The sequence below is a fragment of the Jiangella sp. DSM 45060 genome, from assembly GCF_900105175.1.
GTDB lineage: Bacteria > Actinomycetota > Actinomycetes > Jiangellales > Jiangellaceae > Jiangella.
On sequence record NZ_LT629771.1, the window covers coordinates 3,298,849 to 3,411,767 of the forward strand.

At 72.8% G+C, this 112,919-nt stretch carries 103 protein-coding genes (1 of these 103 running past the window's edge); 36 read left to right on the forward strand and 67 right to left on the reverse strand.

From position 1 onward, the window contains the following. Positions 1-169: 169 nt before the first annotated feature. Genes BLU82_RS14845 through BLU82_RS14860 form a run of 4 tightly spaced genes read left to right on the forward strand, consistent with a single transcriptional unit; the run spans position 170 to position 3,196 of the window. A complete protein-coding gene (locus BLU82_RS14845; RefSeq protein ID WP_157740977.1) occupies positions 170-802 on the forward strand; it encodes a sigma-70 family RNA polymerase sigma factor in 633 nt (210 codons plus the stop codon). Next, complete coding sequence (locus BLU82_RS14850) at positions 793-1,461, forward strand: hypothetical protein (protein WP_092621744.1); 669 nt, start codon at positions 793-795, stop codon at positions 1,459-1,461. Before BLU82_RS14845 ends, BLU82_RS14850 begins: the two co-directional genes overlap by 10 nt. A 32-nt stretch (positions 1,462-1,493) precedes the next feature. Then, positions 1,494-2,219 (forward strand): alpha/beta fold hydrolase, encoded by a 726-nt coding sequence (locus tag BLU82_RS14855; protein ID WP_092621747.1) that lies wholly within the window; start codon positions 1,494-1,496, stop codon positions 2,217-2,219. Continuing rightward, the gene (locus BLU82_RS14860) at positions 2,216-3,196 is read left to right on the forward strand and encodes an SDR family oxidoreductase (RefSeq protein WP_197682960.1); all 981 of its coding nucleotides are present in this window, start codon (positions 2,216-2,218) and stop codon (positions 3,194-3,196) included. The genes BLU82_RS14855 and BLU82_RS14860 overlap by 4 nt, the downstream gene beginning before the upstream one ends. Here BLU82_RS14860 and BLU82_RS14865 read toward each other — a convergent pair. From BLU82_RS14865 to BLU82_RS14885, 5 genes are read right to left on the reverse strand one after another with little or no spacing between them, the layout of a single operon-like run. Continuing rightward, positions 3,193-3,918: an aspartate/glutamate racemase family protein gene (locus BLU82_RS14865; protein ID WP_092621750.1), complete on the reverse strand. Its 726-nt coding sequence runs from the start codon at positions 3,916-3,918 to the stop codon at positions 3,193-3,195. The genes BLU82_RS14860 and BLU82_RS14865 overlap by 4 nt on opposite strands. Positions 3,919-3,947: 29 nt before the next feature. Then, positions 3,948-4,865: a carbohydrate ABC transporter permease gene (locus BLU82_RS14870; protein ID WP_092621753.1), complete on the reverse strand. Its 918-nt coding sequence runs from the start codon at positions 4,863-4,865 to the stop codon at positions 3,948-3,950. Beyond that, complete coding sequence (locus tag BLU82_RS14875; protein ID WP_197682961.1) at positions 4,865-5,749, reverse strand: carbohydrate ABC transporter permease; 885 nt, start codon at positions 5,747-5,749, stop codon at positions 4,865-4,867. Before BLU82_RS14875 ends, BLU82_RS14870 begins: the two co-directional genes overlap by 1 nt. Continuing rightward, complete coding sequence (locus tag BLU82_RS14880; RefSeq protein WP_092621756.1) at positions 5,749-7,215, reverse strand: ABC transporter substrate-binding protein; 1,467 nt, start codon at positions 7,213-7,215, stop codon at positions 5,749-5,751. The genes BLU82_RS14875 and BLU82_RS14880 overlap by 1 nt, the downstream gene beginning before the upstream one ends. Positions 7,216-7,230: 15 nt before the next feature. After that, positions 7,231-8,262 (reverse strand): NAD/NADP octopine/nopaline dehydrogenase family protein, encoded by a 1,032-nt coding sequence (locus tag BLU82_RS14885; protein ID WP_157740979.1) that lies wholly within the window; start codon positions 8,260-8,262, stop codon positions 7,231-7,233. Positions 8,263-8,391: 129 nt separating this feature from the next. Here BLU82_RS14885 and BLU82_RS14890 point away from each other — a divergent pair, with 129 nt between their 5' ends. Beyond that, complete coding sequence (locus tag BLU82_RS14890; protein ID WP_172885618.1) at positions 8,392-9,045, forward strand: GntR family transcriptional regulator; 654 nt, start codon at positions 8,392-8,394, stop codon at positions 9,043-9,045. 119 nt (positions 9,046-9,164) lie between these two features. Here the strand turns inward: BLU82_RS14890 and BLU82_RS14895 are convergent, their stop codons facing one another. The 5 genes from BLU82_RS14895 to BLU82_RS34180 are packed head-to-tail and all read right to left on the reverse strand — an operon-like array spanning position 9,165 to position 17,508. Next, positions 9,165-10,856 carry a beta-L-arabinofuranosidase domain-containing protein gene (locus tag BLU82_RS14895; RefSeq protein WP_092621765.1) on the reverse strand — a complete coding sequence of 564 codons (1,692 nt, stop codon included), beginning with the start codon at positions 10,854-10,856 and terminating at the stop codon, positions 9,165-9,167. Then, on the reverse strand, positions 10,853-11,626 hold the full coding sequence (locus BLU82_RS14900; RefSeq protein WP_092621768.1) for a carbohydrate ABC transporter permease: 774 nt from the start codon (positions 11,624-11,626) through the stop codon (positions 10,853-10,855). The genes BLU82_RS14895 and BLU82_RS14900 overlap by 4 nt, the downstream gene beginning before the upstream one ends. Continuing rightward, a complete protein-coding gene (locus tag BLU82_RS14905; protein WP_092621771.1) occupies positions 11,623-12,522 on the reverse strand; it encodes a carbohydrate ABC transporter permease in 900 nt (299 codons plus the stop codon). The genes BLU82_RS14900 and BLU82_RS14905 overlap by 4 nt, the downstream gene beginning before the upstream one ends. Next, a complete protein-coding gene (locus BLU82_RS34175) occupies positions 12,503-13,789 on the reverse strand; it encodes an ABC transporter substrate-binding protein (protein WP_157740983.1) in 1,287 nt (428 codons plus the stop codon). Before BLU82_RS34175 ends, BLU82_RS14905 begins: the two co-directional genes overlap by 20 nt. Before the next feature lie 26 nt (positions 13,790-13,815). Beyond that, positions 13,816-17,508 (reverse strand): hypothetical protein, encoded by a 3,693-nt coding sequence (locus BLU82_RS34180; protein ID WP_157740984.1) that lies wholly within the window; start codon positions 17,506-17,508, stop codon positions 13,816-13,818. Between the two features lie 229 nt (positions 17,509-17,737). On the opposite strand from BLU82_RS34180, the gene BLU82_RS14915 reads away from it, so the two are divergent. Next, a complete protein-coding gene (locus BLU82_RS14915; RefSeq protein ID WP_092621774.1) occupies positions 17,738-18,766 on the forward strand; it encodes a LacI family DNA-binding transcriptional regulator in 1,029 nt (342 codons plus the stop codon). 74 nt (positions 18,767-18,840) lie between these two features. On the opposite strand, the gene BLU82_RS14920 is transcribed toward BLU82_RS14915, so the two are convergent. Next, positions 18,841-19,134 carry a GYD domain-containing protein gene (locus BLU82_RS14920; RefSeq protein ID WP_092621777.1) on the reverse strand — a complete coding sequence of 98 codons (294 nt, stop codon included), beginning with the start codon at positions 19,132-19,134 and terminating at the stop codon, positions 18,841-18,843. Between the two features lie 233 nt (positions 19,135-19,367). On the opposite strand from BLU82_RS14920, the gene BLU82_RS14925 reads away from it, so the two are divergent. Next, on the forward strand, positions 19,368-21,494 hold the full coding sequence (locus BLU82_RS14925; RefSeq protein WP_092621780.1) for an MMPL family transporter: 2,127 nt from the start codon (positions 19,368-19,370) through the stop codon (positions 21,492-21,494). Continuing rightward, positions 21,491-22,537: an FAD-dependent monooxygenase gene (locus BLU82_RS14930; protein WP_092621783.1), complete on the forward strand. Its 1,047-nt coding sequence runs from the start codon at positions 21,491-21,493 to the stop codon at positions 22,535-22,537. The genes BLU82_RS14925 and BLU82_RS14930 overlap by 4 nt, the downstream gene beginning before the upstream one ends. On the opposite strand, the gene BLU82_RS14935 is transcribed toward BLU82_RS14930, so the two are convergent. Next, on the reverse strand, positions 22,518-22,943 hold the full coding sequence (locus BLU82_RS14935; RefSeq protein ID WP_092625861.1) for a MarR family winged helix-turn-helix transcriptional regulator: 426 nt from the start codon (positions 22,941-22,943) through the stop codon (positions 22,518-22,520). The genes BLU82_RS14930 and BLU82_RS14935 overlap by 20 nt on opposite strands. Positions 22,944-23,057: 114 nt before the next feature. Here BLU82_RS14935 and BLU82_RS14940 point away from each other — a divergent pair, with 114 nt between their 5' ends. Both BLU82_RS14940 and BLU82_RS14945 read left to right on the forward strand, forming a co-directional pair. After that, on the forward strand, positions 23,058-23,777 hold the full coding sequence (locus tag BLU82_RS14940; RefSeq protein ID WP_092621786.1) for a VOC family protein: 720 nt from the start codon (positions 23,058-23,060) through the stop codon (positions 23,775-23,777). 48 nt (positions 23,778-23,825) lie between these two features. Then, complete coding sequence (locus BLU82_RS14945; RefSeq protein WP_157740985.1) at positions 23,826-24,359, forward strand: hypothetical protein; 534 nt, start codon at positions 23,826-23,828, stop codon at positions 24,357-24,359. A gap of 3 nt (positions 24,360-24,362) precedes the next feature. Here BLU82_RS14945 and BLU82_RS14950 read toward each other — a convergent pair whose 3' ends face one another. From BLU82_RS14950 to BLU82_RS14960, 3 genes are all read right to left on the reverse strand, one after another. Beyond that, the gene (locus BLU82_RS14950; protein WP_092621792.1) at positions 24,363-25,010 is read right to left on the reverse strand and encodes a DJ-1/PfpI family protein; all 648 of its coding nucleotides are present in this window, start codon (positions 25,008-25,010) and stop codon (positions 24,363-24,365) included. Between the two features lie 34 nt (positions 25,011-25,044). Beyond that, positions 25,045-26,019 carry a GlxA family transcriptional regulator gene (locus tag BLU82_RS14955; RefSeq protein ID WP_092621795.1) on the reverse strand — a complete coding sequence of 325 codons (975 nt, stop codon included), beginning with the start codon at positions 26,017-26,019 and terminating at the stop codon, positions 25,045-25,047. A gap of 65 nt (positions 26,020-26,084) precedes the next feature. Beyond that, the gene (locus tag BLU82_RS14960; RefSeq protein ID WP_092621798.1) at positions 26,085-28,427 is read right to left on the reverse strand and encodes an arylsulfatase; all 2,343 of its coding nucleotides are present in this window, start codon (positions 28,425-28,427) and stop codon (positions 26,085-26,087) included. A 229-nt stretch (positions 28,428-28,656) separates the two neighbouring features. On the opposite strand from BLU82_RS14960, the gene BLU82_RS14965 reads away from it, so the two are divergent. Continuing rightward, complete coding sequence (locus BLU82_RS14965) at positions 28,657-31,095, forward strand: exo-alpha-sialidase (protein WP_092621801.1); 2,439 nt, start codon at positions 28,657-28,659, stop codon at positions 31,093-31,095. Between the two features lie 92 nt (positions 31,096-31,187). Here BLU82_RS14965 and BLU82_RS14970 read toward each other — a convergent pair whose 3' ends face one another. The 6 genes from BLU82_RS14970 to BLU82_RS14995 form a co-directional block, all read right to left on the reverse strand. Further along, positions 31,188-32,411: an ABC transporter substrate-binding protein gene (locus BLU82_RS14970; protein WP_092621804.1), complete on the reverse strand. Its 1,224-nt coding sequence runs from the start codon at positions 32,409-32,411 to the stop codon at positions 31,188-31,190. Further along, positions 32,408-33,472, reverse strand: a complete 1,065-nt coding sequence (locus tag BLU82_RS14975) for an ABC transporter ATP-binding protein (protein WP_092621807.1) — start codon at positions 33,470-33,472, stop codon at positions 32,408-32,410. The genes BLU82_RS14970 and BLU82_RS14975 overlap by 4 nt, the downstream gene beginning before the upstream one ends. Beyond that, a complete protein-coding gene (locus tag BLU82_RS14980; RefSeq protein ID WP_092621810.1) occupies positions 33,469-34,506 on the reverse strand; it encodes an iron ABC transporter permease in 1,038 nt (345 codons plus the stop codon). Before BLU82_RS14980 ends, BLU82_RS14975 begins: the two co-directional genes overlap by 4 nt. A 126-nt stretch (positions 34,507-34,632) precedes the next feature. After that, the gene (locus tag BLU82_RS14985) at positions 34,633-35,166 is read right to left on the reverse strand and encodes a hypothetical protein (protein WP_157740986.1); all 534 of its coding nucleotides are present in this window, start codon (positions 35,164-35,166) and stop codon (positions 34,633-34,635) included. A gap of 10 nt (positions 35,167-35,176) precedes the next feature. After that, on the reverse strand, positions 35,177-37,432 hold the full coding sequence (locus tag BLU82_RS14990) for a cation-translocating P-type ATPase (protein WP_231947796.1): 2,256 nt from the start codon (positions 37,430-37,432) through the stop codon (positions 35,177-35,179). Beyond that, positions 37,429-39,492 (reverse strand): cytochrome c oxidase assembly protein, encoded by a 2,064-nt coding sequence (locus tag BLU82_RS14995; RefSeq protein ID WP_197682963.1) that lies wholly within the window; start codon positions 39,490-39,492, stop codon positions 37,429-37,431. Before BLU82_RS14995 ends, BLU82_RS14990 begins: the two co-directional genes overlap by 4 nt. Positions 39,493-39,598: 106 nt before the next feature. Between BLU82_RS14995 and BLU82_RS15000 the strand changes: the two genes are divergently transcribed. Together BLU82_RS15000 and BLU82_RS15005 are read left to right on the forward strand one after the other, a co-directional pair. Continuing rightward, positions 39,599-39,985, forward strand: coding sequence for a BlaI/MecI/CopY family transcriptional regulator (locus BLU82_RS15000; protein ID WP_092621819.1), 387 nt, complete (start codon positions 39,599-39,601; stop codon positions 39,983-39,985). 11 nt (positions 39,986-39,996) lie between these two features. Further along, positions 39,997-40,797: a M48 family metalloprotease gene (locus tag BLU82_RS15005; protein WP_092621822.1), complete on the forward strand. Its 801-nt coding sequence runs from the start codon at positions 39,997-39,999 to the stop codon at positions 40,795-40,797. Here the strand turns inward: BLU82_RS15005 and BLU82_RS15010 are convergent. The 7 genes from BLU82_RS15010 to BLU82_RS15040 all read right to left on the reverse strand — a co-directional run bounded on the left by BLU82_RS15010 (position 40,794) and on the right by BLU82_RS15040 (position 47,613). Continuing rightward, positions 40,794-41,207 carry a DUF6069 family protein gene (locus BLU82_RS15010; protein ID WP_092621825.1) on the reverse strand — a complete coding sequence of 138 codons (414 nt, stop codon included), beginning with the start codon at positions 41,205-41,207 and terminating at the stop codon, positions 40,794-40,796. The genes BLU82_RS15005 and BLU82_RS15010 overlap by 4 nt on opposite strands. Further along, complete coding sequence (locus BLU82_RS15015) at positions 41,204-42,205, reverse strand: RNA polymerase subunit sigma-70 (RefSeq protein WP_092621828.1); 1,002 nt, start codon at positions 42,203-42,205, stop codon at positions 41,204-41,206. The genes BLU82_RS15010 and BLU82_RS15015 overlap by 4 nt, the downstream gene beginning before the upstream one ends. A 73-nt stretch (positions 42,206-42,278) precedes the next feature. Next, on the reverse strand, positions 42,279-42,893 hold the full coding sequence (locus tag BLU82_RS15020) for a PadR family transcriptional regulator (protein ID WP_092621831.1): 615 nt from the start codon (positions 42,891-42,893) through the stop codon (positions 42,279-42,281). A gap of 53 nt (positions 42,894-42,946) precedes the next feature. Beyond that, positions 42,947-45,208: a xanthine dehydrogenase family protein molybdopterin-binding subunit gene (locus tag BLU82_RS15025; RefSeq protein ID WP_092621834.1), complete on the reverse strand. Its 2,262-nt coding sequence runs from the start codon at positions 45,206-45,208 to the stop codon at positions 42,947-42,949. Then, positions 45,205-46,071: a xanthine dehydrogenase family protein subunit M gene (locus BLU82_RS15030; RefSeq protein ID WP_092621837.1), complete on the reverse strand. Its 867-nt coding sequence runs from the start codon at positions 46,069-46,071 to the stop codon at positions 45,205-45,207. The genes BLU82_RS15025 and BLU82_RS15030 overlap by 4 nt, the downstream gene beginning before the upstream one ends. After that, positions 46,068-46,565 (reverse strand): (2Fe-2S)-binding protein, encoded by a 498-nt coding sequence (locus BLU82_RS15035; RefSeq protein WP_092621840.1) that lies wholly within the window; start codon positions 46,563-46,565, stop codon positions 46,068-46,070. Before BLU82_RS15035 ends, BLU82_RS15030 begins: the two co-directional genes overlap by 4 nt. A 61-nt stretch (positions 46,566-46,626) precedes the next feature. Continuing rightward, on the reverse strand, positions 46,627-47,613 hold the full coding sequence (locus BLU82_RS15040) for an asparaginase (protein WP_092621843.1): 987 nt from the start codon (positions 47,611-47,613) through the stop codon (positions 46,627-46,629). 92 nt (positions 47,614-47,705) lie between these two features. Between BLU82_RS15040 and BLU82_RS15045 the strand changes: the two genes are divergently transcribed. From BLU82_RS15045 to BLU82_RS15060, 4 genes are read left to right on the forward strand one after another with little or no spacing between them, the layout of a single operon-like run. Further along, a complete protein-coding gene (locus BLU82_RS15045; protein WP_092621846.1) occupies positions 47,706-48,698 on the forward strand; it encodes an MBL fold metallo-hydrolase in 993 nt (330 codons plus the stop codon). 28 nt (positions 48,699-48,726) lie between these two features. Beyond that, the gene (locus BLU82_RS15050) at positions 48,727-49,386 is read left to right on the forward strand and encodes an SRPBCC family protein (RefSeq protein WP_092621849.1); all 660 of its coding nucleotides are present in this window, start codon (positions 48,727-48,729) and stop codon (positions 49,384-49,386) included. Positions 49,387-49,418: 32 nt separating this feature from the next. After that, positions 49,419-50,513, forward strand: coding sequence for a mandelate racemase/muconate lactonizing enzyme family protein (locus BLU82_RS15055; protein WP_092621852.1), 1,095 nt, complete (start codon positions 49,419-49,421; stop codon positions 50,511-50,513). A 13-nt stretch (positions 50,514-50,526) separates the two neighbouring features. Continuing rightward, complete coding sequence (locus BLU82_RS15060; protein WP_092621855.1) at positions 50,527-51,873, forward strand: dihydroorotase family protein; 1,347 nt, start codon at positions 50,527-50,529, stop codon at positions 51,871-51,873. A 9-nt stretch (positions 51,874-51,882) separates the two neighbouring features. Here BLU82_RS15060 and BLU82_RS15065 read toward each other — a convergent pair whose 3' ends face one another. From BLU82_RS15065 to BLU82_RS15115, 11 genes are read right to left on the reverse strand one after another with little or no spacing between them, the layout of a single operon-like run. Continuing rightward, on the reverse strand, positions 51,883-52,962 hold the full coding sequence (locus BLU82_RS15065) for a mandelate racemase/muconate lactonizing enzyme family protein (protein ID WP_092621858.1): 1,080 nt from the start codon (positions 52,960-52,962) through the stop codon (positions 51,883-51,885). Further along, complete coding sequence (locus BLU82_RS15070) at positions 52,949-53,848, reverse strand: 5-dehydro-4-deoxyglucarate dehydratase (RefSeq protein WP_092621860.1); 900 nt, start codon at positions 53,846-53,848, stop codon at positions 52,949-52,951. Before BLU82_RS15070 ends, BLU82_RS15065 begins: the two co-directional genes overlap by 14 nt. After that, complete coding sequence (locus tag BLU82_RS15075; protein ID WP_092621863.1) at positions 53,845-54,729, reverse strand: NAD(P)-dependent oxidoreductase; 885 nt, start codon at positions 54,727-54,729, stop codon at positions 53,845-53,847. The genes BLU82_RS15070 and BLU82_RS15075 overlap by 4 nt, the downstream gene beginning before the upstream one ends. After that, positions 54,726-56,039 (reverse strand): Gfo/Idh/MocA family oxidoreductase, encoded by a 1,314-nt coding sequence (locus BLU82_RS15080; RefSeq protein ID WP_092625865.1) that lies wholly within the window; start codon positions 56,037-56,039, stop codon positions 54,726-54,728. Before BLU82_RS15080 ends, BLU82_RS15075 begins: the two co-directional genes overlap by 4 nt. 2 nt (positions 56,040-56,041) lie before the next feature. Next, on the reverse strand, positions 56,042-58,009 hold the full coding sequence (locus tag BLU82_RS15085; RefSeq protein WP_092621866.1) for a S9 family peptidase: 1,968 nt from the start codon (positions 58,007-58,009) through the stop codon (positions 56,042-56,044). Further along, on the reverse strand, positions 58,002-59,534 hold the full coding sequence (locus BLU82_RS15090) for a right-handed parallel beta-helix repeat-containing protein (protein WP_092621869.1): 1,533 nt from the start codon (positions 59,532-59,534) through the stop codon (positions 58,002-58,004). The genes BLU82_RS15085 and BLU82_RS15090 overlap by 8 nt, the downstream gene beginning before the upstream one ends. Positions 59,535-59,563: 29 nt before the next feature. After that, complete coding sequence (locus BLU82_RS15095; RefSeq protein WP_092621872.1) at positions 59,564-60,472, reverse strand: carbohydrate ABC transporter permease; 909 nt, start codon at positions 60,470-60,472, stop codon at positions 59,564-59,566. A gap of 8 nt (positions 60,473-60,480) precedes the next feature. Then, positions 60,481-61,398 (reverse strand): carbohydrate ABC transporter permease, encoded by a 918-nt coding sequence (locus BLU82_RS15100; protein WP_092621875.1) that lies wholly within the window; start codon positions 61,396-61,398, stop codon positions 60,481-60,483. Between the two features lie 4 nt (positions 61,399-61,402). Beyond that, entirely contained in the window at positions 61,403-62,830 is a 1,428-nt protein-coding gene (gene ngcE / locus BLU82_RS15105; protein ID WP_092621878.1) for an N-acetylglucosamine/diacetylchitobiose ABC transporter substrate-binding protein, read from the reverse strand. A 19-nt stretch (positions 62,831-62,849) separates the two neighbouring features. Next, positions 62,850-64,421, reverse strand: coding sequence for a right-handed parallel beta-helix repeat-containing protein (locus tag BLU82_RS15110; protein WP_157740987.1), 1,572 nt, complete (start codon positions 64,419-64,421; stop codon positions 62,850-62,852). Between the two features lie 52 nt (positions 64,422-64,473). Continuing rightward, on the reverse strand, positions 64,474-66,099 hold the full coding sequence (locus tag BLU82_RS15115) for an FAD-dependent oxidoreductase (RefSeq protein WP_092621884.1): 1,626 nt from the start codon (positions 66,097-66,099) through the stop codon (positions 64,474-64,476). A 144-nt stretch (positions 66,100-66,243) separates the two neighbouring features. Here BLU82_RS15115 and BLU82_RS15120 point away from each other — a divergent pair, with 144 nt between their 5' ends. After that, a complete protein-coding gene (locus BLU82_RS15120) occupies positions 66,244-67,338 on the forward strand; it encodes a LacI family DNA-binding transcriptional regulator (protein ID WP_172885620.1) in 1,095 nt (364 codons plus the stop codon). A 5-nt stretch (positions 67,339-67,343) separates the two neighbouring features. Next, positions 67,344-69,737, forward strand: coding sequence for a beta-glucosidase (locus BLU82_RS15125; RefSeq protein ID WP_092621889.1), 2,394 nt, complete (start codon positions 67,344-67,346; stop codon positions 69,735-69,737). A gap of 50 nt (positions 69,738-69,787) precedes the next feature. On the opposite strand, the gene BLU82_RS15130 is transcribed toward BLU82_RS15125, so the two are convergent. Further along, a complete protein-coding gene (locus BLU82_RS15130) occupies positions 69,788-70,369 on the reverse strand; it encodes a DoxX family protein (protein ID WP_092621891.1) in 582 nt (193 codons plus the stop codon). A 195-nt stretch (positions 70,370-70,564) separates the two neighbouring features. Between BLU82_RS15130 and BLU82_RS15135 the strand changes: the two genes are divergently transcribed. Together BLU82_RS15135 and BLU82_RS15140 are read left to right on the forward strand one after the other, a co-directional pair. After that, the gene (locus tag BLU82_RS15135) at positions 70,565-71,062 is read left to right on the forward strand and encodes a flavodoxin family protein (RefSeq protein WP_092621893.1); all 498 of its coding nucleotides are present in this window, start codon (positions 70,565-70,567) and stop codon (positions 71,060-71,062) included. Positions 71,063-71,083: 21 nt separating this feature from the next. Next, positions 71,084-71,521: a pyridoxamine 5'-phosphate oxidase family protein gene (locus tag BLU82_RS15140; protein ID WP_092621895.1), complete on the forward strand. Its 438-nt coding sequence runs from the start codon at positions 71,084-71,086 to the stop codon at positions 71,519-71,521. Here the strand turns inward: BLU82_RS15140 and BLU82_RS15145 are convergent. Beyond that, entirely contained in the window at positions 71,487-72,362 is an 876-nt protein-coding gene (locus BLU82_RS15145; protein WP_092621897.1) for a universal stress protein, read from the reverse strand. The two genes, BLU82_RS15140 and BLU82_RS15145, sit on opposite strands and share 35 nt — an antisense overlap. Positions 72,363-73,025: 663 nt before the next feature. On the opposite strand from BLU82_RS15145, the gene BLU82_RS15150 reads away from it, so the two are divergent. The 3 genes from BLU82_RS15150 to BLU82_RS15160 all read left to right on the forward strand — a co-directional run bounded on the left by BLU82_RS15150 (position 73,026) and on the right by BLU82_RS15160 (position 75,569). Continuing rightward, on the forward strand, positions 73,026-73,922 hold the full coding sequence (locus tag BLU82_RS15150) for a universal stress protein (RefSeq protein WP_092621899.1): 897 nt from the start codon (positions 73,026-73,028) through the stop codon (positions 73,920-73,922). A gap of 115 nt (positions 73,923-74,037) precedes the next feature. Next, a complete protein-coding gene (locus tag BLU82_RS15155) occupies positions 74,038-74,661 on the forward strand; it encodes a PIG-L deacetylase family protein (protein WP_157740989.1) in 624 nt (207 codons plus the stop codon). A gap of 20 nt (positions 74,662-74,681) precedes the next feature. Then, entirely contained in the window at positions 74,682-75,569 is an 888-nt protein-coding gene (locus tag BLU82_RS15160) for a universal stress protein (RefSeq protein ID WP_092625867.1), read from the forward strand. Positions 75,570-75,577: 8 nt separating this feature from the next. Here BLU82_RS15160 and BLU82_RS15165 read toward each other — a convergent pair whose 3' ends face one another. From BLU82_RS15165 to BLU82_RS34745, 3 genes are all read right to left on the reverse strand, one after another. Then, positions 75,578-76,084 (reverse strand): pyridoxamine 5'-phosphate oxidase family protein, encoded by a 507-nt coding sequence (locus BLU82_RS15165; RefSeq protein ID WP_172885621.1) that lies wholly within the window; start codon positions 76,082-76,084, stop codon positions 75,578-75,580. A 17-nt stretch (positions 76,085-76,101) separates the two neighbouring features. Then, the gene (locus BLU82_RS15170) at positions 76,102-76,491 is read right to left on the reverse strand and encodes a hypothetical protein (RefSeq protein WP_092621905.1); all 390 of its coding nucleotides are present in this window, start codon (positions 76,489-76,491) and stop codon (positions 76,102-76,104) included. 400 nt (positions 76,492-76,891) lie between these two features. Then, positions 76,892-77,056, reverse strand: a complete 165-nt coding sequence (locus tag BLU82_RS34745; RefSeq protein WP_092621907.1) for a hypothetical protein — start codon at positions 77,054-77,056, stop codon at positions 76,892-76,894. 96 nt (positions 77,057-77,152) lie between these two features. On the opposite strand from BLU82_RS34745, the gene trxA reads away from it, so the two are divergent. From trxA to BLU82_RS15190, 3 genes are read left to right on the forward strand one after another with little or no spacing between them, the layout of a single operon-like run. Further along, a complete protein-coding gene (gene trxA / locus BLU82_RS15180; RefSeq protein WP_092621909.1) occupies positions 77,153-77,515 on the forward strand; it encodes a thioredoxin in 363 nt (120 codons plus the stop codon). Beyond that, positions 77,512-77,829 (forward strand): DUF302 domain-containing protein, encoded by a 318-nt coding sequence (locus tag BLU82_RS15185; RefSeq protein WP_092621911.1) that lies wholly within the window; start codon positions 77,512-77,514, stop codon positions 77,827-77,829. Before trxA ends, BLU82_RS15185 begins: the two co-directional genes overlap by 4 nt. A gap of 3 nt (positions 77,830-77,832) precedes the next feature. Beyond that, positions 77,833-78,096, forward strand: a complete 264-nt coding sequence (locus BLU82_RS15190; protein WP_069112711.1) for a metal-sensitive transcriptional regulator — start codon at positions 77,833-77,835, stop codon at positions 78,094-78,096. Between the two features lie 30 nt (positions 78,097-78,126). Here BLU82_RS15190 and tcuA read toward each other — a convergent pair whose 3' ends face one another. The 15 genes from tcuA to BLU82_RS15265 all read right to left on the reverse strand — a co-directional run bounded on the left by tcuA (position 78,127) and on the right by BLU82_RS15265 (position 93,289). Continuing rightward, a complete protein-coding gene (gene tcuA, locus BLU82_RS15195) occupies positions 78,127-79,602 on the reverse strand; it encodes an FAD-dependent tricarballylate dehydrogenase TcuA (protein WP_092625869.1) in 1,476 nt (491 codons plus the stop codon). A 53-nt stretch (positions 79,603-79,655) separates the two neighbouring features. Next, entirely contained in the window at positions 79,656-81,074 is a 1,419-nt protein-coding gene (locus BLU82_RS15200; RefSeq protein ID WP_092621913.1) for an aldehyde dehydrogenase family protein, read from the reverse strand. A gap of 14 nt (positions 81,075-81,088) precedes the next feature. Then, positions 81,089-82,696, reverse strand: a complete 1,608-nt coding sequence (locus BLU82_RS15205; protein ID WP_092621915.1) for a thiamine pyrophosphate-binding protein — start codon at positions 82,694-82,696, stop codon at positions 81,089-81,091. A 3-nt stretch (positions 82,697-82,699) separates the two neighbouring features. Beyond that, positions 82,700-83,689, reverse strand: a complete 990-nt coding sequence (locus BLU82_RS15210; RefSeq protein ID WP_092621917.1) for a TIGR03557 family F420-dependent LLM class oxidoreductase — start codon at positions 83,687-83,689, stop codon at positions 82,700-82,702. Between the two features lie 12 nt (positions 83,690-83,701). Further along, the gene (locus BLU82_RS15215) at positions 83,702-84,124 is read right to left on the reverse strand and encodes a DUF3830 family protein (RefSeq protein WP_092621919.1); all 423 of its coding nucleotides are present in this window, start codon (positions 84,122-84,124) and stop codon (positions 83,702-83,704) included. A gap of 2 nt (positions 84,125-84,126) precedes the next feature. Then, on the reverse strand, positions 84,127-84,537 hold the full coding sequence (locus BLU82_RS15220; protein WP_069112717.1) for a DUF3830 family protein: 411 nt from the start codon (positions 84,535-84,537) through the stop codon (positions 84,127-84,129). After that, a complete protein-coding gene (locus BLU82_RS15225; RefSeq protein ID WP_157740991.1) occupies positions 84,534-84,962 on the reverse strand; it encodes a DUF3830 family protein in 429 nt (142 codons plus the stop codon). Before BLU82_RS15225 ends, BLU82_RS15220 begins: the two co-directional genes overlap by 4 nt. Before the next feature lie 42 nt (positions 84,963-85,004). Further along, positions 85,005-85,988, reverse strand: a complete 984-nt coding sequence (locus BLU82_RS15230; RefSeq protein WP_092621923.1) for an LLM class flavin-dependent oxidoreductase — start codon at positions 85,986-85,988, stop codon at positions 85,005-85,007. 87 nt (positions 85,989-86,075) lie between these two features. Next, on the reverse strand, positions 86,076-86,753 hold the full coding sequence (locus BLU82_RS15235) for a GntR family transcriptional regulator (protein ID WP_092621925.1): 678 nt from the start codon (positions 86,751-86,753) through the stop codon (positions 86,076-86,078). 53 nt (positions 86,754-86,806) lie between these two features. Further along, positions 86,807-88,411, reverse strand: coding sequence for an ABC transporter substrate-binding protein (locus BLU82_RS15240; RefSeq protein ID WP_092621927.1), 1,605 nt, complete (start codon positions 88,409-88,411; stop codon positions 86,807-86,809). Beyond that, positions 88,408-89,457: an ABC transporter ATP-binding protein gene (locus BLU82_RS15245; protein ID WP_157740994.1), complete on the reverse strand. Its 1,050-nt coding sequence runs from the start codon at positions 89,455-89,457 to the stop codon at positions 88,408-88,410. Before BLU82_RS15245 ends, BLU82_RS15240 begins: the two co-directional genes overlap by 4 nt. Next, positions 89,454-90,431 (reverse strand): ABC transporter ATP-binding protein, encoded by a 978-nt coding sequence (locus tag BLU82_RS15250; protein ID WP_092621931.1) that lies wholly within the window; start codon positions 90,429-90,431, stop codon positions 89,454-89,456. Before BLU82_RS15250 ends, BLU82_RS15245 begins: the two co-directional genes overlap by 4 nt. Positions 90,432-90,455: 24 nt before the next feature. After that, entirely contained in the window at positions 90,456-91,373 is a 918-nt protein-coding gene (locus tag BLU82_RS15255) for an ABC transporter permease (RefSeq protein WP_092621933.1), read from the reverse strand. After that, positions 91,370-92,356: an ABC transporter permease gene (locus BLU82_RS15260; RefSeq protein ID WP_157740996.1), complete on the reverse strand. Its 987-nt coding sequence runs from the start codon at positions 92,354-92,356 to the stop codon at positions 91,370-91,372. The genes BLU82_RS15255 and BLU82_RS15260 overlap by 4 nt, the downstream gene beginning before the upstream one ends. Before the next feature lie 120 nt (positions 92,357-92,476). Continuing rightward, the gene (locus BLU82_RS15265; protein ID WP_157740998.1) at positions 92,477-93,289 is read right to left on the reverse strand and encodes an NAD(P)-dependent oxidoreductase; all 813 of its coding nucleotides are present in this window, start codon (positions 93,287-93,289) and stop codon (positions 92,477-92,479) included. Between the two features lie 97 nt (positions 93,290-93,386). Between BLU82_RS15265 and BLU82_RS34185 the strand changes: the two genes are divergently transcribed. Then, positions 93,387-93,905 (forward strand): N-acetyltransferase, encoded by a 519-nt coding sequence (locus BLU82_RS34185; protein WP_157741000.1) that lies wholly within the window; start codon positions 93,387-93,389, stop codon positions 93,903-93,905. A gap of 118 nt (positions 93,906-94,023) precedes the next feature. On the opposite strand, the gene BLU82_RS15275 is transcribed toward BLU82_RS34185, so the two are convergent. Beyond that, a complete protein-coding gene (locus BLU82_RS15275) occupies positions 94,024-94,218 on the reverse strand; it encodes a hypothetical protein (protein WP_092621941.1) in 195 nt (64 codons plus the stop codon). A gap of 85 nt (positions 94,219-94,303) precedes the next feature. Here BLU82_RS15275 and BLU82_RS15280 point away from each other — a divergent pair, with 85 nt between their 5' ends. Then, complete coding sequence (locus BLU82_RS15280; protein ID WP_092621943.1) at positions 94,304-94,669, forward strand: helix-turn-helix transcriptional regulator; 366 nt, start codon at positions 94,304-94,306, stop codon at positions 94,667-94,669. Between the two features lie 4 nt (positions 94,670-94,673). On the opposite strand, the gene BLU82_RS15285 is transcribed toward BLU82_RS15280, so the two are convergent. Beyond that, on the reverse strand, positions 94,674-95,123 hold the full coding sequence (locus BLU82_RS15285) for a GNAT family N-acetyltransferase (RefSeq protein ID WP_197682966.1): 450 nt from the start codon (positions 95,121-95,123) through the stop codon (positions 94,674-94,676). Positions 95,124-95,130: 7 nt separating this feature from the next. Next, positions 95,131-95,475, reverse strand: coding sequence for a helix-turn-helix transcriptional regulator (locus BLU82_RS15290; RefSeq protein ID WP_197682967.1), 345 nt, complete (start codon positions 95,473-95,475; stop codon positions 95,131-95,133). 63 nt (positions 95,476-95,538) lie between these two features. Here BLU82_RS15290 and BLU82_RS15295 point away from each other — a divergent pair, with 63 nt between their 5' ends. The 3 genes from BLU82_RS15295 to BLU82_RS15305 are packed head-to-tail and all read left to right on the forward strand — an operon-like array spanning position 95,539 to position 99,481. Next, positions 95,539-96,615 carry an NAD(P)/FAD-dependent oxidoreductase gene (locus BLU82_RS15295; protein WP_092621945.1) on the forward strand — a complete coding sequence of 359 codons (1,077 nt, stop codon included), beginning with the start codon at positions 95,539-95,541 and terminating at the stop codon, positions 96,613-96,615. Next, positions 96,612-97,868, forward strand: coding sequence for an MFS transporter (locus tag BLU82_RS15300; protein WP_197682968.1), 1,257 nt, complete (start codon positions 96,612-96,614; stop codon positions 97,866-97,868). The genes BLU82_RS15295 and BLU82_RS15300 overlap by 4 nt, the downstream gene beginning before the upstream one ends. Beyond that, positions 97,865-99,481, forward strand: a complete 1,617-nt coding sequence (locus BLU82_RS15305; RefSeq protein ID WP_092621949.1) for an FAD-dependent monooxygenase — start codon at positions 97,865-97,867, stop codon at positions 99,479-99,481. The genes BLU82_RS15300 and BLU82_RS15305 overlap by 4 nt, the downstream gene beginning before the upstream one ends. Here the strand turns inward: BLU82_RS15305 and BLU82_RS15310 are convergent. Next, positions 99,478-100,881, reverse strand: a complete 1,404-nt coding sequence (locus BLU82_RS15310) for an FAD-dependent oxidoreductase (protein WP_092621951.1) — start codon at positions 100,879-100,881, stop codon at positions 99,478-99,480. The two genes, BLU82_RS15305 and BLU82_RS15310, sit on opposite strands and share 4 nt — an antisense overlap. A 9-nt stretch (positions 100,882-100,890) precedes the next feature. After that, a complete protein-coding gene (locus BLU82_RS15315; protein WP_092621953.1) occupies positions 100,891-101,571 on the reverse strand; it encodes an aquaporin in 681 nt (226 codons plus the stop codon). Between the two features lie 49 nt (positions 101,572-101,620). Here BLU82_RS15315 and BLU82_RS15320 point away from each other — a divergent pair, with 49 nt between their 5' ends. The 4 genes from BLU82_RS15320 to BLU82_RS15335 all read left to right on the forward strand — a co-directional run bounded on the left by BLU82_RS15320 (position 101,621) and on the right by BLU82_RS15335 (position 104,584). Further along, on the forward strand, positions 101,621-102,292 hold the full coding sequence (locus BLU82_RS15320; RefSeq protein WP_092621955.1) for a helix-turn-helix domain-containing protein: 672 nt from the start codon (positions 101,621-101,623) through the stop codon (positions 102,290-102,292). 12 nt (positions 102,293-102,304) lie between these two features. Continuing rightward, a complete protein-coding gene (locus BLU82_RS15325; RefSeq protein WP_092621957.1) occupies positions 102,305-102,952 on the forward strand; it encodes an arsenate reductase ArsC in 648 nt (215 codons plus the stop codon). Between the two features lie 114 nt (positions 102,953-103,066). Then, entirely contained in the window at positions 103,067-103,831 is a 765-nt protein-coding gene (locus BLU82_RS15330; protein WP_092621959.1) for a GntR family transcriptional regulator, read from the forward strand. Positions 103,832-103,837: 6 nt separating this feature from the next. Continuing rightward, complete coding sequence (locus tag BLU82_RS15335) at positions 103,838-104,584, forward strand: sulfite exporter TauE/SafE family protein (protein ID WP_092621961.1); 747 nt, start codon at positions 103,838-103,840, stop codon at positions 104,582-104,584. Positions 104,585-104,871: 287 nt separating this feature from the next. Here BLU82_RS15335 and BLU82_RS15340 read toward each other — a convergent pair whose 3' ends face one another. The 3 genes in view from BLU82_RS15340 to BLU82_RS15345 are tightly spaced (each overlapping or abutting the next) and all read right to left on the reverse strand, a layout consistent with a single transcriptional unit that may run on beyond the window. Next, positions 104,872-107,220, reverse strand: coding sequence for an ATP-binding protein (locus BLU82_RS15340; protein WP_157741002.1), 2,349 nt, complete (start codon positions 107,218-107,220; stop codon positions 104,872-104,874). Continuing rightward, the gene (locus tag BLU82_RS34190; protein ID WP_157741004.1) at positions 107,217-110,516 is read right to left on the reverse strand and encodes a hypothetical protein; all 3,300 of its coding nucleotides are present in this window, start codon (positions 110,514-110,516) and stop codon (positions 107,217-107,219) included. The genes BLU82_RS15340 and BLU82_RS34190 overlap by 4 nt, the downstream gene beginning before the upstream one ends. Continuing rightward, positions 110,513-112,919 carry the 3' portion of an AAA domain-containing protein gene (locus BLU82_RS15345; protein WP_157741006.1) on the reverse strand. The gene runs 1,271 nt beyond the window's last position, so 2,407 of the gene's 3,678 nt are visible here — the last part of the coding sequence; the start codon falls outside the window, past its right edge; it ends in the stop codon at positions 110,513-110,515. The genes BLU82_RS34190 and BLU82_RS15345 overlap by 4 nt, the downstream gene beginning before the upstream one ends.

A 112,919-nucleotide genomic window follows, 5' to 3' on the forward strand; every position in this document is an offset into this window, starting at 1 on the left:
CCGCTCGGTTGTGACAGCCCACGTCGCCTCGACCCGCGCACACCCCCGGCCACGGACTCGACCACGGACCGGCCACGCACTCTCATCGGCGCGACTTCGCCGCACGGGACGCGAGGGTGATGCCACCGGTACCGCCGGGGCATCGATCCGTCGAACCGTGGAGGCGGGCATGAACACGGATCTGCTGGACCCACCGCTGGACCAGGCCGCGTCGATCTTCGCCGCCGCCCGGCCCCAGCTCCTGACCATCGCCAGCCGGATCCTCCAGGACGAGGCCGAGGCCGAGGACGTCGTGCAGGATGCCTGGTTCCGGTGGCTGCGCACCGACAGGTCGGCCGTTCTCGACCCGCGTGCCTTCCTCGCGACCACGACCGTCCGGCTCGCCCTCAACACGGTCCAGAGCGCCCGCCGCCGGCACGAAGCCCCTGCGACGAGCCGATTCGCCGAACCGGTCGACAGCGGGCCCGGCCCCGAGGCGCAAGCCGTGCGCCGCGACGCCACCGAGGCGGCGATCACGCTGCTCATGGAGCGGCTCACGCCGGCCGAGCGGGCCACGTACCTGCTGCGCGAAGGGTTCGGCTACCCGTATCGGCGAATCGCCGAGGTCCTTCGCCTGCAGGTCGCGCACACCCGCCAGCTCGCGCGGCGAGCCCAGCAACGGCTGACCTCGGACCGCCGTGCGCCGGTGGACGCGGCCGCCCGGCGCCGCCTGCTCGAGGCGTTCCTCGCGGCCGCGCGGACCGGCGACCTCGCCGACCTGGAGCACCTGCTCGCACGGACGGAGCCGGACCCGTGGAGCTGACCACGACTCAGCGCATCGATGCCCGGTCCACGACGATGCTGGCGAGCGCGTGGCCGCACCTGAGCGCCATCGCCGAACGCCTCGCCGACGACACCCGCGGCGACAGCGAGCGCATCATCCGCGACGCCTGGCGTTGGGCGAACGCCGAGCGCTCGACGCCGTCCGGTCTGCTGGAGCGCCTCGCGGCCGCCGGCGACCGGGTCGCCGTCGAGGTCATCGCGACCGCCCGCCGGCCCCCCGAGCACGTGGTCCCCGCACGCTCCGGCCGTCCGATCGAGCCCGGCACCGGCCCGGGAACCGTGTCTGAGCGAGCGCAGGTCGCAGAACTGATCGTCCTGGTCCTCCGCGCCCAGCTGTCGCTGGCCGCACGGTTCGCCTTCGTCGCCCGCAAGGCGTTCGCCTGCCCCCCGGGCCGGCTGCGGAGGATCCTGCGCTCCGCTCTCGACGGCCCCGGTCGCCGAGCGTCGTCGCCCGCCCCCGACGGGCGACGACGGATCCGGCCCGCCGCTCCCCTGGGCGTCACGCGGGCGTTCCGCGCCGCGGCCCACAGCGCGAACCTCGCCGACATCGAGGATCTCATCGGCGCCGACCTCGTCGACCGCCCCGCTCTGTGGCGCCGTCTGTCACGCCCGGTGTCCGCCGCCCGGTCTTACCAGTGAGCCTGTGCGACCACCAAGAGAAGGGAACTCCGATGACCGAGCAGCAGCCCACCGTCGTCCTCGTCCACGGCGCGTTCGCCGAGTCCGCGAGCTGGTCCGGCGTCGTCGAACGCCTGCAGGAGCGCGGCCTCGGCGTCGTCGCGGCCGCGAACCCGCTGCGCAGCCTGCACGGCGACGCCGCCTACGTCCGCGACGTGATCGACGGCGTCAACGGCCCGGTGGTGCTCGTCGCCCACTCCTACGGCGGCATGGTGATCACCGAGGCCGCCGCCGGCAACCACGCGGTCATCGGCCTCGTCTACGTCTGCGCGTTCGCACCCGACCACGGCGAGAACGCCTTCGAGCTGTCCACCAAGTTCCCCGGCAGCACCCTCGGCGAGGCGATCACCGGCCACCCGGTCTCCACCGGTGGTCACGAACTCAGCATCCGGCCCGACGTCTTCCACCACCAGTTCGCCGCGGACGTCGCACCGGGCCAGGCCGCCGTCATGGGCGCGACCCAGCGCCCCGTCACCGAGCTCGCGCTCACCACCGGACTGCCCACCGACACGCCGGCCTGGCAGACGATCCCGTCGTGGTTCGTCTTCAGCGACCAGGACCTCAACATCCCCGTCGCCCTGCACCGGTTCATGGCCGACCGGGCCGGCGCCAAGACGGTCCGCGAACTGGCCGGCGCGTCCCACGCGCTCAGCGTCTCCCAGCCCGACGCCGTCACGGCCACGATCCTGGAGGCCGTCGACGCGGTCGCGGCGCCATGAAGGTCGTGGTGGTCGGTGGCACCGGCCTGATCGGCTCCGCCGTCGTCCGAGGGCTGCGCCGGCACGGTCACGAGGCCGTGCCGGCATCGCCGACGACCGGGGTCGACACGCTCACCCAGCAGGGCCTGGCCGAGGCGCTCACCGGCGCCTCGGTCGTGGTCGACGTCTCGGACTCGCCGTCGATCGAGGACGACATCGCCCTGCGCTTCTTCGAGACGTCCACCCGGCACCTGCTCGCCGCGGAGGCCGGCGCCGGCGTCAGGCACCACGTCACCCTGTCGGTGGTGGGCGCCGACCGGCTGCCCGACCTCGGCTACTTCCGCGCCAAACTGGTCCAGGAGAACCTCGTCACCAGCTCACCGATCCCGTTCACCCTGGTCCGGGCCACCCAGTTCTACGAGTTCCTCATGCGCATCGCCGACGCCGCCACCGACGGCGACGCGGTCCGGCTCGCCCCCGTCCTCGTCCAGCCCATCGCCGCCGCCGACGTCGCCGACGTCCTCGGCCGCGTCGCGGTCGAACCGCCCGCGAACGCCGTCGTCGAGATCGCCGGTCCGCAACGCCGCCGGTTCGACGCCCTCGTCTGGGACGAGCTGTCCGCCCGCGACGATCCCCGCACCGTGGTCGCCGACGAGCGGGCCCGCCACTTCGGCGCCGTCCTGCGCGAGCAGTCCCTCCTCCCCGGTGCCGGGGCGTGGCTCGGGCCCACACGGTTCGCGGACTGGCTCCAGCACCGGCGAACCGCGGTTGCGCCGGTGCCGGCGCCCGCGTCGGCCGACACGGCCGGCCTCGCCCGCGAGCTCGCGGCCGAGGTGGCGCTGGGCGAGTCGAGCCGATTGGAGGACGCGATGCGGGAACCGGTCGCGAACTGGCGGTTCGACCCGGCCGAGGCCCAGTGGTACGAGGCCGTGCTCCACGACCTCCGCGACGCCGTCGAGCGTGGGCGCGCTCAGCCGGACGCGGCTCCATGGAGCTAGCTACGGGGGTCACCCCGCCAGGTGGGCATGGGTCGCCTGCCGACGGCGACGTCGAAGGCGGCGTGGGCGAGCAGGCGGGTCGAGTCGAGGGTCGGCAGCGCAGAGCTCGTGTCGTCGATCAGCAGCGGGATCTCGGTGCACACCAGCGCCACCGCGTCGCAGCCCCGTCGCTTCAGCCCGTCGATGATGTCGACGTATACCTGGCGGGACGCGTCGGTGAAGACTCCCTCGACGAGCTCCCCGAAGATGATGTCGTTGATCCTCGCGCGTTCGTCGGCGCCGGGCACCATGGAGTCGATGCCGAGCCGTCGCAAGGCGCCGGGATACAGGTCGCTGTCCATGGTGTACCTCGTGCCGAGGATCCCCACCGTCCGCCGCCCGTCGCGCGCGGCGCGCTCGGCCACGATCTCGGCGATGTGCAGGCCCGGAAGTGCCAGTGGCTCGGGCGCCGCCTCGAGGGCCAGGTGAGCGGTGTTGTCGGGGCAGACGAAGAAGTCCGCGCCCGCGGCGTGCAGCCGAGCCGCGCTGGTGGCCAGGATCGAGGCGATCGGCGGCAGGTCGCCGGCGTCCCAGGCCGGCATGCTCTGCCCCATCGCGATGCAGTCGAGGCTGACGTCCGGGTGCAGGTGCGGGCCGAGCCGGCTGAACCCGTCCGCGCAGAACGTGCGCAGGCACAACGAGGCGCCCTCGACGCTGTGCGCCAGGATTCCGAGATGCTTCACGTGACGTCCTTCCGTGTGGGTGTCGCTGCCTAGGTCCGGGTGCGTTCGTCGAAGCCGCGGAGGTAGACCCAGGCCGACGCGATCAGCAACAGGGCCATGCAGACGGCCAGTGCCGACGCCTGCCCGATCGAGCCCGACTCGAAGGCCAGCGACCGGATGGCCAGCGGCACCGTCACCGCGGACCCACCCGGCCCGCCGCCGGCCGACAACAGATACGGGATGTCGAAGTCGTAGGCCGTCCAGATCGTGCGGAGCAGCATCGCCACCAGCAGCACGGGCATGATCGACGGCAGCGTCACCGCGCGGAAGGCGGCCCATCGCCCGCCGCCGTCGATGGAGACCGCCTCGTACAGCTCGCGCGAGATGGTCTGCAAACGCGCCAGCACGACGATGACGAAGAACGGGGTGTACTTCCACACGTTGACCAGCACGAGCGTCACCATGATGACGTCCGGATCGCTGAGCCAGCCCAGCGGCGCGTCGATGAGCCCCAGATCCAGCAGGACGTAGTTCGCCAGGCCGGTGACGTCGTTGAACATGTACCGGAACATCAACGCGACCACGATGGCCGGCACCATGTACGGGAAGAGCACCAGGCCACGAGCCAGGCCCTGTCCGCGCAGCCGTGCGTTGAGCAGCAGGGCGACCAGCACGCCGAGGCACACCTGCAGGGCCATGTTCGACACGGTCCAGACCACGGTGCGCCCGAACGCCGCCCGCAGGCCGGGATCGGAGGCGATGGTGACGAAGTTGTCGATCCCGATGAAGGTACGGCGGCCGCTGGCGGCGTCGACGTCGGCGAAGCTGTTGAGCAGCGCCATGGCGAACGGGTAGACCACGAAGACCGCGAGCAGCACCGCGGCCGGCGTGGCGAGCAGGAAGGCGAGCTGCCGGTCGCTCACCCCGGACCGGCCGAGCGCCCGCACCCGAGGTGCGATGACGGCCATCAGCCCTTCACCGCCCCGGCCGCCAGCCCGGACACCAGCCAGCGTTGCGCGATCAGGTACAGCACCACGACCGGCGCCACGATGACCAGACCCGCCGCCATCAGCAGGCCCGCCGACGTGGTTCCGTAGTGCCCCATGAGCAGGTAGGTCGCCGGGTTGGCCGTCATGTTGGAGGTGCTGGTCATGAGCGTGGACGCGTAGAGGTACTCGCTCCACGCCGCGGCGAACGTGAAGATGCCCGCCGTGATGACACCCGGGACGGCGATCGGGACCACCACCCGGCGGAAGGCTCCGAACCGGGTGCAGCCGTCGACCATGGCGGCCTCCTCGAGCTGGACCGCGACCCCTTGGAAGTACGACCGGAGCATCCAGAGCGCGAACGGCAGGAAGACGGCCGTGTAGAGGGCGGCGAGAGCGATCAGGTTGTCGCCCAGGCCGGCTCCGAAGATCACCTGAGTGACCGGCACGAGGATGAGGATCGGCGGGATCAGGTACGCGACGATCGCCATGCGGCCCACCACGCGCAACGGGAGGAAATCGAAGCGGGACAGCGCGTACGCGGCGATGGTCCCCAGGATCACCACCCCGGCTGTCGCCACCCCCGACACGACCAGGCTGTTCTGCAGGTACTTGCCGAAGCCGTAGGTGCCGAAGAGGCTGGTGAAGTTCTCCAGCGTCAGCGCGTCGGCGTCGAGTCCCGGTGGGTACTGCTTGTTCGCCGCCTCGGTACGGAACGCGCTGAAGATCATGAACACCAGCGGCAGGTCGGCCACCAGCACCACCACGACCAGCATCACGTACTGGCCGGCCCGGAAGAAGTCGGCCGGCTTCCGGGCCGGCGAGGCGCGAGCCACGACCCGCTCCGACGACACGACCGCGGACATCACACGATCTCCGGTGTCCAGTCGGGGTTCTGCGCCTTCCAGCCGTCGGAGACCGCGCGCATCTCCTCCGCCGCCGTCCGCCACGCCTGCTCGACCGGCTCGCCGTCGATGAGGATGCTCTGGAACATCACTCCGTCGATCGGCGGCGACTTCCAGATCTCCGCGGCCCACGGGCAGACGTTGGTGAACTTCTCCTCGAAGGAGCCGTCGTGCACCGCTCCCATGCTCACCGACGACGTCATGGCCGCCGGGACGTGCTCGGCGAAGGTCTCGATCCAGTCGGCGTGCGCGCTCACGTAGGGATCGGCCGACGTGGACAGCATGCCGAGCAGCTCCTGCCGCACGCTCTTCATCGGCGGCAGCAGGTGCCCGGGGACGGTCATCGCGAACTCGACGGCATGCTCGCCGACGGTGAGCTCCTTGAGGAACTCCTTGGCGAGGTCCGGTTCCTCGGTCTCCGCGTAGAGGGCGTACTGCTGGCCGGATCCGAAGTGCAGCCCGCCGGTCATGAACGGTCCGGCGGGAATGGGGATGACGCCGGACGCGTCGGCGATGTCGGGCGCGCTCTCGTGCAGGTTCACCCCGAGCCGTCCGGGGAACGGCGCGAACGTCGCCTGTCCCGAGCTGTAGGCGCTGACGATGTCGGCGTACTCGCCGTTGTAGAGCGACTGCGCCGAGAACCGCATCATCGAGACGAACCGCTCGATGGCCTCCAGGACCTCGGGGCGGTCGAACGTGACGTTCCCGTCCCGGTCGAAATAGTCCCAGCCGGACTGGAAGATGTACGGCGAGAACGAGAACAGCGGCAGCTGCGGCGTCGGCCCGACGGCCAGCGCGATGCCGAGGTGACCGTCGCCGCCGTGGGTCTCGCGCGCCGCGGCCAGGAAGTCGTCGAACGTCTCCGGCGCGGCGATGCCGGCGTTCTGCAGGATGTCCTTGCGGTAGTACATGAGGTGCGAGTTGGCCTGCAGCGGGATGGCGTAGTCGGATCCGTCGACCACGATGCGCGTCCCCGGCATGAAGTCGTCCGGGCCGATCTCCTCGACCACGTCGTCCAGAACGGCCAGATAGCCGTCCCGCGCCCACGACGCGAACTGGCTCACCGGCGGCGAGAAGATGCCGACGTCCACCTTGTTCCTGAACGCCGTGGTGAGGTGCTGCAGCTGGGTGGAGTCGGAGTAGACGGTGACCTCGACGCGAGCCTCCGGATGCTTCTCCTGGAACGCGGCGATGACCATGTTGTAGAACGCGAGGCTCTTCGGGTCGTTCTCCACCGTGTAGAGCGGGATCACGCCGCCGCCACCGGAGTCGCCGTCGCTCTGCTCGATGCCGCCGCAGCCGGCGAGGAGCGCGGTCGTCGAGAGCGCCGCCGCACCGAGGAGGAACTGGCGGCGGCCGAGGTCGCCGGCTGCCAGCCCCTGCCGCAGTCGGGACAGGCTGGCGAGGTCGTCGTGAACGCGGTTCATGTGCTCCTCCAGGGATCAGGCCTCGAGCCAGGAGAGGAAGGACTCGACGGCGCCGCTCTCGGCGGCCAGCGGACGGCCGATGACCGTCGACGAGAGGGTGACGATCGCCGCGAGATGCTCGTGCGGGGTGCCGAGACGACGCGCCAGCGCGAGGTACGCCGCGACGCCGTGCGGGATGTCGTCGGTGAGGTAGCGATGGTCGAGCGTGGGCGGCGCGGGCGTCTGCATGAGCGGCGGGAACGAGCGGATGCACGCGCCGATGTCGTCGCCGCTCATCCCGGCGTGCCCGTAGTAGCGACGGAGCCAGGTGGTGGTGGTGACCGCGTCTCCCCCGGCGGCCTGGACCAGGGCGAGCCGTTCCTGGTCGAGCGCGGTGAGGAAGCGGCCGGTCGCGGCCGTGAGCCCGTCCCGGCAGATGGGGAACGGCTCGCCGGCGTCGATCCGTGCGGCGTTGAGCAGCACGAGGGGCGGATGCGTCACGGTGTTGACGTTCGACAGCGACGTCGTGGCGAGCGTGGCCGGCACCAGCGTCGGCAGGTACGGCCCGTAGTCGAGCAGGGCCTGGTGGGTCCGCGTGGCGTCGAGGCCGGCGACGGGCATCGACCGCTTGACCGCCACGATCCGTACGTCGTCGACCCCCGGGCGCCGGGCGAGCACGGGGAAGCCGGGCGCCTCGGCCACGGTGATGTCCGGCCGGCCGGCCCGCTCGAGCGCGGCCGTCGCGCGCAGCACGCCGGCGAACCCGCCGGGCGCGAGCAGGATCGACCGGATCGACGAGCGGCCCGCCACCTTGGTCACCTCGCCGGGGATGTCCCGGGTGTCGGCGACCACGATCGCCAGGTCGGCGCCGACCTCGTCCAGCCTGCTGCGGACGACGAGCGACACGCTTGCGGGCACCTCTTCGATCACGGCGGTTCCCGCCCCGGCGACGGCCGCGGCATCCGGCACGTCCGCCGCGAGGAGCTCGACCTCCTTGCCCGAGCACGCCGCCGCGTAGAGGGCACAGGCCAACGCTGGCAATCCGGATCCGACGACCACGACACTCATGCGACTCCTCTGGCGCGACGGGTGGAGGGTCTGCACGCTATGGCTGGCCGCGATCTGATGTCAAGAAAATGTTTCTCTGAAATTTTACCGAGATTTGAGTTGAGCGGCAGCGCGTGTATCCTGGTCGCGATGAGCCAGGACCGGAAGAACGAGCGCGCCTATCTGGCGCTGAAGGCCGACATCGTCGAGGGCCGGCTGCGGCCCGGCCAGCTGATCATCGAGGGTGAGCTGGCCGAACGGTACGCCCTCAGCAAGACGCCGGTCCGGCATGCCCTGAACCGGCTCGAGGTCGAGGGCATGGTCGAGATCCTCCCCCGGCGCGGGTCCATCGTGCGGTTCTTCAGCGTCCGCGACGTCCAGCACGTCTACCTGCTACGCAGGCTCCTCGAGCCGGAGGCCGCGGCCCTGGCCGCCAAACGCGCCACCCCGGCAGACGTCGAGCGCCTCGTCGAACTGGAGTCCAAGGCCGAGGCGGCGCGCGCCGACGGCGACTTCTCCCCCGGCGCGGCGTTCCACGTGGCCGTCGCCGAGCTCGCCCGCGTTCCCCCGCTGACCGCCATCATCGAGGGCCTGCAGACCAAGGTCCAGTGGTTCCTGCGCGTGCAGCAGCTCAACGGCGAACCGATCCCGCTCCAGCACCCCCATGGTCCCCTCGTCGACGCCATCGCCGCCGGCGACGCCGACCAGGCGAGGGCGATCACCGAGTCGGCCCTCACGAGGTCGATCACGGTGATCCTCGAGTCGATGGCCGAGCTGAGCGTGCCGAGCCAGACGCCGCACTAGCGACCTGACGCGGGTGCGGCTCGACCCGCGCGCAGGACCAGCCGGAGATCCACGTCGACCGCGTACCACACCCGCCGGCCGCCGAGACGATCACACCGACACCCACCGCGGCGGGCGCCTCAGTCGTGCAGGGTGCGCCGCGCGTAGAGCAGGCCCTGGAACCAGGTGCGGACGGTGCGGTCGTGGCGCGACCGGTCCGGTCCGGCCAGCGGGACCAGTGCGAGATCGGCGGCGAAGCTGTCGTGACCCGATGTCGCCGCGCGCACGCCGCCGGCCTCCTGGACGAGAGCCCGCTGCTCGCGCGGGTGCACCAGGAACCGGCCGCGCAGGACGTCGTCCGGCGGGTTGTCGGCCGTGCTGGCGGCCAGCAGCAGCGGCCCGCGGAACGCCGCCACCCGCTCGGTGGCGAGGTCGGGCGCCGGCAGGGTGGTGTTCGCGAACGGCGGCACCATCGGCTGCCCTCCGACGTCGAACCACTCGTGCTGGATCAGCTCCAGGACGACGGTCGTGCCAGGCGACGGCGCCGGCAGCCGGATCCAGCCGTCCGCGGCGCGCGCCGGCATCGGCACCCCGCCGACCAGCAGCCGCCCCACGCCGGCGGTCGATGGCACCCGCACGTGCAGCTCGGCGGCGCGGAAGCCCGGTCCGACGGTCAGCTCGACGGTGTCGCCGTACGGGTAGTCGCCGGCCACACTCAGCACCGGGGAGCCGTCGCCGTCGGTCGCCGTGAGCGCCATCGGCAGGTGCAGGCGGACGGCGTCGGCATCGGCGTCGACGGCGTGGACCACCAGGTGGCGCAGCGCGCGCAGGCCGTGGAACGTGCAGCACCACCAGGCCTCCGGCGCATAGTCGCTCATCAGCACGCCGTCCTCACCCGAGAGCGTCTCGCAGCCGAAGTGCCCGGACGCGCGCTGGGTGTGCAGCAGGGCGTTGAAGGCGGCGACGCAGGCCCGGTCGAGGTGCCTGGGGTCGTCCAGGAGTTCGTAGAGGCGCAGGTTGAGCATCACCCAGTCGGCGATGCCGCAGCCCTCGGTGTTCGCGTCCCACGGCAGCGTGAGGCTCTCGGTCACCCCGCCGTGCGGCAGCAGATAGCGCCGCGCCACGACGTCGGCCCGCTCCCGGACGTCGCGCAGCAGGTCGTCCGCACCGGTCTGCCTGGCCACCTCGAGCTGCCCGCGCAGGCCCAGCAGGTAGCCGTGCATGTGCGCCCTGTCGGCGTCCGCGGGTAGCGCCTCGGCCAGGGTCCGCGCGGCGACGAGCGCCGGCTTGGCGCCGGACGCCTCCGCGTGCAGGGCCAGTGGAAGCATCGCCGAGAACGGGTCGAGCCGGAACTTCTGCAGGCCGGCGGCCGCCACCCAGCGCAGCCATTGCGGGACGCGTGCGCCGATCCCCTCGGCGAGCAGGGCCGTCGCGGCGTCGACGGCGGCGGCGTCGGCAGCCCATCGCCGCGCCGAGAGCAGTCCGGCCAGCAACCGGCCGTGTCCCCACGCGGCGCCCTGGTCGACCTGCAGCGCCAGCGCGGGCGGCCCGAAGAAGCCGTCGGCCTGCTGCGCGGCCAGCACCTCGCGCAAGATCGTCTCGGCCTTGCCGTCGTCGACCGGGTGCCCGTCCGCGACGGCCGCGTCGACGGCGTCGAGGTATCGGCCGGACAGGTCACCGCGGTAGTCCTGGAACAGCCGCGGCGAGCCCGGGTCCCAGCACACGTCCTGGGTCACCAGCTCCACCGAGTACGGCGTCGACGCTGCCAGCTGCGCCGCGGCGGCGCCCAGGTGGGCGCGCAGCGATCCCGCCGAACGAACGTCCAAGGTCATTTGATCGCTCCTGCCGTGAGTCCGCGTTCGAAGGTGCGTTGCATGAGGGCGTAGAGAAGGACCACCGGCAGCTGGATCAGCACGAGCGCGGCGAAGATCTTCGGGACGTCGACGAAGAACTCGAGCTGGAAACTCGCCGGCACGACCGTGACGGTGCGCATCTCCGGCGACACCATGAACATCAGTGCCAGCAGGAACTCGTTCCATGAGTTCAGGAAGGTCCAGATCCCGACCATCACGAGCGCGGGCGTGGTCAGCGGCAGGTACACGCGGACGAACGCCTTCCAGGTGCTCGCGCCGTCCACCACGGCCGCCTCGAGCAGCTCGTCGGGCAGCCCGTCGTAGGTGTTGCGCAGGATGACCAGGGCGAACGGCAGCGCCAGCGCGGCGTACGGCACCGACAGGCCCTGGTAGGTGTTCTGCCAGCCCAGCGTGGTCTCGATCTGCGTCAGCGGCACCAGGATCGCCGCCACCGGGATCATCAGCTCGCTGAGCACGAGCACGTACAGTGCGTTGCGGCCGGGGAAGCGCAGCTTGCTGAACGCGAACGCCGCGACCGAGCCGAGCACGAGCACCAGCAGCACCGCTCCGGCGGTGACGACGGCGCTGTTCAGCAGGTACCGGCCCAGGCCCTGCTGCGCCACGACCTCGCCGTAGTTGTCCAGGCCGCCGTCGCGCAGCGACACCGTCACCAGCCGGGCCAGCGGCAGCATCCACAGCACGGTGACCGCCGCCACCACCGTCAGGCCGAGCCGCCCGCCGCCCCTCACCGCGATTCCTCCCTCAGGTACCGCCGCAGCTGCAGCACGGTCATGACGAGCGCGAGCACGAACACCGCGGTGCCCAGTGCGGCCGCCCGCCCGTCCCGCCCGTTCAGCAGCGTCGTGAGCAGCAGGCTCGTCGGCACCTCGCTGGCGTGGTCCGGCCCGCCGCGCGTCAGGACGTACACCAGGTCGAAGGTCTTCAACGTGCCGATGACGCCGAGGATCAGCAGCGCGTAGTGGGCCGGGCGCAGCATCGGCGCGACGACGTACCGCAGCGTCTGCCAGCGCGAGGCGCCGTCGAGCGCCGCGGCCTCGAGCACGGAGTCGTCCAGTCCCGTGATCGCCGCCTGGTAGATCGCCATCGAGAACCCGGTCCACATCCACACGTTGACGGCGGCCACCACGGGGAGCGCGGTGGCCGGGTCGGCCAGCCAGGGATGTGCCAGCGCGTCCAGCCCGATGGCCCGCAGCGTGGTGTTGACCGATCCGTTGGTGGTCTCCAGCAGGTCGGCGAACAGGTAGCCGATGACCACCGGGGTCAGCACGACGGGCAGGAACAGCAGCGTGCGCAGCAGCCCGCGGATCAAGCCGCGGCCACGCAGCGCCACCGCGAGCAGCAGGCCCAGCACCATCTGCACGGGCACGGTCAGCACGCCGAAGATCAGCACGTTGCGAAACGCGAGCCGGCTGGCCCGAGTCTCGACGAGCCAGCGGTAGTTGTCCAAGCCCACGAAGCTGAGCGACGGGTCGAACTCGGTGTTGCCCAGGAAGCTGGTCTGCAGGTTCTTCAGCACCGGCCAGGCGACGAAGGCCAGATAGAGGACCAGGGCGGGGGCGACGTAGAGCAGTCCGCCGCGCCGCCACCGCGCCCGGTCCGCGCTGCTAGGAGGACTCAGCCGCATCCTGGACCCGTCCGGCCGCGTCCTCGGGCGACGCAGAGTCGGTGGCCACCGCCACCAGCGCCGATCCCAACGCCTCGGCCACCGCCGGCGACGGCACCTGCCGGTAGCCGGCCAGCCGTTCGTCGATCATGGTGACGATGGACGCCCGCGGCTGGGTGGCCGGCGCCGGCAGCTCACTCGGCTCGCGCTCCTCCGCGGTGACCGAGAAGTCGAGGAACGTGTCCATGAGGATCTGGCTGCCGGCCCCGGTGCTCAGGTACTCGGCCAGCCGATAGGCCGCCGCCTTGTTGTCGCTGTTCTTGTTGACCACGACGATCCCACTGACGTCGCCGGTGATCGGCGCGCCGTCGTCGCCGAACGGGAACGGGATGGCGTCGATGTCGAACGAGCCGACCCGGTCCAGCGAGTTGGCGTACATGTCCAGGTTCCAGCTGCCGTTGGCGAAGAACGCCGCCTTGCCCTGGGTGAACAGGTCGTACGCGTCGTTGTAGGTGGCCGCGCCGACGGCACCCTCCTGGAACACTCCGTCGGCGAACAGCCCACGCCAGGCGTCGAACGCGTCGACCAGACCTGGCGCGGTCCACTCGCCGCTGCCGTCCAGGGCGGCGTAGAGCGCCTCACTGTCGATGTCGGCCGCCAGCGCGAGGTAGTAGTCGACGACCTGCCAGGGGTCCTTCCCGCCGAGCGCGATCGGCGCGATGCCCCGGCCGGCCAGTTCCGCGCTGGCCGCCACCAGGTCGTCGTACGTGGCGGGCACCTCGACGCCGGCCTCGGCGAGCAGCGTCTTGTTGACCCACAGGAACCCGGCCACGCCGTAGCCGACCGGCAGTCCGTACGTCGTCTCGTCGGCCTGGGCGCGCGACAACGCCTCAGGCGCGTACGCGTCGGCCCAGTCGTCGCCGTTCGACGCCGCCGCGTAATCGTCCAGCGGCTCCATGTACTGGCCGAACTGGGTGAACATGGCACCCGGCGACACCACGAAGACGTCCGGTCCCTCCCCCGCGCGCAGCTGCGTCTGCAGCGACGTCTGGTAGTCGGCGATGGGCGCCAGCTTGCTGGTCACCTCGACGTCCGGGTTGTCCTCGGCGAACGCGGCGACGACGGCGTCGAACGTCTCCTGCGTCGGCGTCCAGGACTCGTACCGGACGGTGCCGCTGGCCGGCGCGGTGACCTCGGCGGCAGCGCCTCCCGTCTGGTCGTCGTCACTGCCGCATGCGGCCAGCAGGCCGGCCGCGGCCAGGGCGGCCGCGATCACTCTGAGTCTCACGATGGCTCCTCGGGTCTCGCGGTCGGTCACGTGTCGTACCCGACCGAGTCCAGGTCGAAGAAGAGGCGGTACTCGCCGTCGACGTTGACCACGTAGGTCACGTCGACGCGGGTGACGGCGTCGCGGTGCTCCCACGACGAGACGTCGACCGTGGCCGTGTTCCAGACGTTGGCCTCGTACTCCGACGTCGCCGAGATGCTCTCCTCGCCGCTGTGCAGCGTGATCGTCACCTCGTAGCTGTCCGGCGACAGCGGCCAGGCCCCATAGCTGTTCACCTGCGCGTAGAAGGTGGACGCGTGGGACAGGTCCAGCGGCGTGTCCGGCTCGACGGAGATCGTCCGCGGGTCGGCATCGACCATGGGGCCGCCGTCGAACTCCAGCAGGTGGGTGCCCGCGTAGGGCACGCCGGGCCCGTTGGCCATGCTCGGCACCGCCCTGACGCCGGCCACGCCAGGGCCGCCCGTCCAGCCCTGCGTGGTGCCGTCGTCGAAGTCGAACAGGAGATTCGCGACGGAGACGGTGACCGTCCGGGTCGAGCTCAGGCCGTCCGGTCCCGTCGCGGTGAACGCCAGACGTGCGTCGCCGGTGGGTGCGTCCGGGGAGACGTGGACGGTCACCGGCACCGTGACCGAGGCGGGTGCGCCGTCGGCGGGCACCTCGAACGCCTGGGGCTCGGCCGTCCAGCCGTCCGGCAGGTCCGCGGTCAGCTCGCCCGCCAGCGGCGCGTCGGCCTGGCCCCACACCGTCACGTCGAACGTGAGCTCCTCGCCGGACCGGGCCCGGACCGTGCGCGGCTCGGCCAGCGTCTGCAGCCACGGTTGCGGCTCGCCCACCTGCCGGTAGCCGAACGTCACCGGGCCGTACGACGTGGCGCCCTCGGCCGCGACCTCGAACTGCCGGCCCGACACGGCGCCGAGCACCGTGATGCCGGGACCGGCCTGCACCGTCCCGCCCGCGTCGTACCAGGTGTCGCCGCCGCGGGTCTCGGTGCTGACCACGTCGTAGAGGCCCGGCTGCAGGGTGACCGGTTCGGACAGGGCCGCGGACACGAATCCGTCCCGGTCGGCGCGGCCGGTCATGTCGACGGCGGCGGACGCGACGACCGCGCCCTCGACGTCCACGATCTTGACCCGGTGCACGTCGGAGTTCCCGTCGGCCTTGAACCGGCCCAGGCTGGTGACCTCGACCGGGCGCGGACCGACGGCGATCCTCATGCCGGCCTGCTCGTACGCGTCGGAGCGGGTCGCCGCGTCGCCCGGGTCGTAGCCCCGCACCGCCGGTTCGGCGCCGCTGGTGTCCGCCGCCGGCGGGAGCTCGCAGGTCAGGCAGCGTGCCCACAGCGGGCCGCGGGTGCCGGCGGGCACCTCGGCCTCGACGGCGCCGTCGGGGCCCGCGGTGAGCGTCCGGGGCTGCCCCGGGCCGAGGGCGACCCGGTACTGCGCGCCCGGCTCCTGGTTCAGCCAGCGCACGGTCAGCGGCGTCGGCAGCGTGCCACGCAGGGAGACCCGGAACGACACCGGGTCGTCGTAGGTCACGGTCAGCGGCACGCCGCGCCAGGTGTAGTCGACCGCCGACCCGCTCATGGCGTCGGTGACGTAGGGCGCCAGCACCAGCCGGTCGTACTCGGGCTGGAAGCCGTAGCCGTAGTGGTAGAGCCCCCACGCCGGCATCACCGTCGTCGGGAACCAGACGCCCGACGCCGTCTCGCTCAGCGGCTTGTCGCGGTCCCACGCCGTGGCGCCGTGGAACCCGTCGGCCTGGTAGCGCAGCAGGAAGCTCGCGACGGCGGTCTGCAGCACCTGCGGGTCGTCCAGCAGCGGCAGCCCGGCGTAGTAGTCGCCGTCCGGCGCCCCGTACCAGCCGCCGTTCTCGCCGCCCTTGCCGGCGGTGCGCGCCGTCGCGCCCTCGACGTAGAGGTCGCGGACGTTCATCGGGTGCAGGTCGTAGTTGTGGGTGGCGTTCTGCGCCTCGACCGCCTCGACGATCGCGCGCCGGCGGTCGGTGTCGGCCAGGTCGGTCTTCAGCACCGCGGCGTTGACCGGCAGGTACAGCGCGTCCTGGTTGCCGGTGCCGTACAGGAACGTCTGGGTGTCGGGCGACCAGAACCCGCCGTCGGCGACGTCGCGGTTGTAGTGCTCCTTGATGGTGGCGGCGAGGTCGGCCAGCTCGCCGGCTCGTTCCTGGTCGCCGAGCACGTCACGTTCCAGCGCGCTCCACCGGGTGAGCGCGTCGTACAGCAGTGCGGTCGTGTAGCCGTTGAACGCGCCGGTCGAGCTCTCCCAGTAGTCGTTGTCGTAGTCGGCCTCGCTGAGCTCGGGATTCACGTTGCGGACGAAACGCGTCTCCGGGTCGGTCCAGTTGGCGATCAGGTGGTCGATGGCCCGGTCGACGCCGTCCCGCATGCCCGCGAGCCACTCGTCGTCGCCGGACAGCTCGTACGCCATGGCGACGCCGAGGGCGAAGCCGGGCACCTGGTCGCCGTAGTCGTGGCCCCACGTCGAACCGAAGCCCGGATAGCAGCAGATGACCCGGCCCGACGGCTCGATCAGATGGTCGCGGATGTCCTCGAGGCCGGCCTCGAACGCGGCGATCGCGTTCGGTTCCGGGAACAGCTGTAGCAGCTGGGCGATCCAGTGCATCTCCAGCGGCGGCACCTCGGACTGCAGCTGCGGCTGCTCCGTCGACGCGCCCTTGTCGGCGTCCTGCATCATCCAGCGCGCGTAGTCGTTGATCGCCGCGCTGAGTGCCTGCTCGTTCACGCCGCGCAGGTCGCCGAGGTCGTAGAAGTCGTCGACGTCGGCGGCCGCCAGCCGCAGCGTGACCTCGTCGGTCTGCCCGGCCGTGACGGCGACCGGTGCGAACACCGGCGTGCCGTTCTTCGTGGTCTGGTAGCCGTACCCGAGCGGGTTCGGGCCGGCGTAGCGCAGCCCGGTGGCCGACGTCAGCACCGCCAGGTTCAGCACCGCGCCGGAGTCCTCCCGCGACCGCCACAGTTCCGTCGCGCGGCCGGAGCCGACGCCGTCGTGGCTGGTGCTGGCGTCGATGCTGAGGGCGACGCCGGTCGCCGGGTTGAGCAGGTCGTAGCCCACCTGCTCCTTCGACGTGCGGATGTTCGGGTCGACGCGGTCACCGCCGGCCAGCCAGCTCTCCTGGTAGGTGTTCACCAGGTCACCGCCCAGCGGGAAGTTGCCGCCGTCGCCGGGCCAGCGCAGGTGCTCGAACGCGTCCTCGGCGAACGTGATGGCCGGGGTCCCCTGCTCGACGAGGGACGCGTCGGCGCGGTAGGTGCGGCCCAGCGTGAAGCCGAGCTCGCCGGCGCCGGCCCGGAAGGTCCAGACCTCGTCGGCCGCCGGCGTCGCGAACCGGACCTCGACGGTGTCACCGGTCACCTCGACGACGGGGTCGGCGTCGAGGTCGAGCGACGTGACCTCACCGGCAGCGGTCGTGACGGACGAGTACAGGCCCCCGCCGGCGAGCACCTCGCGCCCGTCGACCTCCAGACTGCGCACCGCCGCGGCGCCGTCGACGTCGAGCTCCGCGCAGTACCGCTCGCCGCACATGGTCACCGTCCCGGCGGCGTCGTCGGCGGCGACGGACCACCCGGCGGCGCCCGTAGCACCCGCGAGGTCTCCCGGGGCCGCGCCGGCAGGCGGGGCGGCGAACGCCGCCGCCAGCAGCAGCGCGGCGATGGTGGAACGACCTGCCTTGCGGAGCGTCATGGCAACTCTCCTGTCGAAGGTCCAGTGTCGGCGAAACGGCGTCGCAGTGTGATTAAACCGTTTCACATTTCGGCGAAACTAGCGCTCCGTTTCCGGCGCGTCAATACCCGGCGACCGGTGACGGGATCGCCCTGTCGAGCACATCCGCAGGTCGTCGGGGTATTCGTCGGATCCGTCGCCATGGCATGCTTGCTCTGCGCCACCGATCGCAGGGAGTTGATCCGGTTCAATGCCAACGCAGAGTCACGGCCGCCCACCCACCGGGATCCGCGAGGTCGCACAGCTCGCGGGCGTCTCGATCGGGACGGTGTCGAACGTGCTCAACAAGCCCGAGGTGGTCGCCGAGCGCACGAGGAAGCGGGTGCTCGCCGCCATCGAGCGGCTGAACTTCGTGCCGAACCGAGGCGCCGCCGACCTTCGCTCCGGACGCAGCCGCATGATCGGCCTCGTCGTCCCCGACATCACGAACCCGTTCTTCGCCGAGGTCGCCCGCGGCGCCGTCGACGCCGCGGGCGAGAGCAACGTCGCCGTGGTGCTGTGCAACAGCGACCAGGACCCGGCCAAGGAGGACCGCTACCTCGACGTGCTCGAGGAGCACCGGGTGGCCGGCGTCGTCATCAATCCCGTGGGAGCGATCCCGGCGCGGCTGGCCGACCTGCGGGACCGCGGCTCCAAGGTCGTCTGCGTGCACCGATCGGTCAAGACCAGCGACTACTGCTCGGTGGCGGTCGACGACGTCCGGGGCGGCCGGCTCGCCACCGACCATCTGCTCGGACTCGGCGCCCGGACCATCGCCCTGGTGAACGGACCGGTCTCGCTTCGTCCATGCGCCGACCGCCGGCTCGGCGCCCGGCAGGCGGTCAAGGCGGCCGGGCTGCCGGCCGGTGCGCTGGTCGAGGTGCGGCAGGCGGCCATGACCATCAAGGGCGGCATCGAGGCGGCCGAGCACCTGCTCGCGGGCTCGCGGCTGCCCGACGCCGTCTTCTGCACCAACGACCTGCTCGCCGTCGGTGTGACCCGGCGCCTGACCCAGGCCGGCCTGGCGGTGCCGGGCGACGTCGCCATCGCCGGCTACGACGACATCGACCTCGCGGCCGAGGCCACCATCCCGCTGACCTCGGTGGGCCAGCCGAAGTACGGCCTGGGCCACCGGGCCACCCAGTTGGTGCTCACCGAGATCGCCGAGCCGAGCGGCCACCGGCACGAACGGGTGGCGTTCCACCCGCAACTGGCCGTCCGCGAGTCCTCGCTGCGCTGAGTCCAGGGCTCGGCCCTCCGGTCGTCAGGCCGTGCCCTTCGGGTGCCGAGCTCAGCGTGACGCTCGGCCGATGGTCAGCCGAGCTTTCCCAGGATGCCCCTCATCTCGTCGGCGTCGAAAGCGCGAAGGGTCGTCGTCCGGATGTTGCCCTGCGCGGCGATGGCCAGTGCGAAGGCGGTGCCGGACTCGTCGTCGGGGAACTCGGCGATCGAGACGATGTCGTACGGGCCCACGGTCCAGTAGACGTCCTTGAGGTTGCCTCCCATGCGCTCGGCCAGGTCACCGGCGGCCTTGGCTCGGTCGAGCGACTCCTTCGACTGACGCACTCCCTGGTCGGTCCAGTTGATCAAGCTGACGAATGTGGGCATCGCAGCTCACCCCCATGTGGATGGTGCCCTCGTGAGCGTCGTCGTTCCGGGGCACGCGACAACTCTCACGCTACGACGGCGGCCCGGCCTTGGAAACGCCCTGCGCCCGACCTCTTCGTGCCCGCGGCGGCCGGCGGCCACGTTGACAGTGATCGACACGACACTTAAGTTTGCTTTCAAATTTGATTTGAAGACAAACACTACCGTCCGACTCGATCGCGAAAGCAGACCTCATGGCCACGTTGCTCCATCGTCTCGGTCGTTTCAGCCATGCTCGGCGCAGGCTGGTCGCCGCCTTGTGGCTGGCGGTGGCGCTGACCATCGGTGCTGCCGCCGCCACGCTGTCCGGACCGACCGTCGACTCGTTCGACCTGCCGGGCACCGAGTCGCAGGAGGCGTTCGACCTCCTCGACGAGCGCTTTCCGAACGTGCCGATGGACGGCGCCTCCGCGCGCGTCGTCTTCGTCGCCCCGGACGGCGAGACGATCGACGCCGCCGAGGCGGCGATCTCCGGCATCCTGGCCGACCTCGCCTCCGGCGAGCAGGTGCTGCAGGTCTCGAGCCCGTTCGATTCGGGGATGATCACCGACGACCGCTCCACGGCACTCGCGGAGGTCACCTATACCGCGCCCTACCCGGAGTTGACCGACGAGACCACCCGAGCCCTGCAGGACGCGGCCGCGAGCGGTGCGGCAGCCGGGCTGGACGTGGAGCTGGGCGGCGACGCGCTCGAGCCGGAGCTGGAGGTCGGCGGCGAACTGGTCGGGCTGGCCGTGGCCGCGCTCGTCCTGGTGCTCACGCTCGGTTCCCTGCTCGCCGCGGGCATGTCGCTGGCCACCGGGATCATCGGCGTGCTCATCGGGATCTCCGGCATCACCGCCTTGACCGGCTTCGTCGATCTCGGCGCCACCACCCCGATCCTGGCCCTGATGCTCGGCCTGGCCGTCGGCATCGACTACGCGTTGTTCATCGTCTCCCGCTACCGGCACGAGCTCGCGACCGGCCGGGCACCCGAGGAAGCGGCCGGCGTCGCCGTCGCGACCGCGGGTTCGGCCGTCGTGTTCGCCGGGCTCACCGTCGTCATCGCCCTGGCCGGGCTGTCCATCGTCGGCATCGGCCTGGCCACCGAGATGGGACTCGCCGCCGCGGGAACGGTGGTCGTGGCCGTGCTGATCGCGCTGACGCTGCTGCCCGCCCTCATGGGCTTCGCGGGCCGGCGCGTCCTGCCACGCCGGCTGCGCCACCACCCCGCGAGGGAGGGCGACGACCTCGAGCGGTCCCGGCTGGGCCGGCGATGGGCCGGGCTCGTCACCCGCCGGCCGCGCGCCGTCCTGGCCGTCGCCGTCGCGGGGCTCGCCGTCCTGGCCAGCCCGGTCGTCGACCTCCGCCTCGGCTTCCCCGACCACGGCACCCATCCCGAGGAGACGACGCAGCGCCAGGCCTACGACGCCATCGCCGACGGCTTCGGGCCCGGATTCAACGGCCCGCTGATGGTGGTCGTCGACCTCGCCGGGAGTCCCGATCCCCGGCGAGCGGCCGACGCCGTCGAGCGCGCCCTCTCCGGCACCGAGGGGGTTGCGGCCAGCGCTCCCCCGCAGTTCGACCAGACGGGCGACACCGCGATCCTGTCGGTGATCCCCAGCGGCGGACCGGACAGCGCGGAGACCGAACAGCTCGTCCAGACCATCAGGACCGACGTCCGCCCCGTGGCGGAACGGGAGGGAGCCGGGCTGGCCGTCACCGGCGGCACCGCGGTGCTCATCGACTTCAACGAGAAGATGGGCGACGCGCTGCTGGTCTATCTGCCGGTGGTGATCGGCCTGTCGTTCCTCCTGCTGATGGGGGTGTTCCGGTCGGTCCTGATCCCACTCAAGGCGACGCTGGGCTTCCTGCTGAGCGTGGGAGCCACGTTCGGCACCCTGGTCGCGATCTTCCAGTGGGGCTGGCTCGAACCACTCGGCCTGCAACCGACGGGCGCCGTGGTCAGCACGCTGCCGATCCTGCTCATCGGCATCGTGTTCGGCCTGGCCATGGATTACGAGGTGTTCCTCGTGACCAGGATGCGCGAGGAGTACCTCCGCGGCCGCCCCGCCACGGACGCCGTCCGTTCCGGCTTCGCGCACGGGGCTCGGGTCGTCACCGCCGCGGCGATCATCATGATCAGCGTGTTCGGCGGGTTCATCCTCGGCGACTCCAGCGACATCATCCAGATCGGGGTCGCGCTCGCGACGGCCGTCGCCGTCGACGCGTTCGTCGTCCGCATGACGATCGTGCCCGCCGTCCTCAGCCTGGCCGGTGATCGCGCGTGGTGGCTCCCCCGCCGGCTCGACCGGCTCATCCCGGGGGCGGTCCGGGGATGACCGAGATCCACATCGTCGGCGGAGGCGTCGCCGGGCTCGCGCTCGCCGGCCTCGTCCCCCGCGACTACTCCGTCCACCTGTACGACGGCGGCCGCGACGCCCGCACGGTGCCGACGGTCTTCGGGCTGTGGCCGGCGGCGATGCGCGTCCTCGACGATCTCGGCCTGACCACCGCCGCCCGTGCCGCCGGGCGTCGCCTCGACGAGGCCCGCTTCCACGACCGTCGCGGACGGGTGCTGGCCAGGTTCGGCGGCCAGGACGTCTGGCTGGTCGCCCGCACCGAACTGGTCCGGATGCTCTGGTCGAACCTGCCCGCGAACGTCACCGTGCACCGGCGGATCATCGAGCGGACGGACGACCTCGGCGGCGACCTGGTCGTGGGCGCCGACGGCGTGCACAGCGTCGTCCGCGCCTCCCGGTGGCGAGGGGCGGGGCCGCCACGCCGCCTCGGCGCCACCGCGATCCGTGGTGTGGTCGACGAGCCGATCGCCGGCGACCGTCTGTCGGAGTACTGGGGCGCCGGCACCCTCGTCGGCATGACACCGCATCCGGACGGCGGCACGAACTGGTTCTGCACCGTGCCACGCGAGCGGTTCTCCGGCCGGGCCGAGGCGCTGACGGCCATCCGGACGCGTCTCGACGGCCATCCGGCACCCGTGCGCCGGCTGCTCGCCGCCGCCGACCCCGACCGCACCCTCGTCAACGACCTGTGGGCCGCGCGCTGGCCGCGGCGACTGGTGCGAGCTGACGCCGTGCTGATCGGCGACGCCGCGCATGCGATGTCACCCAGTCTCGGCCGCGGCGCCGGCGAGTCGCTCATCGACGCGCAGGTCCTCGGCACGGCGCTGCGCACCGCGTCGCTGGAGGACGCGCTGCGCCGCTACGAGCGCAACCGCCTGCTGCGCTCGCACCTGGTCCGGGTCGCCTCGTCCGTCGTGCTCCAGGTGGCCACGGCCCGGCGCGAGCGGCTGCGCAACGCCGTCGTCGCGCTGGCCGCGTGGCCGGCCACCGCCCGCGGCGGGATCAGTCGGGCTGCCGGGTGAGGATCATCGACTCCCGCTCGTAGGCGAGCAGGGCCCCGATCACCAGCGCCCGCTCGGCCGGCGACATCGGCGCGAAGACGGTGCGCCAGGCGTCCGCTCCGGCCGCCAGCCAGCCCTCGATCGCGGCCCGGTGAGCGTCGGCGATGGTCACGATCGTCCGCCGCCGGTCGCGTTCGTCGTCGCGGCGTTCGAGGATCCCCTGCCGGCTCAGGTCGCCGACCATGAGGCTCACCGTCGTCGACGCGATCTGGAGCTGAGCCGCCAGCTCCTTGATGGTGGCCGACTCGTCGTAGAGGAGCAGCGCCAGCAACGACAGGTGGCGCGGGGTGAGCGCGAAGTCCTGCAGCTGAGGCGGGATCGGCATGCGCTTCGAGCGCGCCATGAGGCGCGGCATCAGCAGGATCATCTCCCGCACGCCGTCGTCGACGGTCAGGCCCTCGGTTGACGCCACTCCATCTCCCGCATTAGGTTGCATAACAAATGCTTTGAGAACAACACCTTCAGTATCCGGGAGACCTCGATGACTGTCTACGACCTCGACCACCTCACCCTCGGGGTGCGGCACCTCTACGCGAGCGCCGAACGGCTGCGGCAGGAGACCGGACTGCGCAGTCACGAAGGCGGCTGGCTGGACGTCATGCCCACCGCGCACCGGACCATCGCGCTCCCGCAGGGCGCCTACATCAACGTCGAGTCGGTCATCGACCACCACGCCGACCTGCCGCCGGGCGTCGCAGCGTTCCGCACCTGGTTCGAGGACACCACCCGAGGCGGCGACCACTGGATGACGTGGAACCTGCGCGCACGCACCCGCGCCGACCTCGAGGACGTGGCTCGGCGCTTCGGCGGCGAGGTGGTGACGGCGCCGGGCGCCCGCCGGCCGGACGGTTCGACCACCACGACGATCATGGCGCCCGGGAACGCCGCCCTGACCTGGGCTCGCGGCCTGCCGAACTGGTACTTCCACGAGGACCTGACCCAGCACCCCGCGCGGCGCACGCCCATGGATCACGAGCGTCCGGTCCGGGAGATCGCGTGGCTCGAGCTCGGCGGCGACAGCGCCGAGCTCGAACAGCACATCGGCAGCGAGACCTTCGCCGCCCTGCCCCTGCGTTTCGTCGACGCGCCCGCGGGCTTGTACGGCGTCGGCCTGACGACGGCTGACGGCGACGAGATCGCCGTACGCGCACCGTCCGGCGCCCCCGGCCTGGCCGAGCTCGCCGCGCGCACCGCGTCGTAGAACGTGCCCGAACTCGTGCTGCGGCCGACCGTACGGCACCGTCCCTGGGTGCTCGCGCCCGTCGTCCTCTTCGCCGGGCCGTTCGCCGTCGCCGGCGTCCTCGCCGGATGGCCCTTCGGGTTGATCGGCGTGGGCCTCGCCGCCACGGTCGTCGTGCCGGTCGCCGGCGTCCTGCTGCGCTCACGGATCGTCGTCACGCCGTCGGAGATCATCGTCCGCGGGTTCGTCACGCGCAAGCGCGCCGACCGCGCCCAGGCGGCGTCGATCGTCCGGGCGATGATCATCGCACCGCGCGGCCCGATCACCGACACGATCTTCGTCCTCGACCGCGACGAGAAGCCGCTGCTGCGCATCTACGGCACCAACTACGCCCGGGCCGACCTCGACCGGCTGGTCGCGCGCCTCGGGCTGCCGGCCGGGACCGCGGACCGGCCGATCACGGCGGCCCAGCTGGCCGGGCGCTATCCCGGCATCGTGCCGTGGGCCGAGCAACATCCGTTCAAGCTCGCGTGCGGCGTCACGTTGGTGGTCGTCCCCCTGGTACTCATCGTGGCCTGGATCGTCACGGCGGCGACGCTCTAGACGTCACGACAGCAGCGCGGCCTCGCGACGGCGCATCCAGTCGGACAACGGTGCGTGGATGGCGCCCGGGGCCTTGGCCGGCGAACCGGCGTCGAAGGGCGGCTGCGGGTCGTACTCGAGACCGAGCTGGATGGTCTGGGCCATGGCGTCGCCGGCGATCAGGGCGGCGACGGTGAGCGCCATGTCGATGCCCGCCGACACCCCGGCGGCGGTCACCACGTCGCCGTCGACGACGACCCGCTGCTCGGTCGGCGTGGCGCCGAGCGCGGCGAGCTGGTCGTACGCGACCCAGTGCGTCGTCGCCGCCCGCCCGGTGAGCACACCGGCGGCGGCGAGCAGGACGGCGCCGGTGCAGACCGAGGTCGTCCACGTCGCCGTCGGGTGCACGGCTCCGATCCAGTCGATGACGGGATGGCGATCGCGGACCATCCGGCGGGTGATGAGCCCTCCGGGGACGACGATGACGTCGGGCTCGGTGACCTCGTCGAACGCCGCGGTGGCCTGGAAGGTCAGGGAGCGGTCGTCGCGCACCGGCCCGCGGGCGGCGGCGACGGTGACGATCTCGGTGTGTGGCAGCTCGACGAGCACCTGGTAGGGGCCGACCGCGTCGAGGGCGGTGAACTGGTCGAACATGGCGATGGCGATCTGCACGGTCTGCTCCTGCTGTCGGGGGGTGCGATGCGACTCAGACGCCGGCCGGCGCCGGGGCGACGTGCTGGCGGTAGTGGTCCGGAGTCGTGCCGGTGTTCCGGCGGAACGCACGGTGGAACGTCTCGATCGTCCCGAAGCCGCAGCGGCGGGTGATCTCGGCGAGCGAGATGCCGTCCTGACCCAGGAGCTGCTTGGCGGCCTCGACGCGCAACGCCTCGACGTGGGCCGCCGGGGTCACACCGGTCTCCTCGCGGAACCTCCGGGCGAAGTGCCGGGGACTCAGGCCGGCTCGTCGTGCGAGCGCGGCGACCGACAGGTCGTCGGCGAGGTGGTCGGCCAGCCAGTCCTGCACCGCGCGGATCGGCGGGTCGGCGGCGAGAGGCGCACGCAGGTGCGTCGAGAACTGCGCCTGGCCGCCGGGTCGTCTGAGGAACATCACCATCCACCGGGCGATCTCCGCCGCCACCTCGTCGCCGAGATCGTCGGACACCAGCGCCAGCGCCAGGTCGAGGCCGGAGGTCACCCCCGCGGACGTCCAGACGTTCCCGTCGCGGACGAAGATCGGATCGTCGTCGACTCGCAGCGTGGGATAGCGCTGCGCCAACTGAGCCGCCGCCCACCAGTGCGTCGCCACGCGCCGGCCGTCGAGGACACCCGCGGCGGCCAGGACGAACGCCCCCGTGCAGATCGACGCCACGCGCCGGCACCGTGGTGCGAGCTCCCGGACGATCCGCGCGACCTCGTCGTCCGGCCCGACGTGACGCGCTCCGAAGCCGCCACCGACCAGCACCGTGTCGACCGCCCGGCCGCACGTGGAGGCGGGCACCGTGTCGAGCGCGACGATCCCTGAGTCGCTGCGCACCAGGCCGCCGTCCGGCGACGCCACCACGACGTCGTAACTGCCCGGGCAGAGCCGCTCGGCACCCGCGAACACCTCGGCCGGCCCGACGACGTCGAGGGGCTGGAAGCGGTCGAAGGCGAGGATCAGAACCCGGCGGCGAGGAGCCATGCCCTCATCATCGGGTGGCGCCGCCACGTCCGCAATGACATGCGATTGACGATCACGGCCACACGCTACTCGCGGGCCATCATCGCCGTCGCCTCCTTCTCGAGGTCGACGAACGGCTCGCCCGAGACGTCGACGATGGCGGCCTTGATGGTGCCGCCGGTGAAGGCGAACGGGCTGGCGCCGGGGTAGTCCTCGGTCACCGGCGAGGCGGGGTCCTGCCCCACGTTGAGGCCCTCGCCGACCAGCGAGAAGTTGCCCGGCTGCGTGGTGATGGCGCCCTCGCCGACCTTGCGGTCGTCGATGTAGAGACTCAGGGTGCCGGTGGTCGGCATGCCGTCGCCGTCCTTGACGAAGGCCGCGGACAGCACGACGTCGCCTGTGGGCACCGGCTCGTCGCCGACGACCGTCTGCACCTTGCTGCCGACGAAGTTGTAGACGTAGTGCAGCCGGCCGTCCTTGACGTAGAGCGCGTGGCCGCCGAACCGGGCGCCGTGCGAGAAGAGCACGCCCTGCGCGTCCGAGGTGTCGATGTGGGTCTCGACGGCGATGGAGTAGTTGCGGTTGCGGACGTTCACCGCCGCCGACTCCGGCACCTCGGCCGTGCCCGGGTAGTAGACGTACTTGCCGCGCGGCGGCGCCACCTGGGGCCGGGTCGGGTCGGACAGGATCTCCGCCGCGGTCCCGTCGACCAGCGGCAGGCCGTGGTACATGCCGGCGAGGTGGAACCAGTGGCCGATCATCTCCTGCAGCTTGACGGGGTGCTCCGCGGCGAGGTCGCGGCTCTCCGTCGGGTCGGCGTCGGTGTGGTAGAGCTCCCAGCGGTCCTGGTCGAAATCGCCCCACCCGGCGATCGTCGGGTGGACGGTGACGGCCTTCCAGCCCTTGTGCCACACGGCGCGCGACCCGAGCATCGAGAAGAACGCCGACTCCTTCGGCGTCGGCACGTCGTCACTCTCGAACGTGGAGCGGAAGCTCACACCCTCGAGGTCGACCTGCGGGTAGCCCTTGACGGTCTCGGGCAGCTCGACGTCCAGGATGTCGTAGATCGTCGGGACGATGTCGGTGGCGTGCAGGAACTGGTGCCGCAGCTCGCCCTGGGCCGCGATGCCGGCCGGCCACGAGACCAGCAGCGGGTCGGCCACGCCGCCCTCGAAGTTGTAGCGCTTCCACATCTTGAACGGCGTGTTGAAGGCCCACGCCCAGCCCACCGGGTAGTGGTTGTACGTCGACGGCGACCCGAGCTCGTCCAGGTAGCGCAGGTTCTCCTCGACGTCGTCGGGGATGTCGTTGAAGAACTTGTTCTCGTTCACCGAGCCGTTCGGCCCGCCCTCGCCGCTGGCGCCGTTGTCGGAGACGAGCACGACGATGGTGTTGTCGAACTCGCCGGACTCCTCCAGGTGGTCCAGCAGCCGGCCGATCTCGTGGTCGGTGTGCGACAGGAACCCGGCGTACACCTCGGCCATCCGGGCGAACAGCCGCCGTTCCTCGTCCGACAGCGAGTCCCAGGGCCGGACGACGTCCAGCGGCGGCCACGGCTTCCCGTCGGGCGACCGCTCCCCCGCGTACGGGTTCAACGGCGACAGCTCGGCGCCGCCGGGGAAGATGCCCAGCTCCTTCTGGCGGGCGAACACCCGCTCCCGGTACGCCTCGTAGCCCTCGTCGAACCGGCCGCGGTAGCGCTCGATCCACTCCTTCGGCGCGTGGTGCGGGGCGTGCGTCGCGCCCGGGCAGAAGTACATGAAGAACGGCTTGTCCGGCGTGATCATCTTCGCGTCGCGGATGAACTCGATCGCCTTGTCCGTCAGGTCGGTCGTCAGGTGGTAGCCGTCTTCGGGCAGGGCGGGCTGCTCCACCGGGTGGTTGTCGTAGACGAGGTCCGGGTACCACTGGTTGGTCTCGCCGCCGAGGAAGCCGTAGTAGCGCTCGAACCCGCGCCCGACCGGCCAGTTCCGCTTCGTCGATGCCAGGTTCATCTCGTCCGACGGGCACAGGTGCCACTTGCCGAGCATGTAGGTGTTCCAGCCGCGCTCACCCAGGACCTCGGCGATCGTCGCGCACTCGAACGGGATGTGCCCGTTGCCGTTCGGGAAGCCGACCGTCGCCTCGGCGATGCACGCCATCCCGTTGGTGGTGTGATTGCGCCCCGTCAGCAGCGACGACCTGGTCGGCGAGCACAGCGCCGTCGTGTGCCAGTTCGTGTACGTCAGGCCGCGCTCGGCCAGCCGTCTGATGTTCGGTGTGTCGATCAGCCCGCCCCACGGCTCCATGGCCGAGAACCCGACGTCGTCGAGCACGATGTAGAGGACGTTCGGTGCGCCCGCCGGCGCCACCGGCTGCAGGTACGGCTCCCAGTCCGGTGTCGAGTCGCGCGCGTCGACGTCGATCGTCCCGTTGAATCTCCGCGTCATGGCCGGGTCTCCTTCGTCAAGGGCTCCGGCCTCATCCTCCGGGCGATCGACCGCCCCCAGCCTCACCCGACCCGGGTGACGCCGGGCCGTGCTGACCGAGCCCTTGACAGGCGTTCCGGCGGGCACGATCCTGTTCGCACAATTGGAACTCGATGTTCCATCTGCTGGAACTCCCCTTCGTGCCGCACGACCGCCAGGACCGTCAGCGATCTTCCGACTAGGAGCGCAGATGATCAAGAGAGGCCGCCGACCACGCCGCCACCACCTCCTCCCGATGCTCGTGGCGGGCGCCACCGTCGCCGCCGCCCTCGGCGCGGTGACACCCGCGGGAGCCGAGGACTCCGTCGCCGCAACCGCCGCCGATGACCCCGCCATGCGCGTCGTCGACGCCTGGGACATGACCGGCGAGCACACCTTCCCGGACCTCGGCGGCGGCGTGCTGCCGGCGTTCCGCCCGGCCCTCACCGAGGCGCCCAACGGCGACCTGCTGGTCGGCTTCAACACCACCACCGATGCCCACCCCGGCGGCCAGCTCCGGCTGATCCGGTCCACCGACGACGGGCGGACCTGGGGCGCGTCCGAGGTGATCGCCGAGCCGACCATGTTCCCGGGCGGCAGCATCCACCTGCAGCGCGGCATGACCACACTGCGCGACGGGACCATCCTGCTGCCGTACAACGACGGCGTGAACCACAAGCCGTACAACGACCGGGAAGCGGCCCTGTTCGTGGCCAGCTCCACCGACAACGGGCAGACCTGGGCCGGCACCGACGAGCCGGTCGACCTGCCGGTCGAGTTCCGCGAGGCCTGGGGCGGCGGCGGGCGCATCCTGGAACTCGACGACGGCACCCTGGTGCAGACCATCTGGGGCATCCGGGAGCTGCCGGAGGACTGGGAGACCGACCCGAACCCGTACGAGTCCGGCGTGCTGCTCTCCTTCGACGGCGGCCGGACCTGGCCGGAGTACCACCGCATCCTGCGGGACGAGCACTCGCCGGCCTACCAGTTCGGCGGCGGCGAGCTGTTCCCCGGCGGGGCCAACGAGACGACGCTGGAGGTGCTGCCGGACGGCACCATCGTGGCCTTCGTCCGGTTCGACATCAGCGTCGGCGGGACGTCGGGCCAGTTCTACGTCTCCCGCTCCAGCGACGGCGGCCGGACCTGGAGCACGCCGCTGGCCAGCGGGCTCGGCGGTTCGACCCTGTCCGCCACGATGGCACCCTGCAGCGACCATCTCGGTGACGGCCGGTCCAAGCTGCTGCTGGGCTACCGCGGCCCGGGCAGCCGCGCGGCCGTGAGCGTGTCCTTCGACGGCGGCAGCTCGTTCCAGGGCCAGGTCTTCCTCCGTGACCCCCGCAACCAGGCCAGCTTCACCTCGGCCGAGCCCGACTACCACCGCCTCGACGACGGCCGGCTGCTGACCGTCTTCCAGATCCAGTCCGGCGGCGGGCCGTACCGGCTGGCGGCCAACGTGCTGGAGGACGCGCCGGACGCGGCCGCGTGCCAGGCGCAGGCGGACGCCGCGGCGGCACGGGCGGCGGCGCAGCCGAGTTTCGTGGTGGAGCGGTCCGACCGCGACGACTGGTTCCTGCCGATGTCGCACGCACGCGTCGGCTACCCGGCCACCACCACCGTCGGCACCCTGCTCGCGGCCCAGGCCAACCGGCTGGTCTGCCACCCGGGCGACGCGCTCACGTTGCGGACCCGCGACGGGCAGCCGCTCGATCCGGCCGCGACGCTGGCCGAGGCGGGCGTGGTCAACGGCGCCGTCGTGCAGCTGTCCGGCACCTCCAGCTCCAGCGGTCTCTACCGGATCGGCTACACCGAGCTGGACATCGCACCGGAGGACCGGTCGGTGGCCAACTGGGACCGCGCCTGCGCGCCCGGCCGGATGGCGTTCGACTACCGGCGGCGCAGCCTCGGCCTCGAGGTCACCCCGCCGGCAGGGCAGGCGGTCAGCGCCGTCGAGCTGACCGACGAGGACACCGCGAGCCGGCTGACCGCCGGCAGCTACCGGGTGCTCAGCAGCCCCGACAACGAGCACTACACCGAGGTCGAGGGCTGGTCCTTCTCGTCCCGGGTCGAGGGCGGCCGGCTGGTGCACCGGTTCGACGGGTTCGCCGTCACCGACCGGTACCTCAAGATCGCTCAGGACCGCGGCGACGGGTCGTTCAGCTTCGTGCTCGGCAACCCGCGGGCCGACATCGGCGTCGAGTTCGCCCCGGTTCCCTGCACGACGACGGTGACCGGCGAGCACGACGCGGCGCTCACCGCCGGGGCCGGCGTGACCTGCCTCGACCAGGCGAACGTCAGCGGCCCGGTCACCGTCGCCGACGGTGGCCAGCTGGTGGTCGACGGGTCGGTGATCGACGGCCCGATCCAGGCGTCCGGTGCGGCCGCGGTGCTGATCTGCGACACCCAGGTGTCAGGGCCGGTGACCGTCTCCGGCAGCACCGGAGCCACCGTCGTCGGCGATCCGGGCCACGGGTGTGCGGGCAACGAGGTGGACGGCCCGGTCGCGCTGGACCAGAACGCCGGGCCGGTCCGCTTCGGCGCCAACACCGTCGACGGGCCGCTGAGCTGCGCCGGCAACCAGGTGCCGCCGGTCGACGGCGGCGCGGCCAACGAGGTGGACGGACCGAAGGGCGGTCAGTGCGGCAGCCTCTGATCGCACGGAGGCGCCCGGTCTGATCTCCCGGCCCGGCTCCAGCCGCCGTCCCGCGCCAGCCGGTAGGTGCGGCGCGGGACGACGGCGTGCGGTCACGGCGCCGCGGCCGGCGCGACGTAGCAGGTGCCGTGCTCGCCGGGGAACAGGTCGGGGGCGAGGCCGATCGCGTAGTCCTTGATCAGCAGGTCGACGTCGAGGTAGCCCTTGGCCCGGCACTCCTGGAAGTGCTCGTCCACCACGGCGAGGAACCGGCCCTCGGCGATGGGCGCGAAGCTCTGGTAGCGCGAATCGCCGGCGGTGGTGGCGAGGTGTTCGCTCATCGGGGCGTAGTTGATGAAGAAGTCGGCGTCGGCGCCGGCGCCCAGGGCCGCCTCGTAGTCGTAGAGCTTGCCGTTGGGCTCGGTGTTGTCGTCGCCGAACGGGTTGTCCGCGCCCAGCTGGGCCAGCAGCCGCCCGTTCAGCGTGTCGACCCCGTGCGCGTAGAAGAAGTCGCCGCAGAACTGCTCGCCGACGCAGACGTAGCCGACCTGACGGCCGGTGGCGGCGCCGGCGCCGGTGACCCGCTCGACCACCTCGTCGAAGCGGGCACGGATGGCGTCGAACTCGGCGTTGGCCGTCGCCTCGGCGTTGTAGAAGGCGCCGATCATCTTGATCCACTCGGCGGAGGCGAGGGCGTGCCGCTCGAGCCGGTTCGAGACGCTGACGCCGGGCAGCCCGGCGGCGCGGGCGTTGGTGATGTCGTCGAAGCCCACCCCGAAGCCGGACATGAACAGGACGTCGTTCTCCAGGACGAGCAGCGTCTCGCGGTCGAGGTCGGTGTACTCGCCGACCGGGAGCGGGTCGCCGGCCTCCTCGATGACGCCCGCGTACCAGGCGTCCTGCTCGCCGTTGCCGAGCAGCTGGCCGCTGAGCCCGGTGACGGACGGGTTCTGGCCGAGGCGGTCGATCATCGCCAGCGCGTTGAACGACGTGACCGTGGCGCTGTCGACCGGGATCTCGACGAACAGCGCGTCGGCCAGGACGCCCTCGGCCGGCGGTCGCGGCGTCCCGCACTGGTACAGGACGTAGCGCAGGTCCTCGTCGCCGGGGTTCTCACCGTCGGCGACGGTGATGACCTTGTAGGAGCCGAAGTACTCGATGTTCCACAGCTCCGACTCCTCGACGGTGCTCTTGACCGGGAAGTGGTCCTCGCCATCGGCGTGGTCGGTGACGCAGCCGCCGGCGGCGGCCGGCTGGGGGTCGTCGTCCGCGCCGCAGGCGGCGAGGACGAGCACGGCCGCCAGGGCGGGGACGGTGACGCGGGACGCTCGGTTCATGGTGTGATGCTCCTCGTCTGAGCGAGATCGGTGGGGAGGCCGGGGGTGGCCGGCGCGAGCTCCGCGAGCCGGCCGTGCAGGGTGGCGAAGCCGGACCCGCTGGTCGTGCCGCCGTCGGCGGTGAGAGTCCAGGTCACCGGTGGTCCGTCACGGACCTCGAGGCGATGGGCGGCCGACGCGGCGACGGCGACGCCGGCCCGGGCGGCCGCCCGGCGGGCCCAGTGCGCCGCGGTCTCGTCGCCCCGGACGCTGACGGCCGGGCCGTCCTCGCGCACGTCGGTGACGAAGGTGCCGGCCGCGTGGTCGAACCTGATGCCGTCGCCGGCGTAGGCCGCCGCGATGCTGCCGTCGGCGCCGAGGTCCTCCGGCGCGCCCGCCTGGAACCGCCCGCCGGGATGGACCAGCCAGATCTCGTCGGCGGTGCGCAGGGCCAGTTCGAGGTCGTGCATCGACATCAGCACGGCCAGCCCCGTCTCGGCGGCCAGCCGCCGCAGCAGCGCCATCAGCTCGACCCGGCGGGTGAGGTCCAGGAACGCGGTCGGCTCGTCCAGCACCAGCACCGACGGCTCCTGCGCCAGCGCGCGGGCGACCATGACCCGTTGCCGCTCGCCGTCGGACAGTTCGTCGAGGTGACGGCCGGCCAGCTCGGTGGCGCCGGCCGCGTGCAGGGCCCAGTCGACGACGTCGCCGTCGGAACGGTGCAGCGGCCCGAACCAGCCCGTGCGCGGGGTGCGGCCCATGGACACGAGGTCGCGGGCGGTGAGCAGGCCGACGTCGACGCGGTCGGTCAGGACGACCGCGAGCCGCCGGGCCCGCTCGCGGGCCGTCAGCCGCGACAGCTCCGCGCCGTCCAGGCGCACGGACCCGCCCAGCGCCGGCTGGCTGCCCACCAGGGTGCGCAGCAGCGTCGACTTCCCGGCGCCGTTCGGCCCGAGCAGGCAGACCAGCCGGCCGGGCCGCAGCGACGCCGTCACCGACTCGACGACGGCGACGGTCCGGCGGCGCCCGGCCCGGTACCCGGCGGTGAGGCCATCGGCCGCGAGGACCGCGTCGCCGCTCATGCCGGCACCTGCGCCGAGTCGCGCCGGCGGCGTAGCAGCACCCACAGCACGACCGGCCCGCCGATGAACGCCGTCACCGAGTTCAGCGGCAGGGCCGTGCCGGTGAGGCCGTTGCCGCCGGCGACGTACTCGGCGACCAGCACGAGCACGGCTCCGAGCAGCGCCGAGGCCGGCAGCACGACCCGGTGGTCTGACGTGCGCAAGAGGCCTCTGACCAGGTGCGGCGCGGCCAGGCCGATGAACCCGATCATCCCGCAGTACGCCGTGGTCACGCCCGCGAGCACGGCGACAGCGGCCAGCGAGATCCGCTGCACCGCCCGCACCGGGATGCCCATCGTCGCCGCGTACCGCTCCCCCAGGAGCAGGACGTTCAGCGGCCGGGCCAGCGCCAGTGACACGACCACGGCGACGACGCAGACCGGTGCGAGCACCCGCAGGTCGTCCCACGAGACGTCACGGACGGTGCCGCGGGTGAAGCCGGCCAGGCTCTGCAGCCGCTCCGGCTCGGTGTAGTAGACGAGCACGTCGACGATCGCGCCGGCCAGGTAGCCGAACATCACGCCGACGATCAGGACGGTGACCGGCCCGGCGACGCGCTGCGCGACCGCCAGCGCGAGAACGAGCACCAGCCCGGCCCCGACGATCGCGGCGCCGGTGACCCCGAGCTGGTCGAGCACGCCGAGCTGGCTCAGCCAGCCGGTCCCGGTGGTCCCCAGGATCACGACCGCGGCGCCGAGCTGGGCGCCGGAGCTGACCCCGAGGACGAACGGGTCGGCCAGCGGGTTGCGGAACAGCGTCTGCATCTGCGCGCCGCCGACGGCCAGCGCGGCGCCCGCGAGGACGGCGGTGAGCGCCTTCGGCAGCCGCGCGTCGACGATCACCGTCTCGTACACGTCGCGGCTCGCCTCACCGCCCAGCAGCACCGAGGCGACCTCGTCAAGCGGGATCCGCACCGACCCCTGGCCCAGGAGCACCAGGACGCCGAACACGAGCAGCACGACCAGAGCGGCGAAGACGACGAACCGTTGAGGCATGGAGGGTCCTCTCGCACGTCCTGCGACGACGCGCCCGGAGTCCAGGGATCGCGCAGGCAGGGAAACCCGGCGGCTCGGCAGCACGCACCGGGACGCCGTCGCGGATCGGCCGCGACGGCGGGACGCTCAGTTCGAGAGGACGGGCGGGCCGCGCCAGGCCGGCCCGGAGCGGGCCAGGATCCACCGGCGTACGGGACGGGGCGCGGCGAACGCGGCGGCGGCCGGCGCGGGCCCGGGCGGCGGGCAGCAGCGGACCAGCCGCAGCGCCCGGACGACGCCGCAGAGCGAGGCCAGCGACCACACCAGCCGCTCCCCGCAGGCCAGCGCGGCGCCGATGACGACCGTCGCGACCACATGCGTCAGCACCATCGTGGCGCCCGGTGTGGCGACGGGCGAACCGCCGTGCTCACCCCCGGCGCTCAGCAGATGGAACACCACCTGCGACACCCCGGCGACCGCGACGATGCCGGCGAACCCGCGACGCCGGTCCGCCGCCGCGACGCAGATGACCGCGAGCAACCCGGCGCACAGCAACAGACCGGGCGACAACGGCGGCCTGCCCCCGGCGGCCACATGCGCGCCCATGGACATGAGCAGGCAGAACACGGCCAGCACAGCACCGCGCACGAGGCGCGGCAGACCACGTCCAGGGGACGGCACGGGCGACATGTTATCCAAGGCGTCGGGCGCGGAACGAGCGCAGCCGCAGGCTGTTGGTGACCACCAGGACCGACGACAGCGACATCGTGGCGGCCGCGATGAGCGGGTTGAGCAGCCCGGCCGCCGCGACCGGCACGGCGGCCAGGTTGTAGCCGAACGCCCAGACCAGGTTGCCGCGGATGGTGCCGAGGGTCTTGCGGGACAGCTCGACGGCGTCGACGACGGCGCGCAGGTCGTCGCGGACGACGATGATGCCGGCAGCGCGCATGGCGACGTCGGTGCCGTCGACCACGGCGATGCCGAGGTCGGCCGCGGCGAGAGCGGCGGCGTCGTTGATGCCGTCGCCGACCATGGCCACCCGGCGGCCCTCGGCCCGCAACCGCTCGACGGCGGCGGCCTTCGCGGCCGGCAGGACCTGCGCGCGCACCTCGTCGATGCCCGCCGCGCGGGCGGCGGCCGCGGCGGCCGCGGGACCGTCGCCGGTGAGCAGGATCGTCCGCAACCCGAGTGAGCGCAGCCGGGCGACGGCGGGCGCGGCGGACGGTTTGACGGTGTCGGAGAGCGCGATGACCGCCTGCGCCGTACCGCCGGCCGCGACGACCACGGTCGTGTGTCCGGCGGCGCCGCGCCGGTCCAGCTCGGCGCGCAGCGTCGCGGGCACGTCGACGCCGTGGTCGAGCAGCAGCCCCGGTCCCCCGACCAGGACCTCGCGGCCGCCGGCGACCGCGCGGACGCCCAGCCCAGGCAGGGTGCGGTGCTCGGTGGCCGTCACCCGGGCGGCGCCGGTCTCGTCGGCGTGCGCGACGACCGCCCGGGCGATCGCGTGCTCGGAGCCGCGTTCGACGGCCGCGGCGAGCGCCAGGACCGCGCCGGCGTCGGCCCCGTCCCGAGCGACGACGGCGTCGACCCGCATGATCCCGGTGGTGAGGGTGCCGGTCTTGTCGAAGACCACGGTGTCGATGCGGCCGCTCGCCTCGAGCGCGTCGTGGCCCTTGATGAGGATCCCGAGCTGCGCGCCGCGGCCCACGCCGACCATCAGCGCGGTCGGCGTGGCCAGGCCCAGCGCGCACGGGCAGGCGATGATGAGCACGGTGATGGCCGTGCCGAAGGCGTCGCGCGGCGCCGCGCCGCCCAGCAGCCAGCCCGCGAGCACCGCCGCCGACAGCGCCATGACCGCCGGCACGAACACCGCGACCACCCGGTCGACCAGAGCGTGGATGCGGGCCTTGCGCTGCTGCGCCTCCTCGGCCAGCGCCACCATCTGGGCCAGCTGGGTGTGCGCGCCGACCCGCTCGGCCACCACCTCGAGGCGGCCGTCGCTGCTGACCGTCCCGCCGATGACGTCGTCGCCGGGGCGCACCTCGCGCGGCACCGGCTCACCGGTCATGGCGCTGACGTCGACGGCGGCGAGCCCGGCGCGGACGCGTCCGTCGGCGGCGATGGTCTCGCCCGGCAGGACGACGAACACCTCGCCCGCGCGCAGTTCGGCCGGCGCGACGAGGACCTCCCGCCCGTCGCGCAGCACGCGGACGCTCACGGCCGCCAGCCGGTCCAGCGCGTTCAGCACGTCGCCGGCCCGCCGTCGCGACCGGGTCTCGAAGTAGCGGCCGGCCAGCTGGAACGTGGTCATCGCCGCGGCGACGTCGAGGTAGAGGGAGTCGGCGCCGGCCGGCGTCATGCCGTACCCCAGCCAGTAGGCCGGCTGGTCCGAGCCGATCGCCAGGGTGACGACCGCCCAGCCGAACGACGCCGTGATGCCGAGTGACACCAGGGTGTCCATGGTGAAGCTGCGATGCCGCAGGTGCCGCAGCGCCGCCCGGTGGAACGGCGCGGCCGCCCAGAACACGATGGGGACGGCCAGCGCGACGCAGGCCGCCTCCCAGAACGGGAAGCGCCACTCCGGCACCAGCGCCAGCACGATGGTGAGGTCGCACAGCGGGATGGTCAGCAGCGCCGCCACGATCAGCCGGCGCCGCAGCGAGGCGATGCGGTCGGTGCCGGCGCGGCGGCTCCACTCGTCGTCGCCGCGTTCCCAGGGCGCGGCGTCGTAGCCGGCCGCGCGGACGGCCTCGACCGCCTTCGCGGCGTCCGCGGCGGGGATCCCGGCCACCACGGCGCGCTCGGTGGCGTAGTTGACGGTCGCGGTGACGCCGTCGAGCGCGTTCAGGGCCCGCTCGACGCGGCGCGCGCAGGCCGCGCAGGTCATGCCGGCCACCTGCAGCTCGAGCAGCTCGTTGGCGTCCGGGCGGACGGCGGTGCCGGTCACGGGTGCGCCTTCCCGTCGCGCGCGGCCCGTTCGTCGAGCCGGCGCAACATCTCGTTGTAGGAGTCGAAGTCGTCGTCGAGCCCGCTGTCGAAGTGACGGTCCCGGCGGCGCGCCTCGCGTTCGTCCGACCGCGCCCACTGCCGGCCCAGCGCCGCCATCACCAGCAGCAGCGGGATCTCCCCACCGGCCCAGGCGATGCCGCCCCCGGCCCGCTGCACGCCGTCGAGGTCGCCGATCCACGGGAGGTCGAGCAGGCGGTAGTACTCCTCGGCGATGACGGTGTCGCTGGTCATGAGGATGACGCCGAAGAAGGCGTGGAACGGCATGGCCGCCAGCACGAAGCCGAGCCGGCCCAGGTGCGGCAGCGGCCGCGGCGGCCGGTCGACGCCGACCACGAGGCTGAAGAACAGATAGCCGACCACCACGAAGTGCAGGTTCATCAGCTGATGCGCCCAGTGGAAGCGCATCGCGTCGCCGAACAGCCCGGTCAGGTAGAGGCCGTAGTACGAGCCGATGAAGACGACGAAGACCAGCAGCGGGTGGTAGGCGAGGCGCAGCAGCGGCGACCCGAGCGCCGCCGTCAGCCACTCGTGCGGTCCGGCGGCCTCCCGCGGGCCGGCCGGGCGGGCCGCCCGCAGCAGCAGCGTCAGCACGCCGCCCATCGCCAGCAGCACCGGCGCGAACATGTTCAACGCCATGTGCACGCCCATGTGCACGCTGAACGACGGGCCGGAGTAGCGGCCCAGCCCGGACGACGTCACCACCACCACGACCAGCCAGCCGGCCGTCCACGCGGCCGTCCGTCCCACCGGCCAGAGGTCGCCGCGTCTGCGCAGCCGCCGCACCGCCAGCAGGTAGACCAGGACGGCCGCGGCGGCGAGAACGGCGAACAGGACGTTCGGCCGCCAGGCCGTGACCAGGGCGGCGGCCGACGGCGGCGCGTCGACGTCGAAGCCGAGGAACACCTGCGCGTACGAGGTCGGCACGAAGTACTGCGGCGGCGGGATGCGCGTCATGGCCACGCCGGCGCCGAGCCAGCCCGCCACCGCCACCACGGCCGCGGCGAGGCACCCCATCAGGCGGCGTTCGGTCAGCGCGCCGCGCCTCGCCCACCACCAGGCCGCCGCCAGCGCGACGCCGACGACGACCTCGGCGGCCAGCCGCACGACCGCCAGCCGCCCGGTGCCCGACCCGAGCAGCGGCGAGCCCGCGAGCTTGAACCACGTCACGGCCAGTTCCGTGACGAGGACGAGGGGCAGCCCGGCGGCCAGCAGCCGCGCGGTCCGGCGCAGCGTCTCGTGTGCGAGCACCCGGCCCGTCGCGGCCCGCAGGCCGAGCACGAGCACCGGCCCGAACGTCCCCGCCACCAGCACCACCTGGATCGCCGCGGCGTCCACCCCGACGTCGTGGTCCGGCCCGACCAGCACCTGCCCGACCACCACCGGGGCCAGCAGGCCGAGCACGCCGGCGCCGAGCGGCACGAGCAGGCCCTGCCAGCGGCGCGCCAGGAACGCGCCCGCCGCGACCACCGCCGCGCACAGCGCCGTCAGGATCCATGCCTTGGGCAGGTCGGAGAACGACACCAGATACGGCAGGTGGCCCGGCAGCACCGCGCTGGACAGCGGCGCTCCCCCGGCGTCGGCCGCCTCGGCCAGCACGGACACGGCCGCCGCTGACAGCCACACCAGAGCCGCGACCTGCACCGTCGTCAGCGTCAGCCCGCGCGACAGCCGATCCCGCCCGCCGCCGCGGCGCGGCCGCAGGAACAGCGCCACGACGAGCCCGCCGACGGCGATCAACCCGGCGACGTCGGCCACCAGGCGCGCCGCCGCGGCCGTGACGGGCACCGCCGTCCCCGGGAAGTCGACGTGGATCGACGCGTAGACCGCCGCGTCCTGCGCCACGGCCGCGGCGATGCCCGGCCCGCCGGCGACACCGGCGGCGAGGACCGTCACCGCCGCGAGCGGCGCCCGGCGGCGGGACAGCCGCAGCCCGGCGACGTCCGCGGCCGCAGGACCGGCAGGCGTCTCGGGCCGGTCCTCCAGGTTCAGCTGACGCACCCGCCGCACGCTACCGTTCTCTACATGAAATAGAGAAATCGACGGCCGCTGGGTGCGGCGACCCCCTCCTACCCATGGAATCTCTACCAGCAGTAGAGTGGCCGCCATGGCCGGTCAACGGCGCCGCGCCAGCGGCGAACTCGAGCTCGACGTCCTGCGCGTGCTCTGGAGCAACGACGTCCCGCTGACCGCCAAGGAGATCCAGGACGTCTTCGCCGAGCCGGTGCCCGCCTACACCACCATCCTCACGACGCTCGAGCGGCTGCGCGCCAAGGGCGACGTCGTCCGCGCCGGCGAGGGCAGCCGCGGGTTCCGCTTCACCGCGGCCCACTCCGAGTCCGAGCACACCAGCCGCGTCATGCTGAGCCAGCTGGCCACCTCCACCGATCGCTCCGCGGCGCTGCTGAAGTTCGCCGGCAACCTCGACGCCCGCGACGTCGACCTGCTCCGCGACGCCCTCACGCCGCGCCGCGCGCGGCGGCGTTCGGACTGAGGCCCGATCCGGTGTCGATCGTCCTCGCGCTCCTCGGCTACGCGCTGCTCACGGTGCTGGCCGCCCCGGCCGTCATCCGCGGCCGCTGGTCGATCGGCCATCCGCGCTGCGCGCTGGCCGCCTGGTACACCTTCTTCGGCACCGGGTTGCTGGCCACCGCGGCGAGCCTGGTCGTCGCGGTCGCGCTCGCGTCGCACCGGCAGGCGACGGACACGCCCTGGTCGGACCCGACCGTGCTCGTCCTCGTCGCGTACCTCGCCCTGGCCGGCCTCGGCGCGGCCATCGCGCTGGTCGCCGACCGCACCGAGCCGATGCTGCACGACGAGCACGCCACGCAGCACAGCCTCACCGGCCTCGCCCACGCCCTGACCTACGACGTCGAGCACCGGCGCGGCGTCCAGGTCAGCTACGTGCGCGCGTCGCACGCGTTCGTCTGCGCCGTCCCCGGCCGTCCCGCCCGCGTCCTCGTCTCGTCCGCCGCCGCCGAGGCGCTCACGCGGGCGGAGCTGCTCTGCGCCGTCGAGCACGAGCTCGCCCACCTGCGCGGGCGGCACGCGACGGTCCTGCGCCTGGCCAACGTCAACGCCGCCTGCCTCCCGGGGGTGGCCGCCGCCCAGGCGATGCGGCGCTCGACCGCGCTCCTGCTCGAACTGGCCGCCGACGACGCCGCCGCCCGCGCCCACGGCGTCGTCGCCACGGCCGGCGCCCTGCGGACCATGGCCGGCCGGACCGGCGACGAGTCCATGCGGCTGCGCGCCGAGCGGCTGCTCAACCGGCCGCCCCGGCCACGGGCCCTGACCGCCATCGCCTAGGCGGCTCTGGCGCGCAGGCTCCGCGCCAGGGCGGGGATCATCACCGCCGCGGCGAGGAGGTGCAGCCCGGCGAGGGTGACGGTGGTGGCGGCGTTCGCCCCGAAGAGCAGCGGCGGGACCAGCGAGATCGCCGTCAGCGTCAGGGCCGTCCACACGAACCGCTCCGCGGGGCGGGCGCTCCACCGCAGCAGCCCGGCGGCGATGACGATGCCGGCGACGGACAAGACGCCGGTCACCACGGCGAGCCCGGCCAGCGGGATCGTCTCTCCGCCGGAGACCTCGAAGTCGACGCCGGCGGCCCGGGCCAGCGCACCGGCGAGGGTGGTGGCCGCCACCGCCGCGACCGCGGCGAGCAGGCCGGTGCCGGCGAGCCCGCGGAACCGGTGCGCGTCGAGGGCCTGGGCGCTCATGCCGTCCCTCCGTCCGCGGCCAGCCGCTCCGGCAGCCCGAGCCGCGGGAACCGGTCGGCGTGGAACGTGACGATCTCGGTGATCGCCCCGCCGGTGACGCGCAGGACGTCGATCGTCAACGGCAGGTACGCGCCCTCGTCCTCGCTCCACTCGTAGAAGGCGACGGCGGGCTGGCGGTTCACGGCGGTGGGGACGGCGCGCAGGCCCTCCATGCGCTCGAAGCCGTCCTCGACCCAGCTGGTCACCACGGCGTCGCGGCCGATGTGCAGGCCCGGCGTGGGCGGCATCGAGCAGCGGACGTCGTCGCGCAGCAGGGCGGCGAGCGCGTCGACGTCCGTGGCGACGCTGGCGTCGGTGTAGCGGCGCACCAGCTCGCGCGTCGCGGCGTCCTCCTCGTCGCCGGTCCAGTCCTGCCGCTCGGCGGGCAGGTGCTCGCGCATGCCGGCGCGGGCCCGCTGCAGCGCGCTGTTCACGGAGTTGACGGAGTCGCCGAGCAGCTCCGCGACGTCCTTCGCCGGCCAGCCGAGCACGTCGCGCAGGATCAGCACGGCGCGTGGGCGCGGCGCGAGATGCTGGACCGCGACCAGGTACGCCAGCTCGATCGTCTCCCGCGCGACGGCGACGGCCTCGGGCTCGTCCGCGTCGCCCGCGGGCAGCTCGTCGAGCAGCCGGTCCGGGTAGGGCTGCAGCCACAGCACCTCGCCGCCGGTCGCGGGCTCCGGGCGGCGCTTGGCGAGCAGGTCGAGGCAGGCGTTGGTGGCGATGCGGTACAGCCAGGCCCGCAACGTCGACCGCCCCTCGAACGTCTCGCGCCGCCGCCAGGCCCGGAGGAACGTCTCCTGCACGGTGTCCTCGGCGTCCTCGAACGAGCCGAGCATCCGGTAGCAGTGCACGTGCAGCTCCCGCCGGTGCCGCCGCGCCAGCCCCGAGAACGCCGGTTCGTCCGCCTCGTCCAGGCGCTCGGCGCCCAGTTCCCGCAGCCACGCGTCCGCACTCATCGCGTCATCCTTCCGTCACGTCGTATCCCTTCGTACATGTGACGGCGACGGGCGCGACAACTCATCACTGGGTCTAGTCGGCGTCCTCACCGGCCAGCGGTGCGCCGCGCCGTTCGAGGTCGTCCAGGAGGGCCAGGCCCTTGCGCGCCCAGTCGATCTCCATCTGGGCCTTCGCCACCTCGCCCTCGAAGGCGAACTTGCGGAACGCGACGATCGCCTCGTGCTCGGCCTCGGGCCGCCGGCTGAGCCGCTCGCGCAGCAGCGAGACGCGGCGGGCGTCGAGGTCGTCGAGCATGTGCTGCCAGCCCTGCAGCGCCCGCGCGTAGTGGCCGATGTGCTCGTGCAGCTGGCGCCGCGCGGCGTCGTAGCCGGCCTGCTCGAAATGCGCGGCCTTGAGGCGGTAGGGGTCGCGCTCGGACTGGTACGGGATGAGCTCGCCGGACCACCGCCGCAGCTCGGCCCGGCCGGCGTCGTTGATCGAGTAGACCCGCTTCTGGGCGCGGTCGCCGCGCGGCACGACGTCGGCGTCGATGAGGCCGTCGCGCTCCATGCGCCGCAGCTCGGGGTAGATCTGGCTGTGCGGCGCGCTCCACACGTAGGCGATGCTGCCGTCGAAGTACTTGATCAGCTCGTACCCGGTCATGGGCTGGGCGGTGAGGGTGGCGAGCAGCGCGTGGCGCAGCGACATGGGGTGTCCCTACATCAGCAAACCGATGAATATCCGCAACAGTACCGAACGACTCATGTCACCTCACGCAACAGCGCCCGGACCCGGTCGGCGGTGAGCGGCAGCGTGGTCACCCGGGCGCCGGGCACGCCCAGCGCGTCGGCGACGGCGTTCGCCACCGCGGCCGGCGTCCCGACCATGCCGGACTCCCCCGCGCCCTTGGCGCCCAGCGGGTTGCCCGGCGCGGGGTGCTCGAGGACGATCACCTCGATGTCGGGCAGCTCACCGGCCGACGGGAGGCGGTAGTCGCCGAGCGTCGTGGCCATCGGCTGGGCCCGCTCGTCGTAGCTGAGCTCCTCCAGCAGCGCCGCGCCGATGCCCTGGCTCGCCGCGCCCGCCAGCTGGCCGCGGACCAGCGCCGGGTTCACCGCGCGGCCGACGTCGTGGGCGACGACGTGCCGGACGACGCGCACCCGCCCGGTGTCGCGCTCGACCTCCACCACGCTGAGCGCGGCGCCGAACGAGAACGTCGGGTGCGGCTTGTCGAACCGAGCACGGCCCTCCCCCACGTCCTGCAGCGGGCACGACACGCCACCGGGACCGTGGGCGCGCCCGTCGCGGAACTCCACGTCGTCCGGCTCAGCCTCCAGCAGCTTCGCGGCCTTGGCGCGCAGGTCGCGGGCGGCCAGCAGCACCGCGTTGCCGGCCACGGGGGTGGACCGGCTGGCGAACGCCCCGAACCCCATGGGGACGGCGTCGGTGTCATGGTGGTCGACCCGCAGGCGGTCCATCGGCACGCCGAGCTCGTCGCCCGCGACCTGCGCCAGCACCGTCTCGACGCCCTGCCCCAGCGAGGCGACCCCGACGTGGACGACGAAGCTCCCGTCCGCGGCCGGGACGATCCGCGCGTCCTCGAACGGGCCCATCGCGCCCACCTCGACGTAAGCGGCGACGCCGACACCGGCGCTGACGCCGTCGCCGGACCTGGCCGCCGCCTCGCGGCGGAGCTCGTCGTAGCCGGCCCGCGCGAGCAGGGTCTCGAAGGACGAGCGGAAGGCGCCGCTCAGGTAGCTGATCGGCGGGACCGGCGCCGAGCCGGCGCCGAGCGACCAGGTGAACGGCAGGTCGTCGTCGCGGATGAGGTTGCGCCGGCGCAGCTCGGCCGGGTCGAGTCCCAGCCGGCCGGCCAGCACGTCCAGCAGCCGCTCGCGGACGAACGCGGCCTCCGTCATGCCCGGCCCGCGGTAGGTGCCGACCGGCGTGCGGTTGGTGAGCACCCCCGTGGTCTCCAGCTCGAACGCCTCCCACCGGTACGGGCCCGGGAGGTGCAGCGCCGGCAGCAGCTCCGGCAGCGTGCCCTGCGACCTCGCGTACGCGCCCTGGTCGCACCGGGCGCGGTCGCGGAAGGCGAGCAGCCGGCCGTCGGCCGTCGCGGCGATCTCGAGCTCGTGCTCCTGCTCGCGGGCGTGGTTGGTGGCCACGAAGTGCTCGGTGCGGTCCTCGATCCACTTGACCGGACGGCCCAGCCGCAGCGCCAGGAACGCCACGAGATAGTCCTCCGGGTAGGCCTCGCCGCGCACGCCGAAGCCGCCGCCGACGTTCACCTCCACGATCCTGATGGCGGCCGGATCCAGCGCCAGCATCTCGGCCAGCGCCGCGCGCACGGCGTGCTTCACCTTCGCGCCGCCCCAGAGCGTGAGCCGGCCGGTGGCGGGGTCGGCCTCGGCGATGGCGCCGCGCGTCTCCATCGGGACGGCGGTGTGCCGGTGCATCCGCAGCCGCTCGCGGACGACGACGTCGGCCCGGGCGAACGCCGCGTCGACGTCGCCGTGGCGCAGCGGGTAGCTGCTGACGACGTTGTCGCCGAGCTCGGGGTGGAGCACCGGCGCACCCGGGTCGGCCGCGGTGGCGAGGTCCGCGACGACGTCGAGCTCGTCGAGGTCGACGTCGACCAGCTCGGCGGCGTCCTCGGCCAGGTAGGGGTCGGTGGCGACGACGACGGCGATCGGCTCGCCCACGTACCGGACGACGCCCCGGGCCAGCGGCGGCTGGAGGACCCGTCTGGCCCGGGGCGTGTCGGCGAGCGGCAGCCGGATGGGGATGCGCACGTCGGGGAGGTCGTCGGCGGTGATGACCGCCAGCACGCCGGGCATGGCCGCGGCGTCGGCGGTGTCGATGCCGGCGATCCGTGCGTGTGCCACCTGGCTGCGCACGATCCTGGCGTGCACCTCGCCGTCACGATGCACGTCGGCGACGTAGCGCGCCGCACCGGTGAGCAGCGGGAGGTCGGCGAGCCGTTCGACGTCGGCGCCGACGAGTCCGCGGACTCGGGTCATGGGTGGTCCTCCCTCAGTCGCCGCAGGGTCCGCCCGACCAGGACGGCGACCAGCTCGCGCCGGAACGTCGCGCTCGCGTGCGGGCCGTCGGCGGGGTCGCAGCCCGCGGCCGCCGCACCGGCGGCGGCGTCGATGACCTGCTCGGTCAGCGCCGAGCCCAGCAGCGCGTCCTCGGCCTCGCTCGCACGCAGCGGGCGTGCTGCGACACAGCCCAGGACGACCCGTGCGTGCCGGACCCGGCCGCCGTCGTCCAGCGCGACCGCCACGGCGGCGGTGACGAACGCGAAGTCGCCGGCCCGCGGGCTGAACTCGGCGAACGCGGTGCGCAGGCCCGCCGGCGGCGCCGGGAACCGGCCGTCGACGACGATCTCGGCCGGCTCCAGCACGGTCATGAACGGGCCGGCGAAGAACTCCGCGGCCGGGATGACGCGGTCGCCGCCGCTGGAGCGCACCGTGAACGACGCGTCCAGGGCGGTGGCGGCCACCGGCAGCTCGGCCGCGGGGTCGGCGTGGGCCAGGCTGCCGCCCAGCGTGCCGCGGATCCGGATCGGATGGTGCCCGATGAGCCCGGCGGCCTCGCGCAGGACCTGCCACGGACCGGTCAGGACGGCCGAGCGCTCCAGCTCGTGGTGGCGGACCAGCGCGCCGATGACGAGCCCGGCGCCGTCGGCGCGCATGGTGTCCAGACCGGGCACGCGGCCGATGTCGACCAGGTGAGTCGGCCGGGCGAGGCGGTAGGCGAGCAGCGGGAGCAGGCTCTGCCCGCCGGCGAGCACCTTGGCGTCCTCGCCGGCGTCGTCCAGCAGCGTCAGCGCGTGCTCGAGCGACTCGGCGCGGGCGTAGGCGAACGGCGGCGGCTTCACGCCACGTCCCCGGCCAGCTCGCGCTGCGCGGCGAGGACCGCCCGCACGATCGGCCCGCCGCCGGTGCAGCGGCACAGGTTGGACGTCAGGACCTCACGGATCCGCTCGGGCGACGCCTGCGGCTCCGCGCGCAACAGGCCCAGCGCGAGCATGAGGAAGCCGGGCGTGCAGAACCCGCACTGCAGGCCGCCGTTCTGGTGGAACGCGCGCTGCAGGGCGTGCAGCTCGGGACCGTCGGCCAGCCCTTCGACGGTCTCGACGCCGGCGCCCTCGGCCTGCACGGCCAGCGTCAGGCAGGACCGGACCGGCCGGCCGTCCAGCAGCACCGTGCAGGCGCCGCAGACACCGTGCTCGCAGCCCAGGTGCGTGCCGGTGAGGCCGTCGTCGCGCAGCGCGTCGGCGAGCGTGCGCCTGGCCGGCACCCGCATGGTCGCCGGCCGGCCGTTGACGACGACGTCGACGGCAGCGGTGTCGTCCTCCCCGATCCAGGTCATCGCCGCTCCTCTCGATTATGTATCATAATACGTATCGTCATAACCAGCCGTCAACGTCCGCTCACGCGACCTGGTCGAAGGCCGCGGCGATCCGCTCGGTGCGCCACCCGGCCCCCAGCGCGAGCGACAGCAGGATCCGTGCCTTGAACGGGTCGAGCGCGCCGGCGGTGAGCAGCCCGCGGGACAGCAGGTCGCGCTCGGACCCCGGGAACCCGTACGTCGTGCGGAACCCCTCGCCGGCGCCGCAGCGCGAGGCCAGCACCACCGGGATGCGCCGGGCCAGCCGGGTGACGTCCTCGACCAGCCGGCCGGGCACGTGACCGGCGCCGAACCCGGCCAGGACGACGCCGCCGAACCCCAGGTCGGGCAGTTCCCGCAGGATCCGCCCGTCGTCGCCGAGCGCGATGGTCACGAGCGCGACCGGCGGCGGCTGGGTGCCCAGCGGCGCACCGATCACCACCCGGGCGGCCGGTCGCAGCGGTATCCGCACCCGGTCCTCCGCGACCCAGCCGATGGGTCCGGCGCTCGGCGACGCGAACGCCGACGGCCGCGACGTGTGCAGCTTGCGGACGAACCGGGCGGCGTGGATCTCGTCGTTCATGGCGACGACGACGCCCAGCCCGCACGCCTCGTCACCGGCCGCCACCCGGACGGCGGCGAGCAGGTTGGCCGGACCGTCCGCGCCGGGCTGACCGGGGCCGCGCAGGGCGCCGGTGACGACGACCGGCCGGTCGGTGTCGCTGAGCAGGTCGAGCGCGAACGCCGTCTCCTCGATGGTGTCGGTGCCCTGGGTCACGACGACGCCGTCGCCGCCGGCCGCGACCAGCTCGCGCACCCGGCCGGCGAGCGCGATCAGGTCGGTGAGCCGCAGCTGCGCGCCGGGCAGCCGCCGGAACTCCTCGGCGCCGATGGTCGCCACCTCGGCCAGTTCCGGCACCCCCGCCACGAGGTCCGCCGCGTCCAGGGCGGGCTCGACGCCGCGCCCGTCCGTCCTGGTCGTCATCGCGATCGTGCCGCCGAGCGAGAGCACGTGCACCGTCCGAGTCATGCGCCCCTCCTCCACTTCGCCTTGACGATAGGAATCAGCTGACGTTAGCGTTTACGTATCTTAATACATACTTCCCGAGGAGGGACCGGACCGTGGTCTGCTGGCCGTTGCCCGTCATCCACGAGACCAGCGAGCGTCAGGCGGGCTTCGTCCCGCCGAATCTCAGCCCGCGCGGACTCGAACTGATCCCCCAGGAGCTCGCCGACGGCGTGTACGCGCTCATGGCGAACCGCGTGCCCAAGGACAACAACGGGCTCGTCGTCGGCCGCGACGCCGCGCTGGTCATCGACGCCGGCATCACCCCCGGTGTCGGCCGCTACCTGCAGGACGTCGTCGCGAAGCTCACCGACAAGCCGGTCCGGTACCTGGTCAACACCACGTACCACGGCGACCACAGCTTCGGTAACGCGTCCTTCGGCGACGACGTCACGATCGTGTCGTCGCGGCTGAACAAGGCCGCCATGACCACCATGGGGCTGGAGGAGGAGAAGCAGCTGCGCCTCAGCAGCCTCTACGGCGACCCACACCTCGACGAGGTCGTGAGCTGGCGCGCACCCGACCTCGTGTTCGACCGGTTCTGCGAGATCGACCTCGGCGGGCGCGTCGTCCACCTGTGGCACTTCGGGCCCGGGAACGGCTCGGGCGACACCATCGTCCACGTCCCCGACGCCGATGTCGCCTGGGTCGGGAACTTCCTGCGCCACGCCGGCATCCCGCCCATGCTGCTGGCCGGCGACCCGGTCGGCTACGGGCGGTCCATCCGGTCGCTGAAGGCGACGCTGCGCGCCGACACGCTCGTCCCCGGCCACGGCCCGCTGACCGAGGCCGCCGACGGCATCAGCTGGCACCTCAGCTACCTGGACCGCCTCGCCACCGAGGTCTCGCGGCGCCACGACGCCGGCGAGACCGTCGACACGATGCTGGCCGAGTACACACTGGACGACCCGCTGCAGCTGTCCGAGGTCGTGCCGTCGGCCGGCCCGGAGGAGGCGGACCGCTTCGACGCGCTGGTCCGGTCGAACCACGAGCTCAACGTCCTGCTGGCGTACCGGTGGCTGACGTCGGCCGCCGCGTGGGCCGCCTGACCGGGCGGCCGGGAACGAAGGAGCGGTCATGGAGATCGAGAACACGTTCACCGTCCCGGTTCCGGTGGACGAGGCCTGGAGAGTGCTGCTCGACGTGGAGCGGGTGGCGCCGTGCATGCCGGGCGCCACGCTCGACGCGGTCGACGGCGACGAGTTCTCCGGCCGGGTCAAGGCGAAGGTCGGTCCGGTGAGCCTGTCGTACAAGGGGCGGGCCCGCATCGAGTCCGCCGACGAGGAGTCGCACACCGCCGTCATCGCCGCCCGCGGCAAGGACGCGCACGGCAACGGCACGGCCGCCGCGACCGTCACCATGCACCTGACCGACGACGCGGGCGCGGCGCGCGTCGACCTGCTCACCGAGCTCGACATCACCGGGCGGCCGGCCCAGCTCGGGCGCGGCGTGATGACCGACGTGGCGAACGCCATCATCGGGCAGTTCGCCACGGCCCTGGCGCGGCAGCTGGCGGCGGCCCCGCCACCGTCCGAGCCGCCCGGCGAACACCCCGGCGGGTGGCAGCCGCCGGGTGAGCCGGCGCCCGCGGGCGCCGCCACCCGGGCACCCGCCCCGGCACTCGACCCCACCGTCCCCGAGGCCATCGACGTGCTCGGGATCGCCGGCCGCTCGGTGCTGCGCCGTATGGGCGCGGCCCTGGCCCGTGTCGTGCGCCGGCTGTTCCGGCGCTCCTGACCCCCCACCCGACGTCCCGTAAGGAGCCCACCGTGGCGAGCGGCACCACGATCACCGACGTGACCACCACCTTCCTCTCCATCCCGCTGGAGCGGCCGTTGGTCACGGCGGCGTTCCCGATCCCGGCCATCGACACCGCACTCGTGCAGGTGCGCACCGCCGACGGCCATGAGGGCGTCGCCTGGAGCTTCGCCTTCGGGCGCGGGCGCGTCGCCAGCCTGGTCCGGCTCATCGACGATCTCGGCGAGCTGGCCGTCGGCGCCGACGCGGTGGCCACCGAGGCCCTGTGGGCGCGGCTGTCGAAGGCGGTGGAGTTCGCCGGCCGGCGTGGCCTCGCCGCGGCGGCGATCTCCACCATCGACACCGCCTGCTGGGACATCACCGGCCAGGCCGCGGGCCTCCCCGTACACCGGCTGCTCGGCGGGTTCCGCGACCGGGTCGAGACGTACGCGAGCCAGGGCCTGTGGCTGGACCGCGGCCGCGACGAGCTCGCCGCCGAGGCGCAGGCTCTGGCCGGTCAGGGCTTCCGGGCGGTCAAGATGCGCGCCGGGCTGCCGGACCCGGCCGAGGACGTCGCGCGCGTGCGGGCGGTGCGCGAGGCCATCGGGCCCGACGTCGCGCTGATGGTCGACGCCAACCAGGCGTGGGACCTCAAGCAGACCCTCCGCATGGCCCGCGACCTGGCCGAGTTCGACCTCTTCTGGCTGGAGGAGCCGATGCCGCACGGCCACATCGACGACTACGCGGCCGCGGCGCCGGCCATCGAGATGCCGCTGTGCACCGGTGAGTCGAACTACTTCGCCGACGAGCTGCTCCTCCTCGCCCGGCGACGAGCGGCGGACTACGTCATGCCCGACCTCATGCGCATGGGCGGGGTGACGGAGTGGATGAAGGCGGCCCGGATGTGCGAGGTGTTCGGGCTGCGCGTCACGCCGCACCTGTTCATGGAGCACTCCGCGCACCTGGCCGGCGCGGCGCCCAACGTGGTGTGGCAGGAGTACCAGCCCTGGTGGCAGCCGATCCTGGAGACGCCCGTGCAGGTGGTCGACGGCTGCATCGCGCTGGGCGACGAGCCCGGCTTCGGCCTGCGGCTGTCCGCGTCCGCCGTCGCCGAGTACCGGCTCTGAAGGGGACGCGTCCGTGCCCACCCTCGACCTGCTGATCTCCGGCGGCACCGTCGTCACCTCCTCCGGTCGCCGCCGCGCCGACGTCGCCGTCCGCGACGGCCGCGTCGTCGCCGTCGGCCGGCTGGACGCCGACGCCGCGAGAGTGGTCGACGCCGGCGGCCTGCTCGTGCTGCCCGGCGGCGTCGACAGCCACGTGCACCTCATGGACCCCGGCGACATCGAGCGCGAGGACTTCCCCACCGGCACCCGCGCCGCCGCGGCGGCCGGCACCACGACGATCGTCGAGCACTCCCACGGCGCGCCGGTGCGTACCGTGGCCGACCTGGACACCAAGGTCTCGTACTTGACCGGCCGGTCCAACGTCGACTACGCGCTGGCCGCGCACGCGTGGCCGGGCGCGGCCGGCAGCGTCGCCGGACTGTGGCGGGCCGGTGTCGCCTTCTTCAAGGTGTTCACCTGCACCACTCACGGCATCCCCGGCCACGGCGCCGCGGCGCTGCGCGGGCACCTGCGCGCGACCGCCGACGCCGGCGCCGTGAGCCTCGTCCACTGCGAGGACGAGTCGCTCACCGAGGACGCGGAGGCGCTGCTGCGTGCCGACGGGCGCGACGACGGCGGCCTGCTGCCCGAGTGGCGCGACCGCGACGCCGAGGTGGTCGCCGCCGTCGTGACCGCCCTGCTGGCCCGGCGCAGCGGCGCGCGGCTCACCATCGCGCACGTCAGCCACCCGGAGGTGGCCGAGTACCTGGCCGGCGAGCGCCGCCGCGGCGCGCGCATCTGGGCCGAGACCTGCCCGCAGTACCTCCTGCTCCGTGAGGACGAGGTCGTCGAGCACGCGACGTTCCGCAAGTTCACCCCGCCGGCGCGGGCCCGCAGCGACGCCGACGAGGCCGCGATGTGGCGGCTGCTGCGCGACGGTGTGCTGACCCATGTGTCGTCCGACCACGCGCCGGCGACCCGGGACCAGAAGACCGGGAGCATGTGGGACGTCCACTTCGGCCTGCCCGGTCTCGACACCACCATGCCGGCGCTGCTGGACGCCGCCGCCCGGCAGCACCTCGCCTACGAGGACGTCGCGCGGCTCTACGCCGAGGTGCCGGCCCGGGTCTACGGTCTCTGGCCGCGCAAGGGCGCCGTCGCACCCGGCTTCGACGCCGACCTCGCCCTGGTCGACCCGGACGTCGAGTGGGAGCTGCGCGACGCGTCCGTGCTGTCCAAGGCCGGCTGGACCCCGTACGACGGCCGCCGGGTCACCGGCCGGGTGATCCGCACGTACCTGCGCGGACGCCTCGTCGCCCAGGACGGCCGGCCGGCCGACGACCGCACCGGCCGGTTCGTCCCGGGCCTGGGGCGGACGTAGGTCAGCCGGTCACGCACCGTCCCGGAAGGTGAGGCCGAGGCCGGGTCGGGTGTGGGCGGTGAGGTGGCCGCTGGTGATGGTGACGGGGCTGGGTGTGGTGAGGCAGTCGAGGGCGGTGAAGGAGGCGTCTTCGACGTCCTCGACGAGGGTCGGTTCGGGCAGGGTGAGCGCGAGTTGGCCGGACAGTTCCGGGAGGAGGTGGGGGGCGAGGGTGGCGCCGTGGGCGCGGGCGAGTGCGGTGATGCGCAGGAACGGGGTGATGCCGCCGACGCGGACGATGTTGGGTTGGATGATGTCGCAGGCGCCGGCGTCGAGCAGGTCGCGGAAGCGGTGCAGGGTGTGGGCGTTCTCGCCGAGCGCGATCGGCACCTCGACGGCGCCGCGGAGCTGGGTGTAGGCGCGGGTGGCGTCGGCGAGGAGGGGTTCCTCGACCCAGGTGAGGTCGAACCGGGCGAGGGCGGTGATGGCGCGGCGCGCGGCGGGCAGGTCCCAGCGCTGGTTCGCGTCGACCATGAGCCGGCGCCCGGGCCCGATCACGTCCCGCACCGCCGCGACGCGTTCGACGTCCTCGCCCAGGTCCGGGCGGCCGACCTTGATCTTGACCGCTCGGTGGCCGGCCGCGACCCACCGCCCGGCCTGCTCGACCAGCTGGTCGAGGGGGTAGTGCAGGTTGACGCCGCTGCCGTAGACCTCGACGGAGTCTCGTTGCCGGCCGAGCAGGTCGACGAGTGCGGTGTTGTGGTGGCGGGCGCGCAGGTCCCACAGCGCCAGGTCGATGCCGGCGAGGGCGAGGGTGGTGATGCCGCCGCTGCCGGCCTCGTGCAGGTGCCGCCACAACCCGTCCCACACGGGTTCGGGGTCGGCCGGCTTTCCGACGACGAACGCCGCGCAGTCGTCATCGATCAGGGCCCGGATGGCGGTGGCGCCGATGGTGGGGGTCCAGGAGAACCCGGTCCCGGTGGCGCCGTCCGCGGTGGTGACGTCGACGACGATGACGTGCACCCGCGGCACGTCCGGCCCCCACGGCCGGGGCAGCGGGATGCGCAGCAGCCGCGTCGCCACCGAGGCGATGAGGTCAGGCGAGCCCATCGGCCACCGCGAGCAACTGGCGCAACTGGTCGAGGTGGGCCGGGGACGGATCGGTCAGTGGTGGGCGCACGGCGCCGGCGTCGAGGCCGCGCAGCCGGACGGCGGCCTTGACCAGCGACACGGCGTAGCCGGGGACCTGATCGCGCAGCCGCACCAGCGGGGTGAAGAACTCCACCAGCAGCCGCTCACGCTGGGCGTCGTCGCCGGTGGCCAGGGCGTGGTGGAACGCCAGGGACACGTGGGGGGCGAAGCAGAACACCGCCGACGAATACAACGGCACCCCGATCGCCCGGTAGGCGGCCTGGGTCTGCTCCGCGGTGGGCATGCCGTTGAAGAACAAGAACCCCTCACCGGCCTCGGCGCGGACCGCGAGCACGATGCGCTGCATCAGGTCCAGATCGCCCAGCCCGTCCTTGAACCCCACCACCCTCGGGTGCCGCGCCAACCGGGCCACCGACTCCGGGGTGAACCGGACCCCGCCGCGCTGATACAGCACCAGCGGCAGACCGGTCGCCGCGGCGACCGCCTCGACGTAGGCCACCAGCCCGTCGCCCGGCCCGGCCACCAGATACGGCGGCAGCACCAGCAACCCATCCGCGCCGGCCCCCTCCGCGCGGCGGGCGCAGGCGATCGCGTGCGGGAGCGGACCGCCGGTGCCGGCGAACACCGGCACCGCTGCGTTGACGGCCTCGACCGCGGTCGACACCACCAGCTCGTGCTCGTCGGCGTCCAGAGCGTGGAACTCGCCGGTCCCACACGCCGCGAACACCGCCCCCGGCCCATGCTCCAACCCGCCCTTCACGTGGAGGGCCAGCACGCCCGCGTCGACCGCCCCGGACCCGTCGAACGGGGTCACCGGGAAGAACAACACACCATCGAGTTTCATCGCAGCTCCGTCCGCCAAGATCGTGCCGGTTTCCAGCCCAGCAACCGTTCCGCGTTCGCGTTCTCGAATGCCGACTTGGACCCGGTCAGCCGGCCGGCCAGTCCTGCGGTGCCCGGGTGGAACCGCGGCAACAACTCCGCCAACGGCGCCCGCGCCAACGCATCCGCCGCGCCGGCGAAGAACGTCTCCCCATTCGGCACCTCATCCCCCCTCGACAGGATCAGGCCGATGAGGTCCGCGGCGTCACGGGCATCGACATAGTTGAACAACGACCCCGCCGCCAGCGACGGATCGTCCAGCCGCTCCCGCACCGTGTGCCCCAACTGCGTCGGCCCACCGGCCCACTCCTCCTCGCCGATCACGTAACACGGCCGGACGACGCTGACCCGCATCCGCTCACCCACCCGGGCGGCGAACATCCGCACCACCTGCTCCGCCACCAGCTTCGACAACCCATACGCATGCCACGGCGCCACCGGATGCGCCTCATCAACCGGCAGATACGACGGCACCCACCCGCCCGGCGCGCCATACCCCACCACCGTCGGACTACTCGCCACCACCACCGACCCCACCCCGGCGTCCAACGCGGCCGCACACACGTTGTGAGCCAACGCCGTGTTCACCCGCAAGATCTCCCCCTCCGGCCGGCTGAACGGCACCGCCACCGCCGCCAAATGCACCACCGCGTCCGGACCCACCCGCCCCACCGCCCACCGCGCCTCCTCCACCACCGCCAGATCAGCCGCGAACCACCCCCCACCATGACGCCGGCCCGGCGCACACCGGTCCACACTCACCACCTCATGCCCCAACCCCAACAACCCCTCCACCACCGCCACACCCAACCGACCCGACCCACCCGTCACCAGCACCTTCATCGCGGGCCCAGCGGGAGGCCGAGGTCCGCGACCCGGACCGGACGCCCGGTCGCCAGGGACTCGTTGGCGGCCAGCCCGACGGCGATGCTGCGGAACCCGTCGGCGAGACCAGCGGGCCGGCGCAGCGGGTCGTCGCCCGGCCCGCGGAACAGGTCGTCGAGGAGCAGCGCGTCGCCGCCGCCGTGCCCGTGCGGCCCATGCGCACCCTGCGGCACCGGCACCTCGACCGCCCGTTCCCAGTGCCGCTGCAGCACGATGCGGTCGCCCTCGGCCCGGACGGCGTCGGCGCCCGGCTCCGCGGCCTGGTGCGCCGTCTCGACGACCTCGAGCTCGAGCCGGCCGGCCGTGCCGTTGACGGCGACCCGGTAGCCCTCCCACGGGGCGTGCGCGTTCAGGGAGTACGTCATGGCGGCGCCGCGCTCGTAGCCCACCAGCACGCTGAGGTTGTCCTCGATGCTGATGCCCTCGCCGAACACGTCCTGGTCGCGGAGGTAGCCGTCGTCGCCCTCGGCCTCCAGGTACAGCCGCCGCAGCGTGTCGTCGGCGGCCAGGTCGAGCGCGAACGGGTCGTCCGCGCGGGCGGGGTCGTCGCGGCTGCGCGCCGGTCGCGGGCCGAGTCCGCGCTCCGCGGCCCGCCGGGCGCCGTAGAACCGCAGCCCGCCGAGCGCGAACACCGTCGCCGGCACGTCCTCGAGCCACCAGTTGGCGAGGTCGAAGTGGTGGGTCGCCTTGTGCACCAGCAGCCCGCCGGACTTGTCCTTCTCCCGATGCCACCGCCTGAAGTAGTCCGCACCGTGCGCGGTGTCGAGCAGCCACTCGAAGTGCACCGACGTGACGTCACCAACGGCGCCGGACGCGATCAGCCGCCGCACCTCGGTGTTGCGCGGCGAGTAGCGGTAGTTGAAGGTCAGCACCGCACGGGCCGCGCTCTCCTCCGCCGCGCGCGCGATGGCGAGGGCGTGGCCGGCGCTGGTCGTGAGCGGTTTCTCGACGATGACGTCGCAGCCGTGCTCCAGCGCCGCGACGACGTAGCGGTGGTGCGTCCAGTCCGGCGAGGTGACGATGACCCCGTCGGGGCGGACCTCCGCCAGCAGGGCGGCGAAGTCGTCGGGACCGTACCGGCGCGGGGCCGGGGCGTCGCCGTGCACGGAGCGGTAGCGGTCGTCGTAGTACGACATCCGGACCGCGTTGACGTCGCACCAGGCCACGGGGGTGCCCACGTCGGCGTGGGTGGTCAGCAGCGCGTCCACGTACAGCTGCGCCCGGTTCCCGGTGCCGACGACGGCGTACCGCCTGCGGCCGACTGTCAGGTTCACTGCTGCTCCATCTCCCATTGGTTCGTGTACCGGCCGCGCAGTGCCGCCGCGAGCTGCTCCGGCGGGCAGTGGCGGGCCAGGCCCGGGACGACGCACTGGTTGTCGCGTTCGGGCCCGTAGAAGCGGGTGTTGACGATGCGCACCGGATCCAGCGGCGGGGTCAGGCAGACGACCTCGGCGACGCCGGGATCCAGGGCGCCGGCCAGGACCGCGAGGAACGCGCCCTGACCGGCGCCGACCAGCCGGACGGGACCGTCCGCGCCGGGCCAGCCCCGGACGAACGCGACGGCGCGCAGGACGTCGTACACGCGGGCCGCGCCGAGGCTGTCGGCCAGGCAGACGAGGTCGGCGACGATCTTGTACATCGTGCCGTAGTTCTGTTCCAGGCCGAACTCGTTGAACCGGTGCACCGCGAGGGCGCCGGTGCCGCGGACGTCCAGCACGACCACGCGCCGGCCGGCGGCCCGGGCGCGGGCGCAGGCGTCGAGGTGGGCGGAGAGGTCCTCGGTGCCGCGGTCGAGCACGAGGAGGTCCGTCCCCGCTGCCCCGGCGCCGGTCGGCTCCAGCACGATCGCGGCGTTGACGACGTCGCGCTCGGACCACCAGAACGCCTTGCGCGCGCCGGACTCGGGGTCGGTCCACCACCGCGGGTAGAACTCCGGCCCCGGATCGCGGCCCGACCACACCTGGTCGTGCAGCCAGGGCACGCCACCGGCCTCGCCCGCGCCGGCCGGCGCCCCGGCCAGGCGTTCCCGGTTGAGCTCGAAGACCTGGCGCGCGGCCGGGTGGTCGGTGGAGATCTGACCGGTCCGGGTGCACTGTAGCTCTGCGGCCGTGTGCAGCACCGGTTCCGGGAGCGCTCGCTCATCGGGCGCCCACGACGTCGCGCCCAACTGCCGGGCGAAGAACTCGACCGCCTCCCCCGCGAGCTCCGGGCCGAGGCCGTGCTCGCCGTCGGCGCGCACGTGCGTCAGCGAGCCGCCGGTCAGGTCGAAGACCCGCCGGGCCCGTTGAACCGTGCGGATGGCGCCCTCGACGCAGAAGAAGTCGGAGTTCGCCGAGAGCACCAGCGTCGGCCGGGGCGCCATGGCGATGAGGAGGTCCTCGTGGTCGATGCCCGCCAGCGCGCCGCCCGGGATGATCTGCTCCGGGTCCTGTGCCTGGCCGGAGCGCTGGTACTCCTCGCGGCCGGTGATGAAGCAGCTCGGCGCCGCGGCGGCGATCCGCGGCTCCACCAGCATGAGCCAGGTGGCCTGCGTGCCGCCGCCGCTGTTGCCGGCCACGCCGATCCGATCCGGGTCGACCTCGGGGCGCGCGGCCAGGTAGTCCAGGGCGCGCCGGGCGTCGCTGACGAAGTAGCGCGCGATGGTGTCGCCCGCCCACCAGCACTGCACGCCGGCGTGGACGTGCTCGGGCACGTTGGCCGCGATGAGCTCCTTCCCGTCGGCGTCGAGGTAGCTCTTGCGCTCGCCCTGCCCGATCGAGTCGAACGTCAGCACCACCAGGCCGGCCCGGGCCAGCCGGGCACACATGGCCTGGTAGCGGGGGGCGGCCTTGCCGGAGTCGGCGTGCCCGCAGAGGAACAGCACCGCGCCGGCCGGGCGGGCGGGTGTCGCGTCGTCCGGCCGGTACAGGTTCGCCGGGATCAGGACGCCGCCGCCGACGTCGAGCACCAGCTTGTCGATCGAGTACCCGTCCGCCGCAAGCGTGCCGGCCGGCCGGGCCGCGGGGACCGGCCGGTCGTCCGGCAGGTCCCCGCCCAGGGCGTCGAGGGCGAGCTTGCGCAGCTCCTCCTGCCGCCGGCGCACGTCGTCGGGGGTCCGCAGCAAGTCGTTGGCGCGCCGGCCGGCCGCGAGCCACTCGCTGGTCCGCCGGTGGACGTTCTGCTGCACCTGCAGCGACGGGTCGTACATCCCGTCGAGGAAGTCGCGGAACCCCGGCACCGTGCCGTCGGCGTCAGCCATAGGTGCCCTCGGCGATCGGGCCGACCGGGCCGGCCGGGTTGCCCCACCGGACGGCCGGCCCGGTCACCACGGTCTGCGTGCCGTCGGCGTCGTCCTCGACCACGATGCTCTTGAGGTGGATGTACCACCGTTTCGCGGTGGAGCCCATCGCCTCGGTGAACGTGCAGGCCACCAGCCGGCTCCCCCAGGGGTGGGTCTGGTAGCTCCCGTCGGCGAGGGCCGAGTGGCGATGGTCGAACGTACAGCGGACGAAGTGCCTCCGCACGGCCGGGAGGTCGGACGGGATGGAGGTCCAGATGCTGCGCACCTCGCGGGCGACGAACGTGCAGTCGGCGAACCGCGCGTTGTGGCCGGCGTTCTCCGCGTCCGAGACGAGATACCCGTCGCGGAACACCTGCCCGTTCGTCCATGGCCGGTCCTCGAAGCGGCAGTCGCCCCACACCGTGGCCAGCGACGCGTCGGACGACCCGTACCCGACGGTGCACGAGCCGTGGATGTTCGACCACTTGAAGACCACGCCGGGCTTCGTGACGAGGACGCTGCGCTCCGTCGTGCCCCAGAACGTGCAGCCCTCGAACCGGGTGTAGCCGCTGTCGCCGTGGGTGATGTTGACGCCCTCGCCGGCGTTGTTCACGAACTCGCAGTTGCTGAAGAACCCGTCGCGGGTGACGCTGTCCTCGGCCTCGATGTCCACCCCGGCCGACGGCTCGGACCGCACCGCACCCCGCCCGGTGTGGTTGAACTGGCTGTCCGTGCAGGTGAGTCCGCGCCCGCCGGTCCACGACAGGCCCTGGCGGCCGTTGTACTCCGAGCGCAGCCGGGTGATGGCGTGCGGGGTGGGCGGGTCGGCCGCGGTGAGTCCCCCGTGGCCGATGGTGACGCCGTCGAGGCCGTGGTGATGGGAGTGAACGTCGGTGATCTGGACGTTCGTGCAGCGCAGCAGCCTGATACCGGTGGCCTTGAGCTGACGGCCGGTGTCACCGAACTCGCCGCCGAGGACGAGCTGGTCGTTGTTGCCGTCGAGCTCGAGGTCCTCGATGGTGAGGTTCGCGCCGTCGAGCACCTCGATCATCCGGCCGGCCTCGACGCCGTAGTCGGGGTCCGTGGTGATGCCGGCGAGTGGCGCGCCGGTCGCCGGGTCGAACGAGCCGTACCGCAACCCGGCGGCCAGCCGCAGAACGGTACCGGCGACGCCCTTGACGTGCAGGAACTGCACCCCGGTGAGGGCGAAGATCGGCTGCATGACCCAGTACGGCGTGACGCCGCTGGTGTGCGTCTGCCGGCCCACGACGTAGACGCCGGCCGGGATGGTGAGGGTGCCGCCGCCGGCCGCCTGGATCGCGGCCGCGGCCTGCTGGAAGGCGGTGGTGTCGTTGGTGCTGCCGTTGCCGGCGGCGCCGAAGTCGGCCTTGAGGTCGAAGGTCGGGTAGGCGGACGCGGCGGCCTTGGGCAGCTGGGTCGCGACGGCCAAGGCGGCGCCGGCGGCGAGGACGGTGCGGCGGCGGAGTCGACGGGGGTCGGCCATGATTCCTCCTTGCGGGCTGGGCGGGGGGACTACTTCAGGGCGCCGGTGACCATGCCGCCCTGGATCTGCCGCTGGAAGCTGAGGTAGACGACGAGCACGGGGACGATCGAGATGGTCAGGCCGGCGAACAGCGCGCTCCAGTTGCCGGCGTAGCCCTGGCTGACCGCGAGGTTGGCCAGCCCCTGCGCGAGCACGTAGTTCTCCGGGCTGGACTGCAGGATGAGTGGCAGCAGGTACTGGTTCCACTGCCCGAGCACCACGAAGATGCCGACGCTCACCAGGCCGGGACGGGCCAGCGGCAGCATGATCCGCACGTAGGTGCCCCAGTGCCCGCAGCCGTCGATGAACGCGGCCTCCGACAGCGAGGTCGGCAGCGTGCGGAAGTAGGCGGTGAGGAAGAAGACCGCGAACGGCAGGTTGTACGCCGCGTAGATGATCGCCAGGCCGGGGAGCGAGTCGGCCAGCCGCAGGCTCTGCGCGATGAAGAACAGCGGCACGATGGCGAGGAACGTCGGGAACGTCATGCCGATGACGAACAGGAAGTACACCAGCCGGTTGCCGCGGAACGCGTAGCGCGCCACGACGTACGACACGGTCGCGCCCATCGCCAGCGTGAGCACCGTCCCCAGCGCCACGACGATCACCGTGTTGACGAAGTAGCGGCCGATCTCGGCGTTCGTCCAGGCGTCGGCGAAGTTCTCCCACCGCAACGCGCCGGGCAGGCTCCACGGGCTGCTGAACAGCTCGTCGTTGGTCTTGAACGCCGACATCACGCACCACGCCAGCGGGATGATCACCAGCGCCGCCCAGGTGAGCAGGAAGCCGTGGGTGAAGACGTTCAGGACGGTCCCGGTGGCCGAGCGGCCGTCGCCGGGTCCGGGCGGCGCGGGCCGGGCCGCGGGGGCGGCGGGCGCGCGTTGCGTGGTGTCGAGGCTCATGGATGCTCCTAGAACTCGACGCGTTCGCGCCGGGTCAGCCGCAGCGACGCCGCGGCGAAGGCCAGGGTCAGCACGAGCAGGGCGACGCCGATGGCGGTGGCGTAGCCGAACTCGCTGTTCTGGAACGCGGTGATGTACAGGTAGTTGCCGAGCACCTGGGTGGCGTTGTCGGGCCCGCCCGACCCACCGGCCGCCGACATCACGTTGACGATCGCGAACATGTCCAGCGCGTGGATGCCGAGGTAGATGCCGGCGACCTGGACGGTGTCCCAGATCAGCGGCAGCGTCATGCGCCAGAACGTCTGCCACCGGGTCGCGCCGTCGAGCCGGGCGGCCTCGAAGATGTCGTCCGGGATCGAGCTCATGGCGCTGGTGAACAGGATCACGTAGAAGCCGACGGACAGCCAGACGATGACCGCGAGCATCGCCGGGTAGGCGGTGTCCCTGCTGCCCAGCCAGTTCACCGGCTCGATGCCGACCAGGCCGAGCAGGCCGTTGAGCAGGCCGCTGTCGGTGGGGTCGTACACCGTCGAGAACAGCACGCCGACGACGGCGATCGAGAGCAGGTGCGGGAAGAAGTAGACGATGCGGTAGACCGCGGCGCCCCGCACGCCGCGGCCACCGCCGCGTGCCCGGTACCGGCCGACGTGGATCATCGTCGCGAAGAACAGCCCCAGCGCCAGCGTCGCGACCGGGAGCACCAGCACGGCGATGACGTTGTGCCACACCGAGATCCAGAACACGTCGTCCTGGATCAGCCGGGTGTAGTTGTCCAGCCCCACGAACGTCCGCTCCGGCGACAACCCGTTCCAGTCGGTCAGCGAGATGTAGAACGACTGGGCGTACGGCGAGATGACGAGGACGCAGTAGAGGAGGACCGGGACGGCGAGGGCCGTGACGACGAACCTGAGACTGCCGGCACGCATGACGTCACTGATCCCCGTGCTTCTCGATCGAGTCGTCCTCCCGGACGGCGTCGGCGGCGGCCTGGCAGCGTTGGGCCCACTCGTCCGGGTCGATCTCGCCGGTCATCAGCGCGCTGGTGGCGTTGGCCGCCTCGGTCTGCAGCGGCGAGTACCAGGTGCCGTAGCGCCACAGGAACGTGTCGTCGCCGGACGCCGACAGGGCGTCTCGCACCGAGGTGAGGCCGGTGCCGGCCGACTGCGGGTCGTACTCGGCGAGGCTGGTCAGCGTCTGGGTCTGCCGGGTGAAGTTCTGCGACGACGTCGGCGAGATCATGATGCGCAGCAGCTCCATGCCGCCGTAGGGGTTCTTCGCCTGCGCCGGGACCATGAACGGCTCGTTGCCCATGCCGCGGATGGCTGCCTGCGGCATCGCGTCGTCGTCGGTCAGCGACGGAGGCGAGGCGATGACCATGTCGAAGCCTTCGGGCGTGACGTCGCCCAGCTCGCTCTCCAGCCACGATCCGCACGGGATGAACGCCGCCTCGCCGTTGGCCCAGTAGGTCTGCGCCTGGATGTGGGTGAGGCCGGAGGTGCCCTGCATGATGAAGTCGCGCTCCACCAGCTGGTGCATCGCCCGGGCCGACTCGAGCATCGGCTCGCTGGTCCAGCTGTCCGGGTCGAGATTGTCCAGCGCGTCGATGAGGTCCCGGCCGCCGGCCTTGATCGCCATCATGACCAGTGGCGTCAGGATGTAACCGGGGTTCTTGCCCTGGTAGGTCCAGGGCGCCATGCCGGTGGAGTCCTTGATCTCCTGGCACAGGTCGAGCATCTCCGCCCACGTCGACGGGTAGCTCCAGCCGTGCTGCTCGAACAGCGAGCTGCTGTAGTACAGGCCATGCACCGTGAAGGTGTAGTTGAGCGCGTACGGCACGCCGCCGAACGTGCCCTGCTCGACGACGCCCGGCAGCAGGGTCTCGCGGACGGTCTTGCCGTCGCCGCCCTCGGCGGGGGCGTCGAGGAGCGGCGTCAGGTCGGTCAGCTGGCCGTTCTCGACCAGCGGGGCGAGCGGCAGCGCGCCGGCGCCGGCATTGCAGATCATGTCCGGGACGTCGCCGGAGACGAACCGTGGCTGCAGCAGCTTGGCCAGCTCCTGGGCACCGGTGTGCTGGATCTCGGCCTGCGGGAAGCGCTGCTGGTAGATGGCCTCGGCGTCGATGACGTACTGGTCGCCGTAGCCGCCCTTGAAGACGACGGCCTCCAGAGGCAGGTCGGTCGGGACGCCGAGCGGGTTGTCCGCGTCGCCGGTGGCGCGCGGGCTGGCGGACGCTGAGCCGTCGCGGGTGGACGACGACGTCGCGCACGCGGACAGGAACCCGGTGCCGGCCAGGGCGCCGAGTCCGGCGCCCAGGCCCAGGAGGGTGCGCCGGCTCAGGGCGCGGGGCTGGTGGGTCATGGTCTCTCCTCGGGTGGGGTCAGCCGGCGACGCGCACCGTGACGGCGTCGCGGCCGGCGACGGTCGTGCCGGGCAGCGGACGCAGCGTCAGCGTCAGGTCGCGTGGAGTGGTGGCGGCGGTGTCGCGGGCGCGGACGGGGATGGTGACGGCGCGCTGCCCGGGCGCGATGACGGCGACGCCGGGCAGGCCGTCGTAGTCGACCCGGTGCCGGGCGGTCCCGGTCAGGTCGTAGTGCAGCGCGAGCGGCGCGGCGAGGTCGTCGCCGAGCCGGCGGACGGTGACGGTGGCGGTCTCGCCGGCGCGCACCCAGCGCCGGTCGCTGGTGACGACGACGGTGGCGGCGCCGTCGATCGGCCGGATGTCCAGGTCGACGTCCTTGCTCGCGCCCGTGGTCTCGATGATCGGCTGCTGCGGCCGGACCGCCCAGATGGTGCCCTGGACGTTGCACAGCATCGGGTCGCCGGCGCCCTCCATGCCGGCCAGGAACGGGCCGTCGAGGTCGCCGAGTACGACGCAGTCGGTGAACCCGACGTTGCCGTACTCCGGGAGGACGTTGACCAGGCCGGACCAGACCTTGACGTACGGGTCGGTGCGCGGGGTGTCGCGCAGCGCGGTGAACGCCACCCGCTCGAACCGGGTCTGTGTGCTGTCGTAGCCGCGCTGGCCGTAGACGTTGACCGTGCCCGGCGAGTCCCCGGCGTCGAAGACGCAGTCGCGGAAGACGAACGACCCGCCGACGGGGCCGCGGGTGGCCGGCTGGACGTGGACGACGGCGTCGGCCGTCGGTCCCATGTAGCACCGCTCCACGAGCATCGTCGGCGGCACGCTCTGGGCGGTGTACCGCATCAGGTTGATCGCGAAGCTGTAGGTCTCGTTGCCGGCGAAGACGCAGTCGCGGATGACGACGTCCTTGATCAGCTGCGTCGACGTGTCCGGCTCGAGGTCGATGCCGGCCTGCGGCAGCGTCCCCGCTGTGTTGATCAGGGCGCAGCCCTCGATCAGCAGGCCGTCGGCGTAGATGACGCTGATGGCGTTGCGCTTGTTGTCGTCGCAGACCACGTTGCGGATGGTGATGTTCGTCGAACCCGCGCCGGTGATGACGCCGTCGCCGGGCGCACCCCGTAGCACCAGGCCCTCGACGAGGATGTCCTCGCTGGTGCCCATGCGCACGATCGCGCGCCACTCGCCGGTGTACTCGGGCTTGTTCATGACGCAGGTGGCGCCGTAGCCGATCAGCTTGACGCCCCGCCGGCCGTGGATGCGCCAGATGCCGTCGCGCTTGTCCGGGAACGCGGCCGCCTTGCCGCGCACGGTGACACCGTCCTCCAGGATGACGGTGAGGTCGTCGCGGTTGATCCACAGCGGGCCGGTGATCCAGTCCTGACCGACGTTGTCGATGACGACGACGTCGGCGCCGCTGTCCAGGGCCGCCGTCAGCGCCGCCGTGGAGTCGGCCGGGTCGAAGCCGAAGTCGGAGGCCTTGACGACGCCGGCGGCCGGGTCGGCGTCCGCGGCCGCGACGCTGAGCTTCGTCGCGCCGTGGAACAGCGGGATCGCGGCGGCCATGGTGAGCAGGGTGCGGCGGGTCATGGGGCTCGTTGGTGCCATGGGTCCCTCCAGTGGGAGATGTGGTCCTGGGGCGTCAGACCGTGCGGGTGCGGATGCGCTCGGGCCAGGCGAGTTCGGCGCCGAGCACGCCGGTGAGCAGGCGCTGGAACTCCGCCAGCACGTCGCTCTTCGCCCGGACCGCACGCGGCGGCAGACCGGTGGTGAGGGCGTACGCGGCCAGCGCGCCGGCCGCCTCGCCGATGGTCCACTCGACCGGGTGCAGCCGGTATCCGCCGTTGGTGATGTGGGTGGTGGCGATGTTCTTCGCGGCGGCGATCAGGTTGTCCATGCGGACGGGGAGCAGCGCGCCGAGCGGCACCTGGAAGGGGTGGCAGGCGATGTCGACGTAGCTGCGCGGGTGGCCGGCGCCGGTGCTGGGGTGCAGGTCGATGCGGTAGCAGCCGATGCCGACGGAGTCGGGGAACACCTCCGAGCCGGCCGGCAGCCCGGCGGCCCGGCGCGCCTCGACACCGATGTGCTCCTCGACGACGGTGAGCTCGCCGGCGATGCGCCGCGACTCGCGGACGTACGGGCGCAGCGCCAGCCCGGCGTCGTCGGCGCCGCCGTCGCGCAGCAGGTCGCCGCGCGGACGCAGCCCGGGGTAGCCGGTGCCGCCGTCGTGCCGGGGCGCCTCGGTCTGCATCCAGAAGAGCAGCGACCGGCTCAGCTGCCGGGCGGCGCCGAGATGTCGCTGCCGCTCGGCCGGGTCGACGCCGACGAGCGGGCCGAGGACGTAGTCGTTCTGCGGCCAGTTGACGAGGGTGACGTCGCTGGCCAGGAAGCCGGGTGTGAACGTGCGGGCGCTGAGGATGCGACGGAAGGTCCAGCGGTCGATGCCGTGCCCGCCGGTGGGCGTCTCGGCGTCGGTGAACAGCGGGTGGGTGCGGACGGCCAGCGAGTCCGGCCGCACGTCGGTCCAGGACAGCAGCGGTCCCGGCCAGTAGGCGGGTGCGAGGTCGCGCCAGAACTCGTAGTCGTCCGGGCGGTCGATGGTCCAGTCCTCGCCCTCGCGGTAGTCCATGGCGAAGCACCAGGTGAACGACTGCTGGTCCAGCGGCTGCGCCGGGCCGGGCAGCGCGTGCAGCTCGCCGGTCCGCTCCCGGCTCTCCGCGCCGATGACCGACTCGGCGCCGGACAGCTCGACGACGTCGCCCAGCTCGGTCGCGTCCAGGACGTAGGGCGCGCGGACGGCGACGTCGTCGCCGTCGCGCTCGAACCGGACCGCGGTGACGGTGTCGCCGTCGACCTCGGCCGCCGTGGGCCGGGCGCCGGTCAACACGGTGAGCCGGCGGTTCGCCCGGTACGGCGCCAGCATCGCGCCGATGGCGGCCAGCGCGACCTTGGGTTCGTGACACAGCGGGCTGACGCGGCCGTCGCCGGGACTGAGCGCGGCGGACGCCCGGGCGGACTCCGTCAGCGGGTAGTGGCGCCGGTACAGCTCGCGGATCTCGGTGCGCAGGCGGCGGTAGCTCGCGGGCGCGCCGAACGTCTCGACCCAGGCGTTCTCGTCGGGTGGGACCGCCTGCGAGGTGAGCTGACCGCCGAGCCACGGCGACTCCTCGGTGAGGACCACCGTACGGCCCAGGCGCAGGGCCGCGAGCGCCGCGGCGACACCGCCCAGCCCGCCACCGACGACGAGCACCTCCGCCTCGTGGTCCACGGCGCCTCCTGCCTCGTCAGAAGCTGATTAAACGCTTTGATTAAGCGCTATGATTAAACGCGTTAGCCGATGGTAGACTCGGCTCGTTCCGTCGTCAATGGGTGGGGCCGGCGAGGTTCGCCGGCACAAGGGAGGCAGGTACTCGTGGCTCAGCGCCGCCGGGCCGACAAACGACGCGTCACGCAGAGCGACGTCGCTCGCGCCGCCAACGTGTCCACGGCCATCGTCTCCACGGTCATCAACGGCAAGACCGACTCCATCCGGGTGAGCGACACGACCCGCGAACGGGTCTGGCAGGCGGTGCGCGACCTGCACTACACCCCGAACATCGCCGCGCAGAGCCTGGCCGGCGGCCGCAACCGCATCATCGGCGCGTTCACCTACCAGCGGCTGTTCCCGTGGGAGAGCCGCGACTTCTACTACGAGTTCCTGCTGGGCATCGAGGAGGAGGCCGAGGCCGTCGCGCACCACCTGCTGCTGTTCACCGGCGCCAAGAACGAGTCCGGCGAGCGCTCCATCTTCAACCACGACGCCAACCTGCTGCGGCTGGCCGACGGCGCCATCCTGGTCGGTGGCCGGGTCGACGGCGACGAGCTCGCGAAGCTGGCCGCCGACGGCTACCCGTTCGTGATGATCGGCCGGCACGACGAGGTCGGCCCGCAGGTGTCCTGGGTCGCCGCCGACTACGCGGCCGGAGCCGACGCCGTCGTCGAGGAGCTGTACGCGCGCGGCCACCGGCGGCTGCTCTACGTCGCCGGCTCGCGCACGCAGGAGACGCTGACCGAGCGGCGGTCCGGGTTCGCGGCCGCCTGCGCCCGGCACCGGCTGGGCCCGAAGCGCGCCGCCATGGTGGCCTTCGGCGCGGCCAACCCCGACCTCCCGCGCCTCGCGGTCGCCGACGACGAGACCGCCGTCCTCGCCGCGGCCCGCGCGGCCGGCTCGACCGCCGTCATCGCCGAGTCCTCGTACGTCGCGCACCGCCTCCTCGAGACCGCGCGGGCCCAGGGCGTCGACGTGCCGGGCGAGCTGAGCATCGTCGGGCTGGGCGACCACGGCGACCGCGCGAACGTCCTCTCCCCCGACCCCGCGCTGACGCTGCTGCGCACCCCCAGCCGCGAGATCGGCGCGGGCGCGGTCCGCATGCTGCTGCGGCTGCTCGACGCGCCCGACACCGGCCCCGAGCAGGAGTTCGTCCCCTGCGAGCTGACCGGCGGCCAGACCGTCGGCACGCCGGGCTGACCCCGATGGACGACCTGCTGGGGAAGCTGACGCTGGAGCAGAAGGTGCGGCTGCTGACCGGGACCGACTCGTGGCGGCTGCCGGCCGAGCCGGCCATCGGGCTGCGTCCGGTGGTCCTCACCGACGGTCCCGCCGGGGTCCGCGCCGCCCACCTCGCCGGCCACGGCACCGCCGTCAACCTGCCGTCGGGGACCGCGCTGGGCGCGTCGTGGGACGTCGAGCTGGCGGCCCGGTTCGGCGCGGTGCTGGCGGCCGAGACCCGCCGGGTCGGCGCCGACGTCCTGCTCGGGCCCACCGTCAACCTGCACCGCAGCCCGCTCGGCGGCCGGCACTTCGAGGCGTTCTCGGAGGATCCGCTGCTGACGTCGCGGCTGGCGGCCGCCTACGTGCGCGGCGTGCAGGACGGCGGGGTGGGCGCCTGCCCGAAGCACTACGTGGCCAACGACTTCGAGACCGAGCGGTTCACCGCCGACGTCGCCGTGTCCGAGCGGGCGCTGCGCGAGCTGTACCTCGCGGCGTTCGAGGACACCGTCGTCGAGGAGCGCCCCTGGATGGTGATGGCCGCCTACAACTCGGTCAGCGGGGCGACGATGACGGAGAACGCCTTGCTGGCGTCGCCGCTGTGCGACGAATGGGCCTTCGACGGCGTCGTCGTCTCCGACTGGGGCGCGGCGCGGACGACCGTCGCGGCGGGGCGGGCGCGGCTGGACCTGGTGATGCCGGGGCCGGACGGGCCCTGGGGTGCGGCGCTGGTCGACGCGGTACGGGCCGGGTCGGTGCCCGAGGCGGCGGTCGACGAGAAGGTGCGGCGGCTGCTCCGGCTGGCCGAGCGGGTGGGTGCGCTGTCCGACGCGCCGCCGGTCGCGCCGCCGCCGGTCGACGGGCCGGCACTGGCCCGTGAGGCGGCCGCCGCCGGGATGGTGCTGGTGCGCAACGCGGGCGGCGAGCTGCCCTGGAACCCGGCCCGGCTGCGGTCGCTGGCGGTCATCGGGCAGAGCGCCGTGCTGGCGCGCACACAGGGCGGCGGCAGCGCGTACGTGCAGCCCGAGCACGTGGTGTCGCCGCTCGACGGGCTGCGCGCCGCGCTGCCGGACGTCGACGTGCGGTGGTCGCTCGGAGCCCAGGTGCAGCGCGGCCTCGTGCCGCTCCCCCCGGCCGGGCTCACCGATCCGGAGACCGGATCGCCAGGCGTGCGGCTGGTGGTCCGGGCGGCCGACGGCACCGTCCTGCGCTCGGAGCGGCACCGCTCGGCCGACCTCACCCGCATCGGCTCGAAGCGGCTGGCCGGCGCGGCCTCGATCGAGCTGGCCACGATCCACCGTCCCGACGACGACGGCCCGGTCCGGCTGGGGGTCGCGGCGGCCGGGCGGGTCCGGCTTCGCGTCGACGGCGCCGACGCCATCGACACCGTGCTGGACCACGACGGCGCCTCGTTCGCCGGAGGGCTGGTGTCACCGCCGGTGGCCAGCGCACCGGTCGAGCTGCGGGCCGGCCGGCCGGTGCACGTCGCCGTCCGGCTCGACCTCCCCGACCGGCCGGGCGACCACACCGCGGCGACGCTCGTCGTCGGGACCGACCTCGCCACGTCGTCGCCCGAGGACGAGCTGGCGGCCGCGGTGGCCGCCGCACGCGACGCCGACGCCGTCCTCGTCGTCGTCGGGACCACGCCGGACATGGAGAGCGAGAGCTTCGACCGGTCCACGCTGGCGCTGCCCGGGCGGCAGGACGAGCTGGTGCGCGCGGTGTCCGCGGCCAACCCGCACACCGTCGTCGCCGTGAACGCCGGCGCGCCGGTGCTGCTGCCGTGGCGTTCCGAGGTCGCCGCGGTGCTGCTGACCTGGTTCGGCGGGCAGGAGCTCGGCCACGCTCTGGCCGACGTGCTGCTCGGGCTGGTGGAACCGGGCGGGCGGCTGCCGACGACGTGGCCGGCCGCCGAGGACGACGTGCCGGTGCTGGCCACCGCGCCTGTCGACGGCGTCGTCCGCTACGACGAGGGCGTGCACGTCGGCTACCGCGCCTGGCTGCGCTCCGGCGCCGAGCCGGCGTACCCGTTCGGCCACGGCCTCGGCTACACGACGTGGTCGTTCGACGACCTCGTCGTCGACGGCCGCGAGGTCACCGTCAGAGTCCGCAACACCGGGGCGCGGCCCGGCAAGCAGGTCGTCCAGGTGTATCTGTCCCGCGCCGACAGCACCGTCGACCGCCCGGCTCGCTGGCTGGCCGGCTTCGCCGTCGTCCGCGCCGCCCCCGGCGCCACCGCGACGGCCCGCGTCGAGCTGCGGCCGCGGTCGTTCGCCCACTGGGACGGCGGCTGGCGCACCGAGCCCGGGACGTTCACCGTCCACGCCGGCCCTGATGTCGCGGACCTCCCCCTGCGCGCCGAGGTCACGACGACGTGACAGCACTGTGCGCCGACCGGCGGGTCGCCGCACAGTGCGGTGCGCTGGGCTCAGATGAGCCAGCGGTTCTTCTGGACGAGGGGGATGCGTTCCCAGAGCCGGCCCAGACCGAGGTAGCGGCCCGAGAAGGTCAGCGCCAGCACCACGATCATGAGTGCTTCGGTGATGTGCTGGTCGAGGAACGGGTTGGTGTCCAGCGGCAGCGACGCCAGGTACATCATGCCGAGCATCAGCACACCGGCCACGGCGGCGATGCGCATGCCGATGCCGAGCATCAGCGCCAGCCCGATGCCGAGCAGGCCGATCATGAACAGCCAGTCGACCCAGGTGGTGCCGGCCAGGTCGTTGAAGAAGTCCTTGAACGGCCCTTCGACGCCCGACAGGTACCCGGTGGTGGGGCTGCCGCCGTCGATCCAGGCGTTCTCGCTCGGGGTGGCGTAGCCGAGGCCGAACGTCTTGTCGAGGAACGCCCAGAGGAAGGTCCAGCCGAGTGCCAGCCGCAGGGCGGCCAGGACGTACTGGAGCGCGACGGGACGAACGTCGGGGTGGGTGGTGCCGGTGGTGGTCACCGGCGCGGTGCGCTGACGCGGGAGGTTCCGGATCGGCGCGTCGTGGCTGCTGGGCGTGGTCATCGTCCCGTCTCCTTCTGGAGTTCCGCCGGTCTCTCCGGCGCTGACTCCAGTCCATCGCTCCGCGGGTGTCCGGCGCTGCTGCCCAACGTCGTCGCCGGGCGGGACCTTGGTCATCTCAGCAGAGGACCGACGGAGGTGGCGCGGCGGCGCGGTCCGGCGCAGGGTCGAAACAGGCAGATCGAGAGGAGTGCCACCATGCGCGCACTCGTCGTCTACGAGTCCATGTTCGGCAACACCCAGAAGATCGCCGAGGCGATCGCCGGCGGCCTCGCGCTGACCATGACCACCGACATCGTCGAGGCGGGTTCCGCCGGCCGCTCCCTCGCCGGCGTCGACCTGCTGGTGGTCGGCGGGCCCACCCACGCCTTCGGGATGAGCCGCGAGTCCACCCGCGAGAGCGCGCACGACCGGACCTCCGGCACCGTCGTGTCGAGGGCCGGCGGCATCCGCGAGTGGATCGCCGCCCTCGACGCCGACGGCACACCGTTCGCGACCTTCGACACCAAGGCCGAGCGGCCCCGCCTGCCGGGCTCCGCGGCCCACGCCGCACGCCGGCACCTGCGCCGCCGCGGCCTGCGTCCCGTCGCCGCGGCGACCAGCTTCCACGTCACCGGCATGGAGGGCCCGCTCGCCGACGGCGAGGAGGAGCGCGCCCGCCGCTGGGGCGAGGAGCTCGGCCGCGCCAGGACCTGAGCCCGGACGGGAGGCAGCGCGATGGACGTCGATCCGCGCACCGGGATGACGATCCTCGATGCGGACACCTGCTGGGAACTGCTCGCGTCGGCGGACGTGGTCCGGCTCGCCGTCGTGGCCGCCGGCGACCTCGAGATCTTCCCGGTCAACGCGGTCGTCGACGGCCACACGCTCGTGTTCGCCACGGGCGAGGGCACCAAGCTCGCGGCCGTGACGATCGCACGCGACGTCGTGCTCGAAGCCGACGGCGCAGACGCGGCGCGGGGCGTCGCGTGGAGCGTCGTCGTCAAGGGCCGGGCCGAGCGTCTGGAGCGGTTCGCCGACATCTACCGGGCCGAGGAGCTCCCGCTCCGGTCGTGGACGACCCACCCGAAGCAGTGGTTCGTGCGGGTCCGTCCGGCACGGATCACCGGCCGGCGATTCGTCAGCGCCGCGGGTCGAGGTCGCGGACGACGGTGACGGGGATCGGCAGGCGCCGCAGGATGCTCCGCGCGGACGAGCCGAGCAGCAGGCCGGTGATCCGGCCGTGTCCGCGCCCGCCGATGACGGCGAGGTCCGCCCCTCCGGCGTACTCGGCCAGCACGTGGGCGGGGCGCCCGTACTCGACGGTGGTGGTCACCCGCACGGCGGGGTACTTCGCCCGCCAGGGATCCACCGAGGCCCGGAACACCTCCGCGGCCGCCGCCTCGTAGCGCGCGGCGTCCGGGCGCAGCGGCCGGTCCGCCGGGTAGCCGAGCGGCAGCTCCATCGCGTGCACGGCGATGATCCGCGCACCGCGTGCGGCCGCCAGCGTGAACGCGTACTCCACCGCCGCCTGGCCGCGAACCGACCCGTCGACGCCGAGCAGGACGCCGTGGCGCGGCCGGGCGGGCGGCGCCCAGATGTCCGGGACGATGGTCAGCGGCACGCGGGTGCGCGCGGCGCACGCCAGCGAGGTGGACCCCATCACCAGCTCCGCGACGCGGCCCGTGCCCTGCCGGCCGACCACCAGCATCGGCGCGCGCAACGAGGCGCGCAGCAGGATCCGGGGACCCAGGCCGTAGCGCAGGACCGTCCGGGCCGGGACGTCGCGGTAGCCGCGCTCGGCGAGCCGGTCGAGTGCCTCGTCGAAGATGTCGTCGGCCAGCTCCTGCGGCGCGGTGTCGAGGACGGCGAGCGAGTGGCGTTCGCCCGGATGGGCGAAGACCAGCGTCAGCCCGCACCGGCGCGTCCGCGCCTCCTCCGCGGCCCAGTCCAACGCGAGCAGCGCGCTCGGCGATCCGTCCAGTCCGACGACGATGGGTGCGGTGCTGGTGGCCATGCCTCCAGCAGACCGCCACGGGCCGGGTCGCGCACAGGGCCCGGCGACCCGTCCGGCCGGGCCCAAGGTCCCGCACGGCGCACGCCTTCGGCCCTGGGACCCGTCCGGCGTGCTCCGTAGCGTCGGACGTGGAATGGGTTCTGAAGAGCTGGTGAGTCACATGCGCGTCCTGCTGTCCTCCACCGCCCCGGGCGGTGACATGGTCGAAGTGCTCGGCCGCGACCCGGCCGACCTCGCGCACCGCGCGGAATCGGGTCCGGCAGGCCGTGACCGGGGTGCTGCGGCCGCACGGGCTCCGGCCGCCGCGCTACGTCCGGATCACCGCCGATCACGATGTGATCGACGTCTCGCTGACGTTCGAGCACCAGGTGCCCGTGGTCGTCCGTGAGCAGGTACGCCCGGCGGTCCGGGTGGCGCTGGTGCCGTTCAGCCCACACTGGGCTTACGCGCGGGTGAGGATCCTCGAGGACCTGCCGGTCACGCCGGCGAACCGACCGCCACCACCTCGATGCCCCGTCCAGCACGGCCCGCAGGTAGGTGCGCCCGATGCGGCCGAAGCCGGGCGGCGGGACCTGCGGCTCTACCGGCGGCCGCTGGCCGGCGCGACGGTGAACCGGCGACGGCGCCGACGAGGTGCGCCGTCACGGACGAACGGAGCCGACGATGTGGAATGTGCTGGACGCGACGGACCGGCCGATCGTGGCCGGCATCGACGGCCGCCCCGAGAGCGAGGCCGCCCTGCACTGGGCCGTGGCCGCCGCCCGGGCGCGCCGGACGTCATTGCGCGTCGTCCTGGTCGCCGACGCGTCCGAGCTGCAGCGCTACGTGCCGTACCGGCCGGACGTCCACGGCGAGACGTTCATGGTTCCGGCGCGGCCGCACCGGCATCCGTCCGACGACGACCTCGACCGCGCGGTCGCGATCGCCCGGCTGCGCCTGCCGCCCGGCGCCGTCACCGGACGACGCGCGCCCGGCGCCGCGGCGGCGGCTCTGATCGAGGACTCCGCCGACGCCGCCATGCTCGTCGTCGGCACCCGCAGGCGCGGCCCGCTCGCCGCCGCCGCGCTCGGTTCGGTGAGCGCGACGGTGGCCGTACACGCACGCTGCCCCGTGGTCGTCGTCGGCGCCGAGCCGCCGGAGTCCGGCGCCGGCCTGCCGGTCGTCGCCGGGATCGCGGACGACCGCGCCGCCGACGGCGTCCTCGACTTCGCCTTCCGCGAGGCGTCGGTGCGCCGGGTCCCGCTGACGGTGATCCACGCCGGCCGGGCCGATCCCGGCCTGGCGCCCGGGCTGGCGAACCACGCCGCCCGGTATCGCGACGTGCGGGTGACGGCGCACCTGTCCGGCGACGGCGCGGCCGAGACGCTGACCGCGGCCAGTGCCGGCGCCCAGCTGGTGGTCGTCGGGTCGCGGCGGCGCGGCCGGGTGGCCGGCCTGGTGCTCGGCTCGGTCGGGCGGCAGTTGCTGCACGAGGCCGGCTGCCCGGTCGCCGTCGTGCACCCCGCCCGCGCCCGGACGCCGCGCCGCACGGTCGTCCGGCCCGCCGAGGCGCCGCTGTGACGTCTCGGGCCGAAGGTCCCGACATCACCGTCTTCGGCCTCTACGCCCGCAGCCGCCCGAGGCGGACGCTGGAGGCATGGGCCACCACACGAGACCAGTGCCGGCGGTGCGACGGATGCTCGTCGTCTGCGCCCACCCCTACGACGCGACGTTCGCGCTCGGCGGCGTGATCGGCGCCTTCGCCGACGCCGGGACCTCGGTGCACATCCTGTGCCTCACGCACGGACGGCGGCCGGATCCGACGCCGCGCCGGCGGGTCGACCGCGCGCGCGACCTCGGCCGCGCCGTCCGGCGGCTCGGCGCCGAGGACGTCGTCCTGCTGGACCACGCCCCCGGCACGCTCGGGGCCGCGACCATCGACGAGCTGGCGGCCGAGATCCGGGAGGCGGCGGCCGCCGCCGACGCGCTGCTCGTCGTCGACGCCACCGGCCCCGGCGCCCACCCCGACCACGTGCGGACGATGCGGGCGGCCTACCGCGCGGCCACCACCACCGGCGCCGTCCTCTACGCCTGGACGCTGCGACCAGCCGCGCACGGGGCAGCGCACCAGGGGCTGGTGATCGACGCCGACCGTGCCCGGCAGCGCGCGGCCATCGCCTGCCATACCGGCCTGCCCGAGGACGACCCGCTGCGCAGCCGGTGGATGCGGCACCAGGACCCGGCCGAACGGCTGGTCGTGCTGCGGGACGAGCGAACCCTCGCCCCCGTCGACCGCCCACCGGAGCCGAGCTCGTTGTGACCGGCGCGGCGGAGCCGGCCATGACCAACGCCGTCGTCGTCGGCGTCGACGGGTCGCCCGACAGCGGCCACGCCCTCTCCTGGGCGGCCGCGCAGGCGCATCGGCGCGGCAGCGTGCTGTACGTCGTGTTCGCGCTCTGGACGCCGCTGGCCGCGCTCCCGTTCGGCGGCACGGTGCTGCAGCCGCCGCCGGACGAGCTGCGCCTGTACTCCGGGCGCGTCCTGGACCGGGCGAAGCAGCTCGTGCTGGAGCAGCACCCCGGCGTCGAGGTGAGCACGGTGCTCGTCGTGCGCCCGCCGGTGCAGGCGCTGCTCGACGTCTCTCACGACGCCGCCCTGGTGGTCGTGGGGACGCGTGGTCTCGGCGCGTTCGGCGGGCTGCTGCTCGGCTCGGTGAGCGCCCGGGTGGCCGCCCGCGCCACCGCGCCCGTCGTCGTCGTGCCGGAGCCAGCCGGTCCGGGCAACGGCACGATCGTCGCCGGGGTCGACGGCTCGCCGCACGGCGACGCCGCGCTGCGGTTCGCGCTGACCGAGGCGGACCGCCGGGACGTGCCCGTCGTGGCGGTGACCGCCTACGAGCCGGACCCGCTCATGCTGCCCGTCCTCGACCCCGCGGCCGTGGAACGCGCCGCCGCGATCGAACGGCGCGGCGCCGAGCAGCTGGCGTCCGACGCGGTGGGCCGGGCCAGGGCGGCCACCGGCTCCGCCGCCACCGTCACCGTCCGCGTCCAGGCCGGGCGGGAGGCGCAGGTCGTCACCGACGCCGGACGCGACGCCGGCCTCATCGTGGTCGGGTCGCGCGGCCGCGGCGAGGTGCGCGGCCTGCTGCTCGGCTCCACCAGCCAGGCCGTCCTGCACCACGCGGGCCGCCCGGTCGCCGTCCTGCACGCACGGTCCGACGACGGGTGACCGGCGCGTCAGAAGCGGTGCCGGGTGTGTGAGAACGTGTCGCCCTTGCCGAAGGCGAGCACCTTGGCCGGGGCGACGGCGAACACCAGCGCCTCGCCGCCGTCGCCGTGGTGGAAGGCGCCGTCGCGCACCTCGAACCGCCAGGATCCGTCCCACTTCGTGCGCCACGCGGCGGCCAGCCGCTGCAGCGCGGCGTCGTCGGTGACCTGAACGGCGTCACCCTCGACGACGACGTCCAGGCCGCCGTCCCAGTCGTTGCGCCCGGTGATGAGGGTGACCCGCGGGTTCGTCCGCAGGTTGACGGCCTTCTGCTCGGCGGCGCCGGTGCAGAAGTGCAGGGCGCCGTCGAGCCAGACCGCCACGAGCGGGGTGACGTGCGGCCGTCCGTCGGCGCGGACGGTCGTGATCCAGAACAGCTCGGCGTCCTCGATCACGCGCAACGTGTCGTCCCATGAGGCCGGCGTGGCGCCAGGGGCGCTGAACCGGGAGTCGAGTGACGTGGTCGGTGCGCTCATCGGTCTCCCCTTCTCGGTCATGACAGGTACGACCGGCCGGCGGAGGAGAACTCATCGCCGCCGATGCCCCGGACGGCGACGACCGCCAGGCCGGCCAGTGCGGCCGCCGTCAGCACGGGCACCGCGGCCTTCGCGGCCCGAGGCGGCAGGACCAGCTCGAACAGCGGCACCGGGTCGCCCAGACGTCGCTGCAGCGGCCCGAGCGGGCAGTTCCCGCGGCCGATCACCAGCGCCACCCCTTCGGCCGCGAGCGCGCCGGCACTGACCGCCAGCCCGCGGTCCCGCCGTCCGGTCAGCGCACACACCCAGACGTGGCCGAGGGCGGCCAGCTCGGCCGCCGCGATACCGGTGTGGACCAGCCGCAACGCCGTCGCCCGGCGCGGCAGCTCGGCCGGTTGTGGTGCCATACGGCCACGGTCGCGCACCGGCGCTCCCGGCCGCAGGGCCGAAGGTCCCCGGATGGGCGGGTCGTCCCGCCCGGCGCCGGGCGGTCACCGGTCCGCGTGCGGCGGTTCCTTCTCGCGTCCCGCCCCGGCGGCGAGGGCGGCGCCGGCCTGCTCGGCGAGGGTGTCGGCGACCATGCGTTGCTCCAGGGACGGCCGCCCGTATCGCGGTGGCGGCCGTGAGCAGGAACCGGCCATGTCTCGTCCCGCCGACCGTGGTGAGCGCGGCGCACGCCACCAGCGGCCCCAGCAGGGCCACGGCCATCACCACGGTGGCGGAGCGGCTCGGCGACGCGTCCACGTCTCCATCTACCGCCCGGCCGCCCGGTGCTGTCAACGATCTTGACGAGTCCTTAGCGGTGCGTCAGGACCGGCGCCCGAAGATGCGCCCGAGCAGCGAGCCGCGCTCGGAGCCGTGGCCCGGGCAGCGCTCCTCTTCGGGGATGCCCGCCATGACCTGCTGCACGTGCAGGCCGCAGCCGCGCCAGGTGGTGCGGCCGCAGGTCTTGCACAACGCCGGATGACACATGTCTCGCCTCCTGCCGAGTCGTCGTCCGGGAATGAACGTATCCCCCCGGGGGGTTATGCTGTCAACCGAACCATCGCATCGAAGGGCACGACGTTCATGACCACCACCACCCTGACCAGCCAGACCTTCCAGCAGACCGTCGAGGACAACGAGATCGTGCTGGTCGACTTCTGGGCCGCCTGGTGCGGACCGTGCCGCAGTTTCGCGCCCGTCTACGAGCAGGCGTCCGAGCAGCACCCGGAGATCGTCTTCGGCAAGGTCGACACCGAGGCCGAGCGCGACCTCGCCGGCTGGGCCCAGATCACCTCCATCCCCACCCTGATGGCGTTCAAGAAGGGCCACCTGGTCTTCTCCCAGCCCGGTGCCCTCCCGGCCGCCTCCCTGCAGCAGGTCATCGACGCCGTCGTCGACCTCGACGTCGACGCCGCCCTGGCCGCTGCCCAGGACGCGCAGCAGTGACGGGCTACGCCCCGGGCGTCACCACCCTGAAGGCCGAGCTGGACGTCGACGTGCCCGACGAGGTCATCCTCGGCGCCTGCCGGCCGGAGCTGGCGCACCGGGCGCTGACCGCCGATCCGTCCGTCGCCACGCTGCTGCCCTGCAACGTGGTGGTGCGCGCGGCGGCGCCCGGCCGCACGGTTGTCGAGGCCGTCGACCCCGCCACCATGCTCGGCGTCACGGGCCGCGACGACCTCGCCGGGGTGGCCGGCGAGGCCCGCCGACGCCTCACCGGGGCCCTGTCCCAGCTCACCGCCGTCGCGCGGAGAGGATGAGCCATGCAGCTCGAGCCCGACACCACCACGCCGATCATCCACCGCGCCCGGCGCGCCCACGGCCACCTCGCCCGCGTCATCACGATGCTGGAGAACGGCGACGACTGCGAGGACGTGCTGACCCAGCTCGCCGCGGTGATCAAGGCGCTGGACCGCACCGGCTTCGCCATCGTCGCCACGGGGCTGCAGCAGTGCCTCAGCTCCGGGCAGGACACCGACAGCGTCGACGTCAAGAAGATGGAGAAGCTCTTCCTCACGCTCGCCTGAACTGCAGAGCCGGCTGACCGCGGAGCGCGGTCAGGCGACGCTGCCGGCGCGGTGCCCGAAGACGGCGCCCGCGGCCAGGCCGGTGCCGCCCGGGTAGTTGCCGCTGAACAGGCCGCCGAGCATCTCGCCGGCGACCAGCAGGCCCGGGATCGCCGTACCGTCGTCGGCGAGGACGCGGCCGTGGGTGTCGGACCGCAGCCCGCCGAAGGTGAAGGTGATGCCGCACGTCACCGGGTAGGCGTAGAACGGCGGCGTGAGCAGCGGCGCGGCCCAGTTGCTCTTCGGCGGGCGGACGTCGGCGCGGCGGCCGTCCTTGACGGTGGGGTCGAAGCGCACCGTGGTGTCGATGGCGGCGTTGTACTCGGCGACGGTCTTGCGCAGTCCCGCCTCGTCGATGCCGGCCTCCCGCGCGAGCTCGTCGACCGTGTCGGCGACGACGACGCTGATGCCTGGCATGTCGTACTCCTCGGCCCGCAGCATGGGCCGCAGCTCGGCGTCGAACAGCTGGAAGGCCACCGAGCCGGGCTGCTCGAGGATCTGGCTGCCATACTTGGCGTACGTGTAGTTGCGGAAGTCCTCGCCCTCGTCGATGAAGCGCTCGCCGTCGACGTTGACGACGATGCCGAGCGGGTAGCTCTGCCGGGTCAGCCGGTTGGTCAGTTCGCGGTTGCTCTCGTTCCGCGGATGCCCGGCGTCCCAGGCCACGGCGTGGCACGTGGACCAGTCGCCGGCCCGCCCGGCGCCGATCCGCAACGCCTCGACCAGCACCTCGCCGGTGTTGTTCGACGTGCCGCGCACGCGGGCGTTGGCCCAGCCGCGACCCAGGTGGCGTTCGCGCAGCCGCGGATCGGCCTCGAACCCGCCGGCGGCGAGCACCACCGACGCGGCCGCCACCTCGCCTTCGACACCGTCGCTGGTCAGGTACCCGACGCCGGTGACGGCGCCGTCGTCGACCAGCAGCTCGCGGACGGCGTGGCCGTAGCGGACGTCGACGCCGAGGGCGGCGGCCGCGCGGGCGTGGTCGGCCATCAGGCCCTGTCCGCCGTCGACGTTGCCGATGTGCAGGCCGCCCCAGAACAGGTACCTGCCGTCGTCGCGCTGGTACGCCTGGCGCTCGTACATCAGCCGGTAGCGCAGCCCGTGACCGTGCAGCCACCGCACGACCCGGCTGCTCTGCGCCACCAGCACCCGGGTGAGGTCGGGGTCGTTGCGCCCGCCCGTCACCTTGGCGAGATCGGCGGCGTACTCCTCGGCGGAGTAGGGCGGGACCTCGGTGGCGCCGTGCCGGTCGTCGGGCTCGACGATGTCGAGCAGGTCGGGCAGGCCGTCGTGCACGATGCGGGTCGCGCCCGCTGTGTAGTAGCTGTTGCCACCCGCGTGCTCGCGCTCGCCCTTCTCCAGCAGGACGACCGAGCGGCCACGCTCGGCGGCGGCGAGCGCGGCGCAGAAGCCGGCGTTGCCGCCGCCCACGACGACGACGTCGGCGTACGGCCGGGAGGTTCCCAGTCGGTTCAAGGTGTTCTCCACTTCTGTGGACGGGCGGACGCGCGGATGCGGCGTCACGGGCCGAGCGTCAGCAACGTCTCCTCGGTCATGTCGCGGATGGCGTACGCCGGGCCCTCGTGGCCGAATCCGCTGCCCTTCACCCCGCCGAACGGCATGAGGTCGACACGTGCGCTGGAGGTCTCGTTGACGTGCACGGTGCCGACCCGCAGCCGGCCGGCGACGTGCAGCGCCCGCCCGATGTCGGACGTGAACAGGCCGGCCGCGAGGCCGTACGGGGTGTCGTTGGCCTCGTCGATCGCCTTGTCGACGTCGGCGAACGGGCGGATCGACACCACCGGGCCGAAGATCTCGCGGCACATGACGTTCATGTCCGGCGCGACGCCGGTGAGCACGGTGGGCCGGACGACCGCGCCGGCGCGGGTGCCGCCGGTCACGATCTCGGCGCCGTCGCCGGCCGCGGCCGCCACCCAGCTCTCGACCCGTTCGGCCGCCTGCTCGTCGATGAGCGGGCCGATGAACGTGCCCGGCTCGCGCGGGTCGCCGACCGGCCGCCCGTCCAGCGCGGCCAGCAACGCCGCGGTGAAGTCGGCGACGACGGCCTCGTGGACGTAGAGCCGCTGCACCGACGTGCACACCTGGCCGGCCTTGCGGAAGGCGGCGTTGACGCACAGCTGCGCCACCCGCGCGAGGTCGGCGTCCTCGCAGACGATGGTGCTGGCCAGGCTGCCCAGCTCGAGCTGGGCCCGGCGCACGCCGATGGTGCGCTGGATGTGCTCGCCGACGGCCGTGCTGCCGGTGAACGCGTAGTACGCCGGCACGTCGTCCTCGAGCAGCCACTGACCCACCGTCGAACCGTCGCCGTACAGCACGCTGATCAGGCCCGGCGGCAGCCCGGCGTCGAGCAGCACGCGCAGCAGCAGGTCCGCGGTGAGCGGCGTCAGCTCGGCCGGTTTCAGCACGACGCCGTTCCCGGCCGCCAGGGCCGGCGCGACCTTGTGCGCAACGGTGTTGAGCGGCGAGTTGAACGGGGTGATCGCGCACACGACGCCGACCGGGCGGCGCACCGTGAACGCGACCCGCGCGGGCGCGCTCGGGTCTGCGTCGATGGGCACCACCTCGCCGCGCAGCCGCTTGGCCTCCTCACCGGACAGCAGCAGGGTCTGCGCCGTGCGCTCGACCTCGCGCCGGGCGTCCACCGTGGTGAAGCCGGTGTCGGTGACGATGGACTCGACCAGCTCACCGGCCCGCTCGAGCACCAACTCGCTCGCGCGGGCGAGGATGCCGTAGCGGTCGTAGGGCGAGAGCGACTGCCCGGCCTGCGCGGCCGCGACGGCCCGGGTGGCCGCCGCGACCTGCGCGCGGCCGGGCGAGTGGACCTCGGCCACCGGCTCGCGCGTGTAGGTGTCGCGGGCGACGGCGCTCTGTTCGCCGTCGGTCCAGTCGCCGTCGACGAACGGGCGCAGCTGCTTCATGCTTCTCCTCCGGGTCAGAACTGCGACGCGTACTGGGCAGGGTCGATGCGGGCCTCGACGACCAGGGGCCGGGTCAGCCCGGCGACGCCTTCGAGGGCGCGGTCGAGCTCGGCCCTGGACTCCACCCGGACGCCGTCGCAGCCCATCGCCCCGGCCAGTTGGACGAGGTCGGTGTCCTCGATACGGGTCGCGACGCTCGGGTAGCTGACCGCCATCTGTTTGAGCTCGATGCGGTTGAGGCTGCCGTCGACGAACACGACCACGACGATCGGCAGCCCGAGCGCCGCCGCCAGCCGCATCTCCGTCGCGACCATGGCGAAGCCGCCGTCACCGACGAGCGCCGCCACCGGCCGGTCCGGGCGCAGCAGTTTCGCCGCGATCGCGGCCGGCACGCCGAAGCCCATCGCCGAGAGACCGTTGGTCATGAGCACGCTGCGCGGCCGGGTGGCCGGCCACCCCTGCCCCACCAGCAGCTTGTGCGAGCCGACGTCGGAGGTGACGATCGCCGTGCCGGCCAGCCGCCCGGCCACGACGTCGACCACGTCGGTCGGGTTGAGCCGGCCCTCCACGCGGCCGTCGTAGTAGGCGTCGCGCAGCCGGGACCGCTGCTCCTTGACCTCGCGCTCGGTCCACCGCGGCTCGCCGGTCCAGCCGTCGGCCAGCAGGTCCAGCCCGGCCGCGATGTCGCCGACCACCTCGGTGGCGGCGGCGTAGATCTGGTCGGTGTTCGGTGTGGTGTCGACGTGCAGCACCGGGGTGGTCAGCCGCCACGGCTTGATCAGCTCGACCGGGTCGAACCCGGCCGCCACGATCAGGTCGGCCGAGCCGAGGAAGTCCCAGACCACCTGATTGCAGGCCATGTCGAGCACGCCTGCGAACATCGGCGAGTCCTCGGGCACGACGCCCTTGGCCATCGGCGCCACGACCACCGGCATCCCGGCGGTCTCGGCCAGCCGGAGCAGCTGCTGCGTCGCCTCGCACCGCGCCGCGCCGATGCCGGCCAGCAGCACCGGGCGCCGCGCCGCCGCGAGCACCCGGGCCGGGTCCGGGCCGGTCACGCCCACTCCCCCGCGCGCCGGGCCGAACGGCGGCACCGCCACCTCGGCGTCGCGCGCGGTGGCCTTGAAGGTGTCCGAGCTCACGGTCAGGTGCACGGCGCCGGGCCGTTCGGCCGTCGCCGTGCGCAGCGCCTTGCGCATGACGGTGGCCACGGCGCCGGCGTCCATGCGACCGGCCCACTTGGTGACCGGCCCGAACAGTGCCTGGTGGTCGACCACCTGGTGGGTGAAGAACGGCTCCCGGGCCGACTCGATCTGGCCCGACACCGCGAGCATCGGCACACGGTCCAGCGTGGCCGCCGCGACGCCGTTGACCAGCGCGGTGGAGCCCGGGCCCAGCGTCGACAGGCAGACGCCGGGCCGGCCCGTGACCATGCCGTACGCCTCGGCCATGAACCCGGCCGTGCCCTCGCGGCGGGCCAGCACGACGTCGATGCCGCGCACCCGCGAGCGCTCCATGAACTCGATGATCGGATCACCGGGATAGGCGAAGATCGCCTCGGTGCCCGCCTCGGCGAGGTAGGCCGCCATCACGTCCGCGGTGCTCGCCGCCTCGGTCGTCATCGCTCAGGCCGCCAGCTCGCGCAGCCGGGGCAGCACGTTCTCGCCGATGAGCTTGATGGTGCCCATCGGGTCGTTGCTGGCCACCTGGATCGACACCCACTCCGCGTCGATCTGCTCGACCAGCGGCCGGTACGCCTCGACCAGCGCGTCGGCGTCGGGGACGACCGTGTAGCTGCCGAGCACCTCGGCGCGGTCCATCGCGTCGGCCCGCTCGCGCAGCACGGCCGGGTCGGCCGCCTCCAGCCGGCCGGGCGCGCGCAGCCCGCGCATCGGGCCGAGCGCGCGCCAGGCCTCCTCGTCGTCGCCGGCCAGGACGGTCCACCGGGTGGCGAGGATCCGCGGGTCGGGGTTGCCGCGCTCGGCGGCCGCGGCCCGGAACGGCTCGATGACCTTGGTGATGGTGTCCTGCGGGTTCTTGACGCTGGTGATGAGGCCGTCGGCGTGGGCGCCGGCGAACGCGGCCGACTTCGGCCCACCGGCCGCGAGCAGCGTCGGCACCGGGGACGTCGGCGGGCTGTACAGCTTGGCCGTGGTCGTCGTGTAGTAGTCGCCGGCGAAGTCCAGCTTCTCGCCGCCGTGCAGCCGCCGGATGATCTCCAGCGCCTCACGCATGCGGCCCATCCGCTCGCCGTAGCCGGGGAACTCCCAGCCCAGCGGCGTCTCGTTGATGGCCTCACCGCTGCCGACGCCCAGCAGCAGCCGGCCGCCGGACAGCCGCTGGACGGTGGCCGAGGCCTGCGCGACCACGCCAGGGTGGTAGTGGAACAGCGGGCAGGTGACGGACGTGCCGAGCTCGACCCGCTCGGTGCGGGCCGCCACCATCCCCAGCCAGCTCCACACGAACCCCGCGGCCGACGTGTCGTCGACCCACGGGTGGAAGTGGTCGGACCCCAGGACGGTGTCGAACCCGGCCTGCTCGGCCAGGACGGCCTGCTCGACCAGCTCCTCCGGCTGGTAGGACTCGTGACTGCACAACCAGGCGAACTTGACCATGCGCTCTTCCCTTCAGGCCCGGCCGACGACGATGGCCGACGGGCCCTGGTCGGCCGTGCGGGCCACGACGGACAGGAACTCCGTCCGGTTGGTGACGATCTTGGCCAGGCGAGTGGTGTAGTCGACGCCGACCGCCCAGCGGTACTCGCCGACGCCGTAGCCGATGAGGATCTCGCTGCCACGCGGGCGCATCACGAGCGTGCCCGGGTAGATCGACGTGACCGGGTTCTCCAGCTCGGCGACCTCGCGCAGCGGGCCCTCGCCCGGGTGCAGCACGCCAACGTCGCCGGACCACTTGGCCGAGATCAGCCTGCGCTCGATCGGCTCGGCCAGCATCTCCCACAGCGCACCGGTCGCCTTCGGCGCGTTCGCCTCCAGCAGCAGCGCCTCGGCGGTCACGCCGCCGGACTCGAGCCGGATCCGCTTCTGCGTCATCGTCACTCCCCCTGCTCGATCAGCACGTCCAGCGCTCCACGGTCGCGGGTGTCCTGGAGCTTCCCCGCGAGCCCGGCGGCGTTCTCGACGACGTCGCCCAGGTAGGTCACCCAGTGGGTGCCGGTGTTGCTGCGCGCCTGGCCCTGGCCGTAGGCGAACACCAGGTAGCCGCGGACGGGGTCGTAGGCGACCATGCCCGGGTAGTACATGGAGACCTGGCCCTCGATGCCGGCCGTCTCGTCGCGCAGGGCGGCGTCGTGCACGACGGCGCAGTTGCCGCTGCGGCTGGCGTGCACGACCCGGGCCCGCAGGGGCAGCGTGGCCAGGACCGCGGCCACGCCGTTCGGCGCGGCGGCGTCCTTCAGCTCTGCGACGGCGGTGACGCCGTCGACGGTGATGCGCAGCTTCGTCACGACTCGTCCTCCGCTCGGGTGATCGACACCTCGGTGGAACCGCCCTGCCAGGTGCCGCCGAAGGCGGCCAGCAGGTCGGCGCCGTCGCCGTCCAGCTCGGCCACCGGCGTGGCGTAGGTGCGGCCCACCGGGCCGCGCGACTCGGCGACGCCGTACGACATGAACAGTTCGGCGACGCCCCGCGGGTTCGGCCGCACCACGATGGTGCCCGGGTAGATCGACGTCACCGGCAGCTCGATGTCGTCGAGGGCGGCGATCGGCTGGTTCGGTGTCTTCACCCACACCGCCGACCCGGCCCACCGGGCATGCGTGATGGTGCCCTCGATCGGCAGCGACTCCCAGAAGGCGTCGGCCGTCTTCGGCGCGTCCTCGAGCAGGGTGTAGCGCGCCGTGGCGTCGCCCACCCGGACTTCGATCCTCTTCATTCCCATCCCATCGGTCGTCTCGATGCGTGTGTGCCGGAGGCGTTACGCGAACTGCGCGATGACCTCCTTCCCGAGCAGCTGGATCTGCTCGAGCACCTGCTCGGGGGTGTTCCCGCTCGGGATGAGCCCGACGTGGCGCATGCCGGCCTCCTCGTACTCGCGCAGCCGCGCGACGACGTCGTCCGGCGACCCGACGATGTACGACGTCTCGGCGGACCGGCCGCGCGCCGCACCCAGGCCGCGGGCCAGCGAGTTCTCCCACCGCTCCTGCGCCTGTGCGCGGGTCGGCGCGACGAGCACGTCGAACTGCAGGCTGACCTCGATCTCGTCCGGGTCGCGATCGACCTGCGCGCACGCGGCGTGCAGCGCCTGGATCCGCTCGGTCAGCTGCTCCGGCGTGATGTGCATGTGGATCCAGCCGGCGCCCCACCGGGCGGTGCGGCGCAGCATCTCGTCGCCGGCGCCGGTCATGTACAGCGGGAACGGGCGCTGCACCGGCTTCGGGAAGACCTCCGCGCCCTGAACGCTGAAGTACTCGCCGTCGTGGTCGACGACCTGGTCGGTGAGCAGCTTCTCCAGCAGCTCCAGCGACTCCTCCAGCCAGCGCCCGCGGTTGATCGACGAGCTGAACCGGCCGCGCAGGCGGTCGAGCTCGGTGCGCTTCCCGCCGAGCCCGAGACCGAGCGCGTACCGCCCGCCGGACAGCACGTCGAGCGTGGCCACCTGCTTGGCCAGCAGGATCGGGTCGCGCAGCGGCACCGTGACGGCCGACGTGACGAACCGGATCCGCTCGGTGCGAGCGGCCAGGAACGCCAGCGTCGTCTGTGCCTCGAAGAAGTTCGGCGTCGCGCGGGCCCGGCCCGCCAACGCCTCGTCGAAGGTGGACTGCAGGTCGTTGGCCCAGAGCGAGTCGAACCCGCTCGCCTCCGCCGTCACCGCGATGTCGGTGAGCACCTCGGGCGTCGTGAACCCGGGCGGATAGACCTTCCCTTCGCGACAGTTCGGTATGGCTGCTCCGAAACGCATGCGCTCGAACCTCCGTGTCTACGATTGCATCCCAACGTATACCGTCGCGCGCAACGACGTCCATACCCGCCGGGCGCGCGCGACGCCCTAGCTCAGATCGGTCTCCCAGAGCTTCAGCCTGATGTCCCGGGCAGCGGTGAAGTGCTGCCCCGCCAGCTCGGCGGCGAGCTCGCCGTTGCGTGCCTCGATGGCGTCGACCAGCTGCTCGTGCTCGCGGTTGGACGTCTCCCACCGGCCCGGGTAGGCCAGCGTCGTCGCCGGGTACCGGCCCAGGTGCATGCTCAGCCGCCCGAGCAGGTCGATCAGCGAGCCGTTGTGGCTGGCCCGCCAGACCAGGCGATGGAAGTCGGCGTTGATCGCCGCCTTGGTGGTGGCGTCGGCATCGGCGAGCGTGGCCATGCGCGGGATCATCCGGCGCATCAGCAGCAGGTCGTTCTGGTTGCGGCGGTCGGCGGCGAACCGGGCCGCCGTGGCCTCCAGCACGATGCGCGTCTCGTAGATGTCGAGGATCTCCTCGGGGCTGCTCTCGCGCACCACCAGGCCGCGGTCGCCGCGGCGGATCAGCCCGTCCTGCTCCAGGCGGGTCAGCGCCTCGCGCACCGGCGTACGGCTGACCTGGCACCACTCGGCCAGCGTGGCCTCGACGAGCGGCTGCCCCGGCTCCAGCTCACCGGACAGGATGGCCTGCCGGATCTTCTCGTACGGGTTCGGCCGGCGGTCCGGTGGCGGGAATCGTCGCTGATCGTCGCTGGGGGCCGTGACCATCGGTGCGCCTTTCTCAGGATGAGCATTCGAGAGTAGCCGATCTTGCCTGCTCGTCACGGTTCCAACGCGCTCCAGGTGAGGTCGCCGGAGAGCGCCCCCGACAGGAACTCGTCGATGCCGCCGAAGCTCGAACGGATGGCGTCGGGCTGATCGGCTTGGAGCAGCGTGAGCGCCGGCAGGTCCGCGGCGATGATCTCCTGGGCCTGGCCGTAGATCTCGGCCCGCGCGGCCTGGTCCTGCGTGCGTGCGGCCTCGGCGAAGAGCGCGTCCAGTTCCTCGTTGCAGTAGCCGGTCGGGTTGTTGAACGCCAGCTTGTTCGGGTTGCACTTGTAGACCCTCCCGATCCCGAACTCCGGGTCCGGGCGCGTGTCCAGCGAGAGCAGGTTGGTGCCGAAGTCCTGCTGGACGAAGAGCGCGTCGCTGTTCACCGTCGCCTCGTCCTGCGTGGGTTCGGTCTCCACCCCGATGGCCCGCCAGTTGTCCGCGATGATCGCGGCCAGCGCCTGCGTGTACGGCTGCGTCGCCACGTAGCGGAGCCTGACGCTGAACCGGGTGCCGTCGCCCTGCTCGGGGTACCCCGCCTCGTCCAGCAGAGCGGCGGCCGCGTCGGGGTCGTAGGCGAAGGCGTCGAGGTAGTCGATGCCGGTGTCGGTCGCCCAGAGCCCCGTCGGGAACGACCCGGCCGCCGGCTCGGTGAAGTCCGGGTCGGCCGACTTCGACATCAGCTCGCGGTCCAGCGCCATGAACAGCGCCTTGCGCACCTCGGGGTCGTCCAGCGGCTCCTCGTTCTGGTTGAGCCACATCGTCATGAACGTCGCCGACACCCGGCCGTTCTGCAGCGTGATCTCGTCGTTGCCCTCGAGGGCCTTGACGATGGTGTCGTCGACGTCGAACTTGTTGATGTAGTCGATCTCCCCGTTGACCAGGGCGTTGGCGCGCGAGTTGCTGTCCGGGATCACCTTGTAGATCAGCCGGTCGACGGCCGGTGCGCCGTCCCAGTAGTCCGGGTTGGCGGTCAGCGTGATGGTGTCGCCGCTCCAGCTGTCGAAGACGAATGGGCCGGTGCCCACCGGTGCGCGGTTGTTCGGGTTGGTCAGCAGGTCGGTGCCGGCGTAGATGTGCTCGGGCTGGATGCTGAAGTCCTGCGGGCCCAGCGCCAGCAGCAGCGGCGCCAGCGGCTGCTTCAGCGTGACGACGACGGTCGCCTCGTCGGGTGCCTCGACCGAGGCGATGGTGCTGGTCAGCACGGCTCCGGTCGGCGACAGCGGCAGCACCTCCTGGAAGCTGAAGAGGACGTCGGCCGAGCTGAACGGCTCGCCGTCGTGCCAGGTGACGCCTTGGCGGAGGTGGAAGGTGTAGGTCAGGCCGTCGTCGGAGATGTCCCAGCTCTCCGCCAGCGCCGGCACGACGTCCTTGTCCTTCGTCGTGCGCACCAGGCCCTCGGCGACGGCCAGGCCGACCGTGGCCGTGAGGGCGTCGGAGGTGAAGCTGCGCACCAGCATCTCCGGCTGGCTGGCGAGCCCCGTGACGAACGTGGTCTCACCGCCGCCGTCGCCGCCGGTGGACTCGGTGCCGGAGCCGCCGCAGGAGGCCAGGAGGAGCGCCGCGGCCGCGATGGCCGGCACGATGCCGGCCCGTCGCGCGAACGTGATGGTCATGATCTGTCGCTTTCTGCCGCACCGACGGTGCGGCGGTCATGGGCCGGCGGCGGGACCGCCGGCTCGGACAGCAGATGACACGCCGCCAGTCCGTGATCCGGAACGGGCAGCAGCGGGGGGTCGACCGTCGCGCAGACGTCCATGGCGGACGGGCAGCGCGGGTGGAACCGGCAGCCGCTCGGCGGGGAGAGCGCTGACGGCGGGTCACCGGAGAGGGTGCGCCGGGACGGTGTGGAGCCGCCCCGCCGGATGCGCGGGGTGGCGGCGAGCAGGGCCTGGGTGTACGGGTGCCGGGGCGACTGGAAGACCCGCTCCGTCGGCCCCTGCTCGACGATGCGGCCGAGGTACATGACCGCGACGTCCTGGGCGGTCGACGCGACCACCGACAGGTCATGGGTGATCAGCAGGACGCTGATGCCGCGTTCGGCCCGGATGTCGGCGAGCAGGTTGAGGATCTGGCCGCGGATGGACACGTCCAGCGCGGAGACCGGCTCGTCGGCGATGATCACGTCGGGCTCGACCGCCAGCGCGCGGGCGATGCCGACCCGCTGCAGCTGCCCGCCGCTGAGCTCGTGCGGGCGGCGGGCCAGGAACTGGCGTCCCGGCTGCAGGCCCACCTGGTCGAGCAGGCGGACCACGTCGTCCTGGGCCGACGCGCGCGACGTTCGGCTGTACAGCGCCATCGCGCTGTGCAGCGTCTCGAAGACGGTCTTGCGGGGGTTGAGCGCCGAGCCGGGGTCCTGGAAGACCGCCTGCACCTTCGGCCGGAACGCCCGCCGGTAGTCGCGGCGGCTGAGCTGGTCGATCGGCCGGCCATGCAGGGCCACCGTGCCGGTGTCGGGCCGCAGCAGGCCGAGCGCCATCCGGGCGGTGGTGCTCTTGCCGCACCCGCTCTCCCCCACCAGCCCCAGCATCCGGGCACGGTGCAGCTGCAGGTCGACGCCGTCGACAGCGAGGGCCTGGCCGGGTCCGCGGGACAGGACGCCGCGGCGGACGCCGTAGCGCTTGCTCACGCCGGACAGGCTGAGCACGGGTTCTCCGGTCACGACGCCTCCCCCGCGGTGTCGGCGAGCAGCCAGCAGCGTGCGGTCCGGTCCCGGTCGAGCCGCACGACCGGAGGGTCGGCGGCGCACCGGTCGTGGGCGGCGGGACACCGCGACCGGAACCGGCAGCCCGTCGTGATGCTGCCCGGCGGCGGGACCACGCCGGGGATGGTGCGCACCCGCTGCTCGACCGGCTCGTCGACGTCGAGCACGCACGCGAGCAGCCCCTGCGTGTAGGGGTGGCCGGGGTCGTCGAAGACGGCGTCGACGGGGCCCGACTCCACGATCTGCCCGGCGTACATGACGTACACGAACTCGCAGGTCTCCGAGACCACGCCGAGATCGTGCGTCACCACCAGCAGCGCCATGCCGCGCTCGCGCACCACGTCGGTGATGGTGTCGAGGATCTGCGCCTGCACCGTGACGTCGAGCGCCGTCGTCGGCTCGTCGGCCACCAGCAGCTCGGGGTCGCCGGCCAGGGCGATCGCGATCAGCACCCGCTGGCGCATGCCGCCACTGAGCTCGTGCGGGTAGCGCCGGCGGAACGCGCGCGAGCTGTCCAGCCCGACGGAGCGGAACAGCGCCGTCACCTGGGTCTCTCGCTCGCGCCGGTCCTTGGCGGCGAGCACCTCCTCGACCTGCGCCCCGACCGTCATCGTGGGGTTCAGCCGGGCCAGCGCGTCCTGGAAGACCATCGCGATGCGCCGGCCGCGGTAGTCGCGCAACCCGCGGTCGTCCAGCTGCGCGAGGTCGACCCCGTCGTAGCTCGCCTCGCCGCTGACACCGTCCAGCACCGACGGCGGGATGAACCGCAGGATGCCGCGCAGCGTCATCGACTTGCCGCAGCCGCTCTCCCCCACCAGCGCCACGCGCTGCGACGGCCGCACCTCGATGCTCACCTCGTCGACCGGCCGGATCACCCCGGCCGGGGTCTTCAACGCGACCGAGAAGTCGCGGACCGCAAGTCCTGTGCTCATCGCCGGCTCCGTCTCGTCGAAGGGTCAGAGGTGGCTGCTCGTCGGCCGCAGCGCGCGGTTGAGTCCGTCACCGACGAAGTTGGCGGCGAGCACGACGAGGAAGATCACGACGCCGGCCGGAACGCTCATCCACCACGCGGAGAGGTCGCGCTGGGCCTGCTGGAGGATGTCGCCCCAGCTGAGGTTGGTCGGGTCGCCAAGACCGAGGAATGCCAGCCCGGCCTGCAGCAGGATCGCGCTGCCGAGGTCGATGGTCGCCTGCACGATCAGCGGCGGCAGCGCGTTGGGCAGGACGTCGGACATGATGATCCGCCGGTTCGAATGGCCCACCGTCCGCGCGGCCGCCACCATGTCCGTCGTCATGATCCGCAGCACCTCGCCGCGCACCAGCCTGGCCATCTGCGGCCACAGCGCCATCACCAGGGCGGCGCAGATGTAGGCGAGGTTCGCGCCGAGCACGGCGACGATGATCAGCGCCAGCGCGAAGCTCGGGATCACCTGGAAGACCTCGGCGATGCGCATGAGCACGGCGTCGACCCGCCCGCCGTAGAACCCGGCGACGGCGCCGACCAGCGAGCCGATCACCAGCGTGCCCAGCCCGGTCACCAGCGCGACGATCAGTGACACGCGGCCGCCGTGGATGATCTGGGAGAGGATGTCGCGGCCGACGGTGTCGGTGCCCAGCAGGTGCTCGCCGCTCGGCGGCTGGAGCAGCGACTGCGAGACCGCCTGCGGGTCGTACGGCGCGATCCAGTCGGCGCCGATGGCCACCAGCGCGACCACGGCCAGGACGACGAGTCCGGCGACGGCCGGCGGGTGACCGAGGAAACGGCGCAGCGCCTGACGTCCGCCCGGAGCCGGCGGACGGCGCCGGCCCGGCCGCCACCGCCGGCCAGGGGGTGTCACGCCCGGCGGCGTGGCGGGCACCAGTTCGACGTTCATGCGCGACCTCCCGCGCCGGCGCCGACCCGGATCCGCGGGTCGACGAGGCCGTAGACCAGATCGGTGACGAGGTTCACCACGACGACCGCGACCGCGATCAGCAGGACGACGCCGATGGTCACCGCGTTGTCGCGGTTGCGGATCGACTCGTAGAGCAGCTGGCCCATGCCCGGCCAGCCGAACACGGTCTCGACCAGCACCGAGCCGGCCAGGATGAAGCCGAAGTTGTAGCCGATGACGGTGACGGCCGGCAGCAGCGAGTTGCGCACCACGTGCCGGCGGATGATCGTCGCCCGGCTGAAGCCCTTGGCCCGGGCGGTCTCCACGTACGGCAGCGTCAGCACGTCGTGCACGCTGGTCCGCACGATGCGCGCCACGACGCCGATCTCCCGCATCGCCAGCACCAGGGCGGGCAGCAACAGGTGCGTCAGCAGGTCCGGCAGCCGGTCCAGGCCCTCGGCGGTCGACCGCGTCGAGTACATGCCCTGCGACGGCAGCACCGACAGCTTGATCGCGAACACCAGCACCAGCATCTGGCCGAGCCAGAACATCGGGATCGAGAGCGAGCCGACGGCGACGCCGGTGACCAGGTGGTCGAGTGCGCGGGAGCGCGAGACGCCGGCCCAGACGCCGACCGCCACGCCGACGATGGCGGCGAACGTCATCGCGGTGACGGTGAGGATGAGCGTGTTGCCGAGCCGGTCGGCGATGAGGTCGGCCACCGGGACCCGGCCGGCCAGCGACTCGCCGAGGTTCAGCGTGAACACCTGCTGCAGGTACTCCCAGTAGCGCACCAGCAGCGGCTGGTCCAGGCCGTAGGCCTCCGTGACCTGGGCGATGTACTCCGGCGTGGCCGGGTAGTCGCCGATGAGCGCCTGGATGGGGTCTCCGGGCGCGAGCTGGAGCAGGAAGAACATCAGCGTCACGACGCCGAAGAGCAGCGGGATCGCGTGCAGGAGCCGGCGTGCGGTGAAGCGGAGCATGAACACCTCGCTCTCGCCTGACGGTGGGGATCCCGGCCAGCGAGCGCGTCCTCGCCGCGCCGCTCCGTAGACCATTGCATACCGAAGTATGCGGCAGCGTACGGCTGCTGCGCTGACGCGTCAAGAGGTCTCCGCGGCCCACCGCATCCTGCGCGCCGCCGCCTCGGCGAGCCACGGCTCGAGACCGGCGGCCGACACCGTCCTGGCCACCTCGTCCAGCTCGGACGCCCGGCGGGCGCCGTGCTCGCGGACCCGGGAGTGCAGGTAGGCCGACAGCGCGCGCCAGTCCGACGTGTCCGGCGTGCCGTCCAGCGACCGCAGCACCTCGTCGACGACGCCGTAGTGGCCGGCGGCCACGGTGCACTCGACCACGAGCGATTCCAGGCCCTTGACGATCAGGCTGCGCAGCATCTTCACCGCCGCCGCCTGCCCCGGCTCGGCGCCGATGACCCGCAGGTTCATCCCCAGGCCGGCACAACGGCGGCGCAGCTCCTCCGCCCCGGCGCCGCTGAGCAGCACCGGCACCCGGTGGCCGTGCGCGGGCACCGCCGCCATGACGGCGCCGTCGGCGAACCGGGCGCCGCTCGGCTCGACCGCCGCGGCCACCCGCCGCTTGGTGTCCGGGCTGGCGGAGTTCCAGTCGGCGTAGACGTGCCCGGGCCGCAACGCACCGGCCAGCACTTCCGCCACCGCCACGGCGGACGACCCGCTGGTCAGCCCGATGACGACGTCGGACCGCGCGGCGAGCTCCGCCGGGTCAGCCACCAGCGTGACACCGCCCGCCGCCGCGCGCTCGCGCACCGTCGCGTCGCCGGCCCGGGCGTCGAACGCGTACAGCCGGGCCGCGGACCCGGACAGGCCGGCGGCGATCGCGCCGGCCGCCTCCCCCAGGCCCACGAACCCCAGCCGGACGATGTCGCGCGCGAGTTCCATGGAGCCCCTTCCGCCGGCCGAACGTGGCGGACACCATCGCATACCGGCGTACACAAGGGAAGGCTCGTCCTTGCCGCGCCTGCTGGCTTGCCGGGTTGTGACCATTCGGCGTGCCACGCTCGACGACCAGGCGGCGATGCGCGACGTGTGCCTGCGCACGGGCCACGGCGGCCAGGACGCGACCGGATCCTGGTCGGACGACGGCCTGCGGCCCGACGCCTTTCTCGAACCGTACGTGCGGTACCCGGCCAGCCGGTGCTGGGTCGTCGACGACGGCGCGGGGACCGCCGCGGCGGCGCGACCGGCAGCCGGGCCAGGCCTGCTCCACGACGCCGGCACCCTCCCCGATCGCATGCTGGACGACGCGTCAGCGCCGCTCCCGGCCCACCTGCACGTCGATATGCTCCCCGAGCTCCAGCGACGGGGCCACGGGCGGCGGCTCATGCGAGCGCTCGGGGAATCGCTGGCGGCCGACGGTGTGCCGGGCGTGCACCTGCGCGTCGGCGACGGCAACCAGGTCGCCGTCGCGTCCTGTCGCCGGCTCGGCTTCGACGAGCGGCACGACGACGACGGCTACCTGATGACGATCGCGTCGCAACGCCTCGCCGCGCTCTGATCCCGCCCGGCGCGCCGTCTCATCCCGTTCAGCAGCAACCGGAGTCGCAGCAGTCCGTGGTCTGGTCGTCGCAGCAGTCCATGGTGATCACCTCCCCTCGGTCAGGCCGGCAGCGCGGTCAGGACGGCGCGCAGCAGGCGGCGCCCCGGGCGGCGGACCGCCCCCTCCAGCCGTCACGCACGCGCGACACGGCGCGGCCCAGGGCACTCACCCGGCAGCAGGTCGCCAACGCGACCAGGCGGGCACGGGCGGCCTCGGCGATCAGGTCGCGCCGGCGCTCGGCGGCCATCGTCTCGGGCAGGTACGGGTCCATGACGCCTCCTTGTTTCGACATTCATCTAATCACTGATTCGAAGATTTTGGAAATAGCCGACGGTCCCGGGTAGCCTGGAGCCACCATGACCAGCCCCACCATCAGTCCCGTCGCACCGGGGAACGCCCGCACCCTCCCGGTGCTGACCGACTGCTGCACGCCCAGCTCCGCCGTGAGCGACGACGACGCGTCGCTGCTCGCCGGTATGTTCAAGGCGCTGGCCGACCCAGCCCGGGTGAAGATCCTGTCGATGCTGCTCAACGCCGACGAGGTCTGCGCCTGCGACTTCTCGGCGAGCATCGGCAAGACGGCGGCCACCACCAGCCACCACCTGAAGCTGCTGCGCGACGCCGGACTGATCACCGGCGACCGCCGCGGCACCTGGGTCTACTACCGGGTCATCCCGGAGCGCCTCGCCGCCATCCGCGACGCCCTGTCGCTGGGCCGGTGAAGCGCTAGTCCGGCTGGACGTAGAGAGGTCGCCTCCACGGCGCTTGCTCTGGGTGTTCGTACCGTTCCCAACCGAGGGATGCCCAGAACCCGTCAGCTTCCTCACTGAATGCCACCAGGCGACGGCTTGGGTTGGCAGCTGACAGAAGCGCGATCACCTGGGTGCCGACACCCTTGCCGCGATGGGCGGGCGCAACTTCGATGAACTGGATCTCCAACGCGATGGCACCAAGCCTTGACGCACCGAACTCGTGCGCGAAGTCGGCCCGGTCGTCGAGTTCGACGCGGGCGACCTCGACACCATTCAGTCGCACTTCAAGGTAGGTCGCACCGTCATCGAAGAGCCGCGGCTCGTTCCACCAGCGCTTATTGAAGTGCTCACTCTGCTCGAACCGCTGCCAGACGTAACGGCTCTCGCTGGACAGTCGCTTCTTCTCAATCAGCTCAAGGTCCATGACAGGCTCAGCAGCAGACCCTGAGGTAGTTCTGCAGGTCCTCGAGCGCGCGGGCCATGCCGTCCTTGTCGGCGCGGTAGTAGACGGCCTTGCCGTCACGGCGGGAGGTGACGATGCCACCGCGGCGCATCAGCTGCAGCTGCTGCGACGCGGTCGACTGGCCGATGCCGGCCTGTTCGGCGATCTCGTTCACCGACAGCTCGGCGCCGCGCGCGAACAGCAGCATGATCTTCTGCCGGGCCGGACTGGCCAGCGCCTTGAGGAACTCGTGCGTGGCATCGCTCAGCTCGACCAGGTCATCGGTCACCAGCGGCAACGACCGGCGCTCCCCCGCCTGCACGACATCGTCCACACGTCGAGCATACGCAACGTATCGTCATTTTGACATATCGCGATTCGACGATACGTTGTCGTCGTGACCCCAACACATCCTGTGATCGTCGTCGGCGCCGGCCAGTCCGGGCTCGCCGCGGCCCGCGCCGCTCGCGACGCCGGCCTGCACCCCGTCGTCCTGGAGGCCGGTGACCGCCCGGCCGGTTCCTGGCCGCACTACTACGACAGCCTGCGGGCATTCTCCCCCGCCCGCTACAGCGCCATGCCGGGCTTCCCGCTGGACGGCGACCCCGACCGCTACCCCACCCGCGACGAGGTCGCCGACTATCTCGACCGGTACGCGCAACACCTCGGCGTCGACATCCGCACCCGCACTCGGGTGACGACCGTCGAGGCCGACGGCCCGGGGTTCGTCGTGCACACCGCCGGCGGCGACGCCCTGCCGGCCGCGGGCGTCGTCGCGGCGTCCGGGTCGTTCGGCAACCCCACCATTCCGGACCTGCCCGGACGCAAGACGTTCACCGGCGAGCTGCGCCACGTCGCGGACTACCGCAACCCGGCCCCGTACGCGGGCCGACGGATCGTCGTGGTCGGCGGCGGCAACTCCGGCGTCCAGATCGCCGACGAGCTCGCCGGCGTCGCCGACCTCACCCTCGCCACGCTCGCGCCCATCTCGTTCCTCCCGCAGACGATCCGCGGCCGCGACCTGCACCACTGGCTGGAGGTCACCCATTTCGACCACCTGCCCGCGGCCTGGCTGCGCCACCTCGTGCGCAAGCCGCTGGTGCTCGATACCGGCCGCTACCGCGACGGCATCGAGTCCGGCCGCATCGACCGCCGCGCGATGTTCACCGCCTTCGACGGCGACGGCGTCGTGTGGGCGGACGGCGAGCGCGAGCACGTCGACGCCGTCATCTTCGCCACCGGTTACCGGCCGGCCGTCGGCTACCTCCGCTCCCTCGGCGCGCTGGACGAGCACGGCCTGCCGCTGCATGCCGAGGGCATCTCGACGACGCACCCGGGCCTGGTCTACCTGGGCCTGGAGTTCCAGCGCTCGTTCTCGTCCAACACCGTGCGCGGCGTCGGCCGCGACGCCGACCATGTCGTGCGGCCGCTGGCCGCCCACGTCCAGCAGGCACACGCGATCATCGGCCTGTGAGACCAGCCCGCCCGCCCGGGGACCCGCGCAGCGCCCAGCGCGCCGGTCCCCGCGGCGTGCTGGCCGCGCTGTGCCTGACCCAGATCGTCGGCTGGGGCGTGCTGTACTACTCGTTCCCGGTCGCGCTGCCGGCCATCACCGCGGACACCGGCTGGTCCGAGTCGTCCACGACCGCGGCCTTCTCCGCCGCGCTCGTGGTCGCGGCCGTCGCCGGCATCGCCGTCGGCCGGATCATCGACCGGCACGGCCCGCGCTGGGTGATGACGCTCGGGTCGGTCGTCGGTGTCGCGGCGACCCTCGGCGTCGCCGCCGCGCCGGGCATCGGCTGGTTCGCGGCCGCCTGGGTGGTCGCCGGGCTCGCCCAGGCCGCCACGCTGTACGCGGCCGCGTTCACCGCGCTGACCCGCTGGTACGGGCCCGCGCGGATCCGCGCGCTGACCGTCCTGACGCTGGTCGCCGGTCTCTCCAGTACCATCTTCGCCCCGGCCACCGCGGCCCTTCTCGACCACGCCGGCTGGCGGCAGACCTACGTCGCGCTGGCCGTGCTGCTGGCCGTCACCACCGTCCCCGGCCACGCCCTCGGTCTCGCCGCACCCTGGCCCGCACACGAGCACGCGACCCATCCACGACCACGCGACGGCCACGTCCGCGCGGTGGCCACCAGCCCGGCGTTCGTCTGCCTCACGGCCGCCTCGGCGCTGACCGCCTTCGCGATGTTCGCCGCGACGATCCACCTCATCCCGCTGCTCACCGGCCGCGGGCTGTCCATGACGCTGGCCGCCTGGGCGCTCGGCCTGTCCGGCGCCGGGCAACTGCTCGGCCGCGTCGGCTACGCCCCGCTGTCGCGTCGCACCACCCCACGGTTCCGGTCCGTCCTCATCCTGGCCGCCGTCGCCGCCGCCATCGCCGTCACCGGTCTGCTCCCCGGACCGGCCGCGGCCCTCGTCGCCGCCAGCATCGTCCTCGGCATCGCCCGCGGCGCCTTCACGCTGTTGCAGTCGACCGCCGTCAGCGACCGCTGGGGCATCACCGGTTTCGGCGCCCTCTACGGCATCCTCAACGCGCCCACCACCGTCGCCATGGCCGTCGCGCCCTGGGCCGGCAGCGCCATCGCCTCCGCCGTCGGCTCGCACCCGGCGATGTTCGCCGTCCTCACCGCCATCGCCGGCGCGGCCGCCGTCGTGGCGCTCGGCACCGAGCCGGGCCGGCGACGTGGACGGGGCCGCGCCACGGTGGCAGGGTGCGACCCATGACGGGTGCGCGTGACGACGGCGTCCTGGACGTCCTCGTCGTCGGCGCCGGGCCCACGGGGCTCGCGCTGGCCGCCGAACTGCGGCGGTACGGCGTGCGCTTCCGGCTCGTCGACCGCGCGCCGGACCGCGTGCACGAGTCGCGCGCGTTGGCCATCCAGCCGCGCACGCTGGAGGTGCTGGCCGGGCTCGGCGTGACCGGCCGACTCGTCGAGCACGGCAACCGCACCGTCCAGCTCCGTCTGCACACCGGACGCCGCACCGTCTCGATGCCACTGTTCGACATCGGCCTCGACGACACCGTCTACCCGTATCTGCTGTTCCTCGCGCAGGCCGAGACCGAGCGCGTCCTCGTCGAGCACCTCGCCCGGCACGGTGTCCGGCCCGAGCGGGGCACCGAGCTCGTCGGGCTGGAGCAGGATGCCGACGGCGTCACCTGCCGGCTGCGCGTCGCCGGCTCGGGCGAGGAGACCGTCACCGCCCGGTACGTCGTCGGCTGCGACGGCGCGCACAGCGCCGTCCGCCGGTGGGCCGGCATCGACTTCGAGGGACTCGCCTACCCGCAGACGTTCGTGCTGGCCGACCTCGAGGCCGACGGCATCGAGCCCGGCGCGGCCCACGCCTTCCTCGGCGGCAACGGCTTGTCGTTCTTCTTCCCGCTCCAGACCCCGGCCTCGTGGCGGCTCCTGGCCATGCGCCCGCCCGGCGGGCCGGCACCCACCGGCCGCCGGGTCGAGCTGAGCGAGCTGCAGACCCTTGCCGATGCGGCCACCGCGTCGACGGTGCGGCTGCACGACTCCGTCTGGGCCACCGACTTCCGCATCGCCAACCGCGGCGCCACCCGGTACCGGTCCAGGCGGGTCCTCCTGGCCGGCGACGCCGCCCACATCCACAGCCCGGCCGGTGCGCAAGGCATGAACACCGGCATCCAGGACTCCGTCAACCTCGGCTGGAAGCTCGGCCTCGTCGTCACCGGCCGCGGCGCCCCGGCGCTGCTGGACACCTACGAGGCCGAGCGCGCGCCGGTCGGACGCCGGGTCCTGCGCTTCACCGACCGCGCCTTCACCATCGGCACGTCGTCGAACCCGCTGATCCGGGCCGCCCGCGGCCACGTCGTTCCCGCTGTCCTGCCGCTGGCGACCCGGTTCCGGCGGGTCCGCGGCTACGGCTTCCGCACGCTCGCCCAGCTCGCGATCCGGTACCGGCACAGCCCGCTGTCGGCGGGCGACCGTCGCCGGTCCGGCCGCGGCCCTCGACCGGGTGACCGGCTCCCCGACGCCCCCGTCACCCATGGCGGCCGGGCGACGACGCTGCACGCCGCCCTCGGAGGCCCCGGCTTCCACCTGCTGCTGTGCAGCCCGGGCGGCGTCTGGCCCGCACCTGCCGGCGCGGACCTCGCGGCCGCCCACCCGGGCCTCGTCACCGTCCACCGCCTCAGCCGCGGCGGCGGGCCGGACGTCCTGGTCGACCACACCGGCCGCGCCGGGCGGCTACTCGGCCTCGGCGGCGATGCGGTCCACCTGCTCATCCGGCCCGACGGCCACCTCGCCCGGCGCGGCGACACCGACCTCACCGCCGTCCGCGACGACCTCGCCCGCTGGCTGCCGACGACCTAGCGACGGGCCAGGGCCCTCGCCTGGGCCGGCAGGCGGTGCTCGCGCACCCACGTCTGCGCCGCCAGCTGCGTGGCGTCCCAGGGCGAGCCCAGCGGCGGCGTGTACGACAGGTCGAGCTCGCTGAAGCCGTCCACCGTCATGCCGTGGAACAGCGCCGTGGCGTAGGTGTCGACGCGCTTGGCCGTCTCGGTGCCGCGCCGCCCCACCAGTTGCGCGCCGAGGAGCAGGCCGGTGTCGGCGTCGCCGGTGATGCGGATGGTGATCGGCTGCGCACCCGGGTAGTACGCCTTGTGGTCGTCGGGGGTGGCGGTGCTGCTCACCGGCGCGAACCCGGCCGCCGTCGCCTCGTGCTCGCGCAGCCCGGTGCGGGCGGCGACCAGGTCGAAGACCTTGACGACCTGGGTGCCGAGGCTGCCGGCGAACCGGGCCGTGCCGCCGAGGGCGTTCTCGCCGGCGACGCGGCCCTGCTTGTGCGCGGTGGTGCCGAGCGGCAGGTAGGTGACGCCGAGCTGACGGTGGTGGGTGACGACGCAGTCGCCCGCGGCCCAGACGTGCGGCAACCCGGTGGCCATGGTCTCGTCGACGACGACGGCGCCGCGCGGCCCGGTTCGTGCCCCGGCCGCCACGAGCAGATCGGTGTCCGGGCGCACCCCGACGACGAGGAGGACGAGGTCGACGTCCCAGGCGAGCGGCGCACCGTCCGGGCCGGCGCCGTCGACGTGCAGGCCCGACGACCCGCGGGAGACGGCGGTGACGGTGGAACGGGTGTGGACGGCGACGCCGTTCCGGTCCAGCTCGGCGCGGACCAGCGCGCCGAGCGACGGGTCGACGGTGGGCAGCACCTCGGGGAGCATCTCGACCTGCGTGACGGCGATGCCGCGGGCGGTGAGGCCCTCGGCCATCTCCAGCCCGACGTAGCCGGCGCCGACGATCAGCGCGGTCGACGGCTTGATGCGGTCCAGGCTCTGCTCGAGCGCGAACGTGTCGCCCATCGAGTGCAGCACGTGCACGCCGTCGGCCGGGCCCAGGTCATCCAGCCCGGCGATGGGCGGGCGCACCGGCAGGGCGCCGGTGCCGACGATCAGCTCGTCATAGCTAAGACTCGTTTCCGCCCCGTCTGGCGTCCGCAGCGCCAGCCGCCGCCCGTCGACGTCGATCGAGGTGACGAGGGTGTCCAGCCGCAGCCGCATGCCGGTGGCCTCGAGATCGGCGTGGGTCCGGTGCGCCAGGTTCGACCAGTGCCCGACCTCACCGGACACGTAGTACGGGATGCCGCAGATGGAGAAGTTCGGGTAGGCGTCGGCGACCACCACGGTGACCTCGGCCGACGGGTCCAGCTCGCGGGCGCGCAGCGCGGCGGAGATGCCGGCGTCGCTGCCGCCGATGGCGACGATGTGCATGGATACCTCTCAGAGTCGGACCCGCGCGGGCGCGGGATAGAGGGCGAGAACGAGCAGGACGCCGACGGCGGCGCCCACCACCTGGGCGGCGACGAAGGCCGGCGCCGACGACGGTGCGATGCCGGCGAAGGTGTCGGAGAAGATCCGGCCGACTGTGACAGCCGGGTTGGCGAACGAGGTGGAGCTGGTGAACCAGTACGCCGCCCCGATGTAGGCGCCGACGGCCGGGGCGACGAGCGCGGAACGGCCGGACCGGACGAGCGCGAAGATCAGCAGCACCAGCCCGGCCGTCGCCACCACCTCACCGACCAGCAGGCCGGTGCCGGTGCGCTCCGTCGTCGCCAGCCCGGCGTCGACGGAGAACATGACGTTCGCCAGCAGCGCTCCGCCGATGCCACCGGCACCCTGCGCGACGACGTACGCGGCGACCTCCGTCGGCGAGGTGCCGGCGCCGGACCGGCGCCCCAGCCACCAGCCGGCCAGGGTGACCACCGGGTTGAGGTGCGCCCCGGACACCGGACCGAACAGCAGGATCAGCACCGCCAGCCCCAGCACGGTCGCGGTGCTGTTCTGCAGCAGCTGCAGCCCCACGTCATCCGGGGACAGACGCTGAGCGGCGATCCCCGACCCCACGACCACCGTCACCAGCAACCCCGTGCCGAGGAACTCGGCCAGCAGTCGTCGCGTCATCACGCCGCCATCCTTGACGACGCGAGATAGCTCAGTCAAGATTGAGGCAATGAACGCTGAGCGAACAGCCCTGGAGCGGCGGGCCGCCAAGCACGCGGCGCTGTCCGACCCGTCCCGGCTGCACATCGTCGACCTGCTCAGCCTCGGCGACCTCTCCCCCAGCGAACTGCAGGCCAGGCTCGCGATGCCGTCGAACCTGCTCGCCCACCACCTCAAGACCCTGGAAGCCGCCGGTCTGCTCGCCCGGGGCCGCTCCGAGGCCGACCGGCGGCGCAGCTACGTCCGGCTCACCCCCGGCGCGCTCGACGGCCTCGTTCCCGGCGCCGCCGGCCACGCCCACCGGGTGGTGTTCGTCTGCACCGCCAACTCCGCCCGCTCGCAGCTCGCGGCCGCGCTCTGGCGGCGCGCGAGCGCCATCCCCTCCACGTCCGCCGGCACCCATCCGGCCGGCCAGGTCGACCCCGGCGCCGTCGCGGCGGCCCGGCGCCACCGCCTGCCGCTGCGCGCGACCCGGCCGCGGCGGCTGGCCGACATCGCCGGCGACGACGACTTCGTCATCACCGTCTGCGACCACGCCCACGAGGAACTCGGCGACCGCGGCGACCTGCACTGGTCCGTCCCCGATCCCGTCCGCGCCGGTACCGACGACGCCTTCGACGCCACCCTCACCGCGCTCACCGACCGCGTCCACGCCCTCGCACCACGCCTCGCCGCGTCCTGAAGGAGACCCGCCATGTCGCACACCGGCGAACGAGAGCCGCTCACCCTCGACCAGCGACACGCGCTCACCACCGCCGCCACCCGGCTGGCCGGCGAGTTCGACGGCACCTTCGGGGAGGCGACGATCGAACGGTTCCTGCACACCTCCTACGACCAGTTCGCCGGCCGAGCCGTCGTCGCCAACTTCCTCCCGCTGCTCGCCGAACGGTTCGCCCGGCAACGCCTCACGGCGCTCGCCCGCGTCGAGGGACACGGCCACGACGGCCGGCCCACCGTGCTGTTCCTGTGCGTGCACAACGCCGGCCGGTCCCAGATGGCACTCGGGTTCTTCCAGCACCACGCCGGCGACGACGCCATCGCCTGGTCCGGCGGCTCCGAGCCCGGCGACCGGGTCAACCCGGTCGCCGTCGCCGCCATGGCCGAACGCGGCATCGACATCGCCGCCGAGTTCCCCAAGCCCTGGACCGACGAGATCGTCCGCGCCGCCGACGTCGTCGTCACCATGGGCTGCGGCGACGCCTGCCCCGTTTTCCCCGGCAAGCGCTACGAGGACTGGACCCTCGACGACCCCGCGGGCCAGGACCTCGCCGCCGTCCGTCCCATCCGCGACGACATCGAGCGTCGCGTCCTCACCCTCCTCGACGAGCTCCGCCGAGCCTGAGCGGGGCCTGGCGGAACGCCGGGGTCCCCCGTCGCTGCCGCTGGTCAGGCGTTCGCCCTGGTCATCACGGGTGGCGTAACTCCGGCGTAACACGCCACCGCCTAGCGTGGGAGCGTGAGCCAGCACAGCGAACGGTCGAAGTGGGTGTCGTCGCGGCCGCGGGCCGAGCGGGCCCGGCAGGTCGCCGACAACCTCCGGCAGCAGATCACGGCCGGCGTCTACCCCGACGGCAGGCTGCCCGACGAACCGACACTCGGACGCCGGCTGGGCGCGTCACGCAACGCCGTCCGCGAGGCGCTGGACCTGCTGCGCGCGGAAGGACTCATCAGCCGCCGGCGCGGGGTCGGCACGTCGGTCGTCGCGGCAAAGCTCGGGCACGGGCTGGACCGCCTCGCCGGCCTGGCCGAGACCCTGGTCGGCCACGGGACCGTCACCAACGAGGTCCGCGTCGCCGAGGTCGTCGCCGATCCGCCGGCGGCCATCGCGGACCGGCTCGGGGCGGCGACGGGCGACGGCGTGGTCCGCATCGAGCGGCTGCGCCACCTCGACGGCCGGCCGCTGTCGCTCGACACCAGCTACCTCGTCGCCGACGTCGGACGCCGGGTGCTCGAGGCCGACCTCGTGCATCGGGACGTCTTCGCCGTGATCGAGGAGGTGGCCGGCTGCCGGCTGGACCGCGCCGAGGTCGCGGTGCACGCGGTGAACGCCGACGCCGACACCGCCCGGCTGCTGGAGATCCCGGCGGGCGCCGCGGTGTTCGCCATCGAGCGGAGCACCTTCCTGCCCGGCGGCCGGCTGGTCGACGTCGAGTCGATCCGCATCCGCGCCGACCGGCTGATCCTGCGGGCGACCGCCTACCGCGGCCCGGCCGCCGGCTGACGCGGCATGCCTGACCCCCTGCTCGTCCTGCTGGCGTCGTTCGGGCTGATCGGCGGCATCGGGATCGCCGCCGTCGGCCCGGGCGGCGTGCTGCCCACGACCGGCCTGTTCCTGCTGACCAACCTCACCCCGTCAGAGGTCGCGGGGACGGCGATCGTCACCCACGTCGCCACCGGCGCGCTCGCGACGGCGGCGTACGCCCGCTCCGGGCACCTCACCGAGCCGCACACCCGGCGCGCCGCGCTCGTCCTGGCCGCCGCCGCGGTGGCCGGTGCTCCGGCCGGTGTGCTGATCAACTCGGCCATCTCCAGCGACGTCTTCGGGCTGATCCTCGCGGCCCTCATGGTCGTGGCCGCCGCGCTGGTGTGGCGGCGTGAACGGCGCCGCGAGCCGTCGCCGGCGCCGCCGCCCGCGGTCGTCGCCGGGATCGGACTGGCCGTCGCGGTGGTGTCCGGCGTCGTGGGCATCGGCGGCCCGATGCTGGCCGTTCCCCTGCTCGTCGCGGCCGGCGTGCCGTTGCTCGAGTCGCTGGCCGCCGCCCAGGTCCAGTCGATCGTCATCGCCGGCACGGGCACGGCCGGCTACCTCGCCGCCGGCGCCGTCGACTGGCCGCTCGCGGCGCTCATCGGCGTCCCCTCACTCGCCGGCGTGCTGCTCGGATGGAAGATCGCGAGGACCCTGCCGACCCGTCAGCTCGCCACCGCCCTCGTCGTCTCGCTCCTCGTCCTCGCCCCGTTCGTCGCCTTCGGCTGACGCAGCCGACGAGCATGTCGAGAACGAGGGAAGGCTCAGGCCCCTGAGTCACAGGCACTTCTGAACGATGGCGGCCATGACCTCTGAAGACCCTCAACCACGTCTGCATCACCATCGCCGACCTCGACCGGGTGACGGCGTTCTTCGTCAGCTCCGTTCCCCGCGGCGGCACCTGGCGCAAGTTCGCGCGCTTCATCGCGCCCACCCACGATCCCCGGCTCGCCCACCGCCATGGCCCACGTGCGCGCGGCCCGGAAAGCACCGTCGTCTCGGTGTCCGAGCGGCAGTCAGGAACTCCCGGGCAGGATCAGGGTGAAATGCGCACCTTTGAAGACTGGGTGACCCTCGGAGCGTTCCGCCACTTCCAGCTCGCCCTGGGCGGCCTCGGTGATCCGGCGAGCAAGGTGCAGTCCCGTGCCGCGGTTCGAGCCACGAGTGGAGAACCGGGGCCGGAACACTTGCGCAGTGCGTGTGATGGTGGGATCCAGGCCTGGCCCGTCGTCGTAGAGGTCGATGAGGACGTCAGTGTCGTCAGCCCGCGCCGAGAGGTAGATCCTGCCCGCTCGCTCAGTCGCCTCGAGCGCGTTCTCCAAGAGCTCATAGAGCACGGTCAGCAGAACGCGCTCTGGCACGGCCACGATGGTCCGTTCAGGGATATCGGAGACGAACTCGGCAGCGGGGAAGCTCGCGTCGGCCAGCGCGACGAGTGAGCCGGCGACCTCGGCGACGTCGCAGGATCCGGACATTCGCGAGGCCGCCTCGATGAGCGCGTCCGGCTCGGTGGTGAGGTCCGTCCCGGCACTCGAGTCCATTTCCGTCCGGAGCTCAGAGCTGACCCAGTTCTCGTTGAGCGCGTACCGGTGCATCGACCACGCCCTCGGCGGCTCCGACGTGTCGGAGGGCCTGTTGACGGCTGACGCAGTCAGCTCGAGGGCACACTCCGCCAGCCGCCGTTCCGCCAGGCCGCGCAGGCTGGTGAGGACGCCGAGAGGCCGCAGCGATACGTCGTCCTCGGCGCCTTCCTCCACGAACCACTGCTCACGCAGCCAGTCGAAACCGACAGGCAGGACGGACTCCCAGTCCGCGTCGTCGCCGGCGGCGCTGAACACGGCGGCGATGACAAGGGCGTCGAGGGCGAGCGGCGTGCCGGGAGGCTCCGCCAGGAGAGCAGCCCAGAAGGCGGCTCTATCCGACGGGCCCCGGCAGTCCCGGAGCACGGCGCTCTCGACACCGACCAGGCCTCGGTCTCGGAACGGGGAGCTACCCGCCGGGCGGCCCGTCGTCCGGTTCGCGGTGGCGGGCACGGCGTCCACGAGGTTCATCAGCAGCGTGTACAGGACCTGCGCGTCGTCTCCAGTCTGGAACTGGAGGTCCTCGGCGGTCGCCGAGCCGCCGATGCCGGCGAGGTCGCACAACCATGCGAGCAGGTGCCACGGATCGTTGTCCGCAAGGAGACGGGCCAAACCGGCCGGCGTGTCGACACCGAGTGCGGAGAGCGGCCAGGTCGAGCCCGCGATTCGTGCGAGGCCGATGGCCCGCCCCGACTCCAGGGTCGCCAACCGCAGGATGTCGACCATGGTCAGTGCGGCGGCCCTCGTCCGGAATCCGCCACCCGCCTGGAGGTCCGGGCCGACGGCGAGGTACTGGTCGACGCCGCGCAACGACGGAGCGCTCTGGACACCCGGCGGCAGGACGAGCAGGTCCACGCCCGCTGTGGCGTGGAAGGAGGCGAGCGGTGGGTGCCGGAACAGCGTCACCGTGCTCAGCCAGCCGCCGCTGAACTCGTGCACGGCTGGCTCGGGTGCGTCCGGATCGAGGAACCGCTCGAGTGTGAGCGCGAACTCCCTGGCTGCTTCCGAGCTGCCGCTCCCGAGCGCTTCCGCGGCCTCGATGAGGTCCTGCGCGTCGCCCACGGCCCTCCACGCGCTGAACTCAGGCGGCCTCGGCCGCCTCGGATCGACGTGCCACCCCAGTACGTCCTCAACGGGCTCGCTCCACCGCCACGGTGGCAGGGCCGGCTGGGCCTCCGGCACCATGAGATCCGAGGTCCCCTCCTCCAGCAGCCGACGGGCGAGTGCCAACCGGCCGGCGGCGATGAGCGAGTCCACCGCGGCGCGTAGTCGCGGGTCGGCACCGTCGGAACGGTTTCGCGCCGTGAGGTCGTCACGGAAACGGGCGATGTCTCGCGAGATGCGTTCCCGGTGCCCGGCCAGGATCGTCTCGACGGCCGGCCAGGACACCCGGGTCTGGGCCTCGAGATCGATGGCGTGGACCTCGAACGGGACCCCGGCGGCGGACGCTTCATCGGTCAGCGCGCGCAGCCGGATGGCGAGCTCGGCCGAACGTTCCGCCCGGAGAGGCTCCAGATCGGCGAACCGCGCGCGCACCCGCTCGGAGACCGCCTCGGACTCGGCGAGTAACAGCTCGGCAAGGTTGAACTCGCCCTTGTCTGCGAATTCCTCCAGCACGTCGTCGACGGTTCGGTCGACGGAGATGCCGTCGAGCAGGCACTGAGCCAGGTCGTCATCCACCTCGTCACCATGGAGCCGACGCACGAGCTTGGCGTGGCGGAAGCGGCCCGGCCATGCGCGCAGGAACGACTCAGGCCCGCGCGGCGCGTTCTGCTCGGTGGTCATGTCTGCTCCTTCGCCCATGTCGTCAGCGGGTTGAGCAGAGTGAGCAGCGCCATCGCGGGCAGCGCATAGGGCCGCCCGGACTCCTGGGCTTCCGTGTAGAGACGTGCCCAGCTCTCGCTGAGGTACTTGCCGAGCTCCACCGTTTCGGCGAGGCCACGGTCCTCGGCACGAGGCTCGACCTGCGTGGCGCCCGCGGCCGCCGCCACAGCGCGAAGATCGCGGACGAGGCCTTCGATGCGACGCAGGAAGCTGATCTGTTTCAGCCATTCCATCGGCTCCGCACCGGCTCCCGCAATGACGTCGTCGAGGTGACGCCTGACGTTGTGTGGCACCTGGAGTGCCAACTCCTGGCACTCCGGCGCGCCGGCACGTGCTGCCGCCCGCAGTTGCTGCAACAGCCCACCCGTGCGGAACAGCTCGCGGTGCAGGGCCACACCTGTGTTGAAGCTGAACCTGTTGCGCAGGGCCTCGATCCGGTCGATCGAGCCGATGATCTTCGCTCGTCGTTCCTCGATGGCGCGTTCCATCGCGCTGCGGTTCTGGTCGGCGGCAAAGCGGGACAGTGGAAGGGGGGCCGATCCGAAGGACTCGACCCGGGAGCAGAAGTCACGCCAGGCGGGTGCGAGGTCGCCAGACAGCAGACCCAGGAAGTCGCGGTGGCCCGTCGAACCACAGACGAGGACGTCGCAGGCGAGCGACGCCGCCCCTGCAGTCTTGGCGCCGAGCGAATCCCCTAGGTCGAACACAGCCTCGGCCATGTCGCCAGTCAGGGGCCGGGTCTCCAGCGCGGCGGCCAGCAGCGCGGCCGCCCGGAGCGGCCGGTCTGGTGTGGCCACCTCGCCGTCGCGAGCCTCGGGTTCCCACCGGGAGAGCAGCGCCGCTTCGACAAACGCCCCGCGTGTCCATCCGTCCTCGACGAGCCAGCCCAGCCAGGTCTCGGCCTGTCGGGCCGGCCCGAGGCCGTTGTGGAGTGCGGCAGCCGCGACCCGGCGGAGGTCACCGCGAGGCACGTCACTCTCCAACCAGCTCTTCAGCACGTCGAACGGCCGGTCATGAGCCCGAAGGCGCTCGGCGGCGACCCGCCCGAAGTCCTGAGCCGGCACCGAACGGGCCTCGAGGAGAAGGGCGATCCCGGCGCCGGCGCCCGATGGCGAGGACGGAGGTTCGGGCACCGGTTCGGCGGCCTCTGGCGATGGGGTCCCGGCGCTGCGGGCTCCGAGTAGGTCGGCGAGTTCGGCGGCGAATGGGTCGTGCCGGATCTGCACGCCCAAGCGGGAGACTCGCCGCCCGATTCCCTCGCCGCGGCGGTCGTCGAACGGGGAGAAGCTTCCAATGACGACCCAATCATCGGCGATGAGAAGCCGCCCACCGGTTCGCTGGTGGCGCACCGAGATCGAGTTGGCTCCACGGGCCAACTTCGCGAACTCCTGCAGGCCAGGTTCGGACGAGTGCGGGTCGGGATGCAGCACGTGGACTGCCGCGCCGGCGGCCCGGCGCTCCCGGAGATGGCGGGCGACCGCCGGCCCGGCGCTGCGTGTGCTCAGCCGGTCGTCGCTGATGACCAGGCGTATCTGGGCGTCGCGAATGCCCTGCCACAGCAACGTCCGGTGCTCGGCGTCCCGAACGACCTGGACCGCGGCCGCCTTGGCGAGTAGCTGCCGCCGGGTCTCGGCCAGTCCTGCGTAGACGTCGTTCCATCCGGCGGCCCATAGAGCCAGCGAGCTCGCGTCGACGTCGGCGGCGTCGACGTCGTCGCTCATCGAGTCGGTCACCCCGTCGGGTCGGCTCGGGTTCACGATGCTCGAGCCGGCGGTCGCCCTGGTCGCCCCCATGTCAGCCTGCTCGATCTTCTGGGCCATCACCCACGGATCGAACTCCCGTCTGGTCCACTGCAGGAGTTCGGCGACCGCCGCGGGCACCTCTGGTCCGGACTCGGCGGGTTCGATGAGCACCGAGACCTCAGCCGGCTCAGGTGCCTTGTACCCGAGGCACGAGTGGGATCCCACCATCGCCCGGCAGTCGTCCTGGATCACGAGGCAAGCCTCGGTCTTCGCGCTCTTGGGATTGCGGAGCAGGCGTGCGCCGGGCCGTAGGTAGAGCTCGTCCAGCAGGTTCTCCACCTGCGAGTTCAGCTGTTCGTTCGACGACCGGCCCCAGACGAAGACGACCTGGACGCCATGATCGAGCGCGCGACGCAGGCCCGGCAGGAACTGGCGGACCTTGCCGGGGTCGGGATCCGGTACGACGAGGACGAGTTGCCGCCGAGCCGAGGCGATGAGGTCGTTGACCGTCCACGTGTGGCCCTCGGGCCGGGTGATCAGGCTGACCCGCGCCTGGGCGCGGCGGATGTCCTCCAAGCGATCGTCGATCTGTGCGGCCCACTCGGACAGCCACTTGTGCCGCTCCTGAACCTGGTCGAGATCGATCGCCTCCAGACGGTCGAGCCGCCGCCGCATCCGGCGAAAGAGGTCATCGAGGTCGTCCGGCGCTTCCCGCTCGATCTGCGCCTGTCCTGAGACGGCCTGGACCACTGGGTGATTCGGTTCCTCGGCCATCAGTCGGTCGAAGAACGTGTTGAGCCGCCGTTGGCTGCGCAGACTCCAGCCCGAGGTCTCGCTTGTGGTGAACTGGACCCGGCCGTTGTCGGGGTCGCGGCGCACCACGGCATCGACCTCCAGCCACACGATCCGCTCCGCGCTCTGCAGGGCAGGGGTGCCGAAGCCCACGCTGAGGACGTTGACGCGGCCCCGGCGCTGCCGTTCGGTGCGCAGTGCCGACTGCACGCTGCTCACGAGCTCCGCCGGGGGTATGTCGGACACCTTGAGCTGCGGCCGCAGCGGAAGTCGGATGCTCGTCTCCGAGGCTCGGCCCCGCGCGTGGAACGTCGAGCGGATCATCCCGGTCACGGGCTCGAAGAGGAACTCCCGGGTCTGGAGCTCACCTCCGTCCGCGAGCGACTGCTGGCTGGTGATCTTCGCCCGCGCCGCCTCGGAGAGCTGGATGCCGCCGCTGTCGAAGTCGACCGTGAGGTGGCCTTTGCTCCATAACGTGCCGACGACCTCCATCACGATTCGCTGCGGTATGCAGAGCAGCGTGGTGAGGTAACTCATCGTCGCTTCGGCGCGATCCTGCACGTCACCTGCTCCGAGAGGCGGGCCGGCCCAGGCACCCTGAGCCGCGGCAAGGACGCCGCGAGCCACGAGGTCCTCCAGCGGGGTGACCCCCTCGGGCGGTCCGACGAGCACGTCGAGCTTCAGCACCCGGCAGGGCAGGGCCAATGTGAGTGGGACGATCATGAGCCGGACCATTCCTCAGCCCGCACGCGGGTTCCGAACCGTTCGACGAGCGAGGTGATGTCCCGCCATGACTGACCGCCGTTGTCCCGGAAGTGGTCGAAGCGGCCCACGAGCACGAGCAGCCGCTTCGCCCGCGACAGGAGCACGTTGGCGACCTCGTCCTTGCCCACGTGCCCGACGTTCTGGCGGGGATCGTCCGCCACGCGGGTCGTGCGTACGAGTGACACGATGACGCGGTCCGCCTCTCGTCCCTGGAACGAGTGAACGGTGAAGACTCGATTGGTGAGATTGCCCCGCCGTTGGAGCATTTCGAGCTGCTTGGCGTAGGGCGTCAGAACGGCGAGGCTGTCCGGGCCGTCGTCACCGGGCGGCGCGGAGTCCGGGCGCAGCTGAGCGACCAGATCGTCGATGATGGCCACCTCACCCTCGTTGGACCACATCGGCTGGTCCTGACACCCCGGGGAATCGCCGGTGTCGACCCAGACCAGGGGTCTCTGCAGCAAGTACCGCGGCCGGGTCACCCCGTGCGGCGCTCTGGCCGAGACGTGTGACTCCAGAAAGCTCTCCCACAGCCCGGTGGCATCCAGTCGCGCAGGATTCGACCGGTAGAAGACCCGGCGCACGGGCTCGGCGATGTCCGGGTGCATGCGGAACTGCATCTTCAGCTGGCCAAGCCCCTGGGTCCGGTCGGAGAGCACCTCGGCGACCGTCGCATCGGACGTACCCGCGGTCGTCATGGGCTCGAACAGGCTCCGGAACAGGTTGAGTACCCCGAGCCGATCCTTCTTGGCGACGTAGTGCAGCTTGACCTTCGCCTCGTTCGAGTACTGGCTCAGACTCTCCAGGAAGTTCTCGACATCGTCGCTTCGATGTGCGCCCAACTGCCGGTGATCGCCGATCAGCGTCCACCGCATACCGAGCGTCAGCGGCACCAAGAGCTCGGTCGGCCACGCCTTGGCCGCCTCCTCGACGATGACCCAGTCGAAGCTCTCGGTGATGTCGGTGGAGTCGGAAAGCGCGTCTGCCGCGACCGAGCAGGTGGCCAGCACGACGCTGGCTCCGTTGCGAAGCCGTTCGGAAAGCTCGAGTTGGCCGGACCGCACGTTCTCCAGCCATTCCTGAGAAATCTGTTGCTCGGCCTCAGTCAACCGGCGTCCGAATTCCCGATCGGGATCCCCCTTGGCGTGCTGCTTCAAGCGTGCCTGTAGCGACTTCACGACCTTGTCGTACGTACTCCGGGAGAGATTGTCGAGCGTGTACGGCTGTACGGCGTCCGAGACCGAGTCTTCGCCGCGCCGACTCGTCTCGCGCAAGATGATGTTGGTCTCCGGTAGCAGCTTGACGAGCCGCTCGGCGAGGTTGTCGAGTGCGTAGTTCGATTGCGCGCTCACGAGCACCTTAGCCCCGCGCTCGTTGGCCAGGAACAGCTTCAGCGCGTTGGCGACCGCCGTGGTCTTCCCGCTTCCCGGCGGGCCCTGCAGGGCGTAGAACGGTAGCTGGGAGAGCATGGCGAGGATGACCTCAGGGCTGTTTCCGTGGAGCTTTCCCTCGGGATCCACGTCCCAGTCCTGTTGGCCGATCTCGATCGACCGTGGGTGACGTAGCTCGCTGATCAAGGTGGGCTGGCCCTCGAGCGCCTGGCGCGCCCGCAACTGCCGGCTCAGTTGCGGCCGCGACCCGCTGTCCTCGGCCGGCCGCACCCAGCCCCGGTCTGGTACGTTCACACCGGGTTTGGCCCGGACTGTGACAGTGTTCTCGTCGAGGCGCCGGGAGTACTGCACCGTGTTCGAGCTACCGCTGAAACCCGGGGACGTCAGCCGCCCGTCCAGCGAGAGGTCGGTCCAACCTTTGCCTTCGTCCAACCCGGCCAGGAAGTCACCCAGCGGCGGGCGCCGTCGAGGATCCCTGGCGTAGGCAGTCATCAACCCGTCGCCGCGTTGCCGCCAGCCGTCGTCCCGTGACTCGTCGAGCCGCAGGTCGACCAGCGCGCCTCGCCGGTCCTGGACAACGTAGGGATAGGTCCGGGCGTCGAGGACGGCGCGCTGGTAATCCAGCAGGAAGTCCACCGACTGCAGGAACCTCTCGTTCTCGGGGTCGCGCAGGTGGCTGCGATCCACGCTCGTGGCCAGCGGTTCCCACGACGGCCGGTCGACTCGCTTGTCGCTGATCGACTGCTGGGGGAAGAAGGCGACCAGGTCGATCGCGGGCACCTTCCGGCGCGGCTGCGCGGTGTAGATCTCCCTCGCATAGATGTGCTCGCGCAGGTATTTGATGACTAGGGTGTCCTTGAGCGTCTCCCGGATGGAGCCGTCCAGCCCTTTGTCCTGCAGGTAGGCGCAGAACCACACGGCACGCTGGCCGATCAGCACCCATTCCGCCTCATGGAGGACATCCGAGGGACCG

What these genes read in the sequence shown, in the direction of transcription:
- BLU82_RS14845 (WP_157740977.1), top strand. Translation starts at nt 170, where the DNA reads ATGAACACGGATCTGCTGGACCCACCGCTGGACCAGGCCGCGTCGATC.
- BLU82_RS14855 (WP_092621747.1), top strand. Translation starts at nt 1,494, where the DNA reads ATGACCGAGCAGCAGCCCACCGTCGTCCTCGTCCACGGCGCGTTCGCC.
- BLU82_RS14860 (WP_197682960.1), top strand. Translation starts at nt 2,216, where the DNA reads ATGAAGGTCGTGGTGGTCGGTGGCACCGGCCTGATCGGCTCCGCCGTC.
- BLU82_RS14870 (WP_092621753.1), bottom strand. Translation starts at nt 4,865, where the DNA reads ATGGCCGTCATCGCACCTCGGGTGCGGGCGCTCGGCCGGTCCGGGGTG.
- BLU82_RS14875 (WP_197682961.1), bottom strand. Translation starts at nt 5,749, where the DNA reads ATGTCCGCGGTCGTGTCGTCGGAGCGGGTCGTGGCTCGCGCCTCGCCG.
- BLU82_RS14880 (WP_092621756.1), bottom strand. Translation starts at nt 7,215, where the DNA reads ATGAACCGCGTTCACGACGACCTCGCCAGCCTGTCCCGACTGCGGCAG.
- BLU82_RS14885 (WP_157740979.1), bottom strand. Translation starts at nt 8,262, where the DNA reads ATGAGTGTCGTGGTCGTCGGATCCGGATTGCCAGCGTTGGCCTGTGCC.
- BLU82_RS14890 (WP_172885618.1), top strand. Translation starts at nt 8,392, where the DNA reads ATGAGCCAGGACCGGAAGAACGAGCGCGCCTATCTGGCGCTGAAGGCC.
- BLU82_RS14895 (WP_092621765.1), bottom strand. Translation starts at nt 10,856, where the DNA reads ATGACCTTGGACGTTCGTTCGGCGGGATCGCTGCGCGCCCACCTGGGC.
- BLU82_RS14905 (WP_092621771.1), bottom strand. Translation starts at nt 12,522, where the DNA reads ATGCGGCTGAGTCCTCCTAGCAGCGCGGACCGGGCGCGGTGGCGGCGC.
- BLU82_RS34180 (WP_157740984.1), bottom strand. Translation starts at nt 17,508, where the DNA reads ATGACGCTCCGCAAGGCAGGTCGTTCCACCATCGCCGCGCTGCTGCTG.
- BLU82_RS14915 (WP_092621774.1), top strand. Translation starts at nt 17,738, where the DNA reads ATGCCAACGCAGAGTCACGGCCGCCCACCCACCGGGATCCGCGAGGTC.
- BLU82_RS14920 (WP_092621777.1), bottom strand. Translation starts at nt 19,134, where the DNA reads ATGCCCACATTCGTCAGCTTGATCAACTGGACCGACCAGGGAGTGCGT.
- BLU82_RS14925 (WP_092621780.1), top strand. Translation starts at nt 19,368, where the DNA reads ATGGCCACGTTGCTCCATCGTCTCGGTCGTTTCAGCCATGCTCGGCGC.
- BLU82_RS14930 (WP_092621783.1), top strand. Translation starts at nt 21,491, where the DNA reads ATGACCGAGATCCACATCGTCGGCGGAGGCGTCGCCGGGCTCGCGCTC.
- BLU82_RS14935 (WP_092625861.1), bottom strand. Translation starts at nt 22,943, where the DNA reads ATGATCCTGCTGATGCCGCGCCTCATGGCGCGCTCGAAGCGCATGCCG.
- BLU82_RS14940 (WP_092621786.1), top strand. Translation starts at nt 23,058, where the DNA reads ATGACTGTCTACGACCTCGACCACCTCACCCTCGGGGTGCGGCACCTC.
- BLU82_RS14955 (WP_092621795.1), bottom strand. Translation starts at nt 26,019, where the DNA reads ATGGCTCCTCGCCGCCGGGTTCTGATCCTCGCCTTCGACCGCTTCCAG.
- BLU82_RS14960 (WP_092621798.1), bottom strand. Translation starts at nt 28,427, where the DNA reads ATGACGCGGAGATTCAACGGGACGATCGACGTCGACGCGCGCGACTCG.
- BLU82_RS14965 (WP_092621801.1), top strand. Translation starts at nt 28,657, where the DNA reads ATGATCAAGAGAGGCCGCCGACCACGCCGCCACCACCTCCTCCCGATG.
- BLU82_RS14970 (WP_092621804.1), bottom strand. Translation starts at nt 32,411, where the DNA reads ATGAACCGAGCGTCCCGCGTCACCGTCCCCGCCCTGGCGGCCGTGCTC.
- BLU82_RS14975 (WP_092621807.1), bottom strand. Translation starts at nt 33,472, where the DNA reads ATGAGCGGCGACGCGGTCCTCGCGGCCGATGGCCTCACCGCCGGGTAC.
- BLU82_RS14980 (WP_092621810.1), bottom strand. Translation starts at nt 34,506, where the DNA reads ATGCCTCAACGGTTCGTCGTCTTCGCCGCTCTGGTCGTGCTGCTCGTG.
- BLU82_RS15000 (WP_092621819.1), top strand. Translation starts at nt 39,599, where the DNA reads ATGGCCGGTCAACGGCGCCGCGCCAGCGGCGAACTCGAGCTCGACGTC.
- BLU82_RS15010 (WP_092621825.1), bottom strand. Translation starts at nt 41,207, where the DNA reads ATGAGCGCCCAGGCCCTCGACGCGCACCGGTTCCGCGGGCTCGCCGGC.
- BLU82_RS15015 (WP_092621828.1), bottom strand. Translation starts at nt 42,205, where the DNA reads ATGAGTGCGGACGCGTGGCTGCGGGAACTGGGCGCCGAGCGCCTGGAC.
- BLU82_RS15020 (WP_092621831.1), bottom strand. Translation starts at nt 42,893, where the DNA reads ATGTCGCTGCGCCACGCGCTGCTCGCCACCCTCACCGCCCAGCCCATG.
- BLU82_RS15025 (WP_092621834.1), bottom strand. Translation starts at nt 45,208, where the DNA reads ATGACCCGAGTCCGCGGACTCGTCGGCGCCGACGTCGAACGGCTCGCC.
- BLU82_RS15035 (WP_092621840.1), bottom strand. Translation starts at nt 46,565, where the DNA reads ATGACCTGGATCGGGGAGGACGACACCGCTGCCGTCGACGTCGTCGTC.
- BLU82_RS15040 (WP_092621843.1), bottom strand. Translation starts at nt 47,613, where the DNA reads ATGACTCGGACGGTGCACGTGCTCTCGCTCGGCGGCACGATCGCGATG.
- BLU82_RS15050 (WP_092621849.1), top strand. Translation starts at nt 48,727, where the DNA reads ATGGAGATCGAGAACACGTTCACCGTCCCGGTTCCGGTGGACGAGGCC.
- BLU82_RS15065 (WP_092621858.1), bottom strand. Translation starts at nt 52,962, where the DNA reads ATGGGCTCGCCTGACCTCATCGCCTCGGTGGCGACGCGGCTGCTGCGC.
- BLU82_RS15070 (WP_092621860.1), bottom strand. Translation starts at nt 53,848, where the DNA reads ATGAAACTCGATGGTGTGTTGTTCTTCCCGGTGACCCCGTTCGACGGG.
- BLU82_RS15075 (WP_092621863.1), bottom strand. Translation starts at nt 54,729, where the DNA reads ATGAAGGTGCTGGTGACGGGTGGGTCGGGTCGGTTGGGTGTGGCGGTG.
- BLU82_RS15085 (WP_092621866.1), bottom strand. Translation starts at nt 58,009, where the DNA reads ATGGCTGACGCCGACGGCACGGTGCCGGGGTTCCGCGACTTCCTCGAC.
- BLU82_RS15090 (WP_092621869.1), bottom strand. Translation starts at nt 59,534, where the DNA reads ATGGCCGACCCCCGTCGACTCCGCCGCCGCACCGTCCTCGCCGCCGGC.
- BLU82_RS15095 (WP_092621872.1), bottom strand. Translation starts at nt 60,472, where the DNA reads ATGAGCCTCGACACCACGCAACGCGCGCCCGCCGCCCCCGCGGCCCGG.
- BLU82_RS15100 (WP_092621875.1), bottom strand. Translation starts at nt 61,398, where the DNA reads ATGCGTGCCGGCAGTCTCAGGTTCGTCGTCACGGCCCTCGCCGTCCCG.
- ngcE (WP_092621878.1), bottom strand. Translation starts at nt 62,830, where the DNA reads ATGACCCACCAGCCCCGCGCCCTGAGCCGGCGCACCCTCCTGGGCCTG.
- BLU82_RS15110 (WP_157740987.1), bottom strand. Translation starts at nt 64,421, where the DNA reads ATGACCCGCCGCACCCTGCTCACCATGGCCGCCGCGATCCCGCTGTTC.
- BLU82_RS15125 (WP_092621889.1), top strand. Translation starts at nt 67,344, where the DNA reads ATGGACGACCTGCTGGGGAAGCTGACGCTGGAGCAGAAGGTGCGGCTG.
- BLU82_RS15130 (WP_092621891.1), bottom strand. Translation starts at nt 70,369, where the DNA reads ATGACCACGCCCAGCAGCCACGACGCGCCGATCCGGAACCTCCCGCGT.
- BLU82_RS15135 (WP_092621893.1), top strand. Translation starts at nt 70,565, where the DNA reads ATGCGCGCACTCGTCGTCTACGAGTCCATGTTCGGCAACACCCAGAAG.
- BLU82_RS15140 (WP_092621895.1), top strand. Translation starts at nt 71,084, where the DNA reads ATGGACGTCGATCCGCGCACCGGGATGACGATCCTCGATGCGGACACC.
- BLU82_RS15145 (WP_092621897.1), bottom strand. Translation starts at nt 72,362, where the DNA reads ATGGCCACCAGCACCGCACCCATCGTCGTCGGACTGGACGGATCGCCG.
- BLU82_RS15150 (WP_092621899.1), top strand. Translation starts at nt 73,026, where the DNA reads ATGTGGAATGTGCTGGACGCGACGGACCGGCCGATCGTGGCCGGCATC.
- BLU82_RS15155 (WP_157740989.1), top strand. Translation starts at nt 74,038, where the DNA reads ATGCTCGTCGTCTGCGCCCACCCCTACGACGCGACGTTCGCGCTCGGC.
- BLU82_RS15160 (WP_092625867.1), top strand. Translation starts at nt 74,682, where the DNA reads ATGACCAACGCCGTCGTCGTCGGCGTCGACGGGTCGCCCGACAGCGGC.
- BLU82_RS15165 (WP_172885621.1), bottom strand. Translation starts at nt 76,084, where the DNA reads ATGAGCGCACCGACCACGTCACTCGACTCCCGGTTCAGCGCCCCTGGC.
- BLU82_RS15170 (WP_092621905.1), bottom strand. Translation starts at nt 76,491, where the DNA reads ATGGCACCACAACCGGCCGAGCTGCCGCGCCGGGCGACGGCGTTGCGG.
- BLU82_RS34745 (WP_092621907.1), bottom strand. Translation starts at nt 77,056, where the DNA reads ATGTGTCATCCGGCGTTGTGCAAGACCTGCGGCCGCACCACCTGGCGC.
- trxA (WP_092621909.1), top strand. Translation starts at nt 77,153, where the DNA reads ATGACCACCACCACCCTGACCAGCCAGACCTTCCAGCAGACCGTCGAG.
- BLU82_RS15190 (WP_069112711.1), top strand. Translation starts at nt 77,833, where the DNA reads ATGCAGCTCGAGCCCGACACCACCACGCCGATCATCCACCGCGCCCGG.
- BLU82_RS15200 (WP_092621913.1), bottom strand. Translation starts at nt 81,074, where the DNA reads ATGAAGCAGCTGCGCCCGTTCGTCGACGGCGACTGGACCGACGGCGAA.
- BLU82_RS15205 (WP_092621915.1), bottom strand. Translation starts at nt 82,696, where the DNA reads ATGACGACCGAGGCGGCGAGCACCGCGGACGTGATGGCGGCCTACCTC.
- BLU82_RS15210 (WP_092621917.1), bottom strand. Translation starts at nt 83,689, where the DNA reads ATGGTCAAGTTCGCCTGGTTGTGCAGTCACGAGTCCTACCAGCCGGAG.
- BLU82_RS15215 (WP_092621919.1), bottom strand. Translation starts at nt 84,124, where the DNA reads ATGACGCAGAAGCGGATCCGGCTCGAGTCCGGCGGCGTGACCGCCGAG.
- BLU82_RS15225 (WP_157740991.1), bottom strand. Translation starts at nt 84,962, where the DNA reads ATGAAGAGGATCGAAGTCCGGGTGGGCGACGCCACGGCGCGCTACACC.
- BLU82_RS15230 (WP_092621923.1), bottom strand. Translation starts at nt 85,988, where the DNA reads ATGCGTTTCGGAGCAGCCATACCGAACTGTCGCGAAGGGAAGGTCTAT.
- BLU82_RS15235 (WP_092621925.1), bottom strand. Translation starts at nt 86,753, where the DNA reads ATGGTCACGGCCCCCAGCGACGATCAGCGACGATTCCCGCCACCGGAC.
- BLU82_RS15240 (WP_092621927.1), bottom strand. Translation starts at nt 88,411, where the DNA reads ATGACCATCACGTTCGCGCGACGGGCCGGCATCGTGCCGGCCATCGCG.
- BLU82_RS15250 (WP_092621931.1), bottom strand. Translation starts at nt 90,431, where the DNA reads ATGAGCACAGGACTTGCGGTCCGCGACTTCTCGGTCGCGTTGAAGACC.
- BLU82_RS15255 (WP_092621933.1), bottom strand. Translation starts at nt 91,373, where the DNA reads ATGAACGTCGAACTGGTGCCCGCCACGCCGCCGGGCGTGACACCCCCT.
- BLU82_RS15260 (WP_157740996.1), bottom strand. Translation starts at nt 92,356, where the DNA reads ATGCTCCGCTTCACCGCACGCCGGCTCCTGCACGCGATCCCGCTGCTC.
- BLU82_RS15265 (WP_157740998.1), bottom strand. Translation starts at nt 93,289, where the DNA reads ATGGAACTCGCGCGCGACATCGTCCGGCTGGGGTTCGTGGGCCTGGGG.
- BLU82_RS15275 (WP_092621941.1), bottom strand. Translation starts at nt 94,218, where the DNA reads ATGGACCCGTACCTGCCCGAGACGATGGCCGCCGAGCGCCGGCGCGAC.
- BLU82_RS15280 (WP_092621943.1), top strand. Translation starts at nt 94,304, where the DNA reads ATGACCAGCCCCACCATCAGTCCCGTCGCACCGGGGAACGCCCGCACC.
- BLU82_RS15285 (WP_197682966.1), bottom strand. Translation starts at nt 95,123, where the DNA reads ATGGACCTTGAGCTGATTGAGAAGAAGCGACTGTCCAGCGAGAGCCGT.
- BLU82_RS15305 (WP_092621949.1), top strand. Translation starts at nt 97,865, where the DNA reads ATGACGGGTGCGCGTGACGACGGCGTCCTGGACGTCCTCGTCGTCGGC.
- BLU82_RS15310 (WP_092621951.1), bottom strand. Translation starts at nt 100,881, where the DNA reads ATGCACATCGTCGCCATCGGCGGCAGCGACGCCGGCATCTCCGCCGCG.
- BLU82_RS15315 (WP_092621953.1), bottom strand. Translation starts at nt 101,571, where the DNA reads ATGACGCGACGACTGCTGGCCGAGTTCCTCGGCACGGGGTTGCTGGTG.
- BLU82_RS15320 (WP_092621955.1), top strand. Translation starts at nt 101,621, where the DNA reads ATGAACGCTGAGCGAACAGCCCTGGAGCGGCGGGCCGCCAAGCACGCG.
- BLU82_RS15325 (WP_092621957.1), top strand. Translation starts at nt 102,305, where the DNA reads ATGTCGCACACCGGCGAACGAGAGCCGCTCACCCTCGACCAGCGACAC.
- BLU82_RS15335 (WP_092621961.1), top strand. Translation starts at nt 103,838, where the DNA reads ATGCCTGACCCCCTGCTCGTCCTGCTGGCGTCGTTCGGGCTGATCGGC.
- BLU82_RS15340 (WP_157741002.1), bottom strand. Translation starts at nt 107,220, where the DNA reads ATGACCACCGAGCAGAACGCGCCGCGCGGGCCTGAGTCGTTCCTGCGC.
- BLU82_RS34190 (WP_157741004.1), bottom strand. Translation starts at nt 110,516, where the DNA reads ATGATCGTCCCACTCACATTGGCCCTGCCCTGCCGGGTGCTGAAGCTC.